Here is a 112,406-nt window from a genome sequence, read left to right as displayed (position 1 = left end):
GTTCTGCCTCCATTTCTGCCTCTTGCAGTTGCCAGTCCGCTTCCTCAAGCGGCTCCAGGCGGGCTGCGGCATACACCGTGTCGGCTGCAGAGATGCAAAAGAAGGTCACGGTGGAGAGCAGCCAGCGTGATTGTTCCTTGGTGATGCCGTAGGCCTGTGCAATATGGGCCTGATGGGCGCTGATCTTCTCCAGCATGGCCGGTGTGGCCGCCAGGCGGCGAATCACGAAGGGAGTGACGCCGGGGTGCGCTTTTACGAACTGGCGTGTGGACGCAGTGAACCCCATGAGGTATTGCTCTAGCCCGATCTGCTGCGGGCTTGTTGCCTGCGGCAACTCCCAGCGCTTGAAGATTTCTTCTGCAATCAGGTGCTTGAGTGCTTCCAGGCTTGGCACATGCTTGTAGAGCGCCATGTGGCTGACGCCCAGTGCAGCGGCAACGCCGACAAACGTAATGCCTGGAAGGCCGATGGAAATTCCGGCGTCTGCAATTTTCTCTCTGGTGATGGAGCGTGGTCTCCCACGAGTCGAGGGCTTGGATGTGTGGGGCATACGCTTGTTCTCAGTCTTTGGGCGAGATTGTCGGTGATTCACATTACTTGTCGTAGACCTATTGCTTGAATCGTTTTGAATTAGTTTATCATCATGCAACTAATTCGCATCTAGCTTCTCGTTCGCATCTTTGCGAGAGATAGCCTTCTTCCATATTGAATGTCTACCTCTGAATCGCTTGCAGTTGCTGCCGGACCCGCGCAGCCGATCGCTCGGATATTCGCGCCTGTTCGCGGGCGCTTGATGCTTGCCGGTCTGAGCGCTGCGGTTGGCACCATGTTCACGCTGGTGCCACTGGCGGTCATCGCGCATATCGTCAAGCAGGCCTTGCTTGATGACTTGGGTGGCATATGGGTCAGCATCGCTGTCGGAGTGCTGTGCATGTTCGTGGGCATGGGTTTGGTGATCGTCGCCGAGCTGATCGCGCATCTGGCAGACAACCGCCTCACTCACGATCTGCGCATTGCTGTAATCAAGCGGCTATCGCAAGTGCCTCTGGGCTGGTTTACGGCCCGCGCTTCGGGGGAGGTCAAGCAGGCGCTGCAGGACGATATCGCGACGTTGCACAGCTTGACGGCGCATTTCTATACCGCCGTGGGGCGTGCGGCCGGGGCGATTGTGATTGCAGTGATTTATCTGTTTGTGCTGGATTGGCGCATGGCGATCTTTGCGCTTCTGCCATTTCCCGGATTCTTCGTTTTTCTCCAGCGCGCAATGAAAGCCAGCAATGCGCACATGCAGGAGTTCGTTGCACGGCTGGGGCGGATCAACAGCGCTACGGTGGAGTTCGCGGGCGGGATTCCGGTCATCAAGGCCTTTGGTGGAGCGAGTCCGGTCCACGCTGGTTACAGAGATGCCGTGGATGGATTTGCCAGTGCCTTTACGGATTTCACTCGCCCGCTGGTGATCTCCATGGCTCGTGCGCATGCATTGATTGCGCCTGTGACCGTACTGGGTGTGGTGCTGGCTTTTGGCGCTGCGTTTGTCGCCATGGGCTGGATGCAGCCTCTTGATGTATTGCCGTTCGCACTTGTCGCGCCTGGTATTTGTGCGCCACTTTTGCTTTTGCATACCTTGCTGCATGACCTGCAAGGTGCTACAGGTGCGGCCCAGCGCGTGCTGGCATTGCTGGACACTCCGGTGCTGCCGCAACCGGCGCCGGGGCTGCCATCGAATCCTGAAGGCAATGCAGTGCGTTTCGAGCAAGTGGGTTATGCGTATGCGGCAGAGCATCAGGTGCTGTCCGGCATCAGCTTCGACATGCAGCCCGGCACCGTCACGGCCGTGGTCGGCCCTTCGGGTTCCGGGAAATCCACGCTGGCACGTTTGCTGTTGCGGTTTTTCGATCCCTCACAAGGGCGCATCACTCTGGGTGGGGTCGATTTGCGGCAGATCACCAGCACAACCCTGTATCAACGCATTGGCTTTGTACTGCAGGACGTGCAGCTGATTCACGCCAGTGTGCGCGAGAACATTGCACTGGCTCGTCCATCGGCCACTATTGAGGAAATCGAGGCCGCAGCCCGCGCAGCCCACATCCACGATCGCATTCTGGCGTTGCCGCGTGGCTACGACTCCGTGGTTGGCGAAGATGCGCAGCTCTCCGGTGGTGAGCGCCAGCGCCTGAGCATTGCCCGGGCAGTGCTGCTGGATCCGCCCATTCTCGTGCTGGATGAAGCTACCGCATCTGCAGATGTGGAAAGCGAAGCCTTCATTCAGGACGCACTTTCGCGCTTTGCACGCGGGCGCACCTTGCTGGTGATTGCACACCGGCTCGACACCATCGTGCATGCGGATCGCATTCTGGTGCTGCGCGAGGGAGAGATTGCCGAGCAAGGCAGACATGCGCAACTGCTGGCTGAAGACGGCCTCTATGCGCGGCTATGGCAGCTTGGTGCGTATTCCAGCCCGATGTCAAAGAGTGAGCTGACATGCTGAAGACCTTTTTGAAGTTGCTGGGTGATGATTCACGCCTGCTGCGCCGTTATGCATGGATGGCTGTGGCCTACGGTGTGCTGTGTGGTCTGACGATGGCGGCGCTGCAACCGCTGCTGACGCATTGGTTGCAAGGTGACTGGCGTGCAGCCATGGGCTGGCTTTGCGTGCTGCTGCTGGGCGTGCTGCTGTCATGGATGGCCAGACGTGTAGTGGAGCAGGCGGGCATCCGTGTCGGCGTGGCGGTTCTGCAAAGCGGACGCCATCGCCTGGGCCTCCATATGGCGAGCCTGCCTATAGGTTGGTATACGCCCAAGAACACCGCGCGCATCGGCCATGTGGTGACGCAGGGGATGATGGGCATCGCGCAATTGCCAGCGCATGTTTTCACTCCGCTCATCAGTGGTGCGGCCACGGCCGTGATCGTGTTGGTGGCACTGCTGGTTGTGAGTCCGGTCCTGGGGCTCACTGCGCTGATTGCGCTGCCATTGCTTGCAGGATCGTTCGCATTGACCTCGTCGATGTCGGCGCGCGCCAATGCCGCTTTCCAGCGTGACTTTGCCCAAGCCAGTCAGCGTGTGGTGGAGTTTGCGCAGGCCCAATCCGTGCTGCGCGCGTTCAGCGGAGATGGCCGCAGCACACGCTTTGTGGAGCAGGCCATCACCGAGCAACGTCAATCCGGACTGCGGCTGGTGGTGTTGTCATCGCTGTCCTCCGTATTCTGTGTATGGACCGTGCAGCTGATCTTTGCCGTGCTGCTGGTGGTCGCGATATCCGGTTTGAACGCAGCATCCGGTGGCTCTTTGTCCACAGCGCAAATCATTGCCTTGACGGTTGCGTTATTGCTTGTGGTGCGTTTTATCGAGCCCTTGCAGGAAATCGCCGGCTACGCAGAAGTGCTTAGGAGTGCAGGCTCGCAGCTGCAAGCAGTGCAGGAGCTATTTGCCGTGCAGCCGCTGCCGCAACCGAAGCAGGCAACACTTGTTGGCGATTCTTCCGTGGAGTTGCGTGATGTGCGGTTTCAATATCCCGGGTCTGCAGATGAAGTGCTGCACGGTGTGAGCTTGCATGTGCCGCCGCGCAGCATGACGGCGCTGATAGGTGCATCTGGTTCCGGCAAGTCCACGGTGATGCGACTGATCGCCCGTTTCTTCGATGCCACGCAGGGCGAGGTCTTGATCGCAGGCGTGGATGTCCGTGACATTGGCGATGCGCAACTGGCCGGGCAAATCAGCCAGATCTTTCAGGATAGCTATCTGCTTGGCGGCAGCATTGCCGACAACATCCGCATTGGCAAATCGGACGCCAGCGACGCGCAAGTTCTGCAAGCTGCGCATCAGGCCGGGCTTGATGAAGTCATTGCGCGATTGCCAGACGGGGTGCTGACGATGGTGGGCGAAAACGGCGCACGTCTTTCCGGAGGCGAGCGACAGCGCATAGCGATTGCCCGGGCCTTGATCAAGGAGTCCCCCATCCTGCTGGTGGATGAAGCCACTGCTGCGCTGGACGCAGAGAACCAGTCCATCATCGCTCAAACACTTGCACGGCTGAAGGGGCAGCGCACGCTCATCGTGATCGCACACCAGCTCTCCACCATTGCCATGGCCGATCAGATTGTGGTGCTGGAAGGCGGCGGTGTGGTAGAGAGCGGATCACCTGCGCAGTTGAAGGCAAGGCAGGGGCGCTATGCCCAGTTGCTTGCGCAGAGCCGCGCTGCCAAAGGCTGGCGCATGGACGCCGTGCAGATGTCCGGGAATGTCGTGTGATGCGCAAGCGTTGGTTGCTGGTGTTTGCTGTGCTGTGCGTGGTGTCCGTTCTGCTGGGGGCGCGGCAGATGGTGTGGTCGGATCTGCTTTCATTCTCCGGCGATGCCTGGCTCACCCTGACTGCAAGCCGCTTGCCGCGTTTGGCGGCGCTGGTGCTCACGGGGGCGGGTCTGTCGGTGTGCGGCGTGATCCTGCAGCACATCGTGCGCAACAAGTTTGTGGAGCCGGGCACCACAGGAGGGCTGGATGCGGCCAAGCTCGGTATCTTGGTGGCGCTGACCGTGATGCCTGCTGCGGGAACCTTGAGCCGGATGCTGTTTGCGCTGGTGTTCTGCCTGATGGCAAGTCTGCTGTTCATTGCCGTGATCCGGCGCATCCAGTTTCGCAATCTGGTGCTGGTGCCCGTCGTCGGTCTGATGTACGGCAGCGTGCTCACCTCCATTGCCGAGTTCTATGCATACAGCCACAACATCCTGCAAAGCATGCAGGGCTGGTTGCTGGGTGACTTTTCCCGCGTGGTGCAAGGCCATTACGAGATTCTCTACCTCATTTTTCCGGTGGTGATGCTGGCCTATCTGTATGCGCACCGCTTCACTGTGCTGGGCATGGGCGAAGACATGGCCACGAGTCTGGGCCTGGGTTATGCAGCCACGGCCACCCTCGGTTTGGTGCTGGTGGCATTGACGATTTCAGCCACGGTGATTGCCGTGGGGGCGATTCCTTTTGTGGGCCTTGTCGTGCCCCAGATGGTGGCCATGCGCTGTGGTGAGAACTTGCGACGCACATTGCCACTGGTGGCTTTGGGAGGTGCATCCCTGCTGCTGGTCTGCGACATTGCAGGCCGCCTGGTGATGTACCCGTTCGAGGTGCCTATCGGCCTTACTGCCGGTGCGGTGGGCGGTGTGATGTTCCTGGCGCTGATTGTGCGGGGACTTCGCTGATGCGCATGTCGTTGACCAAGACCTGCTGGTTTGCAGCGCTGTCGATTGCACTACTGGCGCTTGCTTTTGTGCTGCTGGGCTCCGGACTGGATACGGATTATGTGATCCCCAAGCGCCTTGTACGCCTTGCATCGATTGTCATTGGCGGCATCTGCGTGGCTGTGTCGGCCATAGTGTTTCAGGCGCTGGTGAACAACCGCATTCTGACGCCCTCCATCATGGGTTACGAGGCCGTGTATCTGCTGTGGCAGGCCATGCTGCTGTTGCTGCTGGGTACACATGGCTTGAGCATGCTTGGCGTACACGGGAATTTCCTCGTCTCCGTGCTGCTGATGCTGACCTATTCATGGGCACTTCAATGGTGGCTGTTGCGCCGCGGCCGCAATGATGTCTATGTGCTGCTGCTGCTCGGTCTGGTGCTGACCATGGTGATCGGCACGTTCACCCAGTTTGTGCAACTGCGCATCAGCCCCGGCGAGTTCGCAGTGTTTCAGGGCGTGAGCTACACATCCTTCAATCGTGCCAAGCCGCAGACTTTGCTCTATGCCGGCATTGCGGTGGCGGTTGCCTGTGCCGTGGTCCGCAAGACGTTGGCGGTGCTGGATGTGCTGGCTCTGGGGCGTGAGCAGGCCATTTCTCTGGGCGTGCCGCATGGCCGGTATTTGCAGCTCTACCTGGCGCTGATCGCCATTTTGGTGGCGCTGTCCACCAGCCTTGTGGGACCCACGGCCTTCATGGGCATCTTTGTGGCCAACATCGTCTACGCCCTGGTGCCGAATGCACGCCACCGCGTCACGCTGCCGCTGGGGTGTGCGGTTGCCATTGCCATTTTTCTTGCCGCTCAACTGCTGGTTGAGCATGTTTTCAACTACAAGACCACCGTCAGCATTCTGGTGAATCTGGTGTGCGGTGTGTATTTCCTGGCACTGATTGTGCGCAAACGGGGTGCAGCATGATGGGTGTCAACCATCTTTCCAAACAATATGGCGGCAGGACGGTGTTGTCAGACGTGAGCGTGGAGTTTCCTGCTCAGCGCGTCACATCGCTGATCGGACCCAATGGTGCGGGGAAGTCCACGCTGCTCATGCTGATGGCGCGCTTGCTGGAGCCCAGCAGCGGTGCGATTATGTGGCAGGCACGTGACGTCAGCCGAATTCCCGTTGCCGAATACGCACGGCATGTTGCCACGCTGCGTCAGGCCCCCGGCTTCAATATGCGCCTGACGGTGGAAGAGCTGGTCGCTTTTGGACGTTTCCCGCATAGCCGTGGAGCGCTGACTGTTCAGGATCGCCGAGCCATGGATGAGGCAATCGCCTTTCTGTCTTTGGAGTCGCTGCGTCACGCTTTCATCGATGAGATCAGTGGCGGTCAGCGGCAGATGGCATTTCTCGCAATGACGATTGCGCAGCAGACAGATGTGCTGCTACTTGACGAGCCACTCAACAACCTCGACATGAGGCACGCCGTACAGATCATGCGCGCACTGCGTCGCCTCTGCGACGAGCAGGGCCGCACCGTGATTCTGGTGATTCACGATATCAACTTTGCGGTCAATTACTCGGACCACATAGTCGCTCTCAAGAGCGGAGCCCTGTGCTTTTGCGGCCCCGCTCAGGACGTGGTGACCGAGACGCGCATGGCCGATCTGTACGAGCTGGATTTCGAGATCACGCGCAATCAGCGTGGCTGTTTCTGCAATTACTTCACATCCAGGGAAGATCACTCATGAATTCGTTGCGCAGGCAACTCCTGCTCTCTGCTGCCGGCATGGCGGCTTTGTCCTCCGCGCCCGGCATGGCTCACGCCTATGAGCCTATTTCCATCCGTCACAAACTGGGCACCACGCTTATCAAGCGTCTGCCGCAGCGTGTGGCTGCGCTGGAGATGAACGAGGTGGACTTCCTCGATCAGCTTGGCGTGCCCGTTGCGGGAATGGTGAAGGACTACGTTCCCCATTTCCTCGCCAAGTACAAGGGCGACGCCAAAGTGCAGGATCTCGGCGCCATCGTACAGCCCAATCTGGAGCGTGTGCACGCGCTGCGGCCGGATCTCATCCTGATGACATCGCTGCAGGCCGGCAAATACGAGGAGCTGGCTGAAATTGCCCCCGCCTTGTACTACGAGGTGGACTTCAAGAACAGCGAGAAGGGACATATCGAAGTCGTCAAGAACCATCTGCTGACCCTGGGCCGCATATTCAACAGGGAAGGGCTTGCCAGCGCCAAGGCTGCAGAGCTGGATGCGCATGTCCAGCAGGTGCGGCGCATCACGCAAGGTCGGCCGGAGCGGGCCATGATCGTGTTGCACAACAACGGAGCTTTCAGCTCTTTCGGTCTGCAATCGCGTTACGGCTTCGTGTTCAGCGCGCTGGGCGTGAAGCCCGCAAGCTCTGCGCTGGAAACCAGTCTGCATGGGCAACCCATCTCCAGCGAATTCATCCAGCAGGCGGATCCGGAGATCCTTTATGTGGTGGATCGCACTGCGGTGATGGAGCGCCGCCCCGTCATCAATGCCGATGGCATTGCCAATCCCTTGCTGCGCCAGACCAAGGCCTGGAAGAACGGTCGCGTGGTGTTTGTCGATGCAGATGCCTGGTACACCACAGGCGCCAGCCCAAGCTCACTGAAGCTGTTGTTTAGCGATGTGCTCAAGGGCTATTCGCGCTGATCGCTTCTTTATTTGTCGTAGCCAGGTTCATACCCAGCCAGCAGTTCTATTAAGCATGCGGTGCAAAAACGTCATGCATGTATCGACAGGAATCGGGTATGCCCAAGAACCCAGGTCTCATTTCACAAAACTCTCTGACGACTCCTCCATTTGCGCGCCGGCGCAGCGTGATGTGCCCCTATGTGCTGCTGGGACTGGCCATGGGCAGTCAACTGGCGGGAGCGGCGCACGCCCAAGTGCAAACCAGCGATGCCGAGGCCACTCTGCCACAGGTCACCGTGCAAGAAAAAGTCGCTCCCGTTACCGCTCCTTATGCGGGGGGGCAGGTCAATTCCGGCGGTCGTGTCGGCCTGTTGGGAGACAAGGACTTCATGGAGACGCCCTTCAACACCATCAGCTATACCGAAAAGTTCACGCAGGATCGTCAGGCACAGACCATTACCGATGTGATCTCAGCCACCGATCCCACGGTGTTCAGCAATGGGGTTGCAGCGTCATGGAGCGAGAACTACTCGATTCGCGGTTTCTCTTCGGGCAGCTCTGACATGACGCTGGGCGGTCTCTATGGCATGGCACCGTACTACCGCACCACGCCGGAGATGTTCGAGCGCATCGAAGTCCTCAAAGGACCGTCCGCATTGCTCAATGGCATGCCCCCTGGAGGATCAGTGGGGGGATCCGTCAACCTGGTTCCCAAACGCGCTGCCAGCGATCCCATCACGCGGCTGACTACCACCTATATGTCGGATTCGCAGTTTGGCGGCCATATTGATCTGGGACGCAGATTTGGCGCAGACAAGCAGTTCGGCATCCGCTTCAATGGTGTTTACCGTGGAGGTGAAGGGGCGGTAAACCAGCAGGACAAGAAATCCAGGCTTGCCTCGCTGGGCCTTGACTGGCGCGGCGATCGAGCCCGGATCTCCGCCGACTTCTACTCCAGCGATGACCGCGTGAACGGCGTGACACGCGGTATCAGTCTGGCCCCGGGTGTAGCCATTCCCAGGCCGCCCAAGCCTGAGACCTTGCTGAACCCCAACTGGTCGCATGTGCACAACCAGGACAAGGCGGCGATGGTGCGCGGTGAATTCGATGTGAACGATCAGGTAATGGCTTACGCGGCCTTCGGCGTCAGCAAAACCGACTATGAATACAACGGCGCGATGTCGGCTCAGGTGCTCAACGCTGCGGGCGATTTCAAGACCGCCATGGGACAACTGGCCTTCGAGCAGAAAAAGCGTTCGGCTGAAATTGGTCTCAAGGGAAGGCTCCAAACCGGAGCCATCAAGCATCAATGGGCGCTCAATGCAACGCACTATGCTCACAAGCAGGACGACTATGGGCGCCGCAGCGTGCCGGGTGCAGACTGGACCACCAACCTCTACAACCCGGTCTGGGGGCCGGAAGCGCCCTTTGTTGCGCCGCACATCTCACACACCGAGGTGCGCCTGAGCAGCTATGGTCTGGCGGACACCATGTCATTTGCCGAAGATCGCGTGCAACTCACCCTGGGTGTGCGCCGCCAGCAAGTGGTCAGCGACGCCTTCAGCATCACCACGGGGGCGCGGACCTCGCGATATGACCAAAGTGCCACATCGCCTGCTGCGGCATTGCTGTTCAGGGCGACGGAGCATGTTTCGGCCTATGCCAATTACATCGAAGGCCTGAGCCAGGGCGCAACCGCACCAATGACCGCTGCAAACGCGGGTGAAGTGTTTGCGCCTTACAAGACCAAGCAGAAAGAAGTGGGTGTCAAACTTGATCTTGGGGAATTTGCGCACACGCTCAGTCTGTTCGAGATCACACGCCCCAGCAGCTATACGGACCCGGTCACCAATATCTTCTCGTTCGGCGGGGAGCAGCGCAATCGCGGCATCGAATGGGGTTTCTGGGGATCACCGCTGCGTGGCGTACGCATGATGGGCGGGATTGCCTACACCGCCCCCAAGCTGACGCAGACTGCAGGCGGTGTCAATCAGGGCAAAGTCGCCACGGGTGTACCCAAGCTGCAAGGAAAATTGGGTGCTGAATGGGATGTTCCTGCCATTCCTGGGCTGACTGTTACAGGTAATGCAACGGCGGTGTCCAAGCAATATATCAGTGCGGACAACAGCCTTTGGGCGGCAGGTCGTGTGACCTACGACATCGGTGCACGCTATGCAACCAAGGTCGCCGGCAACCCAGTCACGTTTCGTGCGACGGTGCTGAACGTTTCCAACAAGGCCTATTGGGGCATGCCACTGCTGTCCAGCTTGGCACTGGGGGCGCCACGTACGCTTGCACTGTCGGCAACGGTTGACTTCTGACGCGAGCGTACTGGAGGGGGGCTGGAGTTTGCAGCCAGGCCTCTGGTCTCCAGGTCGACGACGCTCTTGCTAATTCCGAACAGATACGGATCCGAGATCCTTTGACGACGGCCGCGCAGCGAATGCATCTGTGCGGCCGCTTTTCATGTCTGTGATGACGCCCGGCCGGACCGGATCTGGCCTGGCAGAGGGCTGTGCCCGCTGGGCGGTGGGGCTTCTTAATAAGTGAGAATGGGTATCATTTATGTAGAATCGTTGCATTTCCAATGCACGAGAGACTTCGGTGCCCATCCACGCCAACAGCATCGCCAGTGAAGCACTTGGCAGCATGTACACACTGCACAACCGCTGGCTGATCTCCTGGCTGCAGCGCAAGCTTGGTGACCGCTGCGATGCGGCAGACATTGCGCAGGACACATTCACGCGCATTTGGACAACTGCCAGAACGCAAGCAATCGAAGACATCAGAGAGCCCAGGGCTTATCTGACAACCGTTGCCAGGCGATTGATGATCAATCACCTGGAACGCCGCTCGCTTGAACAGGCATATCTTGCCTCCTTGCAGCTGTTGCCTGAGGCTACCGCGCTCTCCGCGGAGGCCCGAGCTATCTTGCTGGAGACCCTGGAAGAGCTGGATGCATTGCTGGGAGAGCTTCCAACGAAAGTTCGCACTGCATTCCTGCTTTCACAGCTCGAAGGGCTTGCTTATGAGGAGATCGCCACGCAGATGCAAGTAAGCGTGCGTACGGTCACCCGCTATATGGCGCAAGGCTTCCGGCAATGCCTGCGTGTGATGCTGGATGCCTGAAATGAGTGCAATCGATGCAAGCATTCTCGATGAGGCCGCTCAATGGCTGGCTCGCCGGCATGCATCGGACTTCAGCGAAGCTGAGCAGGCCGAGCTTGCTCGATGGCGCAGCCTCAGTGCAACTCACGAGGAAATCTGGCAACGCATAGAGCAGCTGAAATTCCGAATGGATAGTGTTCCTTCGGCAGTTGGCATGGCCGTTCTGGATCGTCCACGTGCTGCAGGAAATCGCCGGCAGATTCTGCGTGCATCGGCACTCGCTCTGGCAACTCCAATGCTTGGCTGGCTCTCCTACCGCTATCTGCCATGGCACATCTGGAATGCGGACTTCAGAACAGCAACAGGCGAGCGACGCGAACTGACCTTGGCTGACAACAGTCAGGTGCTGTTGAATACGGCTTCCGCAATAAGCGTTCAGTTCGATGGCAAAGAACGTCTGATCCAGCATCTTGCTGGTGAGATTCTGGTGGAAACCGCACACCTGAGCGAATACAAGACTTTGCCCTTTGTTGTCCAGACTGCCGATGGGCGGCTGCAGGCACTGGGCACCAAATTCATCGTTCGAAAGCATGCGCGAAGCACGACGTTGTCGGTGCTGCAAGGCGCGGTGCAGGTAATGCCTGCGCATTCCAGGCAATCCCTTGTCGTGCAGGCTGGCGAGCAAGTGAACTTCGATGCTCACAAGGCGGGGGCCTTCACTTCGCTGCCGCCCCACGCCGATGCCTGGACTCGGGGTGTGTTGTATGCCGAGAACATGCGCCTGGCTGACTTCCTGGAGGAGTTGCAGCGCTATCGCGAAGGAATCCTGCGCTGTGATCCAAGTGCTGCTGAGCTGCTCGTGTCTGGCACATTCCATTTGCGCGATACAGATCGCATTCTCGAGTTGCTGGCTCGGACCATGCCAATCCATAGGCAGCAACGCACCCGTTACTGGATAACCGTCACGCGTTCCTGAAGTTTCTCAGGATCTGGCTCTCGCATGCCGTCCTCCGAAATTCAGGTGGCAGCGATGACTCTGTCAAATCGCTGTCCTGTTTTTCAATCTCGCCTGTCAAGTGCATCAAGACCCGTTTATTGACAGCCAAGAGGATTGAGTAGATGCCTGAAAAATACGTCCGGAAACTCAACAGGAACGCCAAAGCGACGCGACAGCACCCGGTCGCAACGGCAGTCGGAGGAATTCTTGTTGCCATCGTCGGCACAACCGCTATCGGTTTGCTCATGCCAGCGGCTTACGCTGCAGATCAGGTTACCAGTCCTGCGCAGAAGTCCTATCAGGTATCCGCTGGCCCGCTCGGTCCTGCACTGATGGATTTTGCAGCTCAGGCAGGCATCAATCTCAGCGTGGACCTGAGCAGACTCAAGGACAAGCGTACAGCCGGCCTGTCTGGTTTCCACACCGTCGATAGCGGTTTTGCACATTTGCTGGAAAGCTCGGGACTGAATGCACTTCGTCTAAGTGAAGGCAACTATGCACTGGAAGTCCCGGGGACCACCAAGGCATCCATCGAGCAAAAGAGCAGTGCTTCCGTGCCCGCCAGCGACCAAGGCTCTCCCGAACTTGCCGCCGTTACGGTGATGGCACGTACCCAGAATAATCTCGTTGCGCCGTCTAGGCAGGTCAGTATTCTCGAAGGTGAAGAAGTTCAGCAACTTCGGCAAGGCTCCGACAGTCTGGCAACCATGCTCAGCAAAGTCGTCCCAGGGATGGCAGATTCCAGCCACACAATCACCGACTATGGGCAGACTCTGCGTGGCCGGAACATGCTTGTCCTCGTGGACGGCGTTCCGCTGAACACCAATCGCGACTCATCCAGAAACCTCGCCAACATCAACCCAGCGGACATCGAACAGATCGAGGTGCTTCGCGGCAGCAGCGCCATCTACGGCAGCGGCGCAGCAGGCGGCATCATCTCTGTGCGTACCAAACGCCCATCGGGCGAGACCAAAGCAGAGACCATAGTGACGGGATCTGCACCGCTGTCCAAACTCAGAGGCGCCGGGCTTGGAGCTGAAATCCAGCACTATCTTTCTGGCGGCGGCGATGTGGTCGACTATTCCGTCAGCCTGGGCGCCAAGCATGTCGGAGGCTCATTCGATGCCAAGGGGCGCCGCATTGCACCCGAGCCTAGCCAGGGAGACTTGTTCGACTCCGATATTTACAACGCGTCCGCCAAGATCGGCTTCAAGCTGGACGCAAATCAACGGCTTCAGTTCTCCGCGAGCCATTACAACGCCAGCCAGGACACCGACTATGCATCCGATCCGTCAGTGGCCCGCTTGCCCGCAGGTACGGCTGCAGCCAGGCCTATCAAGGGCTTGGTACTTGCAGATCAAAACCAGATCAAGAACACCATGCTGGGTCTTGACTATGAGAACCGCGATCTCGCGGGCAGCGCCGTGGCGGCTCAACTCTATTACCGGGATTTTTATACACGCTTTGCGCCCTTCGATGCACGCGCCGTTCCTGTGCGAGGCGCCAACGTCGATCAGTCGATGCAGAACTCCGATGTGTTCGGTGGTCGCCTGACCATCAAAACACCTCTCGGACAAGAGAAGAACACCTTGCTGATCTGGGGTGCGGACTTCAATCACGAGCGCACCGACATGCCGATCGATATCTTTGATCCCAAGGCCTATGACGCCAGTGGAGGTCTGGTGTTCAACAAGATTGGCCGCTTGATCTATATGCCTCAGGTCACGACCCGAAGCATTGGCGCCTTTGCCCAGTTGCAACACAAATTCAGCGATCAGTGGTCTGTGGAGGGCGGGGCGCGCTACGACCGAGCTCAGGCCAGCTTCAACGACTTCACCCCTTTGTCGCAATCTAAATTGCCCAGCCCCCAGTCCGTGGCTGGCGGCACCGTTAAATATGGCTCATGGTCTTACAACCTGGGCACGGTTTTTGCACCTGTCAAGGGGCACGAGTTCTATGCGTCCTACAGCCAGGGCTTTGAGCTGCCGGATATCGGGGTCGTGGTACGCAATGCCACAGCGGGCTTCAACATCGGCAACTCCAACCTGCAGGCAGTCAAAACAGATACCGTAGAAGTCGGTTGGCGCGGGAAGTTTTCCAACGTCATTGCCAACCTGGGAGCCTTTCAATCGAGCTCCGACCTCGGCGCCGTGCAGAGCTTCAACAACGGACTCACGCTGCTGCGAACCAAAGAAAAAATCCGGGGGATCGAAGGTGGCCTCGACTACTTCAGCGACGATGACCGCTGGAGCAGCGGTGGGAGCATTACCTGGATGAAGGGTCGTGAACTCCCGCAGGGCTCAAGCCTTTATCAGGACATGACGGGCTATCGTATTCCGCCCCTCAAACTGACTGCCTATGTGGAATACCGTCCCAATGCCAGCTGGAGCCACCGCATCCAGGCAAGCACATATGCCTCCAAGGATTACCGCCTGGATGGCAAGACCAGCTTTGGGCGCCATGACACCAGAGGCTACACCACAGTGGACTTGATCAGCCAATGGAAAATCGATTCCAAGAACCGCGTATCGCTCGGTGTGGAAAACCTGCTCAACCGCAACTACTTCCCGCTATACAGCCAGCTGCTTCGCAATAACAACAACACCAGCCGCCTGCCTGCAGCGGGCACGGTATTGCGAGTCAGCTATGCACACACTTGGTAGATGCGCGTCATACCAGCCGATCGAAGAATGGCGATGATTTGCGACAGCAGCGCCTGATCTGATTGAGCTGTTTTGACGGCGAGGTACTGCATCTGCTGCTTGCCGTATTCTTGACAGCGTTCCCTGAGAGTCTGCCGCCCTTAGCTGAACTCCTGCGTCCGGTAAGGAATGACGGCTATCGGCAACCCATGGTCGACGGGCAAAAAGATGCAGCGATATGAGGCGCCTGGACGTGTCTGTTTCAGTGGGCTGAATGGTGTTTACGACATTGTCGATCTGGAATATCGACTTGTCAGGTGCAAAGGGCCGCAGTTTCGACTGCGGCCCTTTTTGCTGCTCGGCCTGGCTTGTTGACTTGGCTCAATATGAGCTGGGGCAAAGCCCGGCACAGTGTGGCGCATATGTTCACCATGCCCTCCATGTCGCAAATCGCTTCCACGTTTGGGCAGCCTGAGAGCTTTGCTCCAGGCTCTTGGCTCAGGCAACGTCGCCAACCCCTCGATTCGGTGCTGTATCTGGAAAGCGGCAGCGTTATGCTCGGGGTCGGGCAGGATTCAGCCATGCGCCATCAGCTGGGGCAGGTGGAAGGGCCGACTTGGCTGGATGCCGCTTTTGCGCTGCAAGAGCGTCCTTCCTGCCTCGATATGCAGGCGCAGACGGCTGGGCGCATCTACATCATTCCGCTGGCGCGCTTTCTAAGCTCTGTGGCGGAGCTCGCTCCTGCCGTGCAGCACTTGCTCAAAGATCTGGCCGGGGCCTATTGCGCGCAGACCGAGCTGGCGGTCAGTCGCCTGGCTCAGGACGCCGAAGCTCGCTGCGCCCAGTGGCTGCTGAACCATGCGAGCCCGGGGGGAAATGGCAATGCCCTGCATGTCACGCTCAAGGCACGCAAGCGCCTGATTGCAGCGCAACTGGGTATTGCGCCGGAAACATTCTCACGCGTGCTCAGGCAGTTGCGAGAGCATGGGCTGATTGCCGGGCGAGGCAATGTCATTGAATTACCCAAACCCGGCGCACTGGAGGTGCTGGCGCTGGGGTAAATACTGGGCCGGGTTGCAGGCCATGCAGCGCTTGGCTTGTGCTCTGAGCAGGAGCTTGCGGCGTAGCATTTGTCGACAATCTCCGGGGTTTCCTCTCGTTGGGTTGCAGACATCGGCTCTCTATATTGAGGCCCATGTCAGATGCTGTCTTCTCCCTGCAAGCAGAGCCGCCATGGGTTGCACCGTCGCAGCCAGAGGAGGTTGCTGCCGCGCCACAGTCTGGGCGGATACGCATAGGCCCGGGCCCCATGCTGCGCAGCATGGTGCTTGTTGCCATGATTGCCGTGCTGTTGGTTGGAGCTGGCGCTGCGGGCTGGGTGGCTTATTCCCTGCGTCGGGCGGTCATGGACGGAGCGCTGCCGGCACAGACCAAAGCGTTGGAATACGCGGTTCGTTCGCTGGCCTTCAGAGTCGAGCAGCAGCAAAAACCCCTACATAGTCTGTCCTCTGTGCTGGCGGGCCATATGCATGATTCTCAGGAGTCACTGCAGGCCATGCTCAAGCAGCCCACCTCCATGGCACAGCAGTATGAGCAACTTCAGCTGGCTGATGGAAAAGGGCAGTTGCTGGTCAATTTGCATCAGGAGCAGGCGCTGGCCGCAGAACAGCTTGAAGAGCCGCTGCGCGAAGTGCTCAAGCGGTCATTGGCAGAGGGCAAGCCGATCACTCAAGCCTGGGTGCGTCCCGGTGATGCGGGCCTGCAGCTGGAGTTTCAGAATGTCGTGCCGGTGCGTGATCTGCAAGGCAAGTTGCAGGGCGTTCTTGGCGGTAGCTACCGGACGCCTTTGTCAGTGTTGTTTTCACTGGAAGTCGCCTCTGCCGAAGCGGGTAGCCAGCTGCTGCTGATCGACCGTGACCTGCGTCCGCTGGCTCTCAGCAGCAAAGGGCAGTGGCAATTGCCCCCTGCCTTGGCCGATGCTGCGCTGCCTCGCGGGCTGGATCAAGCTTGGCTCAAGACCGCTCAGACCGGTGCGGTCAGTGAGCAGAGAAATAACCAACTCTGGAGCGCCATGCCGCTGCCTTGGGCGCAATGGACTCTGCTGAAAGTCAGCAACGTTCAGGAATGGGTGCCGGGAGTCTCGGTCAAGATGATGGGCTGGCTGGCCACGGCCCTGCTGGTACTGGCTGGACTGCTTGGAGCGGTGCTTTGCCTGATCGCCTATCCGCTGACGGCCTTGTTTCGCTCGGCAGAGCAGGCTTCTCGACGCGGGCTGATGCTGGAAGTGGACTCGGCCAGCCGCAGGGGCAACTGGTGGCATGGCCTGTCCGATCATGACTGGGGAGAGGCCCAGACCCTGCGCACTGCATTGCAGGCCCTGGGCGGTGGATATGAGGCGCATGGCGAGCTGGAGCGTGATTTGCAGATGCAGTTGCAGACGTTGATGGACTATGCCCCCGTAGGTTTGATCGTGACGCATGGCTCAACGGTGCAGCGTGTGGGCATGCAGGCCGCCAGAGTACTTGGCTATCAGCCTCAGGAAATGCAGGGCCTGGCTGTGCGTGGTCTGTGTGCCAGCGATGCCGACTATGAGGATCTGATGGGGAGGGTCCGGCGGGCTCTGGATACTTATGGGCAGTTTGATAGCGAAGTCTGCTTGGTACGCAAGGATGCAAGGCCGGTATGGGTGCGAATTCACGGTCAGAGCATGCAGCGCATGCACAGGGCCTGGGAGCAGTCGGGCAAGGCGCTGGATGGTCAATACCTGGTCTGGGAGCTGGAGGATGTGACCACGCAGCGGCAGTTGCGCGAGCAATCGAGCTGGAAAGCCATGCACGATCCCTTGACCCGCCTGCCCAACCGAACGGCGTTTGCTCTGCGGCTCAAGGAATGGCTGCGCGAATATACGACTCCCGACTATCTGGAGAGTCTGGGAGGTGCGAATGTGACCGCCCGTTCGCAGAGCGAGCCCAAAGCGCATGGCATCGTGTTGTATGTAGACCTGGACCACTTCTCTCAGGTCAATCGCCAGGGCGGGCGTGAAGTGGGTGACGAGGTGCTCGGCCATATTGCGCGCCTGATCGAGTCCACGGTGCGGCCCCATGGCTGGGTGGCCAGGGTTGGAGGCGATGAATTTGCCATTCTCATGGCCGGAATCAGCCGTGAGGAGGGAATGCGCCATGCGCAACTGCTGTGCATGGCCATCCAGGACTGGGAGGGCTCCTACCAGGGGCAGCGCTATATGTTGAGCGCCAGCATCGGCATGTTGCTGCTGGATGCCAGCTACCACACGGCGGCCAGCGCCTTCAAGGGGGCCGATATGGCCTGCTACGCCGCCAAGCGCAAGGGGCGCAACCGTGTGGAAGTGATGACCGCAGCAGTCTGAGTCGGATTGCGCATACTGAATTCAAGGCAGATATGACAGCCTAGAGGGCAATCCCTTGGCTGCTCAAAGGGGCTGACTGAGTTACGCTCTGCGGCTGCTTTGTATACAAAAATGGATGAGGCTGGCCGTGCCACAGCGCCCGGATGCCCATGACCTATGCGTGACCAGACCTTGTTCGACAAGATAGATTTGCACCTGATCAGGGTGCTGCACACGGTGCTGACGGAGCGCAGCGTCTCCCGTGCGGCGCTGCGGCTGGGCATGCACCAGCCGGCGGTGTCTGCAGCCCTGCGGCGTCTGCGCGAGCTCGCTGGCGACCCTTTGCTGGTGCGTTCCGGGGCACAGATGCAGCCTACCGATGTGGGGCTGCGCATGGTGCAACCCTCGGCAGACATCCTGCGTGCAGCCGAGGGGCTGTTCAGCGATGCGCGGCAGTTTGACCCGCGCACCTCGACTCGTACTTTCCGCATTGCGGCCAGCGACTATCTGGATCCCCAGTTCCTGCCACGGCTGATGTCGGCCATGAAGGCCCAGGCCCCGCATTGTCCGGTGGACTTCCTGCCGCTGAGCGCCGAGGCGCATTACGAGGGGCAACTGGCCGATGGCGAGATCGACGTCGTCATCGGCAACTGGCCGCAGCCTCCGGAGGGCCTGCACATGGCCAAGCTGTTCGAGGACGAGGTGGTCTGTCTGGTCAGTCCCAAGCATCCGGCAGTGCGCAGGGGCTGGGACGTGCAGCAATGGCTGCAGGCCGAGCACATTGCGCCAACCCCGGCCTATCCCGGTGCCCTGGGCGTGATAGATGAACAGTTGGCAGGCATGGGTTTGAGCCGCCAGGTGGTGGCACGCTGCGCGCATTTCAGTCTGATTCCCGACATGGTGGCATCAAGCTTGCTTGTCATGACCTCGGGCAGATTGTTCTGTGAGCGTTTCAGCGAACGTCTGTCCCTGGCCATACTGCCTTGCCCTGTGGAATTCCCTCCGCTGGTCTATTACCAGCTCTGGCATGCGCGTTCGCATGCTGGTGCCGCCACACGCTGGCTGCGAGAGGTGGTTCGCAATGTTGCACTAACGCTGCGAAATCAATAGCTTGTATCGTATTCCTGTTCAGCGCGTAGAGCCTGTTTGAGTCAATTTGTTATTTGAATTGAGAGACAATCCAGCGATGAATCCCCCCCCGACACATTCCCCATCTGCGAGTGCGCCTGCGCGTTTGCAGTTGGAGGGTATTACCAAGCGGTACCCGGCTGTGATTGCAAACAGCAAGGTATCGCTGAAAGTTAAGCCCGGCGAGATCCACGCCATTCTGGGCGAAAACGGCGCTGGCAAGTCCACGCTGATGAAGATCATCTACGGCGCGGTCAAGCCTGACGAGGGAGCGATCCTGGTCGACGGCAAGCCGGTGCAGATCCGCAATCCGCAGGAAGCCCGGGCACTGGGCATTGCCATGGTGTTCCAGCATTTCAGCCTGTTCGACACGCTGACCGTGGCCGAGAACGTCTGGCTGGGCCTGGACAAGAGCATCGCACTGGCCAAGGTGATCGAGAACATTCAGGCCACGGCCCGTGATTACGGGCTGGAGGTGGACCCGCATCGTCCCGTGCACACGCTTTCCGTCGGCGAAATGCAGCGCGTGGAAATCATCCGCGCCCTGTTGACCAATCCCCGGGTGCTGATTCTGGACGAACCCACCTCGGTGCTCACGCCCCAGGCCGTGGAGATGCTGTTTGTGGTGCTGCGCCGCCTGGCCGCGGAAGGTTGCTCCATCCTCTATATCAGCCACAAGTTGCATGAAATCCGCTCGCTGTGCACGGCCTGTACGGTGCTGCGCGGCGGGGTGGTGACGGGGGAGTGCAACCCGGCCAACGAGACCAATGCTTCGCTGTCGCGCATGATGATCGGCTCGGAGCCGCCGGAGCTGGAGCACCGTACGGCGAATACCGGCGATACCGTGCTGCGTGTGCAGGGCCTGTCGCTCAGAAGCCAGGATCCCTTCGGTGTCGATCTGCAGAGCATTGCGCTGCAGGTGCGTGCGGGCGAAGTCGTCGGCATTGCAGGCGTCTCCGGCAACGGCCAGAAAGAGCTGATGTATGCGCTGTCCGGCGAGGACACACGCGCCGAGGCAGAGGCTGTGCAGTTGCTGGGCAAGGGCGTGGGACGCATGGGGCCGAGCCGGCGCCGTGGCATGGGCCTGCATTTCGTGCCGGAAGAACGGCTGGGGCGCGGGGCCGTGCCCAGCATGGGCCTGGCCCACAACCTGTTGCTGACGCGCAAGACCGCAGTCGGCAAGGGCGGCTGGATTCGCATGGCGGCGCTTCAGTCGCAGGCGCGGGACATCATCGGTCGCTTCAACGTCAAGGCCGGCGGCCCGAACTCGGCCGCGCAGTCGCTGTCGGGCGGCAATCTGCAGAAGTTCATCGTGGGTCGTGAAATTGATGCCAAGCCGCGTCTGCTCATCATCTCTCAGCCCACCTGGGGGGTGGATGTGGGGGCTGCTGCGCAGATTCGGGGCGAGATTCTCAAGCTGCGCGACCAGGGTTGCGCCGTGCTGGTGGTCAGCGAGGAGTTGGACGAGTTGTTTGAGATTTGTGACCGCCTGCATGTGGTGGCCAAGGGCCGCCTGAGTCCTTCGGTGGATAGAACAGCTGCCACTGTGCAGCAGATTGGTGAATGGATGAGCGGGCTGTGGGATGCGTCGGCGGTGCAGGGAGGTGCCCATGCTTAAGCTGGAACAACGTCCCCAGGCGTCCAAGTTCTGGACCTATGGCTCGCCAATTCTGGCGTTGCTGATCACCGTGCTGGTCGGGGTCTGCCTGTTCGCCCTGCTGGGCAAGGATCCGGTCAAGGGCTTGCAGGCCTTTTTCTGGGAACCCATCAGATCGGGCTATGCCCTGGGCGAGCTGGCTGTCAAGGCCACGCCTTTGCTGCTGATTGCGCTGGGGCTGGCCGTATGCTTTCGCTCCAATGTCTGGAATATCGGTGCCGAAGGCCAGTTCGTCATCGGGGCGGTGGCTGCAGGAGGCATTGCCTTGCTGGCAGACAAGACCACAGGGCCCTGGATCGTGCCGGCTATCCTGATCGCCGGCATGCTGGGTGGCATGCTCTGGGCGGGCATCGTGGCCTTGCTGCGCGACCGCTTCAACGCCAACGAAATTCTGGTCAGCCTGATGCTGGTCTATGTGGGCACGCTGGTGCTGGGCTATCTGGTCTATGGTCCCTGGAAGGACCCCATGGGATACAACTTCCCGCAGACCAAGAGCTTTGAGCGCGTCACGCAGATTCCTCGGCTGGTGCAGGGAATGCGCATGAATATCGGCGTCATCATCTCGCTGGTGGGAGCCGGCCTGCTGTGGGCATTTCTGTTTCGCACGCGTGCGGGTTTCGCGTTGCAAGTCGGCGGCCTGGCGCCGTCGGCGGCACGCTATGCCGGCTTTTCCTCGCGCAAGGCGCTGTGGACGGCGCTGCTGATTTCCGGCGCTACAGCTGGTCTGGCGGGGGCGCTGGAAGTCGCTGGCCCCTTGGGTCAGCTCACGCCCTATGTGCCCGCTGGCTACGGCTTTGCGGCCATCATCGTGGCCTTTGTGGGGCGCCTGCATCCTGTGGGCATGATTTTCTCGGCCATTCTCATGAGCATGTTTTATATCGGTGGCGAGCTGGCGCAGTCGCGTCTGGGCCTGCCCAAGGCGCTGACCGGCGTCTTCCAGGGTCTGCTGCTGTTCGCGCTGCTGGCTTGCGACACGTTGGTGGCCTATCGCATCCGCTGGGTGGCGAAGAAGGTCGGCGGCGCCATTTCTGCAGTGAAGGGAGCCTGATTCATGGAATCCTATGCACTGCTGCTGGGCTCCACCCTCAGCGCCGGCACTGTTCTGGCGCTGGCGGCCCTGGGCCTGCTGATCAATGAAAAATCGGGCATCGTCAATCTCGGCGCCGAAGGCATGATGCTTTGCGCCGCCATTGCCGGTTTTGCCGCTACCGTGCACACCGGCAATACCTGGGTGGGCTTTGGTGCGGGCATGCTGGCAGGGGCCTTGCTGGCCGCCATCTTTGGCGGGCTGGTGATCTGGTTCAACACCAACCAGTACGCAACCGGTCTTGCGCTGTCGCTGTTCGGCGCGGGCTTTTCGGCATTTGTAGGCCTGGGCTATGTACAGGCCAAGCTGCCCGAGCTGCCCAAGTACTCCATTCCTGGTCTGGCAGATCTGCCGCTCGTGGGCCCGGCCTTGTTCACGCTGCACCCGCTGGTATACGGTGCCATCGTGCTGGCCGCCCTGATGGTCTGGTTTCTGTACCGCACGCGTGCGGGCCTGGTGTTGCGCTCGGTCGGCGAGTCGCCATCCTCGGCCCATGCCCTGGGCTACCCCGTGCGCCGCATCCGTCTGATGGCCGTGATGTTTGGCGGTGCCATGTGCGGTCTGGCGGGCGCCTTCATCTCCGTGGTCTACACGCCGCTGTGGGTGGAGAACATGGTTTCGGGCCGAGGCTGGATCGCTTTGGCGCTGACGACTTTCGCGACCTGGCGGCCGGCCCGTGTTCTGCTGGGCGCCTATCTGTTTGGCGGCGTGACCATGTTGCAGTTCCATCTGCAGGCCACTGGGGTTCAGGTGCCCAGCCAGATTCTGTCCATGCTGCCCTACCTGGCCACCATCGTGGTGCTGGTGCTGATCTCGCGTAATCCGACCTGGATTCGAGCCAATATGCCGGCTTCCCTGGGAAAACCCTTCTACCCTGGAGCGTGATGCCCAAATGTGGTGCAATCCGTTTTTCAAAAATAATGAGAGGACAACTTCAATGACAACTCTGGGCAAACGCGCTCTGATCAAGATGATCGGCCTGTCGGCTGTTTCCATGGCTGTGCTGACCGCTTGCGGCAAGAAGGAGGAAGCACCTGCAGCTCCCGCCGCCGCACCTGCGGCAGCTCCTGCTGCCGACAAGCTCAAGATCGGCTTCATGTATGTGAGCCCCATCGGCGACGGCGGCTGGACCTACCAGCACGAGCTGGGCCGCAAGGCCATCCAGGAGAAGTTCGGCGACAAGATCGAGACTTCCATGGTCGAGAGCGTGCCAGAGTCTGCAGACGCCGAGCGCGTGATGCGCGACATGATCGGCCAGGGCAACAAGCTGGTCTTCGCCACCAGCTTCGGCTATCAGGACTTTGTGCAAAAGGTCGCCGCAGACGTCAAGGATGTGAAGTTTGAGCACGCCACCGGCTACAAGACGGCCGACAACGCAGCCGTGTACGACACCAAGACCTTTGAAGGCGCTTATCTGGCCGGCATCGTGGCAGGTGCCATGACCAAGACCAAGACCGTGGGCGTGGTGGCTTCGGTGCCAATCCCCGAAGTGGTGCGTAACATCAACAGCTTTGTGCTGGGCGCCCAGAGCATCGATCCCTCCATCAAGGCCAAGGTGGTCTGGGTGAACGAGTGGTTTGCTCCTCCCAAGGAATCCGAAGCCGCCAACAGCCTGATCAACGGCGGCGTGGACGTGATGTACCAGAACACCAACTCTCCCGCCGTGCTGAAGACGGCTGAAGAGCGCGGCGCTCGTGCCTTCGGCAAGGACGGCGACATGAGCGGCTTCGCGCCCAAGGCTCATCTGGGCTCGGCCGTGATCGACTGGACTCCCTACTACAGCAAGGTGGTGGAGGACACGCTGGCCGGCAAGTGGCAGACCGGCAACTTCTGGTGGGGTGTGAAGGAAGGCGCCATCGACCTGAAGAAGATCGCTGACGACGTACCCCAGGAAATCAAGGACAAGGTTGAGAAGGCTCGCGCCGGCCTGAAGGACGGCTCCTTCGCCGTCTGGACAGGTCCCATCAAGGACAACACAGGCAAGGAATTGCTGGAAGCCGGCAAGGTTGCCGATGATGCCTGGCTGCGCAGCATCAACTTCTATGTGAACGGTATCGAGGGCAAGGTGCCCGGTGCCAAATAAGCACTGTTTGCGGGGCGCCTGAGCAGCGTCCGATCAAAGGCCCTGAGGGGCCTTTCTTTTTGCGCTGTCGTTTTCAGGATACCTATCTGCAATTTGGCGCAGTTTATGCATATATTGCCCAAGGTGTAACCGGTACCCATGGGATTGCGCTCCTATCGGTTTCAAACCTCACTCTTTGTTCCAAGGAAACTTTAATGACTGATTTGCACAAGCGTTCATTGATCAAGGTCGCCGCACTGACGGCTATTGCCTCGGCCGCTCTCGTAGGCTGCGGCAAGAAGGAGGAAGCAGCTGCGCCGGCAGCAGCCCCCGCTGCCGCTCCTGCAGCCGCTGCTCCGGAACCCCTGAAGATTGCTTTTGCTTATGTCGGCCCGGTGGGCGACGGTGGCTGGTCCTTTGCCCATGACCAGGCCCGCAAGGCTCTGGAAAAAGAGTTCGGTGACAAGATCAAGACAAGCTATGTGGAGAGCGTGCCCGAGGGCGCCGATGCTGAGCGCGTGCTGCGCGACATGGCTTCGCAGGGCAACAAGCTGGTGTTCGGTACCACCTTCGGCTATATGGACGTGATCCAGAAACTGGCCCCCGAGTTCGCCGACGTGAAGTGGGAGCACGCCACCGGCTACAAGACCGCGGCCAATGTCAGCACCTATGACAGCCGCACTTACGAAGGTGCCTATCTGGCCGGCATCATTGCCGGTGGCATGACCAAGTCCAACACCCTGGGCGTGGTGGGCTCGGTGCCGATTCCCGAAGTGATCCGCAATATCAACAGCTTCACGCTGGGTGCCCAGTCCGTGAATCCCAAGATCAAGACCAAGGTGGTCTGGGTCAACGAATGGTTCAGCCCTCCCAAGGAGACTGAAGCTGCGACCAGCCTGATCAATGGCGGCGCCGACATCCTGTTCCAGAACACCGATTCACCCGCAGTGCTGAAGACGGCCGAGGAAAAGGGCAAGCGTGCCTTCGGCTGGGATTCGGACATGACGGCCTACGGTCCCAAGGCTCACCTGGGCTCGTCCATCATCAACTGGGCTCCTTACTACATCGATTCCACCCGCAGCGCGCTGGAAGGAAAGTGGAGCAGCCGTCAAACCTGGTGGGGCGTCAAGGAGGGTGTGATCGACATCGTGTCCCTGGCTGACGACATTCCTGCCGAACTCAAGGCAAAGGTTGAGGACGTGAAAAAGGGACTGAAGGAAGGTACATTCACCATCTGGAAGGGCCCTATCACCGGCCAGGACGGCAAGGAGCTGATCGCTGCCGACAAGGTTGCCGATGACGGTTTCCTCAAAGGCATCAATTTCTACGTCAAGGGCGTGGAAGGCAAAGTGCCAGGTGGCGACGCCAAGTAAGCACTGCTGATCAGGCATCGCGCCGCCTCGCCGCACCGATTGCGGCCTGTGGCGCATGTCTTCAAGGCAGACCCCGGAGTTTGCCGGGTAGTGTTGGCTGTTAGCAGTCGTCCAGACACGACTTGCAGCGACAGGGCCGCCGCAGAGCGGCCCTTTGTATTTCGATAATGACGAGTATCCCCATGACTGAACGTACCCTCTGGCATCCTGTTGCCCAATCCTCCAATGTGGTGAGCGCGCCGTTTTCCGTGCAGCTGCTGGAACAGCCGCTGGTGCTGTGGCGCAATGCAGAGGGACTGGTTCAGTCCTTTGTGGACCGCTGCCCGCATCGCGGTGCACGCCTGTCCATGGGCCGTGTGGAGAACGGGCATCTGGAGTGCCCCTATCACGGCTGGCAATTCTCCTCGGGTGGCCAGTGCGTGAAAGTGCCAGCAGTGCCCGATTTCACGCCCCCTGCATCGCAGCGCGTGCAGGCTTTCGAGGTGCAGGAAGCCTATGGCCTGATCTGGGTACGGCTTGAGCCTTCCGACAGCCAGTTGCCGGTGTTCGCGGCAGAGACGGACGAGCATCTGCGCAAGGTGAACTGCGGGCCTTACGATGTGGCAGCCAGTGCGCCGCGCATCATCGAGAACTTCCTCGACATGTCCCACTTCGGCTTTGTGCACGAAGGCTGGCTGGGCAGCCGTGATGCCACAGCCATTGCCGCCTATAAGGTGGAGACCACTGCCACCGGCGTGCTGGCGACGGGTTGCAAGGCCGTGCAGCCCCAGTCCAATCTGCACTCCACCCAGGCTGCCGAGGTGGAGTACACCTACGAGGTGACTGCCGCCTACACCGCCGTGCTGACCAAGATTCCGGAAGAGGGCAGCTCCAAGCAGGGCTGGCGCGAGCAGATCGGCCTGTTCATCTGCCCCGTCACCCCCGAAACCAGCCGTGTCTGGTTCCGGCTGGCGGTCGCGGACTTTGAATCGACCGACGAGCAGTTGCAGACCTTCCAGCACACCATCTTTGTGCAGGACCAGCCGGTGCTGGAGTCGCAGCTGCCCAAGGCACTGCCACTGGACCCCCGTGCGGAAATGCACTCGGCGGCTGATCGCATGTCGTCGGCCTATCGCCGCTTCCTGAAGGCCCAGGCGATCGCCTTCGGAACCTGCTGAGACCGGCCCGGGAGGCTTTGCCGCCTGCCTCGGCCGGGCGTCCATGAGGCTCGCCGGTAGGCTGCTCCACGGGCTTGCGGCCGCAAGGCCGAAGTCGCAGACCTGTCGGGGCTGGCCATATGGCCTGAGCTGTGCCGGTTTGATAGGCTAGAGATTGATCGGCGCGTAGCGCCAAGGAGAATAAAGATGAACACCGTGCCTGCCGTAGATGCTTCCCGTCTGCCACAGCTGCTGCGCGCCATGCCCAAGGCAGAGCTGCATATGCATATCGAGGGCTCGCTGGAGCCCGAGCTGATTTTTGCGCTGGCGCAGCGCAACCAGATACCCCTGGCCTATGACAGCGTGGAGGCTCTGCGCGCGGCCTATGCCTTTACAGATCTGCAGAGCTTTCTGGACATCTATTACGCGGGTGCCAGCGTGCTGCTGCATGAGCAGGATTTCTACGACATGGCGCGCGCCTATCTGGATCGTGCCGTGGCCGACAATGTGGTGCACACGGAAATCTTCTTTGACCCGCAGACCCACACCGAACGCGGAGTGGCCATGGAGACCGTCATCAACGGTCTGTACCGGGCCTGCCGTGACGCGCAGATCGAGCAGGGCATTTCCTCCTCCCTGATCCTGAGCTTTTTGCGCCACCTGAGCGAGGAAAGCGCATTGCAGACGCTGGATGCCGCGCTGCCGCTGCGTGATCGCTTCATCGGCGTGGGGCTGGACAGCAGCGAGCTGGGCAATCCGCCCGAGAAGTTCACCCGCGTGTTTGAACGCTGCAAGCAGCTGGGCCTGCGCCTGGTGGCCCATGCCGGGGAGGAGGGGCCGCCCGCCTATATCTGGGGCGCACTGGATGTGCTGAATGTGGAGCGCATAGACCATGGCGTGCAGTCCGAGCAGGATGCGCTGCTGATGCAGAGGCTGGTCAAGGAGCAGATTCCGCTGACAGTCTGCCCGTTGTCCAATCTCAAGCTCTGCGTGATCAAGGACCTGGCCGATCACAATCTGCCGCGGTTGCTGGCGGCCGGGCTCAAGGTCATGATCAACTCGGACGACCCGGCCTATTTCGGCGGCTACGTCAACGAAAACTACACCCAGCTATTTGCCGCCACGGGCATGGGTGCGCCCGAGGCCTACCAGCTGGCGCGCAACAGTCTGGAAGCGAGCTTTGCCAGCCAGGCGCAGAAGCAGGAGTGGATTGAACGCCTCGACGAAGTGTTTCGGGAATATGCCGCGGCTTGACGAAGTGACTGCTGAGCGGCGCAGCGGCCGTCTTCACAAGCGTCCATAGTCTGGCTTCCGAGAATTGCAAGCCCGGTTGAAGCGATTCAGCCGGGCTTTCTTTGCGTGGAGCGGCGCAGTGCCAGGGCCGGCAAAGGTCCGGTGGCCATGCGCCTCGTGGTGTCGCCGCGCAGATGCTCGAACAGCAGGTCGACCGCCTGCTGGGCGATGTCTTCCAGATGCAGGTCCAGTGCCGTCAGCGGCGGCTCGCAGCTGCGCGCACGCAGGCCGTCGTAGCGCGTGGCCAGCATCAGATCTTCGGGAATGCGCAGGCCTGCCTGCTGAGCGTAGCGGGCAGCGCCCACGGCAAAGGCATCGACCATGACCAGCAGTGCATCGAGCTCGGGGTGTTCGCCCAGCAACTGCTGGGCTGCGGCATGGCCGCCGTCTTCGCCTTCGGCTTCATCCATGCGCAACACCACAGGTTGCATGCCGTGACCGGCTGCCATGGCTGCATAGGCCTGCTCGGCCTGGCTGTAGGAAGTGCGCTCCGAGGCGCCGACCACCAGCCCGATCTGCCTGGCTCCGGCTGCCAGCATATGCGTGAGCAGCATCTGCGTGGCGGGACCCGACAGCAGATCGACATAGGGCACGTTGACATTGTCGCCACCGGGGCGGCCGATGGACACCACCGGCAGTCCCTGCTGCAGCAGCTCTGCCAGCTGGGGGTCGCCGGCTTGTGGCTCTATGACCAGGGCGCCGTCGATGTCGAGCAGGTTCAGCGAAGTCTGGCCGGGCCGGTGAGGCGGAACCAGCGCCATGACCAGGCCGCGCTCCAGCGCCGACGAGGCCGCGACAGCTGCCACTTCCATGAAGAACCCCAGTCGCGAGGGGCCGCCCGAGACCGTGAATGGCATGGACGACATCAGCGCAATCATGCTGGCGCCGCCCGTGCGCAGGCGCTGCGCATGGCGATTGGGCCGGTAGCCGAGGCTGCGTGCAGCTTCCTCCACCTTCAGGCGTGTGGCCGGGTCGACCTGACCGCGGCCATTGAGCGCGTGCGAGACCGTGGTGCGTGAAACACCGGCCTCACGGGCCACGTCGGAGATGGTGATGCGTTGGCTGGGGATGTCGGCCATGGAATTCCTCAAGAGTGCGGGCGGTCATTGCGGAGCGCACGGCAGGCATTGCTGAAGTTTTTGTATACTTTACTTCGCACAAATCGATTTGGTTATTTTGGCTTTACATCAATTATTCATAAGAAAATTGAAGCAGCCCAGATGCCAAATCGATTTTCTTTTTGAAAACGATATCCATATGCCGCTCGGCCGCAGTGCCGGCCGATGTGCAGATATCCGAGCGTTGCCCTGGTTGTTGGGCAGCGCTGCGAGTCAATTGCGACCGGGGTGCTGGCCTGCCGCCGCTTCGGTTTGCTCACTGGAGAATGAATGTGCCCAAATCGGATTTGAGCCGGCGCAGCTTTTTGAAGGCCGCAGCCGCCCTGGGAGTGCTTGCCGGAGTACGCCCGCTGGAGCAGGCGCTGGCGCAGATGGTCGAGCCGGCAAGTGGCCAGGACGCTGGCTGGATGGACGGCGGCCAGCTCCGCTACCGCCGCGACGGCATGGCCAAGGTCACGGGCCAGAAGCTGTTTGCCATCGATCTGCGCGCGCGCGACATGGCGGGCTGGCCTGACAAGCAGTCCTATGCGCTTTTGATCATGGTTCCGCGTGCCGACCACATCTACGAAGGTCTGGACCTGTCCGTGCTGGGCAAGGACTTTACTCCCGATGTGCTGGTGGATGCCGAGCGCGCCGAGGCCGATGGCGTGCACATGCCCGAGCCGGGTTTTTACGGCAGCTACTTCTTGCCCAAGGGTCAGGTCTCACCCATGCTGGGCCAGCCCGTGGCCTTGGGGATCTGGCATGACTACGAGCACTACCGCGAAGCCGTGCGCCTGCTGCGTTTCAATGACGGAATTTTCCGGTGGGGCGCTGCCGCCACGCCGCCCAGACGCAAGCCCTATGTGGCCGCGCGCTATGTGCGCATGGGTGCCGAAAAGCACGACGAGCCCGATCTGTACGCACCTCTGTACAACGGTATCGTGCGCCCGCAGCTGACCGGCCCGGAGGTGCAATGGCCCGGCGTGGACGATGCCAAGCATGGCAAGGCCATGCAGTACTCGGCCCAGATCCAGCAACTGCTCAGGCAGCCGCCCGAGGGCACCCAGGTCTTCTCGCGCAGTTATCACAGCCAGTCCATGGAGCCTGCAGCGCTGGAGCCTGAAAACGGCCTGGCTTGGTATGAAGAGGGCAGGGGCGTGATGCACATGGTGGGCGCCACTCAGGCGCCCTACGCCACTGCCAGCCATATGGTCGGCATGGTCAAGTCCAGCCGTTTTGCGCTCAAGGAAATGGACTACCTGAGCGCCTACACCGTGGGCTACGGGCAGAAGGAGCACCACTCCTTCCCATACTACGTGGCACTGGCGGCGCTGTATGCTGAAGGCCGCCCGGTGCGCCTGGCGCTGGACCGCTGGCAGCATTTCCAGTTCGCGCTCAAGCGACACCCGTTTGATCTCAAGACCACGATTGCCGTGGATGCCGAGGGGCAGTTCCAGGCCTTCTCGGTGGATATGCGCGGCGACGGCGGCGGCACGATGAACTTCAGCCCTTCGGTGGGCACGCTCGGTGTCGCGTCTTCGCAGTCGGTGTACTACTTTCCCAAGAGCGATCTGTCGGTGGCCGTCTTCCCCAGCAGCGAGGTCACGGCAGGGTCGGTGCGCGGCTACGGCACGCTGCAGTCCATGGCTCCGACCGAAATGCTGGTCGATGAAATTGCCGAGCAGATCGGCATGGACGCCATCGCCCTGCGCCAGAAGAACATGCTGCGCACAGGCTTGCGCAACACCCAGGGCGCCGTGCCTGCGGGCCAGCTGCGCATTGGCGAGATTCTGGCCCTGGCCGCCAAGGACCCGGTGTGGGTGAACCGTGCCCAACGCAAGGCCGAGTACGAGGCCGCCAATCCCGGCATGCGCTACGGTGTGGGTTTTGCCTCGGTGCAAAAAAGCTTTGGTACCGCCGGCGAAGCCGCGCTTGCATTGATCGAGCTATCGCCCGAGGGCAAGCTCAAGATGAAACACATCACGGCAGAAATCGGAACCGGAACCACCACGGCCCAGATGCTGGCGGCAGAGCCATTTCTCGGTCGCCCCGTGGATGAGGTGGAGTTTTCGGCCCAGAAATGGCCCGAGATGCCTGTGCACACGCAGGAGCAACCCAACTCCACGCCCCAGGCCGATGAGGATCGCCTGTCGCAGGACCCTTACTGGGTGCCTAGCTTCACCTCGCCGCAATCGGCCTCCAACTCGGCCTACTACTTCACCCACACCACGCGCCAGGCCGCCAAGCTGCTGCTGGCCCATGGTCTGTGGCCTGCGGCGCTGTCCATCTGGGGCAACCCGTTTGGCGGGCCGCTGCAGGGCATGCCGGTCTCGCTCGATGAAGCCGAGTGGAAGGATGGCAAGCTGGTGGCCGGAGCCATGGAGCCCTTGACGCTGGAGCGCCTGGCCGCACGTGCCCATGAGCTGGGTCTGGTCACCGGTGTCTGCGTCCACACCTTCAATCGCCGCTCCTGGGCCAGTGCCGAGTTCGAGCTGGGCGGCAAGCGCTTTGCTGCCGAGATCGATGCCCTGTCCCTGCGCTTTGGCAATGGCGCCGATGCCGCCCAAAAGGCCGCGATGGACAGCGCCGGCTATGCATTCCAGCCGCGCGTCAAGGTCAGCTATCCGCCGGTGCACCGTCTGGCAGCGGGCGCCGTGTACTACGCGCCTTGCGCCACGCTGGTGGAGCTGGCCGTATCGACTGGCACCGGCAAGGTGAGCTTGCTGGGGCACAAGACCTGGCTGGAATGCGGCTCGCAGATCGTGCCGGAGCTGGTCTCTGGCCAGTTGCAGGGCGGCGTGGCCATGGGTATCGGCCACGCCCTGTACGAAGAGCTGCCACTGGGGCCGAGCGGCCCCGGCAACGGCAGCTGGAACTTCAACCGCTACCACCTGCCGCGCGCCAGTGAGCTGGCCGTGTGGACGGCCGAGGGCCATGTGCTGCCTCCGGTCTCGCGCACCGACCCGCCCAAGGGCATGGCCGAAGTGGTGATGATCCCCGTTGTCGCTGCCTGCGCCAACGCCGTGGCCCACGCCACCGGCAAGCGCTTCTATCAACTGCCGCTGAGCGCGGAGCGAATCAAAAAGGCATTGTGATGCAGCAACGTATCCAGTTTTCCGCCACCATCAACGGTCAAAAGACCGGCCCGCATGAGCTGCCCAAGGACCTGATGATGATCGAGTTCCTGCAGGAATATGCGGGCTTGAACGGTACGCGCCTTGGCTGCGGTCAGGGTGTGTGCCGCGCCTGCACCATCATCGTGGACGAGCCCGGCAAGGGCCCGCACACCGTGCCCGCTTGCGTGACCGGCGTGGCCTGGCTCAATGGCAAAAGCCTGCGTACCATCGAAGGCGCGGCCAGCACCGATGACAAGGGCCAGATCACGGCCTCTGCCGTGCAAAAAGCGTTTCTGGAGCATTTCTCGTTTCAGTGCGGCTATTGCACACCGGGTTTTGTGAACTCGGCCACCGTGCTGATGGAGCAGTTGCAGGCCAGGCCCGTGGATGCCAACGCCGTGGAAGAAGCCGTGGAAGCCGCGCTGGACAAGCATATCTGTCGCTGTACCGGCTATGTGCGCTACTACCACGCCGTGCGCGACCTGATTCTGACCACGCCAGGCCTGACCACGGGCCAGCGCACGCGGGAGGTCAGCCGTCATGGATAAAGCTCAACGCAGCAAGTTCACCAAGATCGCCGCAGGCATTGCCGCCGCAGCCGTGGTGGTGCTGGGCGGCATGTATATCGCGGGCAGTGCAAGCGGCAGCGTGCCGCCTGCCACGGTGGACTTTGCCAACATCAGTGCCGAGCAAAAGCAGAAATTGTTCGACCGCGGCCTGCAGGTGTTTCGCGCTGCCGACTGCGCGGCCTGCCACAGCTCGCCCACCACGGGCGCCGAGCTGGCCGGAGGCATGGCCATGGTCACGCCCATGGGCACGCTGTACGGCACGAATATCTCGCCCTCGAGGGAGCATGGCATAGGCCAGTGGTCGGCCGACGATCTGTATCGCGCCGTGGCGCGCGGCATGGCACCGGGGCGCAAGAACCTGTACCCCGCCATGCCTTATGCCAGCTACCACGACATCACGCGCGCCGATGTCGATGCGCTCTGGGTCTGGCTGCAGGCCCAGCCTGCCGTGGAAGTGGCCAACCGCCAGCCTGAGATGAACTTCCCGTTCAGCATCCGCCCCGGTCTGGCGCTGTGGAATGCGCTGGAGCGCCCTGCGGGTGCGCCGGCCCCCGAGGCCAGCAACTCCCTGGAACGTGGCGCCTATCTGGTCAACACTCTGGGCCACTGCGGCGAATGCCATACACCGCGCACCAGCAGCTTTGCCATGGACCTCCGCAAGTCGCTGGCCGGCAATGTGATCGAAGGCGCCTACGCCCCCGACCTGCGCCCCAAGGCCATGGCCGAGCGCGGCTGGAGCGAGCAGGATCTGGTGCAGTTTCTGCGCACCGGCCTCTCGCCCCAGGGTGTGATGACCATGGGCATGTTCCCCGTGCTCCAGCATTCGAGTGCGCATATGGAGGAAGCCGACCTCAAGGCCATGGCCGCCTATCTGATGCAGGGTGAGAAGCCCTCAGTCAAGCTAGCGGCCGAAGCGCCTCAGACCCCGACCTCGGCCAATGGCGAACGCATCTACGTCGGTCTGTGCGCAGGCTGCCACGGCGTCGATGGTCAGGGTCAGCCGCATTCCTCGCTGCGCCTCGACACCAACACCACGGCCATGTTCCCCACGCCGCTGAATCTGGTGCGCGTGATCCGCGAAGGCCTGCCCGAGCGCGATCTGGCCCATGGCGAGCGCATGCAGGCCATGCCCGGTTTTGCCGATCAGCTCAGCCATGAAGACATGGCCGATCTGGTGAACTACATGCGCCTGCGCTGGGGCCGCCAGAAGGGCGATGTGACGCCGGCGCAGGTGGCCGATGTGATCAAGACCGCCGAATCCCACTAAAGCAGGGGGTCAAGCAAAAAGAGCTGCCAGCGCTTATCCATCAAGCGCTGGCAGCTCTTTTTTAATAGTGATTCGATTCAGGCGAATTCGGCTTTGATTTTCTCGGCCAGCTCGCCCAGCACGGCAAAGCCCGGTTCCTCGCGCTGCCAGACTACGGACAGGCCATCGCCCTCGAAGCGCGGCAGCACATGCAGGTGAAAGTGAAACACTGTCTGCCCTGCCGGCGCGCCATTGGCCTGGAAGATATTGATGCCGTCGGGATCGAAGGCCTTGTTCACTGCGGCCGCCACGCGCTGGGCCGTCTGCATCACTGCGCCGGCTTCCTCGGGCGTCAGCTCCAGCAGATTGACGGCATGGCGCTTGCTGGCCACCAGCACATGGCCTCGCGTGGCCTGGCCGATGTCCATGAAGGCGATGGTCAAATCGTCCTCATAGATCTTGGCCGATGGAATCTCCCCTTTGACGAGCTTGCAGAAAATGCACTCGCCAGGGGGCGAGTGGTCTACAAACATGGGCATGACGCTCTCCTTTTTTATGGTTCAAGCGCTCCATCTTAGAGGCAGAGCGGTTTCAGGACCGCGTCGCGCGCAGGCAGTCGCGGGTGATCTCGGCCATGGATGTCGCGCCCAGCATGGCCATATTGCGATCCACCTCGTCACGCAGCAAGGTGATGGCGTGATCCACGCCCTGCGCACCGCCCACGGCAGCGGCATACATGAAGGGGCGGCCCAGGAACACCATGCGCGCGCCCAAGGCCACGGCCTTGAGCACATCGCTGCCGCGGCGTATGCCGCTGTCCATCATCACGGCCGTGCGGTGGCCCACGCGGTCCACCACATAGGGCAGCATCTGCAGAGGGGCAACCACGCCATCGAGCTGGCGGCCGCCGTGGTTGGAGACCACGATGCCTTGCGCGCCGATATCGGCGGCCATCACGGCATCGTCTTCGTTGAGGATGCCCTTGATGATGAGGTTGCCCTTCCAGCGCTGGCGAATGCGTTCGATGTTCTTCCAGTTCAGGTGGTCGCGGCCCGAGGTGTCGCGGATGGCGGTGCCCGACAGCAAAGGCGCGCCGCGCGTGGCAAACGAATTCTCGAAGTGCGGCATGCCGTGGTTGATCAGGGTGCGCAGCATGGTACCCACCATCCAGCGCGGGCGGGTGATGCCGTCATAAGCCAGGCGCAGCGAGGGGCGCAGAGGCATCGAGAAGCCGGTGCGCACATTGTTCTCGCGGTTGGCCCAGACGGGGATGTCCACGGTGATGACCAGGGTGCCGAAGCCGGCAGCCTCGATGCGCTCGATCAGGCCGTCGATGCGCGTGGTGTCGCCGGGCAGATAGGCCTGGAACCATGTCGACGGTGCAGCCTTGGCCACTTCTTCCATGGGGATCAGGGAGGTGCCGCTCATGATGGCGGGAATGCGGCTGGCAGCCGCCGTCTGCGCCAGCACCAGATCGCCGCGATAGGCAGAGATGGCGCTGATGCCCACGGGGGCCACGCCAAATGGCGAGTCCCAGGTCTGACCGAACAGCTCGACCTTCTGGTTGCGCTTGGACACGTCCACCATGACCCTGGAGCTGAAGCCGTATTGCTGGAAGCTGTCACGGTTGGCCTGCAGCGAGACGCAGTCTTCGGCGGCGCCGGAGACATAGCCAAACAGAGGGCGGGGCAGGTGCTTGCGTGCGGCGGCCTCGAAGTCATGCAGCGACAGGATGTTCTGCAGGTGACGGGGAAGCCCTGCGCGTTGGCCGTAGGCGGCTTGCGCTTTGGGAGCGGGGGCTGCGTTTGCAGCAGGGGCTTGTGACGATGCCATGGTAGGGCGCCTCGGGAGCGAAATTCAGGGGTTTAACTGGCTACGCCCCCGCACACTTGCGGTGCACGGGGGCGTGACAGAAACATCAGGTGTTCAAGGTTTACTGAGCGAATGTACCGCGCTGACGCATCAGCTCGCGGTGCAGTTGCTCGTTACGCTCGAACGGTGCGCGGCCGTGCACATAGAAGTAGTTGTTCAGAACCACCAGGTCGCCGGCGGGCAGGCTGACGGTGCGGGTGCCGGACGAATTTTCCATCGATTCCGACAGGTTCTGCAGATATTCGGCTTCGGCGTCGTTGGCCGGTTGCACGAACTGGTCGATGAAGGAGATCGACAGGCCGAACTCGCCGTGGAAGAACACGGGGCGCTCGACGCGCTCGTTCACGTTCTTGGAGCCCGGAGCCTTGTACAGCAGGGGCCTGGCGCCCAGAGGGTCCTGCACGAAGCGCTCCAGCTCGCTCCAGTCGTCCAGGTGCAGAAAGCGCGACTCGCCGCCCACGGCGTTCTGCTCGTCGAACTTCATCATCAGCAGCCAGTCGGTGGCTTCGGTCACGAAGGTGCCGTCGGTGTGCATGGTGAACAGGCGGTAGGCCTGGCGCAGATACGAGTCGCTGGCGTCGGTGTGCTTGACCAGGAAACGTGCGTAGTACTTGTTGGACATGGAGTCGTGGTTGGCCGGGCCCAGGATGTGGCCGATGGCGGTGCCGAACTTCACGTAGTCGTCGCTATCCTGACTCACGCCTTCCAGGCCCAGCACAAAGCCGCCATGCCTGCGGTCCTTGATGATGTTCACCAGGGTCTGGCCAAAGTCGGCACCCATGTGGGCCTTCAGGCGGCGCGCCAGGTGAAAGCGCATGAAAGGCACGTACTCAAGGTTCTGCACGTCGATATCGCGCACGTCGGCCAGGAAGGCGTTCAGTGCATCGGCGTTCAGGCTCAGTTTGAGCAGGCGGGAATGCTCGGGGTGAGTGCTGATCTCGTAGGCGGCAGGCTGGATCAGGTGCTGGGGGGTCGTAGCGTTCATGGTGGGTGGGTGCTTCAATCAGGAATGGTGTGATTGAACACTTCTTGTTTGATACGATCTACGGGGTTAAATGCATTTTTTGATAAGAAATTCAGATTAAAAATCATGCTCAGCTACCGCCAACTCGAGCACTTCGTCACCGTGGCCCAGGAACTGCATTTCTCGCGTGCCGCCGACAAGCTGGGCGTGGCCCAGTCCGCCGTCAGCGTGCAGGTGCAGCAGCTGGAGCAGCAGCTGGGCGTGCGCCTGCTGCAGCGCAACAAGCGCAAGCCCATCACGCTGACCGATGCGGGGGAGCTGCTTTATGACGAGGCCGTGGCCGTGCTGCGCCATATGGAGCGGGCCCAGCAGATCGGGCAACTGGCGGCCCAGGGCATGAGCGGCCATGTCAAGCTGGGCTATATCTCCTCGTCCGTGACCTCGGGTGTGCTGGCGCGCATGCTCACGCAGTTCCGCCCCGGCCATGAGCAGGTGCATATGCAGGTGCTGGCCATGGAGACGCCGCGCCAGCTGCAGGCGCTGCAGCAGGGCGAGATCGATGCTGGTCTGCTGCGGCCGCGCCGGCGCTACCCCGAGGGGGTCAAGGCGGTCATCGTGCACAGCGAGCCCTTCATGGTGGCTCTGGCCGAGAACCACCCGCTGGCACGCCATGAATCCATCAGCGTGGCCGATCTGCGCGGCCAGACCTTTATTGCGCCGCAGTTCATCAACGAAAGCGAAGGCTTTGCCGAGGTGCTGGCGCGGCTGGCCGAGACGGCCGGGTTTTCGGCACGCGAGGCCTATCGCGTCAACGACTTCGTTACGGCGACCAGCCTGGCTGCTGCTGGATACGGCATTGTGGTGCTGCCCGAGTCGAACCGCCTGCTCAATCAGCCGGGCGTGGCCTTCAGGCCGCTGCGCGACTTCAAGGAAAGCGTGCACATGGCGCTGGCCTACCGCGAGCGCGAGAACTCGCCTGCGGTGCGCGCCTTTCTGGCCGTGGCCAGAAGCTGCGCCGCCTAGCCATGCGGCTGCGGGCAGTGGGAAGCTTCGGGTTCAGATCTTTTGATCTATCTAAAATGATAGCTTATAGCGCCTGTTAATATTAAATTTCAGATATAAAAATGATTGAAATTGAAGCATGGTAAGCGTAATAAGCTTTGTTATTGATAGCATGAGCGCTGGCCTGTGCGCAGCCATATAGCCTCTATAAGCGCTGCCGTGTTCCGCAGGCGAGAGCGGGCGCGTAAGCTCTGGTCCATGAAAATCTATCGTAGTGCCCTGCTGCGCTTCGCCGATGACGGCCAAGCGGTTTATGACTCCGACGCCTTGCTGGCGATTGCTCCCGATGCCGCGGGCGTGCAGCGTGTGGTGGCTGCGGGCAGCTGGCAGGCGCTGGCCGACCAGTATCTTGAGCGCGAAGGCGTGCAAGTCATTCACCTGCCCGGCAAGCTGCTGGCACCGGGCTTTGTCGACCTGCACATCCACTACCCGCAGACCGATGTGATTGGCGCGCCGGCCCCAGGCCTGCTGCCCTGGCTGGAGAACTACACCTTCCCGCATGAGTCACGCTTCCACGACAGCGAATATGCCGGTGGCGTGGCCGATTTCTTCATGAACGAGCTGCTGCGCAACGGCGTGACCACGGCGCTGGCCTTTGCAACCTCGCATCCGACATCGGTGGATGCCATCATGACGGCAGCGCAAAAGCGCAGCATGCGCATGATTGCCGGCAAGGTGCTGCAGGACCGCAACAGCCCCGATGGCGTGCGCGACGACACCGAGCAAAGCCTGATCGACACCGAGACGCTGATCCAGCGCTGGCATGGCGTGGACCGCCTGGGTTATGCGATCACGCCGCGCTTTGCGCCCACCAGCACCGAAGCGCAGCTGCGCGGTGCGGGCGAGCTGGCGGCCAGGTACGGCGATGTCTGGATTCAGTCCCATGTGGCAGAGAACCTGGACGAGATTGCCTGGGTCAAGGAGCTGTTCCCCGAGTCACGCAGCTATCTGGCCGTCTATGACGACTTCGGTCTGATGCGCGAGCGCGCCGTCTATGCGCACAGCATCTGGCTCGACGAAACCGACCGCCAGCTCATGCACGACACACGCTCTGCAGCGGCCATCAGCCCGACCAGCAACCAGTTTCTGGCCAGCGGCTATTTCGACTACCTCAAGGCCGATGAGGCCGGCATGCTTTACGGCCTGGCCAGCGATGTGGGCGGCGGCATGAGCTTCTCGCCGTTTCGCACCATGCAGGCCGCCTATGTGGTGGGGCGCGAGAGCCATGCCAAGCAGGGCCAGAGCCTGTCGCCCCAGAACCTGTGGTGGCAGCACACGGCAGGCGCTGCTCGTGCGCTCGGTCTGCAGGGCGTGATCGGCAATCTGCAGCCCGGCTGCGAGGCCGACCTGGTCGTCATTAACCCCGGCTGCACGCCGCTGCTGGCGCGCAAGACGGCCCAGGCACGCAATCTGGACGAGCTGCTGTTTGCCATGATCATCCTCGGAGATGACCGCCTGATTGAGCAAACCATTGTTTCTCAAGCAAAATAGCGGTCTTGCGCTTGATTTGTGAGCGCACAACGCTATGAAAAATCAAGCGATACAGGACTTCTAATGAGCATCAAGAGCGACAAATGGATCCGTCAGATGGCGGAGCAGCACGGCATGATCGAGCCTTTCGAGCCTGGCCAGGTGCGCCAGGTCGACGGCAAGAAGATCATCAGCTACGGCACTTCGAGCTATGGCTACGACATCCGCTGCGCCCGCGAATTCAAGGTCTTCACGAATATCCACAGCACGGTGGTGGACCCCAAGAATTTTGACGAGAAGAGCTTTGTCGACTTTGAGGGCGACTACTGCATCATCCCGCCCAACAGCTTTGCGCTGGCCCGCACGGTGGAGTACTTCCGCATTCCCCGTGACGTACTGACCGTCTGCCTGGGCAAGAGCACTTATGCGCGCTGCGGCATCATCGTCAACGTGACGCCCTTCGAGCCCGAGTGGGAAGGCTATGTGACGCTGGAGTTCTCCAACACCACGCCGCTGCCGGCCAAGATCTATGCGGGTGAAGGCTGCGCCCAGGTGCTGTTCTTCCAGGGCGACGAGCAATGCGAAGTCAGCTACAAGGACCGCAACGGCAAGTACCAGGGCCAGCATGGCGTGACCCTGCCCAAGGCCTGAGGCCCGTTGCTTCGCCAAGAAAGCCCGCTGCGTATACAGCGGGCTTTTTGCTTTCCTGGGCTGCTGGACCAGATCAGGCGGCTGCCGCTTCGAGCGCCGGCCAGTCCAGATTGCAGTGCGCGCCCACGCTGGCATGGCGCTGCAGCGCCGCGTCCACCATCAGGCTGCACAGCGCCAGCTGGTTGCGCAAGGCGGGGTCGGCGCCGCGCCATTGAGCACGCCACAGCACCAGTTGCTTGGCCGCCGCAATCAGGCTGTGGTTGCTGCGCACAATGCCCACGTTGTGCAGCATGAGCTGCTGCAGCACTTGGCGCATCTCCTGCTGGCTTTCAGCACTCAGGTTCTTGCCGGGCTTGCGCGGCCTGCCATGAATGGCTGCAGGTTTGTGCAGGGGCTGCTCGGCCATGCGCAGCGCGGCAGACCTGCCCATGACCACGCACTCCAGCAGCGAGTTGCTGGCCAGTCGGTTGGCACCATGCAGGCCGGTGCGGGCCACCTCGCCAATCGCCCATAGCCCGGCCACGGCAGTGCGACCGTCCACATGGGCCTGTACGCCGCCGCAGGCATAGTGGGCGCAGGGGGCGACAGGGATGGGCTGGGTGGCGATGTCTATGCCGTGCGCCGCGCACAGCGCCATGACGCCGGGGAAATGCTGCTCCAGCCAGTCGCGGCTGCGGTGTGTGATGTCCAGCAGCACATGGGGCAACTGGTGGGCGCGCATTTCGCGGTCGATGGCGCGGGCCACGATATCGCGCGGTGCCAGCTCGGCGCGCGGGTCATGGCGCAGCATGAAGCGCTCGCCGGGCCGGCCTTGCTGGTCCGGCAGGCACAGCAGGGCTCCTTCGCCGCGCAGCGCTTCCGAGACCAGGCCCACGGACCGGCCACCCACCTGCAAGGCCGTGGGGTGGAACTGCATGAACTCCAGGTCGCGCACGACACAGCCCGCACGCCAGGCCATGGCAATGCCGTCACCGGTTGCCGTGGCCGGATTGGTGGTACTGGGGTAGATCTGGCCCATGCCGCCCGTGGCCAGCACCGTATGGCTGGCCAGCATGGGCTGCTGCTGGCCATCGGCGTTGCGCACGCTGGCGCCCACGCAGCGCTGCTGCACGTCCAGCAGCAGCTCCATGGCAGTGCAATGCTGCAGCAAGGTGATGTGCTTCAGATCTTGGCAGGCCTGCAGCAAGGTCTGGTGCACGGCCTGCCCGGTGCGGTCGGCCGCATGCACAATGCGCCGCGCGCTGTGGCCGCCTTCGCGTGTCAGGTGCAGGCGGGCGTCGGCATCGGTGCTGAAGGGTACGCCCAGGGCTTGCAGCCAGGCGATCGCCTGGGGGCCTTGCTCCAAGATGCGGCGCACGGCGCCTTCGTCGCAGAGGCCGGCACCGGCGATCAGCGTGTCCTGAACATGCGCTTCCAGGCTGTCGGCGGGATCCAGCACGGCGGCAACGCCGCCTTGGGCCCAGGCGCTGGCGCATTCGCTGGCACTGCTTTTGCTGAGCACGGTGATGCGCAGTGTGCTGGGCAGGCTGAGTGCCAGCGTCAGGCCGGCCAGTCCGCAGCCGATGATGAGCACATCGCTGCAAGTCTGAGATTGGGGCATGGTGCTTGTCCTCGCTCAGGCCGGACCGAAGTTCTGGAACAGGGCCGCGTCGCGTTCCAGCTCGCCGCTGGCGCGTACCGGCTGGCGCTGGGCAGCGGCAAAATCCAGCATGCGCTGTATGGGCCTGCGGGCGGCCAGGCCCAGCGCCGGATCAAGCTCGATGGCACCGCTGCCTTGCAGCAGGGTCCGCTCCACGCCCGGCAGGCTGTTCATGGCCATCCAGGGGCAGAAGGCACAGCTTTTGCAACTGCCGCCCGTGCCCGCCGTCGGGGCAGCCAGAAAGTGCTTGCCCGGATAGCGCTGGCGCATGTCGTGAAGAATGCCCTGGTCGGTGGCGACGATAAAGGTGTCCGTGGGCAGCTTTCCCACAGCGGCAATCAGCTGGGTGGTGGAGCCCACCACATCGGCCAGTGCCGTGACTGCGGCTGGCGATTCGGGATGAACCAGAATCGCGGCCTCGGGGTGGGCGCTGGCCAGAGCTTGCAGCTCGTCGGCCTTGAATTCGTCGTGGACCACGCAACTGCCCTGCCACAGCAGCATGTCGGCACCGGTCTGCTGCTGGATATGGCTGCCCAGATGGCGGTCGGGTGCCCACAGGATTTTCTCGCCGCGTGCGTGCAGGGCGGCCACGATGTCCTGCCCTACCGAAGAGGTGACCACCCAGTCGGCCCGGGCTTTCACGGCAGCGCTGGTATTGGCATAGACGACCACGGTGCGATCGGGATGGGCATCGCAGAACTGGCTGAATTCATCGGCCGGGCAGCCCAGGTCCAGCGAGCAGGTGGCATCGCCGTCGGGCATGAGCACGGTTTTCTCGGGGCTCAGGATCTTGGCGGTCTCGCCCATGAAGCGCACGCCGGCCACGATCAGGGTCCTGGCGGGATGGTTGGCGCCAAAGCGTGCCATCTCCAGCGAGTCGCCCACGCAGCCGCCGGTATCGCGTGCCAGATCCTGCAGCGCACCGTCCACATAATAGTGGGCAACCATGACGGCATTGCGCTCCTTGAGCAAGGCCTTGATGCGCTGCGCCGTCTCGCGCTGCTGCTGGCGGTCCTGCTGCGGCAGCACCCTGGCCCAGGCCTGGCCTGTGCTGCACTGGGCGCTGCTGCCAAGGGCGGGCTGGTCGAATTCCACGGTTTTGATCGTCATCGTCTCCATCCTGAGTTGTGGTGTTAAATATTTATACTCAATTTGAGTATTATTAAAACCGCTTTTTTTGAATTTGTCACCAGGGAGACAAATTAGCCTGGATGGCGTCGCTTTTCAGCGCAGTCAGTGCTAGGGAAAGCAATCCCGAAAATGGATGGATTGCTTATTCATCAATGACTTGATGCTTCTGAAAAATGAGCGAGTGGGGGGGTGTTCAGGCGGGCTGTCTGAGCAGATGCTGGCGCAGGGCCAGGCGGGTGGCGGCCAGATCCCAGCCGCCCCAGCCGCAGGATTTGAAGAGCACAGGCTTCGTGGGGCGCGACCAGTCCTGTTGCACCACGGTGGCCAGCGTGGGCAGGGTGTTGACCTCGATGCCGGCCTGCAGCAGGTCGCCGGCCTCGTGCGCGGCATCGGCGGTGTCGACGATGATCTGGCCCTGGTGCACAATGCGCCGGCACAACTCGGGAGCCAGCTCCACCATTTGCGGCGTGAAGGCGCCGACCGCGCAGACAAAGGCATCGGGTCTTGCCGCCTCATGCAGCACCACGGCCTGTGCGGGCGTGCAGGTCACGATCAGCGGACAGTGCCGGGCGGCTTCCTCCAGGTCGTCGGCGATGCGCGCATGCAGACCCAGGTCGCGGGCCTGGTCTGCAAGCCGCTGCGCGCTGCTGGCGCTGCGCGAGTGAATCCAGACCTCCTGCGTGCCAAGGCCATGGGCAAAAGCCTGCAGATGGGCGCTGCCCTGCACGCCGGCGCCGACGATGAGCAGCGGGCCTTGGGGCTTGGGGGCCAGGCGACGCGCTGCCAGCAGCGATACGGCTGCGGTGCGTCTGGCCGTGACGGTGGGGCCGTCCAGAATCAGCTGACGCACTCCTGTTGATGCATCAAAAACCACGATATCGCCCTGAATGGTGGGTCTGCCAACCTGGGCGTTGCCTGGCGTGAAGCTGATGAGCTTGGTCATGACTACCTGGCCATCGGTGGCCGGCATGCAGAACAGGCAATTGCCCGCAGCCGTCGGCATGACGATGCGTGGTGGAACCGAGACACTGCAACTGTTTTGCAGCTGGTGCAAAAGTGCTTCGATCTCATCGGCCAGGTCGGTCCATGGCAGCAGTGCGGCAGTGGCGCGGGCGTCCAGAGACGCTGTCGAGGGCTGGGTCTGGGCATTCATGGGCAGTCGTATAGGAGCAGCGGACAAGCCTCTGAGCTTACAGAATTGCAAGCCCGGCCCGATGTTGACCGACAGAATGTCGCAGCACGAACGCTTCTGGCGAAGGCTGCCAGCGCGCACAATAGCCACTGTCTTATTCATCGATTCTGTCGCACACATGTTTGGCTTTTCTCCCCGCTCCGGGCAACGCAAGGACCCTACCTGGACACAAGCGCCTTCCAGCCGTGGTCATGTCGAGCCTGTCTGGCGGGATGGCGGCTCGGCTGCGAGTTATGAGCCGACCCAGCAGCAGGCGACAGCACCGCGCAAATCCTCTTCGGCCAAGCTCTGGGCATCGGCCGTCCTGGCGGTGGTGGGCCTGCTGGCAGTGGCCTTTTTGTTTCTGAGCATGGTCGATGTGGTGGAGGAGCAGGTAGCCCGCAACCAGCCTCAGTCCACGCCTGGCGCGCCGGGCGTGAGCCAGATCTCCGCGCCTGCCGGCCGCTGAACACCAGTCCAAACGTCAACAATGCTGCGCTGCAGCTTGACTGGGGCGGCAAAAGCACAGCTTGATACCTCCAGTCGAGGCCGCAACCCTTAATATCGCCACCCGGCGCAGGCCGTGTGCAACACAGCAAAGGAGTAAGCACCATGAGATGGGAAGGTAACCGCGAGTCGGACAACGTCGAGGATCGCCGTGGAGACGGTGGTGGTGGCGGTGGTTTCCCCATTGCTGGTCGCAGCATCGGCATCGGCACCGTGGTGCTGGCGCTGATTGGCTGGGGCGTGTTCGGCATCAACCCGCTGACCACGATTGGCGTGCTCTCCGGTGGTGGCTCGCCGCAGGTGCAGCAGGCTCCGGCGCATCGCCCGGCCGGCGATGACCAGGGGGCCAAGTTTGTCTCCACGGTGCTGGCTTCTACCGAGGATGTCTGGACCCAGATCTTCCGTGAAGGCGGTGCTCAGTATCAGAACCCCAAGCTGGTGCTGTTCACAGGCGTGACGCGCACGGCCTGCGGCACGGGGCAGTCGGCCATGGGGCCGTTTTACTGCCCGGGTGACTACAAGGTCTATCTGGACATGGACTTCTTCAACACCATGAGTCGCCAGCTTGGCGCTCCCGGTGAGTTCGCGCGTGCCTATGTGGTGGCCCACGAGGTCGGCCACCATGTGCAGAACCTGCTGGGCATCTCGGGCAAGGTGGACAGCATGCGGGGCCGTGTCAGCGAGCGCGAGCAAAATGCCATGTCCGTGCGCCTGGAGCTGCAGGCCGACTGCCTGGCCGGCATCTGGGCCAACAAGTCGCAGCAGGCCAAGAGCTGGCTGGAGCAGGGCGATATCGAGTCGGCGATGAATGCCGCACAGCAGATCGGCGACGACAAGCTGCAGCGTGAAGCCACGGGCACGGTGCGTCCCGACAGCTTTACCCACGGCTCCAGCGCCCAGCGTGTGCGCTGGTTCACCCAGGGCTACAAGAGCGGCAGCGTCAAGGCCTGCGACACCTTCGCAGCTCAGTCGCTTTGAGCCGCAGGCTGGTCTGAACCAGGCGTGTGCACTGTCACACGCCTTTGTTTTTGGAGCGGCAGAATTCAAAACTCGGGTTATCCCGATAGATTGCACGGGATATTGGCAAGGCTTTTTTTGCCCTCAAACAGAGGGAGCGAAGGCTTTGCGCCTGCAGAAAATCACAAAGCCAACGCGAAAAACCCACTCGGTGCGACAATAACGCCCTCAATGACAAGCTCTTTCTCCAATCTTCACTTGGCTGAGCCCCTGGCACGCGCAGTGGCCGACATGGGCTATGAGTCCATGACTCCGATTCAGGCGCAGGCCATTCCGGTGGTATTGACCGGCAAGGACGTCATGGGCGCAGCCCAGACTGGCACTGGCAAGACGGCGGCTTTTTCCCTGCCTCTGCTGCAGCGTCTGATGCGCCATGAAAACGCCTCCGCGTCGCCTGCCCGCCACCCTGTGCGTGCCCTGGTGCTGCTGCCCACGCGTGAGCTGGCCGACCAGGTGGCGCAACAGATTGCCCTGTACGCCAAGCACACCAAGCTGCGCAGCACCGTGGTGTTTGGCGGCATGGATATGAAGCCCCAGACCATCGAGCTGAAAAAAGGCGTCGAGGTGCTGGTGGCTACACCCGGCCGTCTGCTGGACCATATCGAAGCCAAGAATGTGGTGCTCAATCAGGTGGAGTATGTGGTGCTGGACGAGGCCGACCGCATGCTGGATATCGGCTTTCTGCCCGATCTGCAGCGCATCCTCTCCTATCTGCCCAAGAGCCGCACCACGCTGCTGTTCTCGGCCACGTTCTCACCCGAGATCAAGCGTCTGGCCGGCAGCTATCTGCAGGATCCGGTGACCATCGAGGTGGCTCGCCCCAATGAGACCGCATCCACGGTGGAGCAGCGCTTCTACAAGGTCACGGATGACGACAAGCGCTATGCGATTCGTTCCGTGCTCAAGGAGCGCGACATTCGCCAGGCCTTCATCTTCTCCAACAGCAAGCTGGGCTGCGCGCGCCTGACGCGTGCCCTGGAGCGTGACGGTCTGCGCGCCGCCGCACTGCATGGCGACAAGAGCCAGGACGAGCGCCTGAAGGCGCTGGAAGCCTTCAAGGCCGGTGAGGTGGATCTGCTGGTCTGTACCGATGTGGCTGCGCGCGGTCTGGACATCAAGGATGTGCCCGCCGTGTTCAACTACGACGTGCCTTTCAACGCCGAAGACTATGTGCACCGCATCGGCCGTACCGGCCGAGCTGGCGCATCGGGCCTGGCCGTGACCCTGGTGACCGATCATGACAGCCGCAATGTGGCCGACATCGAAAAGCTGATCAAGAAGAAGATCGACGTCGAACCTGCGCCCATGCTGGATTTGCGTCCCCCACGCCGCAGCCGCAGCGATGAGGAATACCGTCCACGTCGTGAACGCGAATTCGATGCAGCGCCCCGTGGCGGCTATGCGCATCGTCCTTCGCGCATGGCTCAGCGCCCTGCCAACGTGGATCCCTTCTTTGACAAGCCCTACGAGGCCAGCAGCGTGGCCGAGACCGCATCCTGGGACAGCAAGCATGTCGCCCCGGTCAAGAGCGCGAGCATCAAGCCCAAGCGCAAGGTCGCTGCCTTGTTCAGAGCGCCTGTAGTGGCTTCCTGAGCACCGGGTCGTCGCGCCACAAGAAACGCCTGCGGATGCAGGCGTTTCTTTTTTGAAGCTTCAGCCCTTGGCGCCAGGCACCTGGGCCTGCGGGCACTGCAGCTGTATCAGCTCTCGCTCGTCCATGCGTTCTGCGATTCTCATCATGCTGAGGCAGCCGCCCCAGACGCAACCGGTGTCCATGGCCATCAGATCGGGCCGGTTGATATGGCCCAGCGTGGACCAGTGACCAAAAGCCATGGGCGTATCTGCAGTGAGCCGGCCCGGCACATCGAACCAGGGCATCTGCCCTTCGGGAGCGTGATCGGCGGATTCAGCGCTCTCAAAACCCATGACGCCGTCGGCACTGCAAAAACGCAGACGGGTAAAGGCGTTGACGATGCAGCGCAGTCTGTCATCGCCTTGCAGGTCGGCGGACCAGTGGTCGGGCTGGTTGCCGTACATATTCTGCAAAAAGCGCGCATAGTCGGCATGCTGGAGAACGGCCTGAACTTCGGCGCTCAAGGCCATGGCATCGTGCAAGCTCCATTGAGGAAGCACGCCTGCATGCACCATGAGAAGGTTCTCACCCAGCGCATTGGTGTGCAGCCGGGCCAGAGGTTGCTGGCGCAGCCAGTGCAGCAGGGCATCGCAATCGGGTGCGCTCAGAACCTGGGCCAGAGTGTCGCGCTTGCTTTGACGGCGAAGGCCTCGCGCTGCAGCCAGCAGGTGCAGGTCGTGATTGCCGAGCAGAGGGCGAATGGCATCACCGGCCAGCATGCAGCGGCGCAATACCTCGGCGGATTTGGGGCCGCGATTGACAAGGTCGCCGAGCACGTAAAGTGTGTCCCGACTTGCGGAAAAATCCACGGTTTGCAATAAGCGCTCGAAGGCGTCATCGCAGCCCTGGATGTCTCCGATACAGTAAAGTGCCATGGTCTTCTTTCTGATGGACGAGTCAGGGATTTTCTGCTGTTTGCATTGCTGACACTGCTCAACGGGGTGTTTGCAATGTCGAAATTGCCATTGGCCTTGCGGTTGCAGGGCAAGATTGCCGGCTTTGGCAGAGCTCGTGAGCAAGGACGCCCAAGCGGTGCTGGAGTTGCTTGCGATCCCATGCAGTTTCTGTCTTCCGTGCAGCTTGGATTACCTCCAGCGGGTGCTCGGCTGTATTTTTTGGGAGGGGGCGAACAGAGATGGATTGTCCATTTGCTCGATATCTCCGGGAATATCGGAAAAGATAGCAACCATTTCGACAAAGACTATCGTCGTAACTGCTATTACATTTATAACGATTATCTTTGGAGATCTGGCTCAAAAGCGTATCGGGCAGCCCTATCCAGAGCTGGTTTCTGCATGGCAAGGCGCTCCATGGTCTGGGTTGCGTCTACTGCAAAGTCCTTTGTGCGTTTGTTGTCATTTTCAACGCATGTCATATTGACTTTGCTGCGGATTAGTGATTTTTCCCGTGCTGCAATGACCGAGGAAGTAGTCGCTGCTGGTTTGGAGCAGGGACGTCAGCCAGACTTGATAGAGGTGCCTGAGCATCAGGAAGCATAAAAGTATTTCATTTAGACGATATTTATTTGACGTATTTGATGCTTTTTGTGCCGATATGTATTGCCAAGATGGCGAAATGTCGATGCCTCGGGTTCTGCAGGCCTGTGCCTGGCTGTTGCCCGGATGCAGGGATGGGAAGACATTCCAGGCTTTCACATGCTGCGGCTCGCTGGACGAGATGCAGGGCATCATCGGCGCGCCCAAGAGGCCGGTTGTCGGTGAGAAAGCACAAGACCTGCTGGGAGAGCAGGCGCTGGCTTTTCAGTTTTTCCCCAGACCTTGTGCGAGATGAGGTGGCTGGAGCAACTTCCTGCCAAAGCAGGGGGGTGGTGTTTGTCGTCGAGGAATATGGAGCGCAGCAGAGCATCACGACGCCGCGTGATTGGCTCTCAGTCAGTGCCAGAGAGCTTTGCTTCTTGGGCGAGTCTGAGGCTTGGTCAACTCGCAAGGAAGACGGGCTCTGACTGCTCAAGGGTGTGGTGCCTATTTCTGAATTGAAGGCTGGGTGGACTATTTGAGTATTGCCGGGCGAAGGCAAGGGAGCGCCATAACACTCTGGCCGCTTTATTCCTCGTCAAAGCAGCCATTTGCCCGTTCTGGGCGAGAAGGTCTTGTGCGGCGCCGGGATATTGAGACGATTGATTTGGATGAAGGCGTACCGACAAGATATTGGTAGTTCAGCAGGCGTAATAGCTATTTATTAACACGTAGTTGCATTTTATAAATATTCTGAATTGTGGTTTTTGCTTACTCGGAAAATCATGATTTTGAAATTCCGGCATTTATAATGCAGTCTCTTTAATCAACCAAGAAGCGCAAATCATGAGCACTTACAAGGAACTCCTGAAGCAGAGAGAAGAGCTGGAACAGCAAATCAACGAAGCCCGTTCGCGTGAACTGGCCGACGCTGTGAGCAAGGTTCGCGGCCTGATTGCCGAGTACGGCCTGACTGCTGAAGATGTCTTCCCTCCCGCTCGCGCGCGCTCTTCCGCCAATGCGGGCGCCAAGGTGGCTCCCAAGTATCGTGATCCTGCTACGGGTCAGACTTGGACCGGCCGCGGCAAGCCGCCAAAGTGGATTGCAGACCAGGACCGCGAAAAGTTCGCCATTTGATCTGCTGTTTGCGCACGTTGAAAGAGCCCGCCTTGGCGGGCTTTTTTCATGGCAGCAAGGTTTGCGGCAGCGCAAACCAGAGTTCTCTTCGATACCGGTGACTAAGCGGCACAATAAGAGTCCATGAACAAGCAGGTGTTGATTGCGGGTGGCGGTATTGGCGGTCTGGCAGCCGCCATTGCGGCGGTGCGGGCTGATTGGGATGTGCGCCTGTTCGAGCGTGCCGCGCAGTTTTCGGAAGTCGGAGCCGGCATTCAACTGGGACCCAATGTGGTGCGCCGCCTTCAGGCATGGGGGCTGCAGCGATCGTTGCAGCAGGTCGTGGCCTGCCCTTCGGCCTTGCGAGCCTGCAGTGCCGTGACGGGGCAAGAGCTGGGGCGACTGCCCTTGGGCGCAGATATGGTGCAGCGCTATGGAGCCAGCTACCTCACCATTCATCGAGCCGACCTGCACCACATTCTGCTGGAGGCATTGCAGGTTCTGCCTCAGGCTCACCTCAACCTCAACCAGTTCGTCAGCAGCTATAGCCAGCAGGACGGTGTGGTCACCATTCGCACCAGTACCGGCAAGCTCATCGAGGGCGATGCCCTGATCGGCGCTGACGGCGTGCGCAGCGCCGTGCGTGCACAGATGCTGGGCGATGGCCCGCCGCGTGTGACCGGGCACCTGGCCTATCGGGCCATGGTGCATCAGGCAAATCTGCCCAAGCGCTTGCGCACCAGCGAGGTCACTGCCTGGATGGGGCCGCAATTGCATGCCATTCAGTATCCCGTGCGCCGGGGCGAGCTGCAGAATCTGGTGGTCATAGTGCAGGGGCCGGCGCCAGAGGATCTCGACCACTGGGACCATTCTGCCAATCTGCCCGACCTGCTCCAGCATCTTCAGGGCGCATGCGGTTACCTGCAGGATCTGGTTCAGCATGTTCCCGATGTGGGCGGTGAATGGCGTTTGTGGCCGGTGGCCGACCGGCAGCCAGTGTCCTCAGAGACTCAGATGGCGCAAGGCCTTGTGGCCCTGCTGGGCGATGCAGCCCATCCCATGCGCCCCTATCTGGCGCAGGGTGCGGGCATGGCCATCGAGGATGCGGCCGAGCTGCAAAGTGCTTTGTCCATGCATGATCTGGATGTCAGTCTGCGGCTGCGCCGCTATGCGCTCAATCGCTGGCAGCGCAATGCCAAGGTGCAGGAGCGCTCGCTGCGCAATGGCCGGATCTTCCATGCGACAGGGCCTATGCGCTGGGGGCGCGACCTGTCGCTGCGCGCTCTGGGCGGGCGCATCATGGATGTGCCCTGGCTGTATGAGGGTGCGCTTTAGCGAGAGGTCACCATCACCGGGATGGCTTTCGCGTCGGCGCCGGCCTGGCAGATGGATTGCTTCAGTGGCTGGCCTTGAGCAGCAGCGGCGAAGGCTTGATGAGCTGGTAAGCCAGCACACCGCTGCCCAGCATGGCGGCAATCATCAGCATCACGGCCTGATAGATGTCGGCATTCTGGCGTTCCGCAACGCCTGCAACCAGGCCGGACAGCCATTGCATGAGCGCGGCTCCGAGAAACATGGCCATGGTGAAGATGGACAGCGCGCGTCCCGTCGTGGCCGGTGGGTAGGAGGAGCGCACATCGGCATAGATCAGCGTGCCATAGCCTGAAAGCACACTCATGACCAGCAGCAGCAGCACGCTGCCTACGGATTGGTGGACCAGGGCCAGTGCGACAAAAACGGCGGCCATGAGCAGCGCAAAGCGTGCAATGCGCTGGCGGCGCCTGGCCGGACCGGGGTCCAGCCGGCCGAACATGGAAGGCACAAACAGCGAAATGACGGAGCAGGCCAGTGCCACATTGCCGGTCGTGACCAATGAAAACTGGTAGCGATCCATCAGCATGGGACTGAGCCAGAGGCCGCGCACGGTGAGAAACGAGGCATAGCTGACCATGCCCAGCAGCACAATGCCCCAGGTATGGGGCAGCAGCAGCAGGCTGCCAAAACCTTGCAGTGCCTGCATGAAGCCGGGTTTGGGCTGGGAGTCCCCGGGAAGCTCGGGCTCGTGCACCTTGAAGAAGATCAGCAGCCAGGACAGCACACTCAGCACCGCCAGCAGCGCAAAGCCGGCGCGCCAGCCCATATGCTGCACCAGCCAGGCCATGGGCGTGCCGGTAAACAGCAGGCCCAGCCCGCCCAGGCCAAGGCCTATGCCCGAGAGGTAGGCAAATTTATCGGCCGGAAAGTGGCGCGCAATAAACATGGTGCTGGCCAGAAAGGCGGGCGAGCAGCCCACGCCGATCAGCAGCTGGCCCAGCATCAGCCAGGAATAGCTGGGTGCGAGTGCGGACAGCGCAGCCCCCGCAATCGACAGCGGAAAGGCCAGCAGCACGGTGCGACGCAGGCCGTAGATATCCATGCCTATGCCCATAAGTAGCTGGGCCACACCGAAGGACAGTGCAAACAGCCCGGCAAACGAGCCCAGCGACTGCGCGGACAGGCCGAAGTCCGTGCGCAGACCGTCGGCGATGATGGAGGTGACGGTTCTGAAGGCCTGGCTCAGTGCAAAGCCCGTGAGCAGGCAGACCAGCATGGCCCAGGCGGAAGAGTCGGGTTTTGGACTGGTGCTCGGCGCTGGCGGGGCGGCGCTGTGATCGGAGGGCATGGGCGGTTTGTTGCGATGTTAGGTTTTGCACGGAGCCTTAGAACGTGTTAACGGTCTCTACGCAGCCGCGTTGGAGCGCAATCGGGATGAGTTCGAAGCGATGGCTCGCCGCTTGCACCGGGGTGCAAGCAAGAGACAGCACGCAGAAATCGCCCGATTTCGCTCCAACCCTTCGGGACAGTGTCTTTGCGGGCGGTCTGCGGCGTTGCGAATCCTCGCAATAGCACGGCTATTGCTGCGGTATCGCGCCTAGCCCCCCATCCCGCAAAGCCTCTGTCGCGGCGCGAGGAGATCGTAAACACGTTCTATAGATTCAGGCTGCCCGCGCTGTCACGAAAGAGCAGCAGGGGCAGCCTGAGTGGCGATGGCCAAAGCGGCTTACAGCTCGGTGCGCAGGCTCCAGATCTCGGGGAACAGCACCACGTCCAGCATCTTCTTGAGGTAGCTCACGCCGCCGGTGCCGCCCGTGCCGCGCTTGAAGCCGATGACGCGCTCCACAGTGGTCAGATGGCGAAAGCGCCAGAGACGGAAGGCATCCTCGATATCGGCCAGCTTTTCTCCCAGCTGGTACAGATCCCAGTGCTTGTGCGGGTCACGGTAGACGGTGATCCAGGCCTGTTTCACGCCCTCGCTGGCCTCATAGGGCTGGGTCCAGTCGCGCTGCAGACGGTCGGCAGGAACCGCTATGCCTTCGCGGGCCAGCAACTGCAGGGCCACGTCGTACAGCGATGGCGATTCGTAGGCAGCCTGTACCTGGGCCAGGAGGTCCGAGCGGTGGGCGTGGGGCTGGAGCATGGCCGCATTCTTGTTGCCCAGCGCAAACTCGATACAGCGGTACTGGTAGCTCTGAAAGCCGCTGGAGTTGGCCAGGTAGGGGCGCATGGCCGAGTACTCGGGCGGCGTCATGGTCGACAGCACGGTCCAGGCGCTGACCAGCTGCTCCATGATGCGCGAGACGCGAGCCAGCATCTTGAAGGCATCGGGCTTGGTCTCGCCCGAGGCATTGGCAATGGCTGCCGTAGCCGCGCGCACCTCGTGCAGCATCAGCTTCATCCACAGCTCGCTGGTCTGGTGCTGCACGATGAACAGCATCTCGTCGTGGGCAGGCGACAGCGGGTGCTGGGCCGTGAGAATCTGGTCCAGATGCAGATAGTCGCCATAGCTCATGTCACGGCTGAAGTCGAGCTGGGCTTTCTCGTCGTGGACGATGGCGGCGCCGCCATGCATAGGGCAGCCGGAGGATTCATTCGTCATGGTGAAGTCATTGTTGATGGACAGGTGCGCGCAGCGTAACCGAATCCTGGCACACAAAGCCTGCAAGAACGTGGATGCAAGCTGCCATAGCTTTGCGTAAAGTCAGGCCAGACACAGACCGATCACAGAAAACGCACTCCGCCGAGATTCACGCCATGCCCAGTCCTCTGCCTTCCACTGCCGCTGCAAATTCGCAAACCGATGAGCGCATGATCCAGTGCTGCCGCTGGCTGGAGAGCGAGGAGCCCATGCCCGCTCTGGAGGAGCTGGCGCAGCGCCTAGGGCTCAGTCCCTGGCAGTTGCACCGCAACTTCAAGCGCGCCACGGGGCTTACGCCCAAGGCCTATGCCAAGGCCTATCGCGGCAGGCATGTGCGTGCCGCGCTGGCGCAGGAGGTCAGCGAGTCGGTCACCGATGCGGCCTATCTGAGCGGCTATGAAGCCAGCAGCAGCTTCTACAAGGACGCGCCGGCCATGCTGGGCATGGCGCCGCAGTCCTATCGCAGGCGCGGCCAGGACCAGCGCATCCGCTTTGCCCTGGCCGAATGCTCGCTGGGCAGCCTGCTGGTGGCCAGCACCGACAAGGGCGTGTGCTGCGTGCTGCTGGGCGATGATCCCCATGCGCTGGTGGACGATCTGCAGCAGCGTTTTGCGGCGGCGCAACTGATCGGGGCCGACGCCCGGTATGAACAGACCGTGGCCCAGGTGGTGGCCCTGATGGAGCAGCCCAGGCTGGGGCTGGCCCTGCCGCTGGATATTCAGGGCACGGCGTTTCAGCAGCGCGTGTGGCAGGCGCTGCAGAGCATTCCGGCCGGCAAGACTGTCAGCTACAGTGAGCTGGCCCGGCAACTGGGCCAGCCCAGCGCCACGCGGGCCGTGGCCAGCGCGGTGGCTGCCAACCCGATTGCAGTGGCCGTGCCCTGTCATCGTGTGCTGCGCAATGACGGCAGCATCTCGGGCTATCGCTGGGGCGTGGAGCGCAAGCGTGCGCTGCTGCTGCGCGAGGCCCAGCAGGCCCAGCTCAAGCTCTCTTAAAGAGAGCTGCTATCGCATTCCTCACAATGATTTTGAATAGATATCTATCTGAAATCATTGTCTGATAATCGATAGAAGCTATGAATTTTACGAATGAAGCACAGGCGCGCCACGGCGCTGCCCGCTGTGATAGAAAACCGCATGCTGCTTGAAGTCTCCATTGCCCTGCCCGCGCGCTACCGCTTCGACGAATTCGTGCATTTCCATGATCGCGACGAGCAGCAGCTGGCCGAGCGGGTCGATGCCGGTGCCCGCAGCCTGCACAAGGCCATCATGTGGCAGCGCAGCCCCGCCTTGCTGCAGCTGCAATGGCAGAGCGGACAGGTGCAGGCCAGCTTGCATGCGCCGCAGGCAGAGTCGGCTGCGGCAGACCGGGCTGCGCTGCAAGCGATGTTGAAACGCATGCTGGGGCTGATCTACGCGCCCGGCCAGCTGGAGCTGGCGCATGGCGATCACCCCGAGCTGGGTGCGCTGCTTTCGCGCCAGGCCGGCCTGCATGTGCCCGGCGCGCCCACGCCATTCGAGGCACTGACCTGGGCCATCACCGGCCAGCAGATCACGGTGGCTGTGGCCGTTTCGCTGCGGCGCAAGCTGATAGCGCTGGCGGGCGAGCCGCTGGCACAAGGCGGGGACATGCCGGCCCTGCGCGCCTATCCCGATGCACCGCGCGTGGCGGCCTTGGGGCTGGACGCGCTGCGCGGCGCGGGCTTTTCCCAGGCCAAGGCCCAGACTCTGCTGGCCGTGGCCCAGGCCGTTGCCGACGATAGCCTGCCGCTGGACGACTGGGCCGCCCGCAGCGCCGCCGGCCGTTGGGATGAGGAGGATGTGGCCGCTGCCTCGGCGCAATTGCTGGCGGTCAAGGGCATAGGGCCGTGGACGGTGAACTACACCTTGCTGCGCGGCTATGGCTGGCCCGACGGCAGCCTGCACGGGGATGTGGCGGTGCGCCGGGCCATCGGTCTGCTCACGGGCAGCGACAAGCCCGATGCGCGTGCCGCCAGCGACTGGCTGGAGCAGTTCAGGCCCTGGCGCGCACTGGTGGCCGCGCACCTGTGGGCCTCGCTGGCCGACAGCGCCTATTAGCGCCTATTAACGCCTATTGAGAGGCGACAGGCGGCAGCGCTTCAGAGCGGCGACAGCACCAGCAGCAGCAGGCGTGCGGGCTGGCCCGAGGCATTGGCCAGCCGGTGCTCGCTGTCCACCACCAGCGTGGCCGTGTCGCCCGCGTGCAGCAGCACCTGCTCCTGGGCGGTGAAGACTTCGATGCTGCCTTCGAGCACATGAAAGACCTCGCGCGTGCCTGCACGATGGGCCGCGAAATGGCTGGAGACTGCATGCGGCGGAAAGCGGTAATGAACCAGGTTCACACCCGCGCTGGGGCTGGCCAGGGCCAGGCGCTCCACGCCGCTGGCCTCGTCGACAAAGCGCAGATTCTCGCCGGCGCGCGTGATCTGCGCGCTGGGCGCGCTTTGCACCAGCTCGCCCAGCTCGCAGCCCAGGCCTTGTGCGATCGCCATCGCATTGCGCAGGCTGGTGGCCAGCAGGCCGCGCTCCACGCGCGACAGCGCGCCCGGTGAGACGCCGCTGGCCTGGGCCAGCTGATCCAGTGTGATGCCCAGCTGGGCGCGGCGCGCGCGGACGGCGGCGCCGAAAAGCGCATCCTGCTCCGATGCCTGCGATGCGGTGGTGGAGTTCAAGCCTGGCTCCTTGTCATGGCGTCTGTTTTTGTGTTGAAAACTTTCCTATGAGAAAATAATTTTGCGTATAGGAAATTATTTTTCAAGGATGAATGCAATGTACATGTTTATCAGTGCCTTGCCCGTGGCCACCGTCATCGCCGTTTTGCTGGCGGGCTGGCGCTCGCTGTATGCCGCAGCGCTGGGAGTGGCGGTGGCGCTGCTGGTGATTGCCGCAGCCTTTGCGCAGCCCGCTTCAACATGGCTGGCCGCCGGCATGCACTGGGCGCCGGTGCTGCTGGAAGTGCTGCTGATCGTGGGCGGCGGGCTGCTGCTGTCCGAGGTGCTGCGCGAGTCGGGAGCGCAGAAGGCCCTGGCCGACTGGCTGCTGGCCAGGGCCGGCAGCGGCACGGGCGCCGTGCTGCTGGTGGTGCATGGCATCACGCCGTTTGCCGAGTCGGTCACCGGCTTTGGCGTGGGCGTGACCATAGGCATACCGCTGCTCGCCCACTACGGGCTGCCGCCGCGCAAGGTGGTGCTCATCGGCCTGCTGGGCCTGTGCGCCGTGCCCTGGGGCTCCATGGGGCCGGGGACGCTGGTGGCGGCCACCATGGCCGGTCTGCCGTTCAAGGAGCTGGGTCAGGCTTCGGCCCTGGTCAGCGTGATTCCGTTTGTCATCACCGGCATGGCGGCGGCGGCTCTGGCGAGTGCGCCGGGCCGCCGGCGACAGGCCTTGTTGCAGGGTCTGCTGTCGGGTCTGTGGCTGACGGCGGCCGTGGCTCTGATGAATACCCTGGCCGGCACGGCGCCAGCTGGGGCGCTCGGTGCCTTGCTGGTGGTGGGCTGGCATCTGCTGCGCCTGAGGCTGGGTGTGTCGCAAGCGGACGCGGACAAGCCGCCTCTGAGCGCGCCGGGGCGGCGTGCGCTGGCGGCCTATGCGCTGCTGCTGGGCGGTGTGCTGGCGGCCGCGGCGCTGCTGCGCGTCCTGGATCTGCCCGCCGTCTGGCATGGGCTGGCTTCACCGGGGCTGTGGCTGCTGGTGGCGGCGGTTTTTTTCACGCAGGGCCGGCCGGCGCGCCCATCGCTGGCAAAGGTCTGGCGCTCCTGGCTGCAGGTGGCGCCGGTCACGGCGCTGTTCATTGTGCTGGGCGTGCTGATGGCGGTCTCGGGCATGGCCGCGCAGCTGGCGCAGGCGCTGGCCCGCAGCGGGCCGCTGTATCTGCTGGCAGCACCCTTTGTGGGCGCGCTGGGCGGTTTCGTGACCGGCTCCAATACCGGGGCTAATGCCATGTTCGCGGCCACGCAGGCCGAGATCGCCCAGGCGCTGGGCGCGCCGCTGCTGCCATTCATGGCGGTGCACAACGTCAGTGCCTCGCTGCTGCTCATGGCTTCGCCCGGCAAGGTGGAGATGGCGGTGCAACTGCTGGCGCAAGGCGCTGCCCAGCGGCGCTGGGTGCAGCAAAGCGTGCTGATGCTGGACCTGGTCGCCGTTGCGCTGATGGGCGTACTCAATTGGAGCTGGGCGCGGGCCTGACCGTATGCTGGCCGGCCCGCGCCCGGTGCCTGCCTCAGGTCACGGCGTGCACGGTATTGAACTCGGGCCGTTGCCATTCGCCCGATTCCAGCACCTGACGCAGATGCTCGACGGCATTCCAGACATCGGCAAAGCCCACATACAGCGGTGTGAAGCCGAAACGCAGAATGTCCTTGTGCCTGCCCGTGCCGCCGTCGCCCTTGCGGAAGTCGCCGATCACGCCGCGTGCAATCAGCGCCTGGACAATGGCGTAAGCGCCGCTGCCCTGGCCGTTCACGCCCAGGCCTTCTTCCCGGGTCAGGCAGACCTGGGAGCCGCGTGCCGCATGCTCGCGCGGTGTCGCCAGACCCAGGCCGTGGCCCTGGCAGCGCTCTTGCACGAGCTGGATGAACAGATCGGTCAGTGCCAGCGATTTCTTGCGCAGCGCGGCCATGCCGCCGAAAGCCTCGGCCTCGGTATAGATGTCGATGCCGCACTGCAGCACGCTCATGCTGATCATGGGCTGGGTGCCGCAGAGATAGCGCTGTATGCCCTGGGCGGGGTGGTAGTCGGGCACGAACTTGAAAGGCTCGGCGTGGCCGAACCAGCCCGACAGCGGCTGCCAGAAACGGTTGATCAGGCGCGGATGCGCCCAGACAAAGGCCGGCGCGCCGGGGCCGCCGTTGAGGTATTTGTAGCTGCAGCCCACGGCAAAGTCGGCATCGGCGCCCTTGAGGTCCACGGGCACGGCACCTGCGCTATGGCACAGATCCCAGACGCAGAGAATGCCTTTGGCATGGGCGGCGGCCGTGACGGCTGCCATATCGTGCATGGCACCCGTGCGGTAGTTGACATGCGTGAGCATGGAGATCGCCACATCGGTCTGCAGCGCGCCAGCGATTTCCTCGGGCTCGAGCAGCACCAGCTCCAGGCCGTATTCCTGACACACGGACTGGGCGATATAGAGATCGGTGGGGAAGTTGCTGCGCTCGCTGATCAGCTTCTTGCGGCCGGGCGCATCTTCGCGGGCGATGCGCGCGGCAGCGCTCAGCACCTTGTAGAGATTGATGGACGTGGTGTCGGTGAACACCAGCTCGCCCTGGCCCGCGCCCAGCCAGGGGGCGAACTGGTTGCCAAGGCGCTCGGGCAGCGAGATCCAGCCGGCCTTGTTCCAGGAGGTGATGAGGTCCTGGCCCCATTCCTGCGTCACCACTTCGGCCGCGCGCGCGGCGGCGGCCTTGGGCTGGGCGCCCAGGGAGTTGCCGTCCAGGTAGATCACGCCCTGGGGCAGGGCAAAGCGTTCGCGCAGCGCGCGCAGCGGGTCCTGGGCGTCCAGAGCCTGGCAGTCTTGCAAAGTGGTCATTGTCTTCCTTCTCTCATTTTTGATAGCTGCTGACGGTGATTGTGTCTATGTCAGAGCCGGTTCTGATTCAAATATGGCTGGACTCAGAATCGCCCATTGTGTCCGAGACCGGGGCGGTGCAGCCGCCTCGCAGCGAGGACATCGGTTTCTTTGCGCCAAGCGCCTCAGAGCAGGCTGCGCAACACGGCACGCACCGGCGAGGCATCGGCTTCGGTGAGCTTGAGCGGCAGAGCGATCAGTTCGTAGTCGCCTTCGCCGACCTCGTCGAGCACCAGGTTCTCGAGCACGCGCAGGCCGCGCTGACGGATCACCATATGGCTGTCCAGGCTCTTGCTGCTGGCGGGGTCGATGCTGGCTGTGTCTATGCCGATCAGCCTCACGCCCAGGTCGGCCAGCTTTTGCACGGTCTCGGGGGCATAGGCGGCGAGGTCGGCGTCCCAGCCGGTGGGCGCTTTCTCGTAGGTGCGCACCAGCACACGCCCGGGCAGGTCGGCATCGATGGCGTGCGCTATGTGATGCCATTCGATCAGCGGCCCGCAGCCTATGGCGTGGATCACGCGGCAGGGACCAAGAAAGGCATCCAGATCGACGGCGCCAATGGCCGCGCCCTGCGCATCGTAGTGCAGCGGCGCATCGGCATGCGCGCCCACATGGGGCGAGAGATGAATGGCGCTGACATTGACCGGGCAGCCCGGGCCAATGCTGGCCACCCATTCCTGGCTATAGGGCGTGTCGCCCGGAAACACCGGAGCGGCAGGATGAATGGCAGGAGAAATATCCCAGATCTGGCGTGTCATGGTGTGTATGAATGGGGTCAGTCGCTTGTGATCGATAACAGGCCCGAGTGCGGGACGGCCAGCAAGGGCCGCCCCGCAGCAAAGGCCGTCGTCCCCCTTCGGGGGAAGGCGCACTAGCGCCTCAGGGGGTCACTTTCTTTCTATACCAAAGAGCATAGACCAGCACCAGCACGATCAGAAACGGCACGCCCACCAGCACGGTAGTGTGGAACTCCTTGGTAAACAGCGTGGTGACGATCACGCCCGCCATCAGCAGCGCCCCGACCAGCGTCAGCACGGGAAAGCCCCACATGCGGAACTCCAGCTTCTGGCCCGGGTGTTCGCGCTGCCAGCGCGGGCGGAAGAACAGATGGGTCACGAACACCATGAACCAGGCAAACATGGCGCCAAACATGGCGATCGACATCATCAGCTCCAGCGACTGCTCGGGCTTGAGCACGTTGAGCACCATGGCCACGGCCATGCCCAGGCAGGAGACGGCAATCGCGCCCAGCGGCACGCCGCTTTTGCTGAGCTTGCTCAGTCCCTTGGGGGCATAGCCGCCGCGCGAGAGGCTGAACATCATGCGCGAGGTGACGTAGAGCTGGCTGTTCATGGCCGACAGCGAGGCCAGCAGCACCACGAAGTTGAGGGCTGCGGCCGCGCCCGGGATCTGCAAAATCTCCATCACCTTGACAAACGGGCTCTTGTCCGTGCCCGCATGGCTCCAGGGCACGATGGCCAGCATCAGTGCCAGCGACAGCAGATAGAACAGCACCAGGCGCAGCACCGTGGTGCGGAAGGCACGAGTCACGGCCTGCTTGGGGTTCTGGGCCTCGCCGGCAGCAATGGCAATGGACTCAAGGCTCAGATAGCTGAAGATGGCCACGATCACGCCCACCCAGGTGCCCCACCAGCCGTTGGGGAAGAAGCCGCCATCGACAAAGTAGTTGTCGAAGCCCACGCCCTCGGGTCGGGTGCCGAAGACCACATAGGCGCCGATCAGGATGAAGGCCACGATGGCAATCACCTTGACCATGGAGAACCAGTACTCGACCTGGCCGAAGGCCTTGACGCTGGTGGCATTGACGGCGGCAAGCAGGACCGAGAACAGCGCCACCCAGATCCATGGGTCCACCGTGGGGAACCAGTAGGCCATGTACTTGCCCACGGCCGTGACCTCCATGCCCACGGCCAGCACCACGGCTCCCCAGTAGGCATAGCGCACCACAAAGCCGGCCAGCGGACTGATGTAGTGCTCGGCATAGGCGCCGAAGGAGCCCGAGGTGGGGTGGGCCACGGTCATCTCGGCCAGGCATCCCATGAGCAGCAGGCCGATGAAGGCGCCGATGGCGTAGCTGATGAGCACGCTGGGGCCGGCAAAGCCGATGGCGAAGGCGCTGCCCATGAAGAGGCCGGTACCGATGGCGCCACCGATGGCGATCATGGTCATCTGGGCGGAGTTCAGGTGCTGCTGCAAGCCTGTCTCGCGTTGCTGAATACTGTCAAAGTTGGCCATTGCTGACTTGCGCATGCGAAAAATCGAAGCGGCAAGTATCCCGCGAATGACCGGCTGCGGCGGCGTGGCGGCGAATGTCCCTGGCGCAGGCCCAGCCGGCTCAGCGCGGCATTCCTGCGTAGTTGCCGGGCGTCAGCGCATGATGGGCCTTGAAGGCGCGCTGCATATGGGCCTGGTCGGCAAAGCCCATCTGTTGAGCGACCGAGGCCAGGGGCTCGCCCTGGGCCAGCAGGTGGCGCACGCCATTGAGCCGCAGGTTCAGGCGGTAGGCCCCGGGCGTGACGCCGGTGACGGCCCTGAAGCGGCGGATGAAACGGCTGGGGCTCATGCCGCAGCGCAGGGCCAGGGCCTGGACGCTGGTTTCGTCTTCGGGGCTGCGGTGCATGTGCTGCAGCGCAGGCAGGACGGCATCGGGCGGCTGGGGCTTTTCTGCATGAGTGTGGTCGGCACTGCCCAGCAGTTGCAGGAAATCCGCCAGTGATTGCTCGTGCTGCCGCAGTTGCGTGTCCGTGGCGCTGCCGGCAAGCGGCTGGCAGAGACTGTCAGCCCAGCGCGAGATGCCGGGCTCGTTCAGGGCGCGCCGGGCAAAGCGCAGGGCGCCGACGCCGAGCCGCTCATGAACCCAGTCGGCCTGCACGAACAGCATGCGGTAGGACCATGGCTGCAATGTCTCGGGGTTGCAGGCATGCCAGTGGCCGGGCTCGATCAGCACCACGCTGCCCGCGCTCAATGTTTCGGGGCCATCGTCGTGCAGAAACAGGGTCTCGCCCTCATCCACGATGCCTATGGAGTACTGGGCATGCGCATGCAGCCGGTAGCTGTAGCAGGACTGGCGGCTGATGCGCAGCTCGGCCCAGGGCAGGGCCGGGTGGCGGTGGAAATGGTGGCTGGGGGCTGGCATGACGGCCTCATCATGCCAGCATGCTGACCACGCTTGCCACCAGCACCATGGCCAGAGACTGGTTCAGCCGCCGCTGGCGCAGTGGCGTGCTCAGCCACCGGGTCAGTGCGTGGCCCAGCGCGGCCCAGCAGCCGACGCCGAGCAGGCAGGCCAGCAAGGAGACGGCGCAAAACAGCAGCAAGGCGGTTGGCAGCGAGACCTGCTGCGCAGCCAGCGGAGCCACGAACATGCCGATGCCCGAAAGCGCCACCAGCCAGGCCTTGGGGTTGAGGCTTTGAATGGCAATGCCCTGCACGAACGCTCCGCCTGGACCGGCCGGCAGCGATGCGGGGGCGCTCTCCCAGGCCGCCCGGCCTTGGGCCCCGGGGGCCTTGGCCAGTTGCCAGGCAAGCCACAGCAGATAGAGAGCACAGATGCGCGGCGCCCAGCGCAGCAGCTCTGGCTGCTTGAGCAGCCATTGCCCGCTCTGGCCCATCAGCCAGACGATGAGGGCATAGCTGAGACTGGCTCCCAGCACATAGCAGAAGGCAGCCCCGGCGCGGCCGTTGCCATGGCGCAGGGCCAGCACGTTCACCGGGCCCGGCGTGATGGCACCGGCCAGTGCAAATCCGGCCATGGCCAGAACAGAAGAAAGCATGGGCAAACCTGAAACAAGAGACCACCAGTCTGAGCTTTGGTCGTTTCCAGGTATTGAACAAAATTGCGTCTTTGCTTGGTTAACAAGTGCAAAACGGTGTCTTTTTCAGACAAAGAGCGAAGCTGACTTGCGTTACGCTTGAATGCTTTCGCGAACCTGACCCCCGCCCCATCTTCCATGTCATCCGCAGCAGCTTCTAGCCCATCCCGAGTCTGGCCAGCCGTACGCATGGTGGGGCGTGCCGACATGGGTCGCCAGCGCAGCAATAACGAAGACTCGGTAGGCCTGGAGCCGCAGGCCAGGCCCTGGCCGGTTGCCGTGCTGGCCGACGGCATGGGCGGCTACAACGCGGGCGAGGTGGCCAGCGTCATGGCCGTGGAGCTGATCACGACCAGCGTGCAGCACGGCCCGGCCGCCGATGAATCCATGCTGGCTGCGCAGTGCGAGCTGACGGACGCCCTGCACATGGCCAATACGGCCATCTATGCCGCCGCGCAGTCCACGCCCGGCTGCAGCGGCATGGGCACCACGGTGGTGGCCGCCCTGGTGCTGGCGAGCGAGGTGCTGATTGCCCATTTGGGCGACTCCAGGGCCTATGCCTGGCGTGCCGGCCGGCTGCAGCGGCTGACGCGCGATCACTCCCTGGTACAGCAGGATATCGATGCAGGCCTGATCTCCGAGGCAGATGCCAGGACCTCGCGCTACGGTCATCTGGTGACCAGAGCGCTCGGTGTGATGCCCCAGGTGGAGCCCGAACTCAGTCACTGGCTGCTGCAGCAGGGAGATCGCATTTTGCTGTGCTCCGACGGCCTGACCGATATGCTCAGCGATGCCAGTCTTGAAACCCTGTTCGAGGAAAACCTGCCGCTGGCGCGATTGCAGGAGGCTCTGATCGAGGCGGCCAATGCTGCGGGCGGCAAGGACAATATCGGCGTGGTGCTGATCGAGCAGGACGCCTGATCTGCTGATATGGCGGACGTTGGCTGCCCGGTTTTCTAGATCAGACCGCTTTCCAGCACAGGCAGCTGATGGCGCTGGCGCACGCGGTTGCAGGCGTCCGAGCCTGCGGCGAACTCGCGGCAAGGGGAGGGGCGCCATTCATAAATGCCGCAGTACGCCTTCTCTCCCACCTTGCCCACCAGGGCTGCGCAGCGCGGCCTGGCCCAGTCCGTGCCGCGCATGCGGCAGGTGTAGTCGGTGACCTCCTCGATCAGCCCTGCGGGGACGCTGCCCCCATGCTCCTGGGACTCGTGTACGGAAAAATCGACACGAAAGGACGCGCAGCAGGCGCCGCAGCTAAGACAGGGATGGGTCATGGGAAGGGCGGAATTTTTCCGTGGGGCCGCAATTCTCGCAGCTGTGCAAACCCTTTGGGTGTGCCGGGCCGCAGATTTGTCAACCGCGCCGCTCAATACCCGCCCAAAAGTCCATGCTGCTGGTGCCAATTCGCCACCGTTGTGCGCCAATCGCCTACAGTAAATGGAAAATGAGAATCAAAATCAATTAATAATGCGCTATGAGTTCTTTGCAGTCCCCCTCGGCGATCTCTGAGCCGGTGTCAGTTACTTCGTCCATGAATGCTTTTTCTGTGCAAGCGTCTGAATCCGGCGTGCCATCTCCCAGCGCTGCAGCGACTGCAGCCGCGACCGGGCCGGTCATAGGCCTGGACCAGCTGGCGGTGAACCAGTCAGCCCGGGTGGTGGATCTGGCTTCCTCCGAAGGCGAGGATGAGAACCTGCTGCTCAGACTCATGGAAATCGGTTTTCTGCCTGGCGAGTCCGTGCGCATCGTCGCCACCGGCTTTCCCGGCCCCGACCCGCTGGCCGTGCGCATAGGCCAGGCGACTTTTGCCCTGCGTCGCCATGAGGCGGCCCAGGTGCTGGTGCAACTGGAGGCCGCAGCATGAACGCGCGCGAATCCCAGATCACCATGATGAGCCCTCAAGCCGCGGAGCAGGCGCCCTTGCGCGCCGCGCTGCTGGGCAACCCGAATTGCGGCAAGACGGCGCTGTTCAATCTGCTGACCGGCGCCCGCCAGAAGGTGGCCAACTACGCGGGCGTGACGGTGGAGCGCAAGGAAGGCTGGCTGGGCACGCCTGGCAAGCGCCGCGTGCGCGTGCTGGACCTGCCCGGCACCTACAGCCTGGATGCGCACAGCGAGGACGAGCGCATCACGCGCGACATCGTCAAGGGCCAGCACCCGCGCGAAGCGCCGCCCGAGCTGCTGGTCTGCGTGACCGATGCCACCCATCTGCGCCTGAACCTGCGTCTGGTGCTGGAGGCGCGGGCCCTTGGCCTGCCCATGGTGGTGGTGCTCAATATGAGCGATATGGCGCGTCGCCAGGGCCTGGTCATCGACAAGGCCAGGCTCAGCGAGTTGCTGGGCGTGCCTGTGGTGGAGAGCGTGGGCGTTCATCTGTCCGGCGCCAAGGATCTGCTGGCCTGGCTGGACAGCGATCAGGCCAGGCAGCTCAAGGCTCCGACGCTTGAAGGCCAGTTCAAGCCCGTGACGGGCAGCAACTCGCGTGCCCAGTTGCTGGCCCTGCACCAGCAGGTGGCCGAGATCATGCGTCAGGCCGTACAGGAGCCCGCGGCGCCCACCCAGCGTGACGATCGCATCGACTCCGTGGTGCTGCACCCGCTATGGGGCACGCTGCTGCTGGTGGTGACGCTGTTCCTGATGTTCCAGGCCGTGTTCAGCTGGGCCGAGCCCCTGATGGACGGCATCGAAGGGCTGGTCGGCGACTTCGGCCAGTGGGTGCATGGGGTGATGCCCGATGGCGTGCTGCGCAGCCTGCTGGTCGACGGCGTGATCGCCGGCACCGGCTCGGTGGTGGTCTTTTTGCCGCAGATCCTGATTCTGTTCTTCTTCATCCTGGTGCTGGAAGACTCGGGCTATCTGCCGCGTGCCGCCTTTTTGCTGGACCGCATCATGGGCAGCGTGGGCCTGTCCGGACGCTCCTTCATCCCGCTGCTGTCCAGCTTTGCCTGTGCCGTGCCCGGCATCATGGCCACGCGTTCGATCTCCAGCTGGCGCGACCGTCTGCTGACCATCATGATCGCGCCGCTGATGACCTGCTCGGCACGTCTGCCCGTGTACACGCTGCTGATCGGCGCCTTCATCCCTGAGCAGACCGTGGCCGGCTTCTTCAATCTGCAGGGCCTGGTGCTGTTTGCCCTCTATGTGGGCGGCATCGTCAGTGCCATGGCCGTTGCCTGGGTGGGCAAGCTGGCCGCCAAGGTCAAGACCCGCACGCCGCTGCTGATGGAGTTGCCTTCCTACCGCATCCCCAGCCTGCGCAGCCTGGTGCTGGGGCTGTACGAGCGGGCCATGATCTTCCTGCGTCGCGTCGGCGGCATCATTCTGACCGTCAGCATCGTGTTGTGGTTCCTCTCCAGTTACCCCGGCGCTCCCGAAGGCGTGACCGAAGGCGCGATTCGTTACAGCTTCGCGGGCCAGATCGGACGAGCGCTGGAGGTGGTGCTGGCGCCTATCGGCTTCAACTGGCAGATTGCCATTGCGCTGGTGCCCGGCATGGCCGCTCGCGAGGTGGCGGTGGGAGCGCTGGGTACGGTGTATGCGCTGTCGGCCGTGGGCGACGATGCCATGGCCCAGCAACTGAGCCCGCTGATCGCCAGCAGCTGGTCGATGGCGACCGCGCTGTCGCTGCTGGTCTGGTTTGTGTTTGCGCCCCAGTGCATCTCTACGCTGGCCATGGTCAAGCGCGAAACCAATGGCTGGCGCTATCCGCTGCTGATGGCCGGCTATCTGTTTGCTCTGGCCTATCTGGCCAGCTTTGTGACCTATCGCGTCGCCGTGGCCCTGGGCTGGGGCTGAGAAAGGATTGTCTATGTGGCAGGAACTGATCGTGGGCGCCATCGTGCTGGTGGCCGCCGTGTCGCTGACCTGGCGTTTCATGCCCGCCGGCCTGCGCCGCAGGCTGACGCGGGTTCATCCTTCGCTGGCTCCGGCAGCCAAGAGCGGCAGCTGCGGCGGTTGCAGCGCCTGTGGCGGCGATAGCTGCTCGGACACCCGAAAGGCCTGAACACAGGCGGAGCCTGATCAAATCAGCTAAAAATATAGCTGCCTGCGCTTGCTATCTCTGCAATTCAGATAATTTTGTATCTGAATTGATTGACTGGCAAGCGCAGGCAGCTTTTTATTTGATAGCAGTAGTGCTTGCGGGCTTGCCGAAAGCTCAGGCCGCTTCCAGCCAGGGCTGGACTTCTTCCTCGCTCAGTGCCGACAGGCCGAACTTCTCGCGTGTGTCATGGCAGCCGTAGGAGGCAAACGGAAAGTCGCGGCAGGGGCGCGAGCGCTGCTCGTAGATGCCGCAGCCTATGCAGCCCGCGCCGACCTCGGGCAGCTCGCGCAGCGCCACGCAGCGCACCGGGTGACGTTCCGTGCCGTTCATGCGCGCGCGGTTGCCCTTGCCGGGCACTTCATGGGCCAGCTCATCGGGGACGGTGCCGCCCATGGATTGCAGCTCGTAAATGGAAAACTCCACGCGGTAGTTTTGGCAGCAGGCGCCACAGTTCAGGCAGGGGTGGACGGATTCGGACATCGTGTTTCTTCAAGGGTTCAGGCATCGGGGTCGCGCCGTCCTCCTTGGGCAAGGACGGCTTTTTGAGGTCTGGAGGAGAAGCCGGCGCGCAGGGCTGCCTGCGGCTTCCGGTGCCGGGCCACTAGGTATGGCCTTGAAGAAACTTCAGATAGAAGGTGTGGATGCGTACATAAAGCGCACGCACGCGCGCGGCAAAGGATTTGCGCGGGCCGAAGAAGGAAGGCACGCGCGTGTGGCGTGCCATATGGGGCTGGCGCAGCGCCAGCAGGCCGCCGCGCTGGCCGTAGCGCGCATCGCCCTGGGCGGGGCGCAGCGGAAGCAGAAACACCGCCAGCTGGCGCAGGGCCCTCTGGCGGTGTGGGGATGTGATGTGGCTCAGGTGCATGGGTGTGGTGGTATGCAGATGAGCCCGGACGCGGCGAATCAGCCTGGCTGGCGGCCCAGCAGCAGGTACTCCATGAGTGCCTTTTGCACATGCATGCGATTTTGGCTATGGCACGCGGCATGCTGCCGCCTCACACCCGCCAAGCGGGTATGAGCCTGCGCCCGAATCGCATGCGGGCTCTGGCGAGCCGCCGCGCGCACCGATGTCTGCGCCATCAGTCCACGCGACCCAGCAAAAGGTACTCCATGAGTGCCTTTTGCACATGCATGCGATTTTCAGCCTCGTCCCAGACCACGGATTGGGGGCCGTCGATGACTTCGGCCTCCACTTCCTCGCCACGGTGGGCGGGCAGGCAGTGCATGAACAGGGCATCGGCCTTGGCCGAGGCCATCATCTCGGCATCCACGCACCAGTCGGCAAAAGCCTTCTTGCGCGCTTCGTTCTCGGCCTCGTAGCCCATGCTGGTCCACACATCGGTGGTGACCAGATCGGCGCCCTTGCAGGCTTCGAGAGGGTCCTTGAACACCTTGTAGCAGCCGGGGTTGACGGGCTTGCCGTTGAAGGCCAGCTGCTCGTCCACCTCGTAGCCGCCGGGCGTGCTGACATGGACCGTGAAGCCCAGCAGATCGGCGGCCTGCAGCCAGGTGTTGGCCATGTTGTTGCCATCACCCACCCAGGCCACGACCTTGCCCTTGATCGAGCCGCGGTGCTCGATGAAGGTGAAGATGTCGGCCAGGATCTGGCAGGGGTGGAATTCGTTGGTCAGACCGTTGATGACGGGCACGCGCGAGTACTCGGCAAAGCGCTCGATCTTGTCCTGACCGAAGGTGCGGATCATGACCAGGTCGGTCATGCGGCTGATGACGCGCGCGCTATCTTCAATCGGCTCGGAGCGGCCCAGCTGGCTGTCGCCCGTGGTCAGATGCACCACGGAGCCGCCGAGCTGGTACATGCCGGCCTCGAAGCTCACACGCGTGCGCGTGCTGGCCTTCTCGAAGATCATGGCCATGGTGCGGTCGATCAGCGTGTGGTGCTTTTCGTAGCCCTTGAATTTCTTCTTGATCAGGGCTGCACGTTCCAGCAGGTAGTCGTATTCGTCGGCGGTGAAGTCGCTAAATTGCAGGTAATGCTTCATGCAGTATTCCTTGAGGATCAGGCTGCCAGAATGGCTTGAACCAGGGGCTTGAGCCTGGCGACGATTTCATCGGCTTCGGACTTGCTCAGGATCAGCGGCGGTACCAGGCGAATCACGGTGTCGGCGGTCACGCTCAGCAGCAGGCCGGCTTCTGCGGCCTGGCCAATCAGCTCACCACAGGGCTTGGTCAGCTCCACGCCGATCATCAGACCCTGTCCGCGCACTTCGACAAAGCCTTCGAGGCTGCCCAGTTCAGCTTGCAGTTTAGCCTTCAGATATTCGCCCACTTCCGTGGTATGGGCCAGCAGGCCATCTTCTTCCATGATGCGGATGGTTTCCACGCCGGCACGCATGGACAGCGGGTTGCCACCAAAGGTGGAGCCATGGTTGCCGGCCTTGAGCACTTCGGCAGCGGCCTTGTGCGCCACCACGGCACCCACGGGCACGCCAGAGCCCAAGCCCTTGGCCAGGGTCATCACATCGGGGGTGATGCCGGCCCACTGGTGGGCAAACCATTTGCCGGTGCGGCCCATGCCGGCCTGCACCTCGTCCATCATCAGCAGCCAGCCATTGGCATCGCACAGCTCGCGCACCTTCTTGAGGTAGTCGGCGCGCATGGGGTGCAGGCCGCCTTCGCCCTGGATGGGCTCCATCATGATGGCGACGATGTTGGGGTTGCCTTCGGTCGCGTCGATCAGGGCTTCGTAGTCATTGGGGGGCACGCGCGTGAAGCCTGCGAGCAGATCGCCAAAGCCGTTACGTACCTTGGGGTTGGCCGTGGCGCTCATGGTGGCGATGGAGCGGCCGTGGAAAGCGTGGTCGTAGACCACGATCTCGGGCTTGGCAATGCCCTTGTCCACGCCGTACTTGCGGGCGATCTTGATGGCTGCCTCGTTGGCTTCCAGGCCGGTGTTGCAGAAGAACACATTGGTCATGCCCGAGCGCTCGGTCAGCAGCTTGGCCAGGGTTTCCTGGCCGGGCACATGGTAGTAGTTGCTGGTGTGGATCAGCTTGGCCACCTGCTCCTGCAGGGCAGGCACCAGCTTGGGGTGGTTGTGCCCCAGGGTGTTGACGGCGATGCCGCCCAGCGCGTCCAGGTATTCCTTGCCGTTCACGTCCCAAACGCGGCAGCCCTGGCCGCGCTCCAGCGCGATGGGTACGCGGCCGTAAGTGGGCATAACGTGGGGCGAAGCTGCCTCGATGAAAGCGGTCATTGCAAGAATCTCCTGAAAAGGAAGGTCAGTGGCGCATTGCGGCGCCTGAAAAATGAGAGCTTTGATTCTAGAGTGCCCGGATAACCCCAACATTGCGGATTGCGCATCGCTGCCATGCAATCAACCTACGCCATTGTGGGGTTGACAGCATGGCTCTTATACAAGAGTTAGAATGCTCGTTTAGGCATGTTGGCGGGGATCCCGCCTGGTTGCCGGATCTTTTTGGCGAATATTTGATGGTTACCCCTTCCAGCAAAGAACTGTTCATCATGGGTATGACCCATGCCGGAAAAACCTTTCGACCCAGCGACTGGGCCGAGCGCTTGGCCGGTGTCATGAGTCAGTTCCGCCCTGGTGGTGCCTGCGCCGGAAGCCATCTGAGCTACTCTCCCTGGTGCGTGCCCACGGTGATGAACGGCACCAAATGCGTGGTCATCAACCGGGATCTGCGCGACTACGAACCCATGGCATGGGACTTCTGCCTGAATTTCGCCAAGGACAACGATCTGCAGGTGGCCGAGGCCTGTCTGCTGCCAGACAAGCTGCCAGCCGGCAAGAAGTGATTTTTCAGGTGCCCAGAGGCGCCGCGCAAACGACAAAGGCTTCCACGGGAAGCTTTTTTTGTATCTGTGCGCTGCAGGTCTAGCTCTGCGCTGTCGTGCTGTCCAGCAGCCGTGACCGGCGCCACGGGCCCCAGCGGTAGTAGGCGATGGACAGCAGCATGGATGCCAGCGCGCTGAGTGGAAAGCTCCACCACAGCGCATCCTGCCCCCACAGCGGCTGCAGCCCCCAGGCCAGGGGCAGGCGCAGGCCCCACAGCGTCAGGGTCAGGATGGCCAGAGGGGCCAGCACCGCACCCGTGGAGCGCACCACGCCGGCCAGCACGCTGCTCACGCCCAGCAGCATGAACGAGCCCAGCACGATGCGGTTGAGGTGGCGTGCGGGCTCCAGGGCCGTGCTGCCCTCGGGCAGAAACAGGGCCAGCACGAAGCGGTCGCAGGCCAGGATCAGGGCCACGCAGGCGCCTGTCAGCAGCAGATGGCAGGCTACGCCGGCACGCGCCGTGCGCGCCACACGCGGCCAGTGGCCGGCGCCCACGTTCTGGGCGGCGATGGTGGTGCAGGCCGAGGCCACGGCAATGGCCGGCATCTGGACATAGGCCCACAGCTGCAGGGCCGCGCCGTAGGCGGCCGAAACCTGGGCACCATGGGTGTTGATCAGGGTCAGCATCAGCGCCAGGGAGAGCGAGACCACCAGCATCTGCAGGCCCATGGGCAGGCCCTTGGTGACCAGGCAGCGCACCAGCGCCGACTCGGGCCGTAGATGGCGGCGCTGGCGCCAGCCTATCCATAGCGGCAGCCGCTGCCAGCGCAGCCAGGCCAGCAGGCCCGCGAGGCCGAGGCTGTTGGCCGCCAGGGTGGCCAGTGCCGAGCCTGCCATGCCAAGGCCTGGCAGAGGGCCGGCGCCGAAGATGAACAAGGGGTTGAGCAGGGCGTCGCCCAGGGCCACGCCCAGCAGGGCCACGAAAGGCGTGCGGCTGTCGCCCGTGCCGCGCAGCACGGCGGCCACGAAGATCAGCAGCAGCATGGGCGGCAGCGCGAGAAAGAGCACCCTCAGATAGTCCACGGCCAGTGCGGCGGTGGCGGGTTCTGCCCCCATGGCGCCCAGCAAGGGGACGGCCAGCGGCCAGCCCAGTGCGGCCATCAGCAGGGACATGCCCAGAAACAGGCTGGCACTGGTGCCTGTGATGCGCCGGGCCAGGGCCCAGCGGCCCGCACCCACGGCCTGGGCCACCAGCAGATTGGCGGCCTGGCTGATGCCGAAGACCAGAGCAATCAGCACAAACAGCAGATTGTTGGCATGCACGGCCGCAGACAGTGCGCTCTCGCCCAGATGGCGTCCGATCCAGAAGGCATTGACCGAGGTATTGAGCGACTGCAGCACATAGCCGCCCCACAGAGGCAGGGAAAAACGCAGCAGGGCGCGGCCTATCGGTGCATGGGTCAGTGGCTGGTGCATGGAAAAAAAGGAGGCGGCGCAACCTCAAGCGGCGGGCTCTGCAAGAAAAAGCCCCGCGCGGCACAGGCCGGCGGGGCGGGCACCGGCGCGCCGGTGCGGGGAGAGCTGGGCTTAGAGCGCCTGCATTTCCTTGTTCAGCTGGGTGGGGTTCTGGGGAGCTGCGGCAGGCGCGGGAGCCGCTTCGGCCTTTTTGCCCAGATCGGCAGGAACATCCACATAGGGCAGCTTCAGGGCCGAGCTGGTCATGCGGCGGATCTCGTTGGTATAGGCGGCATCCTCGTTGATCTTGCGGCCGTAGGAAGGCACGATCTGCTGGATGTGGGCCTTCCACTCGGCGCTGGCCATCTGCTCGGGGAAGGACTTCTTGAGCAGGTTCAGCATGATGTGGGGAGCGGTCGAGGCGCCGGGCGATGCACCCAGCAGGGCGGCAATGCTGCCGTCTTCCGAGCCCACGATTTCGGTGCCGAACTGCAGCACGGCGCCTTTTTCAGGGTCGCGCTTGATGATCTGCACACGCTGGCCGGCGGTGACCAGCTTCCAGTCCTCGCGTTTGGCTTCGGGGAAGTACTGGGCCAGCACGGCCTGACGGTCTGCGTCGGTCAGCTCTGCCTGCTGCATCAGGTACTGGACCAGATCCAGGTTGTGGATGCCCACGCGCAGCATGCCCATCAGATTGTCATGGGTGACCGAGGAGAACAGATCCCACCAGGAGCCGTTCTTGAGGAACTTGGTGGTGGCCAGGGCGAAGGGGCCGAACAGCACCACGGGCTTGCCGTCGAGCTGACGGGCGTCCAGATGGGGCACGGACATGGGGGGCGAACCGGTGGAGGCAATGCCGTAGGCCTTGACGTCGTGGCGCTTGGCCAGCTCGGGGTTCTCGATGGCCAGGAACTGGCCGCCCACGGGGAAGCCGGCGTAGTTCTTGGATTCGGGGATGCCCGAGGCCTGCAGCAGCTTGAGTGCGGCACCTCCGGCACCGACGAAGACGAACTTGGCCTTGACAGTCTTTTCCTGGCCGCCCTTGGCCAGATCCGCCACGGTCACGTTCCAGGTCTTGTCTGCGTTCTGGCGCAGGGCCGTGACTTCGCTTTGCAGGTGCAGCTGGAAGTTGGGGCTCTTCTGGAGCGAGGCCATCAGCTGCTCGGTCCAGACGCCATGGTTCACGTCGGTGCCCAGGGGCATGTAGGTAGCGGCGATCTTCTGGGCCGGGTCACGGCCTTCGATCATCAGCGGGGCCCACTTCTTGATCTGTGCCTGGTCTTCGGAGTACTCCATGCCGTAGAACAGAGGGTTCTGAACCAGGGCCTGCTGGCGCTTCTTGAGGAAGGCGATGTTGTCATCACCCCAGACGAAGCTCATGTGGGGCGTGGCGTTCACGAAGGTCTCGGGCGACTGCAGGTGGCCGCGGCCGACCTGGTGGGCCCAGAACTGGCGCGTCACCTCGAACTGCTCGGCAATGCCCACGGCGCGCTTGGTTTCCACGCTGCCGTCGGGCAGCTGGGGCGTGTAGTTGAGCTCGGCAAAGCCCGAGTGGCCGGTGCCGGCGTTGTTCCAGCCGTTGGAGCTTTCCAGGGCCACGCCGTCCAGGCGTTCGAAGACCTCGATCTTCCAGTCGGGCTGCAGCTCCTGCAGGTAGGTGGCCAGCGTCGTGCTCATCACGCCGGCACCCACCATCACCACATCGACGGGCTGCTCGTTCTCGGCCTTGGGCACGGAGCGAGGGAATATTGGCCAAAACAAAAATAACAGCGCGGCCAGGACCAGGGCCGCGACGGCTCCCAGTCCTGCTTTGATCGACTTTTTCATGACTTTTTCTAGACTTGACTATCAAAAAAGCCTGCGGGCAGGCGGCAGGCTTTTTGCGAAGATACGGGGCAAGTCCTATAAAAGACATGAGACTCCCCGACCTGGGGATTGTCCTAGGGAAGTCAAAATCTGACGCTAATCAATTCGTATTAGGACGCTTTGTGCTAAAGGAGAGGCGGTTTGCGCATGCGCTGATGAGGCAGTCAACTGTCGAGCGCGGACAACAAAAAAACCGCCCTAGGGCGGTTTTGATGTTTTTTGCTGACAGCGCACCCGTTACAAACGGCAGATGACCGAAGTCATCCGTGCTTGAGGGAGGCTGGTATTAAGCAGCCAGAGCCAGGGTCTTGACCTTGGCGGACAGGCGGCTCTTATCGCGAGCTGCCTTGTTCTTGTGGAAGATGCCCTTGTCAGCGATCGCGTCGATCACGGACTGAGCCTTGGCAAACAGTTCAGCTGCCTTGGTCTTGTCGCCGGCCACAACAGCCTTCTCGACATTCTTGACAGCAGTACGGTACTTGGAACGCAGCGAAGTGTTCGCAGCGTTCAGCTTGACGTTCTGGCGGGCGCGCTTGCGGCCGGAAGCCAGGCGGGGGTTCTTTTTGGCTTTAGTTGCCATGATTATTTCCTTGTGTGTCTGAGGATGATGTCAGCAAAACCGTGGATTGTATCACCCCCTGTGCGGCTTCGCCGCTTCCCCCTTTAAGGGGGACGACATCCTCGCGGCGGGGCGGCCCTTGCTCGATGTCTCTGTGTTGGGCCGTGTCTGCTTTGAGATCGCTGGATTGCTACAGAGTGAAAAGCGCCGCAAATCAGTCTGCAGCGCTTGGCATGAACGCATACACTTCGCTGCGTGTCACTGTTCAAAGCCGCCTCCACCGTATCTCTTCTGACGCTGGCCTCCCGTATTTCGGGGCTGGTACGCGATCTGCTCATGGCCTCCATGTTCGGCGCCAATGCGCTGACCGATGCCTTCAATGTCGCATTCAGAATTCCCAATCTCTTTCGCCGTCTGTTTGCCGAAGGCGCTTTCAGTCAGGCCTTTGTGCCGGTGCTGGCCGCCAGCAAGACCCGGGATGGCGAGGAGGCCACGCGCCACCTGATCAGCCATGTCGCAACCCTGCTGTTCTGGGCGCTGCTGGTGGTCTGCGTGCTGGGCGTGATCGGCGCTCCGCTGCTGGTCTGGCTGCTGGCCAGCGGCATGCGCCAGTCGCCCGACGGTTATCAAGCCGCTGTGGTGATGACGCGCTGGATGTTCCCCTATATCGGCTTCATGTCGCTGGTGGCGCTGTCGGCGGGCATTCTCAATACCTGGAAGAAGTTCGCGGTATCGGCCGCCACGCCCGTGCTGCTCAATCTCAGCATGATCGTGGCGGCTCTGCTGGGTGCGCCCTGGTTCGAGAAGCAGGGCATAGAGCCCATCTATGCCATGGCTGGCGGCGTGATGCTGGGCGGCGTGCTGCAACTGGCGGTACAGATTCCTGCGCTGCGCTCCATGGGGCTGATGCCGCGCATCGGCTTCTCGCCCGCAGCCATTCGCGCAGCCTGGGACGAGGCGGGGGTGCGCCGCATCCTGACGCTGATGGGGCCGGCGCTGCTGGGGGTTGGCGTGGCCCAGGTCTCATTGATGATCAATACCCAGATCGCCTCCTACATGGCTCCCGGCAGCGTGACCTGGCTGTTCTATGCCGACCGCCTGATGGAGTTCCCCACGGCCTTGCTGGGCGTGGCGCTGGGCGTGGTGCTGACGCCGCAGCTGGCGTCCGCCAAGGCGGCCGGCGACGGCGAGCGCTATTCCAATATGCTGGACTGGGGCCTGCGTCTGGTGGTGCTGCTGGCCGTGCCCTGCGCCGTGGGCCTGCTGACCTTTGCCACGCCGCTGGTGGCCACGCTGTTCCATCGTGGTGCCTTGCATGACAGCGATGTGGGGCAGATTGCCCTGGCGCTGATGGGCTATGGCGCCGGCCTGCTCGGCCTGGTGGCCATCAAGGTGCTGGCGCCCGGCTACTACGCCAGCCAGGACATTCGTACACCCGTGAAGATTGCAATCGTGGTGCTTGTGATTACGCAGTTGCTCAACCTGGTGCTGGTGCCCTGGCTCAAGCACACGGGGCTGGCCCTGTCCATCGGCCTGGCCGCACTGGTCAATGCGAGCTGGCTGCTCATCGGCCTGCTGCGCCGCGGCACCTACAAGCCCGGGCCGGGCTGGCTGAAGTTCATTTTGCAGGTGATCGCGGCCAGTGCCTTGCTGGCGGTGCTGCTGCTCTGGGGCAGTCAGCACTTTGACTGGGTGGGCTTGCGCAGCAATGGCTTGCTGCGCGCAGCGCTGCTGGCCGCCATGATGGCTGGGGCCGCCGTGCTTTACTTTGGCGTGCTGAAGCTCTCGGGTCTGAATCTGCGTCAGTTGCTGCGCCGTTAAAGCTTGGGCTGCTCATGGAAAAGTGAGCGGTCAGCGCAGGTTTTACAGGCATATCAAGGGGATTTCGCTTGCATGACCTGCCAAGGCGGCTTACAAATCAGCCTATGAGCTGGACGATAGACGAGTACCCCACGGCCCTGCAGTATTTTGCGTCTCTGGTGCAGAGTGATGAAAACTTTGCCTTGATGGAAGCAGCCATCAGCATTGCTCAGGATGCCGAACCTGATCTTGACCTGCAATCCGTGCTGGCCGAGCTGGACAGGCTGCAAGTGCGTCTGGTACAGCGTCTGGCAGGCGAGGAGGACGGTTTGCGCAAGCTCAGTGCGCTCAACAAGTTCTTCTATGGCGAACTGGGCTTTGCCGGTAACCTCAACAACTATTACGACCCCGCCAACAGCTATATCCACCATGTGCTGCAGACAAGGCGCGGCATTCCCATCAGCGTGGCGCTGATCTGGCTGGAGTTGGCTTCCAGCATTGGTCTGACGGTGGAGGGCATAGGCTTTCCAGGGCATTTCCTGGTCAAGGTCATGCTGCCACAGGGGCAGGTGGTGCAGGATCCGTTGACGGGCGATTCCTACTCCGCAAGCGCCTTGGCAGAGCGCTTGCAGCCGTTTCTCGATCAGGCAGGCATTACACCCGACGATGCGCCGCCGCTGGGGCTGTATCTGCAGGCCGCTCATCCCCGCGATGTCGTGGCGCGCATGCTGCGCAATCTGCAGGAGATTCATCAGGTCCAGAAAGACTGGCCCATGCTGGTGGCCGTGCTCAATCGCCTGATCTTGCTGCAGCCCGGTCGCGAGGAGCTGTTCAGGGACCGCGGTATGGCGTATGCCCAATGGGGAGTGATTGAAAGAGCGCTATCGGATCTGGAGCGTTATGCGCCTTCCGCACAAGGGCAGGAGTCCGATTACATCGCGAGAACCATTGCCCGGCTGCGCCGGACGGGCTGAACGCCCTGGTGGCAAGCAGCTTGCTTACACCAGGTGTGCGGCTTCCAGCTCTTTCTTGAGATAGGCATAGAACAGCGGCGCAGCCACCAGACCGGCGGGGCCGAAGACGGACTCGGCCACGAACATCACGGCCAGCAACTCCCATACGCCCATATGTGTGCGTGTGCCCACGACCTTGGCGTTGATCACGTATTCGGCCTTGTGGATCAGGATCAGAAAGCCCAGGCAGGCGGCGGCGGCCACGGGCGACACCGACAGGCCGACCAGCGTCAGCACGGCGTTGCACAGCAGGTTGCCGACGATGGGGATCAGTCCGGCGATGAAAGTCAGCGTGATCAGCGCGGGGGTGTAGGGTAGCTGCAGCTTCCAGATCGGCAATATGGCCAGCAGAAAGACGGACGTCAGCAAGGTGTTGAAGGCGGCGATCCAGAACTGGGCTGCCACGATCTGTTTGAAGGCCAGGGCAAAGTGTCCGATGCGCTGCTGCAGGGCCAGCACCAGCGGCGGGTGGCGCGTGGCGATGGGACGCACGGCGGCCAGAGCGCCGATGATCAGGCCCACATAGGCATAGAGCAGGCCGGTCAGCCAGGCGCGGCCCGCCGTGGCCAGCACGCCGGCCTTGGCGGCCAGATAGCCGGCCAGCTTGCTTTGAATTTCCTGGGCGCCGTCAGGCAGCTGATCGGCAATGTCCGAGGGCAGTTTCTCTCGCAGCTCCAGCACCGTGGCCGCAAGATAGTCCAGCAGTTCCTTGTACTGGGCAGGGGCTTCGGTGATATAGGTTCGGGTCTGGGAGAGGGCGCCGCTGAGCAGGGCCAGTGGCGCCAGAATCACGATGGTGGTGGCAACCACCTGGGCCCAGCGTGGCAGCTGGTTGCTGGCAAAGGCGCGAGGATTGGCGCGTGACAGCAGGCGCGACAGTGAGCGGGTCAACATGAAACCCACGCACACGCACAGCAGGCCGGGAAGTATTCCCTGATGCATGACGAGCAGCAATGCTGCTCCCATCAATATGTAACTGGCCAGTATGACCTTGGGCGAAGGGCCCGGTTGCGTAGTGATGGGGGCGGGCAAATGCTGCGTCATTCAGGCTCGGGGTAGAGGGGCTGTGATGAAGATTTGCTTAGCGAACTTCAACGGGCTTGCCGGAGCCGATTTCCGTGATGGCTCCGATGCTGTAGACCTTCTCGCCCAGCTCGGCCAGTGTGGCTGCCGTGTCTTCTGCGTCTTCAGCGGCCACCACCACCACCATGCCGATACCGTTGTTGAACGTGCGGTTCATCTCGATGTCGTCAATGCCGGCGGTCTTTTGCAGCCAGGCGAACAGCTCGGTCTGAGGCCAGCTGCCAGCCTTGAGATGGGCTGCGGTGCCTTCTGGCAGCACGCGGGGAATGTTTTCCAGCAGGCCGCCGCCGGTGATGTGGGCCAGGGCCTTGATGGGGTGCTTGTCCAGTGCTGCCAGCACGTTCTTCACATACAGACGGGTGGGCTCCATGATGGCGGCCTTGAAGGGCTTGCCGTCCAGGGTCTCGGGCACAGTGCCCTGGGCTTCTGCGCGCTCGATGCACTTGCGCACCAGCGAGAAACCGTTGGAATGCACGCCGTGCGAGGCCAGACCCAGCACCACATCGCCGGGCTTGACGTTCTGACCGCTGAGGATCTTGGACTTTTCGACCGCACCGACGGCAAAGCCGGCCAGATCGTATTCGCCGTCGGGGTACATGCCGGGCATTTCAGCGGTTTCACCGCCGATCAGCGCGCAGCCGGACAGCTCGCAACCCTTGGCAATACCGCCCACCACGGCAGCAGCGGTGTCCACATGCAGCTTGCCGCAGGCGAAGTAGTCGAGGAAGAACAGGGGCTCGGCACCCTGCACCAGTACATCGTTCACGCTCATGGCCACCAGATCGATGCCCACGGTGTCGTGCATATTCCACTCGAAGGCCAGCTTGAGCTTGGTGCCCACGCCGTCGGTGCCGGACACCAGCACGGGTTCCTTGTAGCGCTTGGGCACTTCGAACAGGGCACCGAAGCCGCCGATGCCGGCCATCACGCCTTCGCGCATGGTTTTCTTGGCCAGGGGCTTGATGCGTTCGACCAGGGCGTCGCCTGCGTCGATGTCAACACCGGCGTCTTTGTAGGAAATGGGGGTAGAGGAGGATGCGGAAGAGCTCATCGATGGATCCGGTGCGGGGGCGCCCTGCTGGGCGGAAACCCCGGGATTCTACGGCGCTTGCCCATGCAGCGGGGGCGCCCGGACATGCGTCAAAGGGTTTTGCTGGAGCATTCATGGCCTGACTACAACAACGGCAGTAGGCAAAATCAGCCCGAAGCCGCTCGGGGGCTGCGAGTGCAGACTAAAATTGGTGCTTTTGTTACCGAGTGATCACGCTAGGGCATATTGCAGGGCCTGATCTGAATACGCGTCCGGGCCTTTGTTTCTTCCACCATTGATGCTGATGAATCTCCTGCCAGATTTCGCCGCATGGGCTGTTGAGTGCCCAGGAAAGGGGGCGCTGCGCGTATGTCGCAGATGAAGCAGCTGGCTCTGGATATCAGCATGGCGCCCGGCCCGACGCTCGCGCGTTTCTTTGTCGGCCCCAATGCTGCGTTGATCGATCACCTGCGTCACTGGGTGGGCGATGGCCAGTTGCAGCAGTCGCGAACGCCAGTGCCTACTTATCTCTGGGGTGAGGCAGGGTCCGGCAAGAGTCATTTGCTCAAGGCGGTGCGTGAAGCCCTGCGCGAGCAAGGGGCCATGGTGGGCTGGATGGATGCATCCACTCCGTTCCCGCCCGAGTTCGACGAACGCTGGGCCGCCGTGCTGATGGACGATGTGGACATCTACACCCCGTTCCAGCAGGCGCGTGCCTTCAACTGGTTTGTGAATGCCACCAGCCCCGCCACCGGTCTGCCGCGCTGGGTGCTGGCCGCCGGTCAGTTGCCGGTGGCCGATCTCAAGATGCGCGAGGACTTGCGCACCCGTCTTGGCTGGGGGCATGTCTATCAGCTGCATCTGCTCGACGAGTCGGCGCGGCGTGCCGTGCTGCGTCAGGAGGCAGATGCCCGTGGCGTGTTTCTGAGCGACGAAGTGATGGATTACATGCTCAGGCGCTTTTCTCGCGATCTGGGCTCGTTGATGCAGCTGCTGGACATGCTGGACGGTTTTGCCCTGCGCAACAAGCGCGCCATCACCATCCCGCTGCTCAAGACCATGCTGGAAACCGAGTGAGGCCTGTGCTCACGCTCCCCGCTTTGGCCATGCCACAGCACTTTTTGTTGGATTTGCATGTCTACTTCTGAATTGGCTATCAAGCCCAGGCTGGCCCTGTTTGACCTGGACCATACGCTGCTGCCGCTGGACTCCGACCATGGCTGGGGCGAGTTCTCCATTGCCATCGGCTGGTGCGACCGCGAGGAGTTCGGGCGCCAGAACGATGCCTTTTTTGACGACTATCTGGCGGGCCGTCTCAACATTCCCGACTATGTGCGCTTTGCCACTGCTGCCGTGGTGCAGCGCGGCGAGGCTGAAGCCACGGCTGCGCACCAGCGTTTCATGGACGAGGTGATTCGCCCTGCGATCAAGCCTGCCGCCCTGGCATTGGTGCAGCAGCACCTGGATGCGGGAGATACCGTGGTCATCACCTCGGCCACCAACGAGTTTGTGACGCGCCCCATCGCCCAGGCTTTCGGCGTGCAGCATCTGCTTGCGACCGAGCTGGTGCGTGATGGCAGCGGCTGGTTCACGGGAGAGATTGACGGTGTGCCCAATATGCGCGAAGGCAAGGTCGTGCGCATGACCGAATGGCTGACCCAGCGCGGCCTGCGCTGGGAGGATGTCGAGGCGACCTTCTACAGCGACTCCATGAACGATGTGCCCCTGCTTGAAAAAGTGGATCACCCGGTGGCCACCAACCCCGATGCGCGCTTGCGTGCCCTGGCCGAGGAACGCGGCTGGCGCATCGTGGACCTATTTAGCGAAGCACCATGATCAAGACCATTATTGACAAGCTGCTGGGCAAGGCGCCCGCAGCTCCCCGCTCGCGCAAGCCCAAGTTCGGCAAGCGTGAGGAAGTGCCGGTTCAGGTGCATGGCATAGACCCGAATCTGGTTGACCGTCGCGCCATCGACGTGGTGCAGACCCTCAAGAGCTCGGGCTACGAGGCCTATATCGTCGGCGGCGCCGTGCGCGACCTGCTGCTGGGCCTGCGTCCCAAGGACTTCGATGTGGCCACCGATGCCACGCCCGAGCAGGTCAAGAACCTGTTTCGCCGTGCCTTCATCATCGGCAAGCGTTTTCGCATCGTGCACGTGGTCTACGGCCGTGGCCGGGAAAACGAAGTCATCGAGGTCTCCACCTTCCGCGCCTTTCTGGACAACAGCGCGGCCGAGCAGGTCAGCGGCAACGAACGCACCAGCAAGAATCAGCTGGCAGGGCTGAAACATGCCGTGGATGCCAGCGGCCGCGTGCTGCGCGACAACGTCTGGGGCCCGCAGGATCAGGACGCCACACGCCGCGACTTCACCATCAACGCCATGTACTACGACCCCGAGACACAGATCGTGGTCGACTATCACGGCGGGATAGCGGACGCCAAGAAGAAGGTGCTGCGCATGATCGGCGATCCGGCCACGCGCTACCGCGAAGACCCGGTGCGCATCATTCGTGCCGTGCGCTTTGCCGCCAAGCTCAGTGGCAAGGGCTTCAAGCTCGAAGCCAAGACTGCCAAGCCTCTGGTCGAGTGCGAGCCGCTACTGCAGGAAGTGCCGCAAAGCCGCCTGTTCGACGAAATGCTCAAGCTGCTGCAGACCGGTCATGCGCTGGCCTCGGTGGCTCAGCTCAAGGAACTGGGCCTGTCGCGCGGCATCTATCCGCTGCTGGACGTGGTCATGGAGCGCGCCGACCATCCCTTCGTGCAGGCTGCACTGATGGATACCGACCGCCGCGTGGCCGAAGGCAAGCCCGTGGCGCCCAGCTTTTTGCTGGCCTGCGTGCTGTGGCAGGACGTCAAGCAGGGCTGGGAAAAGCGTCTGGCCAAGAGCTATCACCCTTTCCCTGCACTGCAGGAGTCGATTGACGAGGTGTTCGATCAGCGTATCGGCGATGTCTCGGGCCGAGGCAAGCTGGCCGCCGACATGCGCGAGATCTGGGTCATGCAGCCGCGTTTTGACAAGCGCACCGGAGCCACTCCGCACTCCATGGTGGCGCAGCCGCGCTTCCGTGCCGGTTTTGACTTCATGCGCCTGCGTGCCGATATCGGCGAGGTCGAGGAAAGCCTGGCCAGCTGGTGGCAGGAGTTCCAGCAGGCCGATGATGCCCAGCGCGATGACCTGATCGCCCAGGCCCGCGACGAACAGCGGGCCCGCCAGCGTGCCCAGCAGCAGACGGCGCCCAAGGTGCATCGCGTGGCCAAGAAAAAAGCCGAAGGCGAACAGGACAGTCCGCTGGATCAGGTCGCCGCAGAAGGCGACGCAGCCGCTCCCAAAAAGCGCCGCCGCCGTCGTCGCAAACCATCCGCTGGCGCTGCTTCTGCCGCCGGTGGCGATGAATAGACCGCCTTCCCTGGCAACCGATACGGTTGCCGTCGGTCTCGGGGCCAATCTCGGTGATGCGCGCCAGACCCTGTCCTGGGCCGTGGCGGCGATGGCCGGGCTGGCCCGGACCGAGCTGCTGGCCGTGTCCTCGCTCTACAGCAGCAAACCCATTGATTCTTCCGGGCCTGACTATCTGAATGCGGTGGCGCTGCTGCGCACCGGGCAGGAGCCGCTGAATCTGCTGCATGCGCTGCAGGCGATCGAGCTGCAGGCCGGACGCGAGCGCCCCTACCGCAATGCACCGCGCACGCTGGATCTGGATATCGAGCTATGGGGCAACCGTCAGTCGGACGATCCCGAGTTGATCCTTCCCCACCCGCGCATGTGGCAGCGCGCCTTTGTACTGCTGCCGCTGGCCGAAATTGCGCCAGGCTGCGTGAGCGCCGAGCAACTGCAGGCCGTGGCAGACCAGGGCATAGAACGCAGCCTGGCTCAGGGTTGGTGGACAGAGCAGTCAGCGTAGTTCTGATTTAATAGCTTGTCGCGCTTGCCTGGCAAGCGATGGATGCCGAGATCACCTATGAAAAAAAGCCCCGGCTGCCAATGGCTCCCGGGGCTTTTCAATCGGCGTCAGCAGCTATCAGTCGACCTTGGCGCCGGAGGCCTTGACGATGGACTGGTACTTGGCGCGCTCGGTGGCCATGAATTTGTCGAATTCTGCAGGCGTGGAGCCCACGGGTTCGGCCATCAGGGCGTTGAAGCGGGTCTTGGTTTCCGGTGCTTGCAGGGCATCATTGAAGGCCTTGCTCAGCTTGTCCAGCACGGGCTTGGGGGTGCCGGCCGGGGCAACCAGTCCCCACCAGGTGTCAATGGCAAAACCGGGGTAGGTCTTGGACAGCGCAGGCACGCCGGGCAGCAGCGGCGAGGCATTGAGCGAAGTCACAGCCAGAGCCACCAGCTTGCCGCTCTTGATATTGGGCGCGGCCGCAGCCAGGTTGTCGATATTGAAGTCCACCTCGCCAGACAGCAGGGCCAGCTGGGCTGGGTTGGCGCCACGGTAGGGCACGTGCAGTGCAAAGATGCCGGCCTTTTGCTTGAGCATCTCGCCGGCCAGATGGCCTGCGGAGCCATTGCCGCCGCTGCCGTAGTTGAGCTTGCCGGGATGGCCCTTGGCGTAGGTGATCAGATCGGCCACGCTATGGATCTTGAGCTGCTCGGCCTTGGCGGCATTCATCACCAGCACATTGGGCACGCGCACCATCTGGGTGATACCGGCAAAGTCCTTGCCTGCGTCATAGGGCATCTTGGTGTAGAGCCAGGGGTTGACGGCATGGGTGGCTGTGGCGGCCAGGCCTATGGTCAGGCCGTCGGGCTGAGCCTTGGCAATGGCGTCGGCGCCGATATTGCCACCGGCACCCGCCTTGTTGTCGATGATGACGACGCCCAGGGAGTCGCGCACCCGCTCTGCCAGTGCGCGCGAGGTGATGTCCAGCGGACCACCGGGCGCATAGGGCACGATCAGACGGATGGGTTCTTGGGCCTGGGAGAGGGGAGAGGCCAAGGCAGCAACGGCCGCCATGACCGAGAGAAGGCTGTTTCTACGGTTCATAGAGCTCTATTGTGCAAAAAATTGCAGCGGCTCCGGAGCTGGCGGTTACTTGTGCAAGAAAATTGCGCGTAAACCCTGATGCACCATGGAATGCATCGGGGTTTGTGCAAAACAGCGTTCTTACTTGTCCGCTTCGGAGGTGAAGGCGTCGGCGTAGAACTCTTCGGCAGGCAGCGCGCGTTCGCTGGTATAAGCGGCGCGGGCTGAATCCACAACGATGGGGGCACCGCAGGCATAGACCTGGTAGCCGGACAGGTCGGCAAAGTCGTCCAGCACGGCCTGATGGACAAAGCCGGTGCGGCCCGTCCAGGCATCTTCGGCCAGGGCATCGGAGATCACGGGGACATACCTGAACTGGGGCATGGAGGCCGTGTGCTCGGCAATCCAGCTGGCGTCATACAGGTCGGTGGGGCGACGGCCACCCCAGTACAGCGTGACGGGGCGGTTGATGCTCTTGTGGCGCATATGCTCGATCAGTGCCTTGATAGGGGCAAAGCCCGTGCCCGAGGCCAGCAAAATGATGGGCTTGTCCGAGTCCTCGCGCAGGAAGAAGCTGCCGAACGGGCCCTCCACACGCAGGATTTCCTTTTCCTTCATGCCGCCGAAGACATGGTCGGTGAACTTGCCGCCTTCCATGTGACGGATATGCAGCTCGATGCCGGGCGCAGTCTCCTGCACGTGGGGCGCGGTCGCCATGGAGTAGGCTCGGCGGGCACCGTCGCGCAGGATGAACTCCACATACTGGCCTGCGTGGTAGCGGAACTTCTCGCTGGCTGGCAGCTGCAGGCGCACCTGCATCACGTCATGCGATTTCTTTTCGAGGGCGGCCACGCGCACGGGCATCTTCTTGATGGGGAAGGAGCTGGCGTCCGTGACCTGGCGCGACTCCAGAACCACATCGCTGTGGGGCGTGGCGCAGCAGGTCAGCACATAGCCGCCGGCTTCCTCTTCGGCGGTCAGAGCCTTGTCCGAGTGCGTGCCGTGGCTGACTTCGCCGCTGAGCTTCTTGCACTTGCAGGAGCCGCAAGCACCGTCCTTGCAGCCATAGGGCAGGCCGACGCCGGTGCGAATGGCCGCGGCCAGAATGGTTTCAGCGCCCTGAGTGGCAAAAGCACGTCCGCTGGGCTGGACGGTAATTTCAAACGAAGCGTGGGCAATCTCGGTCATGACGTTTTGGTTATCCTTGAAGGCGTATCCGGCAGCCTTTTTGTCGGCGCTGCTGCTGTCGCAGCAACGCCAGTGGCTCCTTAGATCTTGTACGCAGCAGGTCCCGATTTTGCCTTCAAACCAAAGCCCATTGGGCGCGCTGCCAGCGCGCTTTCGTCGTGAACGCTTATTGATCGTCGGCTACGGCGATGTGGGTCAGCGCGTGGCCCGATTGCCGGTCGCTTCAGGCGGTGGCAGGCACGGCATTCAGGTGTTGGCCTTGAGCCGCAACCCGGTGCGGGCCGAGCAGCTGCATGCCCAGGCCGTGAAGCCCTTGTGGGGGGATCTGGATGACCCGGCCAGCCTGCGCAGACTGGCAGGCATTGCGACGCGGGTGCTGCATCTGGCACCGCCTCAGGCACCGGTTGCAGGGGATGAACGCTCGTGGCTGGACTCCCGCACCACGGCTCTCATGCGGACACTGCGCCTGCGCAGTCTGCCGCGCAGCCTGGTGTATGCGTCGACCTCAGGCGTTTATGGCGACTGCCAGGGGCAGTGGGTGAGCGAAACCCGGTCCGTCGCGCCGACGACCGCCAGGGCGCAGCGCCGTGTGAATGCCGAGCTCGCGGTGCGCTTTGCAGGGCGCTCGGGTCTGCGGGTCAGCATATTGCGCATTCCCGGCATCTACGCACCTGATCGTGAGGGCGGTACGCCCCGCGCCCGGCTGCAGCGAGGCACCGCCGTGCTGCAGCCCGCAGACGATGTCTATACCAACCATATTCATGCCGATGACCTGGCGCGAGCCTGTCTGCTTGCGCTGTGGCGTGGCAAGCCGCAGCGCATCTATCACGCCAGCGACGACACGCAGTTGAAGATGGGGGATTACTTCGATCTGGCGGCCGATCTCTACGGCCTGGCCCGGCCGCCGCGCATTTCGCGCGAGCAGGCGCAGACCGAACTGCCGGCGAGTCTACTGAGTTTCATGAGCGAGTCGCGGCGGCTGTCGAATCGGCGGCTCAAGCGCGAGTTGCGACTCAGGCTGCGCTATCCCACGGTGACCGAGGGCCTGCAAAGCTAGGCAGGACCAAGAAAGAGCACGACCATCAAAAATTGGCACGGCCAGGCATCGGGCAGCAAGCAGGCGCCGCCGCGCAGCGAAGCTGTCGTCCCCTGGGGGAAGGCGCACAGCGCCTCAGGGGGATTACGGTATTGGATGAACGCCGCCGCGGTTGTCATAGCAGCGGAAGACGTTGCAGTTGACGATCTTGGCGGGCGGCTGCGATGGCGTGGGACGTGCCGGCGGGTAGCGGTTGGGATAGCCATAGCCCCACTGCGGGCGGTTGATGGCATTGGGCTGCAGCGCCCGGCTTTGCTGCAGCTGCTGGTAGGCGGCTGTGCCTAGACAGCTCATCTCCATCTGGGCCTGGGCTGCGTGGCTGCGTTCGCCCCAGGTGGCAGGATCGGGGCTGGCTTCGGCCAGTATGGCGTTGTAGCGCTCGCGGGCCTGGCGGCAGGCGGGCGTGTTTTCCAGATTGGCATCGGCCCGGGCCTGGGCTTTCTCGGCGGCTTCGCGCTCCTTGCGCTCCTGCTCTTCGCGCTGACGGCGCTGGGCATCGTCGCGCGCCATCTGGGCCTTGCTCCGCTCCCGCGCCTGGCTGGCATTGGCACGCTCGGCCGCAATTTCCTCGGCGCTTTGCGCCGCCTGAATCTGCGTGCTCATTTCGCCCGAGATGCAGCGGCCGTTGGTATAGGTCACCTCGCCGGTCTTGGCATCGACACAGCGCATGACCTGCGCCTGGGCCGTGCCTGCGATCAGCACCCAGCCCAGCAGCAAGCCCAGCGGCAGCTTGCGCATGGTGACGGCGGTAGATAGGGGCTCTGGCATGACCGCTCCTTCAAAGGCGTTTGAGTGCCTGCAAATTATGAAGTGGCGGCAGGAAAAGCAGAAGCGGTGACGTGCCACAGCGCCCGGTCAACGCCAGTCACCGCGAGGAGGAAAGCCTTGCTGCTGGCCTTCGCGCTGGTGTTGCTGCTGGCGCTGGTCGCGCTCACGTTCGCGGTCTTGCTGTTGGCGGTCGCGGGCCTGTTGCTGGCGATTACGTTCGGCCTGCATGCGCTCACGCTCGCGTTGCTGCGACTGCTGTTGTTGTTCGCGCTCCTGCTGGCGGCGCATCTGGTCCTGATCACGACGGTTCTGGGATTGCTGACGATCCCATTCACGGCGTTGCTGATCCTGCATGCGCTGCTGGTCGCGCTGTTGCTGAGCGCGGTCGCGCTCCATCTGGCGTTGCCATTGCTCGCGATCGCGCATGTTCTGGGCGCGATCACGTTCCAGCTCGCGCTGGCGCTCCCACTGACGGCGCTCACGCTCGCGCCAGGCCCAGTCATTGCGGTCCTGACCCTGGTAGACCGGGTGGGCCGGATAAGCAGGCTGGGTGCTGTAGATGGTGGTGGAGCCATAGCTGCCGCCATAACCACCGCCATAGCCGGAGTCAAACTCACCGGGAACCGCGCAGGCAGTGCACAGCACAGCCAAAGCTCCCATGCTGGCCCAGCGTTTGGAGGTGGACATCGATGCCTGCAGGAATGGTTTCATGGCTTGTCTGGTGAGGTGTGGGTGGGCGCAATGCCCTGTGCTCTTAACGTCCGGCGACTGTTCCGGGTTGACCTCATGAAGCTGTCTGCTCATTAAATGAGAGCTGCTTGCGATTGGCTGCTGAGTGATCAAGGCAGCTTTTAATGAATTTTCAGGTTGACGCCATAGTGACCCTTTTGCCTGGAGCGCTGCCAAAGCGTCGCTAGAATGACTTCGTCTTGCGGTGCATCCAAGTTCACCGCAAAGCAGCGTTCTCAGGGCGGGGTGCAATTCCCCACCGGCGGTATCTGCGGCAATGCCTTGCATTGACTGCAGCAGCCCGCGAGCGCCTGCAGTCTCGCCAGAGCCTGCAGGGTCAGCAGATCTGGTGAGATGCCAGAGCCGACGGTCATAGTCCGGATGAAAGAGATCGCGCAGCATCGGTCCGTGATGCAGCTATCGCTGCCGCATGGGCAGGTGTTCCCGCGCACGCCCTGATTCATTGGAATTTTCTGGAAATACCACCATGAATCAGACCCCTATCTCCATGAACTTTGCCACTCACGCGACTTCCGAAGGTACGCCCTGGAAGACCGTGGCCGGCCGCAGCCGCATTGCCATCATCAGCGCCAGCTGGCACACCGAAGTGGTCTATCAGGCCCGCGATGCGGCCCAGGCCGAACTCCAGGCGCAGGGCGTGCAGGCCGCCAGCATCACGCATTTCAGCGTACCCGGTGCCTTTGAAATCCCGCTGCTGGCCAAGAAGCTGGCACAAAGCGGTCGTTTCGATGCAGTGATCGCCACGGCACTGATCGTCAACGGCGGCATCTATCGCCATGAATTCGTGACCACGGCCGTGATCGATGGTCTGATGCGAGTACAGATGGATACCGAAGTGCCCGTGTTCTCCGCCGTGCTGACGCCGCGCGATTTTCACGAGCATGGTGATCATGTGGAGTTCTTCCGCCAGCACTTCGTGAAGAAGGGCGTGGAAGTGGCCCATGCCTGCCTGAGCACGCTGGACCAGCATGCCAAGGCGGATGCTCTGCTGCAGGCCAAGGCTGCCTGAGCAGCAGGCCTTGATGAAAAAACGCCCCAGTCTGGGGCGTTTTTCTTTGGCGCTGCTGCCATTTCGCGAGCAAGGGCTTGCGGCGGTTTTTTCCAGCACAGCCCGGGGCGCTTGCCGATCCCTGAAAACACTGATTGTTGTGCCGGTGTAGCACTCGCTGCACCTATGTGATTGCCTCATTGCCAATTGCCTGTCGCGGGGCATAAGGTTGCGTCTTGTCTCAACCGAGTGGAGTGCGCAATGAAGAATTTTGGCAAGTTGTGTATCGCGACAGTCGTAGCAGGTATGGCGGGGGGCGTGATGGCCCAGGAGCAGATCATCAAGATCGGCCATATCGGCCCGACCTCCGGCCCTCAGGCTCACTTCGGCAAGGACGATGAAAACGGCGTGCGCATGGCCATCGAGGACCTGAACGCCAAAGGCATGGAAATCGGCGGCAAGAAGGTCAAGTTCGTGCTGGTGGCCGAAGACGATGTGGCCGACCCCAAGCAGGGAACGGCCGCTTCGCAGAAGCTCTGCGATGACAAGGTGGCCGGTGCCGTCGCCTTTGTGAACTCCGGCGTGGCGATTCCTTCGTCCAAGGTCTTCCAGGACTGCGGCATTCCCATGATCACAGGTGCGGCCACCAACCCCGACCTGACCAAGCCCGGCTGGAACACTACCTACCGCGTGATTGCCAACGACAACGCCCTGGGCGCGGCCCTCGCCACCTATGCGGCCAAGAACCTCAAGCTCAAGAACGTGGCCGTGATCGACGACCGCACGGCCTATGGCCAGGGTCTGGCGAATGTGTTCAAGAAGGATGCCGAAAAGCAGGGCATCAAGATCGTGGCCAACGAGTTCACCAACGACAAGGCCACGGACTTCATGGCCATTCTGACCTCCATCAAGGCCAAGAAGCCCGATGCCATCTTCTACGGCGGCATGTACGGCCAGGCCGGTCCCATGCTGCGCCAGATGGCCCAGTTGGGCATGAACGACGTCAAGATGTTTGGCGGTGACGGTATTTGCGTGACCGAGCTGGCCAAGGTGGCTGCCGGCGCCAAGCCTCTGGAGAACGTGGTCTGCGCCGATGGTGGTGCCTCCATTGCCAAGATGCCTGGCGGCACGGAGTGGAAGAAGCGCTATGACGCCAAGTACCCCGGCCAGTTCCAGGTCTATAGCCCCTATTTCTATGACGGCACCATGCTGCTGGCCGATGCCATGAAGCGTGCCAATTCATGGGACCCCAAGGTCTATATCCCCTTCCTGCAGAAGTCCGACTATTCGGGTGTGACCTCCAAGATCCAGTTCGAGAAAAATGGCGAGATGAAGAACCCCAGCTACACGCTGAGCCGCTATGTTGGCGGCAACAAGACGCCTATCGACCTGAAATGATGGCTTGAGTGCGACGGGCCATGTGGTGTGGCCTGTTTTGCAAAGCCTGCGGATGCCTCGCATTTGCAGGCTTTTTTGCTTTCAGCGCCTGGGCGGCGGGCCTGGATGGCTGCTGGTGGGGTCCTTGCATGTGCAAGGATTGCGCTAGTTCTGCATGCCCTCTAGCTGCGCGAAATACTCGCGCAGCACCTCGATGGCCTCGCGCACCTTGGCGGGCAGGCTGTCGCGACTGGCGGTGACGGCCCAGATATCCAGCATGCCCATGTCCCAGTCAGGCAGCAGGCGCACCAGGCTGCCCGCTTTCAGACTTGCCGCCACGTCATGGGCAGAAAGCAGGGCAAGCCCCAGACCCGCTTCGCAGAACTGCTGCACCGCGCTGCGGTGGTTGCTGACCATGAGCGGCCGCACCTGCAGCCGGTATTCCTGCGCCGTGCCCTGCTGACGCCATAGGAAGTCGGCCTGAGCGTCGTCGCTGCGGCTCATCTCCAGCCAGGGCAGCTGTGCCAGCTCGCCAGGGTGTCGAGGCGTGCTACCGTGGGCCGTGATCCAATGCGGCGAGGCGCAGAGCACGGTGGCGCTGCGGCCCAGGTGACGGGCCACCCAGCTGGAATCCTGCAAATTGCCGAAGCGCAGCGCCAGATCCACGCGCGCCTGGATCAGGTCTATGGGAGCGTCATCCATCAGCAGGCGCAGCCGTAGTTCAGGATGCATAGCCAGCCACCGGCCCAGCGCCGGGGCAGCATGCTGGGTGAAACCTGCCGGGGCAGCCAGACGCAGCTCGCCGCTGGGGCGCTGATGCTCGGCGGCCAGCTCGGCGCGGGCCCGGCTGGCCGCTTCGCACATGGCTGCACACTGGATGTAGAAGCGCTGGCCGGCATCGGTCAGCGTCAGCTGGCGCGTGGAGCGGTGCAGTAGCGTCAGGCCGGCCTCCTGCTCCAGCTGACGGATATGCTGGCTGACGGCCGAGGGCGTCATGTCGAGCTGGCGGGCTGCCGCGCTCATGCTGCCGCGCTCCACCACGGCGGCAAAAATGGCCATGCGTCTGAAATCTTCCATGAGGTTATTTTGAAGTGCAGCTTCAAGGTCATGGTGGCTGAAAGGGGTTTTTCTCGCAATTAATGCCGATTAATCTTTAGCCCTGTTGAAGATGCAAGGAGTTTCCCAATGAAAGTCGCATTGATTGGCGCCACGGGTTTTGTCGGTGCCGGATTGCTGGATGAGTTGCTGCGTCGCGGTCATGAGGTCGTGGCCCTGGTACGCAAACCCGAGGCCGCTGCCCCACGCGAGCATGTGCAGTTCGTCAAGGCCGACGTGCTCAACGCCGACGAGGTGCAGCGCGCTGTGACCGGCTGCGATGCGGTGGTCAGCGCCTATAACGCAGGCTGGAGCAATCCCAATATCTATGACGATTTCATGCAGGGCTCGCGTGCCATCGTGCAAGGCGTCAAGGCTGCGGGCATCAAGCGTTATCTCGTCGTGGGCGGAGCTGGCAGCCTGTATGTGAATGGCCAGCAACTGGTGGATTCCCCCGACTTTCCTGCGTTCATCAAGCCCGGCGCCTCGGCGGCGCGCGACATGTTTGCCGAGCTGCAAAAGGATGCTGCTCTGGACTGGACCATGCTGAGCCCGGCCGTGGGCTTTCATGGCGGCTCCGATGCGCAATCCAGGGGCCGTACCGGTCAGTACCGTACGGGCAAGGATGAACCTTTGGTGCAGGCCGACGGTCAGCCCGGCGATATTTCAGTGCAGGACCTGGCCGTAGCGTTGATCGATGCCCTGGACAGGAACGAACACCTCAAGGCCCGCTTCACCGTCGCGTATTGATCAGGCCCTCTCGTTGCTCGGTCCGACCCCATTGATTGATGGGGCAAGGCCGGGCTGTCTGTCTGATGTCATGCTGCAAGCGCACAATTTCGGGTTTTGCGGCCCTGGAAGCCGGCACGCCTTTATTGCATGACAGAAACCTTGACTGCCCCTATCGAATCGACCCGATCTCCCACCCAGGCCTGGCTCAGCGTGATTGCGCTGGCGCTGGGGGCTTTTGTTTTCAATACCAGCGAGTTCGTGCCGGTCGGTCTGCTCAGCAGCATTGGCGCCAGCTTTGACATGCAGGTCGAGCAGGTGGGGTTGATGCTCACCATCTATGCCTGGGTGGTGGCGCTGGCCTCGTTGCCCTTCATGCTGCTCACGCGCAAGGTGGAGCGGCGCAAGCTGCTGATGGGCGTGTTCGCGGTGTTCGTGCTCAGCCATCTGCTCTCGGGTGTGGCCTGGAGCTATGCGTCCCTGGTCATCAGCCGTATCGGCATTGCGCTGTCGCATGCGGTGTTCTGGTCCATCACGGCCTCGCTGGCCGTCCGGGTGGCACCTCCGGGCAGGAAGGCCATGGCATTGAGCCTGCTGGCCACGGGCACTTCCGTGGCCATGGTGCTGGGCATTCCGCTGGGTCGCATCGTGGGCGAATGGCTGGGCTGGCGCATGACGTTTCTGGCCATTGGCGCGGTGGCTGCAGCGGTGATGCTGGTGCTGGGCAAGTTGTTGCCTTTGCTGCCCAGCGAGAACGCCGGCTCCCTGTCCAGTGTGCCCATGCTGTTCAGGCGCCCGGCCCTGGTCGGCATCTATGTGCTGCTGGTGCTGGTGATTACCGGCCAGTTCACGGCCTATAGCTATATCGAGCCCTTTGTGCAGGACATTGCAGGCCACGCCGGCGATGTGACCACGGCTGTGCTGCTGCTGTATGGCGGCATGGGCATTGTGGGCAGCGTGCTGTTCGGCTGGTTCGGTCTGCGCTTTCCGCGTGGCTTTCTGCTGGCGTCCATCGGCGTGCTGGCGCTGAGCCTGTTGCTGCTGGTCATGAGCAGCACACATGTCTGGAGCCTGTATCTGCAAAGCTCGGTCTGGGGCATCGCCATGATCTGCTTTGCGCTGTCCATGCAGTCCAAGGTGCTTAATCTGGCGCCCGATGCCACCGATGTGGCCATGTCCATGTTCTCGGGCATCTTCAATATCGGCATCGGCGGCGGCGCACTGCTGGGCAGCATCGTCAGCCAGCAATGGGGCATGACGCATATCGGCCTGGTGGGGGGCCTGCTGATCGCCATGGGCGCTGCGCTCTGGTTGTTCATGATGCTGAAGCTGGCCGACAGCTTCCGCATCTCGTCGGCCAGACAGGGCGGCTGAGGCCCAGGCGCTCAGTCCTGGGTCCAGAACCCGTGGTGGGGCGCTGCAGCCTCGTCTTCCAGCATGGGGCCCAGCACTTCCACCCGGCGCTGTCCGCGTGCAAACACCTCGCGGCAGGGCAGGGAGAAGGTGGGGTTTTCGGGGTGGTCGCCGGTCAGAGCCAGCAGCGAGTGCTCGGACAGCGCATAGACCACGCGGCCTATTCCCGTCCAGTACACGGCGCCCGAGCACATGCAGCAGGGCTCGGCGCTGGTGTAGAGCGTGCATCTGGCGAGTTCCTCGGGCGTCAGCCTGCGCGCGGCCAGAGCGGCGGCGGCCAGCTCGGCGTGCTGCGTGGGGTCGCCTTCGGGCGGCATGGAGTTGTTGCCGGCCTGGGCCACGATCTCGCCGTGCTCGTTGGCCACCAGGGCCGCAAACGGATGACGTCCGCGCTGCTTGGACTCTTCGGACAGGGCAATGGCGGCGCGCAGCAGCTCCAGGTCGCGCGGGTTGGTCAGAACGGTCTCATTGTTTTGCATCTAGGGGCTCCGGTAGGGATGGATCAAGAAATGTGCATGCAGCTCAGTGCACGGCGGCGGATGGTTCCGCCTCCTGCGCCTGCGCGCCGCGGTTGAGGATGAGGTTGAGCAGCACGGCCGAGATGGCGCCCAGGAAGATGCCGCTTTCCAGCACCAGCTTCAGCGGCCCATCGGCCTGGGCGAACAGCGCGGGAAAGGACATGGGCAGCACGCCCACGCTGACCGAGACGGCCACGACCAGCGCATTGCGCGTGCCTTCGAAGCGTACGCGCGACAGCTCCTGGATGCCGGCCACAGTGGTCATGCCGAACATCACGATGGCGCAGCCGCCCAGCACTGGGGGCGGCACCGAGGCGATCAGCGCGCCGAGCTTGGGAAACAGTCCCATCAGAATCATGATGGCGCCCGCGCTGGCCACCACATAGCGGCTCTTGACGCCGGACAGTGCGATCAGGCCCGTGTTCTGCGTGAAGGCGTTGTACGGAAAGCTGTTGAACACGCCACCGATCATGGTGGCCAGGCCGTCGGCGCGGAAGGCATTGCCCAGGGTCTGCTGGCTGGTGGGGCGGCCCACGATCTGGCCTATGGCCAGGCAGTTGCCTGTGGTCTCGGCCATGATGACCAGCATGGCCAGCGCCATGATCAGCGCGGGCACCAGTCCGAACTGCGGCATGCCGAAGGCGAACGGCGGGCTGAGCTCGAACCAGGCCGCCTTGCCCACCTGGGCGAAGTCGGTGAGCCCGCAGGCTGCAGCGATGGCCGTGCCCGCGACCAGGCCCAGTAGCACGGCCAGGTTGCCGACAAAGCCGCGAAAGCGCGCATAGATGAACAGCGTAGTGACAATGGTGGCCAGGCCCAGCAGCAGATTGGCTGCTCTGCCGAAGTCGGCCGCATCGGGATTTCCGCCGCCCAGCCAGATGGCGGCGGCGGGCATCAGCGAGATGCCGATGATGGTGATCAGACTGCCGATGACCACGGGCGGGAAGAAGCGCAGCAGCCGGCTGGTCATCGGGGCCAGCAGCACGGTGATGGCGCCGCCCGCGATAACGGCGCCGAACACGTGGGCCAGGCCGTATTCCTTGCCGATCATTATCATGGGCGCCAGCGCGATGAAGGAGCAGGCTTGCACCAGCGGCAGGCGCGCGCCGAACTTCCAGAAACCCAGGGTCTGGATCAGTGTGGCCACGCCTGAGGTCAGCAGGTTGGCATTGATGAGGATCACCACCTGCTCGGGCGTCAGCCCCAGGGCGCCTCCCAGAATCAGGGGGACGGCGACGGCACCCGCGTAGAGCACCAGTACATGCTGCAGGCCATAGCTGGCCATTTGCTGCAGCGGCAGGATCTGATCGACCGGATGGACGGCGGAAGATGGCTTCATGGATGGTGTCTCCTGGCTGGGCCCATTCCTCTATGCGGGAATGGTGTATCGATAATCAATCGGTAAATCGATTGAAACAAGTTTGTATCCATCGTAAAATCCGATGGAAAATGCGATGCATGCGCTACACCCTGGATCAGCTCGAAATCTTCTCCACCGTGGTCTCTGCGGGCTCGTTCAGCGCAGCGGCGCGCCAACTGAGGCGGCCGCAATCGACGGTCAGCTCCGCCATTGCCAACCTGGAGGCGGACCTGGGCATGGAGCTGTTCGACCGCAGCACCAAGATTCCCACGCTGACCGATGCCGGCCGGGGCCTGTTGCGCGAGGTGTCGGAGGTGCTGGACCGCTGCCTGGACCTGGAGCATCACGCCCACAGCCTGAACCAGGGCGTGGAGCCTTCACTCACGCTGGCCATAGAAATACCCTACGACGCGATCACGCAGCCGCTGAGCGCATTTGCCCAGGCCTTTGCCTTTGTCGATGTGGAGATCCGCCATCCGCTGGACGGCGATGTGAGCGCGCTGGTGCGCCAGGGGCAGGCGCAGCTCGGCCTGGCTTTCTCGCAGCCCAATTACCCGCGCGAGCTGGGCTTTGTACAGATGGGCAAGCTGGTGATGTCGCATGTGGCGGCCAGCAGCCATCCGCTGGCGTGCCAGGGCAGCGTGAGCTTTGCCGAGCTGCACCGCCACCGGCGCTTGGCCTTCAGCGTCCACAGCGAAGGACTGCCCAGCACCGAATATCTGCGCAGCCCGCGCTGCTGGCGCGCCGAGAGCTATCTGGCCCTGCTGGAGATGACACGCGCCGGTCTGGGCTGGGCCACGCTGCCGCGCCGCCTGGTGCTGGCCGAGATCGAGCGCGGGGAACTGGTGGAGTTGCGCCTCGAGGCCTATCCGCATACCGACTGGCTGGTGGGGGTGGATTTGCTCTGGAACAAATCGGCGCCGCTGGGCCAGGCGGCGCGCTGGCTGCGCGACGAGCTCGCGCGCAGCCGCATCACGGAGCGCGACAGCGCCGGCCATCCGACCACCTTCTAGGCGGGCCGCTGCAGGGCCTGGTCGCGCTGCAGAAACGGTGGCAGCCTTGGCGCTGCCCGATTTTCGGCAGAGCAGACAGCCCATGAAGATTAGGCCTGCGGAGCCTTGGTGCACGAGCGCTTTCCGCCGCAAACATTCGGGCGCAGCGCGGCCTGCAATGGCAGCTATGGTGGCGCTGTTTGCGGGGCCTGTGGGCATGGCCGGCTCGGGGGCGGCCTGGGGGCGCCGGGCTGCTGTGGTGCAAGGTGGTCAAGCGCGTTTGGGATCCGTGTTTGAAGTTCTGGTTTTGTATACAAAACTGGCCTGACTCTTGCATGGGTGGTTTGTCTCAAACTTTTTAGAGAGGAAACCACCCATGAAAGCGTTTACCGCAACCTTTACCACTATTGCCTTGGCAGCAGCCAGTCTGTCGGCTCAGGCCCAAAGCTCGGTGCAGCTCACTGGTACCGTCGATACCTACGTGGGCTCCATGAAGATGGCAGGGCAGGAGCGCGTGGCCTCGGTCGGCTCCGGCGGACTGACCACTTCCTGGTGGGGTGTGAAGGGCGTGGAAGATCTGGGCGGCGGTCTCAAGGCCGACTTCAATATCACGAGCTTTTTCCGTGCCGATACAGGTACCCCTGGCCGTTTCGATGCCGACCCCTTTTTCTCGCGTGATGCCAATGTGGGTCTGGCCGGCAGCTTTGGTCGTGTGAGCCTGGGTCGTGGCCTGGCACCGAACTTCCTGCCCACGGTGCTGACCAACCCGTTTGGCGACTCCTTCACGGTCTCGCCACTGGTGCTGCATGCCAATATGACGACTGCGGCCTGGGGTACTGACAGCCTGACCACGGCCTCCAACACGGGTTGGAGCAATCAGGTTCTGTACACCACGCCCAGCTTTGGTGGTCTCAAGGCCAATGTGCATTACCAGTTCGGCGAGCAGACCAGCAGCGGCAACAAGGGCAAGAAGAATGTGGGCCTGAACCTGATGTACTTCGGCGGCCCGCTGAGCCTGACCGCGTTCTACGAGCGTGCGCAGATCAACAACCCGGTCTCTCTGGCGGTGATGCCGACCAAGAGCAACTGGATGGTGGGCGGCAGCTATGACTTCAGCGTGGCCAAGCTCTATGCCACTTACGGCCAGGCCAAGATCAACGCCCAGGATCGCGAGAACACCACCTACTCGCTGGGTCTGGATGTACCCGTCAGCGGCACGGCAGGCACGATCAAGGCTGCGGCTGCACGCACCAAGTCGGAAGTGGGCAACGTCAGCGGCACACGCACCACCGTCAGCCTGGGCTACGACCATTTCCTGTCCAAGCGCACCGATGTCTACGCCGTGGCCATGTATGACCGCGTGAGCATGGACATTCCCAACAAATCCGGCACCAGCGCGGTGGTGGGTATCCGCCATCGTTTCTAAGCTGCACCAGTTTCATGCACCAGCACCTTGCTTGTGCATGAGCAGTACAAAGAAAAAAGTCCTCGCAGGCATTCACACCTGCGAGGACTTTTTTGGCATGAAGACGCTTAGTCTTCCATCTTCAGGTTCTGCTTTTGCACCACGTTCTTGTAGACGGCCAGCTCTTCGGCCATCTGCTTGGCAAAGGCTTCAGGGGTGTCGGCCATGATGATGGAGCCGCTTTCCTCGATGCGCTTTTTCACCGCTGGATCTTGCACCGCCTTGCGCACGGCGGCGTTGATCTTGTCCACCACTTCCTTAGGCAGGTTCTTGGGGCCAACGATGCCGTAGTACGCCATGCGGTTGACCTGGGGCAGCCCCATTTCCTTGAAGGTGGGCACATCAGGCAGTGCAGCCAGACGCTGGGGAGCGGCGACGACGAGGGCCGTCAGGCGCTTTTCCTTGACGAAGGGCAGGGTGGAGGGCAGGTTGTCGAAAATCAGCGGCACCTGGCCGGCAACCGCGTCGTTCAGCGCAGGGCCCGATCCACGGTAAGGCACGTGGGCTACGTCGGTCTTGGTTTCCAGCTTGAACATTTCCATCATCAGATGGGTGATGGAGCCTTGACCGGGCGATGCGTAAGAGTACTTGCCGGGGTTGCTCTTGACCTCAGTCAGGAAGCTCTTGTAATCCTTGCCCGCAAATTTGGGGTTGGCGGCAATGATGTTGGGCGTGGCAGCGATGTTCACGATGGGCGTGAAATCGGTGGCGACGTTGTAGGTGATCTTGGGGTTGATGGCTGGGTTGGTGGCCGTGGTGGACACGGTGGCAATGCCCAGGTTGTAGCCATCGGGCTTGGCGCGTGCCGTCTCGGCTGCGCCAATGGTGCCGCCGCCGCCGCCCTTGTTTTCCACCACAACGGACTGGCCCAGCTCACGGCTCAGAGGCTCGGCAATGACGCGGGCGATCAGGTCGGTCGTGCCGCCGGCGGCAAAGGGAACCAGCAGGCGGATGGGCTTGTTGGGATAGGCGCCTTGTGCCTGTGCAGCGCCGCAAAAAGCCATGGCAGCCAGAACGGTGGCTGTGAACTTGAACATCAATGTCTCCTTGGAAAGTGTGATTGGCAGTGCATCTCTGGTGAAATTGCCTGCGGTTTTCGGGGCTTGGGCCCTCTTTTGTTGTCAGGAGGTTGCTTTGGCCATGAAGGCCTCAAACCACTCCTTGCTCATGCAACGCAGCAATGGCGTTGTCATCAAGTCCGAATTCGCGAAGCACCTCATTGGTGTGCTGACCCAGGGCGGGCGGTGCGCGGCGGTAGGTAACCGGTGTGGCCGAAAGGCGCATGGGATTGGAGACAGTGGCAATGTGGCCAATGCCGTCGCCTGCATTGCGCGGCAAGCTTTGCTGAATACCGCGCGCCTTGACCTGTGGGTCTTCAAATGCCTGTGCAATGGTGTTGATGGGGCCACAGGGCACGGCCTTGTCTTCCAGCAGCGCAATCCAGTCTGTCGTGCTGCGTGTCAGCATCACGGGCTTCATCAACGCCAGCAGCGCGCTGCGGTTTTGCACGCGGGCGGTGTTGGTGGCAAAGCGCTCGTCCTGTGCCCATTCGGCATATTCGATGGCGGCGCAGAAGCGGGCGAACTGCCCGTCGTTGCCAATGGCCAAGAGCACATTGCCGTCCAGCGTTGGAAAGTCCTGATACGGCGCGAGGCTGGGGTGGGTGTTGCCGGCGCGGCCCGGTGCCTGGGCGGTTGTCAGAAAACCTGCGGCCTGATTGGCCAGCACGGCCATGCCCACATCCAGCAGCGCCATGTCGATGTACTGGCCCTGGCCTGTGGTGTGACGCGCATTGAGGGCCGCGAGAATTGCGTTGCTGGCATACAGGCCGGTGAACACGTCGATCACCGCCACGCCCACCTTCAGCGGGCCGCCGCCGGGCTCGCCATCGGCATGCCCGGTGATGCTCATCAGGCCGCACATGGCCTGCACCATCAGGTCGTAACCGGCGCGCTCTGCATAAGGACCGTCCTGGCCAAAGCCGGTGATGGAGCAGTACACCAGGCGCGGGTTCAGTGCCTTCAGGCTGGCATAGTCCAGTCCGTACTGCTTGAGACCGCCGGTCTTGAAGTTCTCCACCACCACATCGGCCTCCTGCGCCATGCGCAGCAGCAGGGCGCGGCCCTCGGGGTGTGCCATGTCCACGGTAATGGAGCGCTTGTTGCGGTTGCAGGCCGTGAAGTAGCTGGCCTCGCGCGTGTCGTTGCCCGCATCGTCCCTGAGGAACGGAGGGCCCCAGTGGCGCGTATCGTCGCCAGCAACCGGGCGCTCAACCTTGACCACATCGGCGCCCAGATCGGCCAGCATCTGCGTGGCCCAGGGGCCTGCCAGCACGCGAGACAGATCCAGCACCTTGATGCCTGCCAGTGCGCCGGTGGGAGTGGTGGAGCTTGCGTTCATTGAGGAAGAATCCAGAAACCGAGTGAAGGACTATGAAAACAGAAGCTGCTTGCGCTTTATTGGTATGGATTTTGATAGAAAAACTATCCAAAACCCATACAGATAAAGCGGTAGAAGCTAACAAATAGATAGCGAAAAAGAGGCTCGAATCTCTGCCATCGACCCAAGGTAAGGGCAGCAAGCAAGAGCCGCCTTGCGGCGAAGCTGCCGTCCCCCCTCCCATAGCGCGAAGCGCGTAGAGAGAGGGGGAAGCGGCGGGGCCGCCTAGGCGTAGCCGCTCAGGGGGAGTTAATTAGCAAACGCCGCGATGCCAGTCTGCGCACGACCCAGAATCAGCGCGTGCACGTCATGGGTGCCTTCGTAGGTGTTGACCACTTCCAGGTTCACCAGATGGCGGGCCACGCCGAACTCGTCGGAGATGCCGTTGCCGCCCAGCATGTCGCGCGCCATGCGTGCGATGTCCAGCGACTTGCCGCAGTTGTTGCGCTTGACCAGCGAGGTGATCTCGATCACGTTCTGGTGCTCGTCCTTCATGCGGCCCACGCGCAGCGCGGCTTGCAGGCCCAGGGTGATTTCGGTCTGCATATCGGCCAGCTTCTTCTGGATCAGTTGGTTGGCGGCCAGAGGGCGGCCGAACTGCTTGCGGTCCAGCGTGTACTGGCGGGCGGTGTGCCAGCAGTCTTCTGCTGCACCCAGCGCGCCCCAGGCAATGCCGAAGCGGGCGCTGTTCAGGCAGGTGAATGGGCCCTTGAGGCCGCGCACCTCGGGGAAGGCGTTCTCTTCGGGGCAGAACACATCGTCCATCACGATTTCACCGGTGATGGAGGCGCGCAGGCCCACCTTGCCGTGGATGGCCGGGGCGGACAGGCCCTTCATGCCCTTTTCCAGCACAAAGCCGCGGATCTGGCCCACAGTGCCGTCCTCGGAGACTTCCTTGGCCCAGACCACGAACACGTCGGCCACAGGGCTGTTGGTGATCCACATCTTGTTGCCCTTGAGGCGATAGCCGCCGTCGACCTTGTAGGCGCGCGTGGCCATGGAGCCGGGGTCGGAGCCGTGGTCGGGCTCGGTCAGGCCGAAGCAGCCGATGAACTCGCCCGAAGCCAGCTTGGGCAGGTATTTCATCTTCTGCGCTTCGGTGCCGAACTCATTGATGGGCACCATCACCAGGGACGATTGCACGGAGGCCATGGAACGATAGCCCGAATCCACACGCTCGATCTCGCGCGCCACCAGACCGTAGCTCACGTAGTTCAGGCCCGCGCCGCCGTATTGCGTGGGGATGGTGGGGCCCAGCAGGCCCAGCTCGCCCATCTCGCGGAAGATGCTGATGTCCACGGACTCGTTGCGGAACATGGCTTGCACGCGAGGCTTGAGCTTGTCCTGGCAGTACTCGCGCGCTGCGTCGCGGATCATGCGCTCGTCTTCGGTCAGTTGCTGGTCGAGCTGGAAGCAGTCGTCCCACTGGTAGCCATTGGCCATGTTCATCTCCTGAATGCAAGGTGTCGGGTTGCAGGCGCATTTCCGCCTGAGTGCTTGCACACATATTAGGTTTGCAGAACAGGGGCTGGCAAACGATGAATAATCATCTATGGATGAGGAAAATGCATGTATAAATTAACTATCAAGGGTTTTCCCTTTTGTTTGTTTCCTATGTATGCGAGCAAGGAATAAGAGAGATGCGCAGAGTTCTGCCCTCCACTCAGGCTCTGGCCTGCTTTGAATCGGCCGCCCGCCATATCAGCTACACCAAGGCTGCACAGGAGTTGTCGCTGACGCAAAGTGCCGTCTCGCGCCAGATCATTGCGCTGGAGGAGTTTGTGGGCGTGGCCCTGTTCAAGCGCACGCGCCACGGCGTGCTGCTCACCGATGCGGGCCTGCATTACGCCAAGCAGGTCGGACGCTGGCTGCAGGGGCTGGAGCGTGACACGCTGGATCTGATGAGCCATCAGGGCGAGGGAGGCCCCATCAATCTGGCGGCCGTCCCCACCTTTGCCACACGCTGGTTGCTGCCGCGCCTGCCGCAACTGGCCCAGCAGCACCCCGACATCACCGTGCACATCGATGTGCAGACCCGGCCGTTTCTGTTTGCCGACACCGTGTTTGACGCGGCCCTTTATGCGGGAACGCCCGAGCAGGTGGCCCGCTGGCCCGGCGTGCAGGCGCAGTGGCTGATGGACGAAGAGGTGGTTCCCGTGTGCAGTCCGCAACTGCTGGCCACGGCCCAGCAGCGCGACCTGGGCCGCGCCTGGCTGCCGGTGGGCCCCGAGGTGATTGCGCGCCTGCCGCTTCTGCAGCAAAGCACGCGCCCCCAGGGCTGGCGCCAGTGGTTCGACGCGATGCATGTCGATGCGCCGCGTGCCCTGGACGGAATGCGGCTGGAGCTGTTTTCCATGCTGGCCGTGGCCGCCAGCCAGGGGCTGGGCGTAGCCCTGGTGCCGCCCATGCTGATCGAGCAGGAGTTGGCGCGCGGCGACCTCATCATTGCCTGCCCCCAGCCGCTGCGCGGCAACCGTGCCTACTATCTGGTCACGCCTGCGCTGGCGGCCGATGCACAACCGTCGCCGGCGCTGCGGGTGTTCAGCCAGTGGCTGCAGGGCCGCGCACAGGAAATTCGTGGTGGAAAAACAGAGTGAGTGAACTGGCTGCGTTATGCCTTTTTCAGGGCGAAGCTTGAATTGCTGATGAGTAGTAGTACATCGGCAGCGATGCGCTGCATCCAGTGGCTGTTGCTCTTGAGGGTCGGCTCGGTAAAGGCTCTGCCGAAGGTGGGGCGCACAATCTGTGCGTAATTGAGGCTGCCCAGAATAATGGTCAGCAAAGCAACGGCAGCGATGTCTTGACGCAGCAATCCGGCGGCCTGACCTTCCTCAATCAAGGCCACACTCTGAAGCAAAAAAATCTCTAGCGGCCGGGAATGAGCCTGTTCAATGCGCTCGGAGTTATCCAACAGCTCGCGAGTAATGAGTTTGAAGCCCGCAGGGCGGGCCTGCATCCATTCGATCTGCAGCAAGATGAAGGCCTGCAGGCGCTGCTGCAGCAGATCCTCGGACTGCACGCCTTTGTCCATGCGCTGCATCAACTCGTGTGCCTGAGCCTCAAGCACGGTGCGATACAGCACCTCCTTGCTGGGAAAGTGGTGTAGCAGGCCGGGGTTGCCAATCTGGCAGTCCCGCGCAATGGCCGATAGTGATGCCCCCTGAAATCCGTGGTCGGCGAAATGCTGTTCGGCACGATCCAGAATCAGTTCTTTACGAGAGAGCGGTTTGCAGGGCATCCAGTGATTATAGAAATGGGAGGGCACAGGCCGGTGGGCGGCGCGTGTGCCGTGGCTCGCTGAGTTGATGGCCCGCTCTTGTCCCGCCCAGTTCGGTGCGCGCAGTTGGCGCTTGAGCAGCTTGCCTGATTCCGTGCGCAGTAGGCTTGTCAGATATTCCACGCGTTTCGGGCGTTTGACGTGCCCCATTTGCCTGACGAAGTGCTGCGAGCGCCGATACGGTCTAGAAACTTCGTGTCGATGATCAGCACGCGGGCGTCCGAATCTTCAAGCACAACAGGTGGTCGTGGCTCAACCTGATGCAGCAGTAAACGCAGAGGCAAATGTAGAGGTCAGGGGTCAGCTAGTGGCGGTTTTTACACGCTTGTGGGTCTGAGGGCTAGGCTGGGCTGGAGCGATTCCAGCTGCTGTTGGAGCTGCGTGTGAAAGCGGGGCGCGCTGTACTCGAAGGAGGCAAATGTGAGACTGTCATTGGCGCCCGAGGCCAGGCCGGCCTGTATGGACTCTGCGAGAGCGTAGTCTTCGGCCAGAGTCCGGCGGTACAGGTCCACGTTGGCGTTCCAGTACGCAGCGGCCTTGTCCGTAGCGGGCTCGGACGGAAGCAGCGTGATCTCATGAATCCGTGTGCGAGAGGCGCTGAGCGGCTCCAGGTAGCTGAGCTGCCCGTGGTCGGGCTGGACCAGGATCATCGTGTTGGGAAAGAAGTAATAAGTCAGGTTGCCATACTTGCGCGGGTCAAAGCCGTTTGCCTCGGGTTGCTCTTTTGGAAAGCGGGACTTGATGAGGTACAAGCGTCGGTGCAAGTCAAATTCGTCCACCAGTTGCAGGTTGTTCATGAACATGTGGGCAATGGTCTGGCGGTGCGCAACCTTGAAGTGATAGGCTTCAAAGATGCCATCTGTCAGCAGCTTCCAGTTGGCGTTGACTTCGAGCGAGCGCTGCGCATAGGACACGGGGGTGTGGAGCCCGTCCAGCGCCTCCAGGTTCTCCATGAGTGGGCCCAGGTGTGTGTCGATATCTCTGATGGGTGATGTGGGGTCCAGCACCACCCAGATGATGCCGCCTCGCTCTACGGCGGCCAGCCTTTTGAGACCGGACTTCTCTTTCTTCAGGCGGGGGAAGCCGAAGGAGTCGGGAACACCTCGCAAGTCGCCATCGGGCTGGTAAGTCCATGCGTGGTAGGGACAGATGAAGGCTCGTGCTTCGGTGCCGCTGCCCTCAGCCACAACGCGTGCGCCGCGGTGGCGACAGACATTCAAGAAAGCGTGGACGGCTCCATCGGATTGCCTGACCAACAAAAGCGGAACATCAAATGGAGTCAGCGACAGCCAGGCGCCGGGCGTGGGAATGGATGAGCTACCGGCCACGGGCTGGGGAAACTGGCGCAACAGGCGCAGCTCCTGCGTGGTCTGCTCATCGCTGATGTATTGGGAGACTGCGACCTGCCCGCCCTGTGTATCGGCGTCGGCCAGTCCGGTTTGCATGGCATGTGTGGCGCGGCGGTGAAGCTCGTTTGCGAAATTGGTATTCATTCCCCTGGCTCCTTCCAATACCTGTGATGTTTTGGTGATTCCTCGATGCAAGTCTATGAACTGACTGATCAGTCAGTCAATGGGGCTAATGAGGCCTTTGGAGCCTGTGGCCTCCTCAGGCTTGTCTATTGGTTTGGCGCTTGTATGAATCAGCGGATAAGTTCGGGCGAATGGCGCGCATCAGCGGCAATACAGCTTTGACCCCAAAGCTGCAGCGGTATGAATAGCAAATGGCTTATTTCAGGTAAAAACAGCTTCTGGACCAGCCAGTAAAGCGCTGGCTGCTATGAATTTTTGCAGTGGAGAGTCGAATCATGTCATTCAGCCAAAGTCTGTGGAATGCCAACCAGGCGCTGTTTCAAAGTACCTTGGAGCTGCCCTTCAACCAGGAACTGGCGGCCGGCACGCTGAGCCGGGAGCGCTTTTGCCACTACATGATTCAGGATGCGCACTACCTCGTCGCCTATGGCCGCGCGCTGGCCGTGACGGCGGCCAAATCCGATAACGCCGAAGGCGTGGTGCAGTTTGCCAATGCCGCCAATGAGGCCGTGGTGGTGGAGCGCGCCCTGCATGGCGGCTTTATGCGTGATTTCGGCGTGACGCCCGAGCAGTTTGCAGCAGCGCCGCTGACGCCTGCCTGCCATCACTACACCAGCTATCTGCTGGCCACGGCCTGGAGCGCCACTTACCCGGTGGCTGTGGCCGCGCTGCTTCCCTGCTTCTGGATTTATGCAGAGGTGGGGCGCGACATTCATGCGCGCTCGGCCAAGGACAATCCGTATCAGGCCTGGGTGGACACCTATGCCAGCGAGGAGTTTCATGCGGCGGTGCGCGGCGTCTGCGCCACTGTCGATCGCCTGGCCGAGGAAGCCACCGAGACCACGCGTACTGCCATGCATGCCGCCTACAAGGATGCGGCCCGGCTGGAATGGCAGTTCTGGGACAGTGCCTATCGCCTGGCCGATTGGCAAGGGCCGCTGCGCTGAGTCGCTGAGTTCTGGTGCATAAACGGGGTGCTGATTAAAAAATAATCAGCACCCCGTTTTCCCTAGTGTGACAAGGAGTTAAGTCGCTTATTCAAGTGCTTGCTCCGGTTTGTCCACAAGCTTGTAGTGATTTAGTGGGGAAAACTGGACTGCAGCCCAATTTGGGTAGGCGCGAGCTGCTATGAAATGCGGAGTTTGTCGGCTTTAAGAGCCTCGTGGTGTGATTTGCTTAAAAAATAAGCGCATATTAAAAAGTTTTTACAGAACAATGACTTGATGCTCTTATCCCGTTGAGTGGTTGGTATTGTCCACAAGCTTGTAGCGGGCGAATGGGGATATCCCGATACGATGCGCGCTAAAAGCATTGAGGGAGAGGGAGTTGAAGAAATCGACGTACCGGGCCATTGTTCTTGCCTCCATGGCTATGCCTGTGGCGGGCCTGTGCCTGGATTCCTATTTCCCGCTGATCCCGGCGAGTCTGAAGTCGATCTATGACAGCATGGTGCAATTCGGTGCTATCAAGCGCTACCTGCCAGGAGTATGGCTGGCCATGGCGGTGGTGACTGTGACCATGCTGGTGTCTTTTTACGGGCAACTGCGCTTCAGGAGCTGGGCGCCGAGTCTGGCTGTCAGCTCAACGCTAGCCGGCTTGCTGCTGTCCTGTTTTGCGGGCCCTGTCTTGCAATCGGGTCTGGGCAGCGCTGCCGCCAGTGTCGGCACCTTGCTGAGCGGGATGGCGCTGATCCTGCCCTATGTCTGCGCTGACGTGCGTGCTCTTTTCTGGCCGCAAGCCGCCGCAGCGACTGTCGATGCGGCTGACCATCAGGCCGCTGCGACCGGGCCTGTTTGAGTCATGGGTTTAGAGCAGCCAACACGACCCGGCAAACCTGGGGTTGTGGTTGAGATGAGGCGCGAAGCCGCAAATAGTACAGAGCTACGACAAGGTGAAGCAACGACGCATCGGGCTTGTGCTGGCGGCTCTTAATGCTTGCCTGCCTCGACCAAGTGATCGATCAGCGCCCGCACCTTGAGTGGTAAATGGCGTGACGGCATATACAGCGCATAAGCGGTGCGTGGAGCGTAATTGCCCGTCAGTTGCCAGTCTGGCAGGACCTGTACCAGCGCACCACTGTGCAGCACGGTCTGGGCGGCAAAGTCTGCCACCAGGCCTATGCCCTGGTGCTGCAGCGCCAGATTGATGATTCCGGTGCTGCTGTCCATGGACAAAGGAGAGTGAACGGCGACCTCGGTCACGACCGGCACCGGGCGGCGATCTTGGCCTTGCACCCATTGCAGCCGATTCTGGAAGTCGCCATAGCCCAGCGTGATGCATGCCACGCCATGCTCGCGGCCCAGCTCCTGCGGGTGCTTGGGCGGCTTGATCAGGCCCTTGAGGTAGGCCGGCGAGGCCACGGCGATGTAGCGCACCTGGCGCAGCTCGCGCGCCACCATATGCGGCGGCAGCTGTTCGGGCCGGGTCAGGCGAATGGCCAGATCCAGGCCTTGCTGAGCCAGGTCCTGCATCTGGTCGCTGAGGCTGACGGCGACCTCGAGCTCGGGCCATTGGCGGCGCAGGGCGGGCAGCTGTGCGCTGAGCCAGATTTCACCAAAGATGGTCGGCGCCGTCAGTCGCACCGTGCCGCGCGGCACGCCGCTGTAATGGCCGGCGATGGCGTGGATATCGCTGGCGGTCTGTGCCAGCTGGCTGCAGGCAGCATAGACCTCGGCTCCCAGCTCGGTCAGGGACAGCGAGCGGGTCGTGCGATGCAGCAGCTGCACGCCCCAATGGGCTTCGAGCCGGCCCACGCTGCGGCTGACGGCCGAGGTGGTCAGATCCAGTTGCCGCGCGGCGGCGGCAAAGCTGCGCTGCTCCACCACCTTGGCGAAAACCAGCATTTCAGGAAGCAGGCCGGGCTCTGTGCTCATGGTTCAGTTTGATTGTTGCTCCATGGGTAATAGTAAGTGGAATAAAGCTATATTGATGCGTGAATGTGATTGATGGACGATGCCATCATGACTTCTCAAACCTCTTCTTCTTTGCAAGCCCTGGCTGCCAAGTCGGTTGTGCCCTCCACCTCGCCGTCCAATGCAGCAGCTGGCGGCAACTGGCGCATGGTGCTGGCCATGGCGCTTTCCGGAACCATCGGCCTGCTGGTGTTGGAGAGCGGCCTGCCCGTGCTGTGGGTGGTGTGGTTGCGTTGTCTGCTCGGCGGTCTCGGGCTGGCTGCCTGGGTGCTTTGGTCGGGCCAGTGGTCCAGGCCGAGCTGGCGCGAGAGCGGCTGGCTGCTGCTGGGGGCGGTGGCGCTCATCGTCAATTGGCTGTGCCTGTTTCGTGCCTATGAATACAGCGGCATTGCCGTTGCCACGGTGGTCTATCACGTGCAGCCCTTCTTGCTGTTGCTGCTGGCAGCTCTGCTGCAGGGCGAGCCTCTGCCGCTCAATCGGCTGCCCTGGCTGGTATTGGCGCTGGTTGGCGTGGGCTTGAGCAGCGGCCTGGTCGGGTTGACTGACCAGCAGACGTCGCAAGGGCAATCCTTGGGCATTGTGCTGGCACTGTTGGCAGCCGGTCTTTATGCCATGGCCACTTTGGCCACCCAGCGGCTCAGGCGGCTTGCGCCGGCGCAGATCGCGATGCTGCAGATGCTGGTGGGTGCGCTGAGCTTGCTGCCCTGGGTGTGGGAGCTGCGCACCCAGGCACTTTTCAGTCCCAAGGTCTGGGTTGCGGTGCTGGTGCTGGGCCTGGTGCATACGGCCTGGATGTACACGCTGATGTACACGGCATTTCAAAGGCTTCAGGCGCAGGCCATCGCCGGCCTGTCCTTTATTTACCCCGTCATGGCTTTGCTGGTGGATTTGCTCTGGTTTGGTGCCAGGCCGCAGCCGGTGCAATGGCTGGGGATGGCTCTGATTCTGGGGGCGCTGGCTGCCTACCGGCGCAGTGAGCGAAAAACCAAAGCAAATTAGCTGGAGGCGCTTATGTTTCAAGCGCTGCCAGCTAGCGTTTCAGATCCAGGGGGCAATGGCCAGCACCAACGGCATCAGCACCGCCGTGGCCACGCCGTTCAGGCCCATGGCCAGAGCGGAGAACGCGCCGGCCGTGGGGTTGAGCTGAATGGCGCGTGCCGTGCCAATGGCATGGGCCGTGAGCCCGATGGCAAAGCCTTCGACCGCAGGGTCCTTGAGACGCAGTACGCGGCACAGCAGCGGCGCCATCATGGTGCCGCTGATGCCGGTGATGGCTACTGCCACGGCGGCCAGCGAGGGTGTTCCGCCAAAACGCTCGGCCATGGGCAGGGCGATGGGAATGGTGGCCGACTTGGGGGCCACGGCGATCAGCGTGGCTTGAGAGCCGCCGAAAGCCCAGGCAATGCCCAGGGCTGAAAGCAGTGCGACCAGACAGCCCACCAGCAGTGCCACGCTGATGGGCAGCCACAACTGGCTGATACGTTCGCGCTGTGCGTACAGCGGGATGGCCAGTGCCACGGTGGCCGGCCCTATCATCAGGCCCAGCAGGGAGACGCCGCTGCGGTAGGTCGCATAAGGCGTGCCCGTGATCATCAGAATGGCGACGATGACGACCACGCCTGTGAACACCGGTATCAGCAGCGGGCGGTTGCCGCTTTTTCGGTAGATGGCCATGGCTGCCATATAGACCAGCATGGTCAGCACCAGCCAGGGCAGGGGCGAGCCTTCGGCCAGGCTCAGCCAGGCGGTGTGCAGACGCTCAAGCAGTGAGGTGCTCATACGTTCTGTTCCTGTTTGGCGGCGGACGCCTTATTCGGCTGTCGAGTGCGCTGGCGCTGCAGGCAGAAGCGGAAGGTGAGGGCGGTTGCGGTGAATGTGATGGCAGCTCCGGCAATGCAGGCCAGCACAAACGGCAGCCATTCGCGGCGCAGGTGGTCGAATTCCAGCATCACGCCAGCAATGACGGGAATGAAAAGCAGCATCATGTTCTGCAACAGCACCTGAGCCGTGTCTTCCAGTGTCTTGGGTAGACGTTTGTAAAACAGCAGACCCAGCAGCAAAAGCAGGGTGCCGATCAGCGCGCCGGGTAGGGGCAGGCCCGTAAAGCGGGCCAGGAACTCACCCAGTAGCTGGAAGGCGAAAAGTACAGCAAGCGCATACAGCATAAAGGCGGTCAGCTCCTGAATAATGAGTTGGCAGTCTGTGGCTAGGCTGTCAACTCTGTGAGGGTGGGGTATAGCTCGGGTGAATAAAGGTAAAGCAGGCAGGTAACTATTGCGTGTCGTTGATGACAGGTTTATCTTGGCTCTCAGGCGCTTCGGAGCCGAAGCGGCCAGTTATCGCACGAGCTTAGGAGAAGTCACCATGCAAACCGCAGTCTATCGCGCACCTGTGTATGAACCTACGGTCGATGAATTGGAAACGCTCAAGAAGCTGGAGCTGGGCGAGGATGTCTCCCTGTGGTCTGCTGCCAAGGAGTATCTCTCCAGGCGCCTGCTGGAGCGGGGGCTGGTGGAGCAGGACGCAGAAAAGCACTGGCATATCACCGAGTCGGGGCGTATGGTGATCCGTCGTCAGCTCTGAAAATCATCAAGGGTTAACCCTTTGATTGCAATTGCCTGATTTGGAGGCATCCTACCTTTCAACCCGCAAGTACAAGGGCTTGCGTGCTGTTATCACCAGGATTTCACTGGATATCCACAATCATGTCCACATGAACTGTGGAAAAAAGCGCTGTCATGGACAGCGCTTTTTTTGTGGCTTGACTCAAGCCTGGGTTGCTCGGATTGACAGCTAATGATCTCGTTGACAGTACAAGCACAGTGATGCTCAAAAGGCATTTTTCAGAGAGAAATAACCCTGGTGGCCTGCTATGTGCTAAAGGATTGAAGCGAATGGATGCTTGCCAGATGGGGCGATGCTGTCGGTGCCAGGCATGGCATTGCAAGATATAGGTCTGCACCAGATTGTGCAAAGTTATGCACAGCGACTGTGCAACGTCGAAAAGATGAGCGAGCAAGAGAGATCCTGCCTTATCCCTGCAAGGGAAAGGCATGCGGCTGTGGCGTAATTGATGTGCCGGCTTTTCGCGTGGAGAACGGAAGGCTGGATGGAGCGAAGCTGCCTTCTCGGCTTGGGTATGTAGTGCCGGATCGGACCGGAACGCCCTGATTTGGGAATTTCACTTCCCAGCTCTCGCCCTAGAGGGATGCGGATTGTATTCGATATTCAGGCGCAAAAAAATGTCGCGGCTTTCCTTTGGGGGAAAACGCGTTGCGCCCACGATGTCGACATGGGGGGACGCTGAGTCACTTTGTCAGCACAGACTCTTCTTGGTGTCGCTATCAGTGCTGAGTGACTGCATATTTGCAGAGCAAAAATCAACAAGGGCGGGTTGAAGCCCGCCCTTGTTAGGTGAGTTGCGGCCAACACCAATGAAGTGCTGCCCTCCTGTTATGCCTTTGATTAGCCTATTCGCTGGTAGGCACGAAAAACAAGTACTCACCTGGCCCCATCTGCGGGGTAATCACATAGCCTTCGCACTGCCCGCCCTTGCATTTCACAGGGATAGCGCGGGGCCATATCGTTGCAGCAGTCGGATAGCCAGGCAGGTACTGCGGCACATGCCAGACGCCATAGTCAGCAACCGGCTCTGCTTGCTGCGAGCCTGCTGCACCTTGCTCGCCGCTTCCGAAGATCTGGCGCTGAATGCTCAACGGTTCATTGATGGCCCTGGAGTCGGGTGCAGCCAAAGACGAAGCGCAGCATAGTGCAATCGCTAAAAGAGCTAGAGTCTTGCCCATAGCGGCCTCCTAGATTAGGAATCACGCCCACTAATTGTCGTACAGCTGTGCTGTACGTGGATCTTCCATCACAGATGTTACAAGCGAGGAGCGAATGACTTCAGGTGCCAAACTCGACTGAGCCTCTGAGGGGGACGCAGCAGGAGTTGGGCTACCTTGTGCCGAAGCATCCGGCCCGTAGTTGTTGCGGCGCTCATCAGCGGTCATGGATTGCGGGCATTTAGAACCCGTAATCTCCAGTGCCACGCGAGCGGCAGGATCCATGCAGTCCATAGCCAGCGAGGCTGCCTTCATGCCCTTGTTCCAGAGCTCGCGGCTCATTTTCAG

103 protein-coding genes and 1 riboswitch (1 of these 104 running past the window's edge) are annotated in these 112,406 nt (G+C 62.3%); of the genes, 59 read left to right on the top strand and 44 right to left on the bottom strand.

Annotated elements, in window-relative coordinates; translation table 11 throughout:
- Positions 1-550, bottom strand: partial view of a TetR/AcrR family transcriptional regulator gene (locus DFO48_RS22990; RefSeq protein WP_114864877.1) — the 5' portion only. It extends 74 nt beyond the left edge of the window; 550 of the gene's 624 nt are visible here — the first part of the coding sequence; its start codon is at positions 548-550; its stop codon lies off the left edge, out of view.
- Positions 551-709: 159 nt separating this feature from the next.
- On the opposite strand from DFO48_RS22990, the gene DFO48_RS22985 reads away from it, so the two are divergent.
- From DFO48_RS22985 to DFO48_RS22890, 20 genes are all read left to right on the top strand, one after another.
- Positions 710-2,488, top strand: a complete 1,779-nt coding sequence (locus tag DFO48_RS22985; RefSeq protein ID WP_114864876.1) for an ABC transporter ATP-binding protein — start codon at positions 710-712, stop codon at positions 2,486-2,488.
- Complete coding sequence (locus tag DFO48_RS22980; RefSeq protein WP_114864875.1) at positions 2,482-4,251, top strand: ABC transporter ATP-binding protein; 1,770 nt, start codon at positions 2,482-2,484, stop codon at positions 4,249-4,251. Before DFO48_RS22985 ends, DFO48_RS22980 begins: the two co-directional genes overlap by 7 nt.
- Positions 4,251-5,192: an ABC transporter permease gene (locus DFO48_RS22975; RefSeq protein ID WP_114864874.1), complete on the top strand. Its 942-nt coding sequence runs from the start codon at positions 4,251-4,253 to the stop codon at positions 5,190-5,192. Before DFO48_RS22980 ends, DFO48_RS22975 begins: the two co-directional genes overlap by 1 nt.
- The gene (locus DFO48_RS22970; RefSeq protein ID WP_114864873.1) at positions 5,192-6,148 is read left to right on the top strand and encodes an iron chelate uptake ABC transporter family permease subunit; all 957 of its coding nucleotides are present in this window, start codon (positions 5,192-5,194) and stop codon (positions 6,146-6,148) included. The genes DFO48_RS22975 and DFO48_RS22970 overlap by 1 nt, the downstream gene beginning before the upstream one ends.
- Entirely contained in the window at positions 6,145-6,921 is a 777-nt protein-coding gene (locus DFO48_RS22965) for an ABC transporter ATP-binding protein (protein WP_199407040.1), read from the top strand. The genes DFO48_RS22970 and DFO48_RS22965 overlap by 4 nt, the downstream gene beginning before the upstream one ends.
- Complete coding sequence (locus DFO48_RS22960; RefSeq protein WP_114864872.1) at positions 6,918-7,859, top strand: siderophore ABC transporter substrate-binding protein; 942 nt, start codon at positions 6,918-6,920, stop codon at positions 7,857-7,859. Before DFO48_RS22965 ends, DFO48_RS22960 begins: the two co-directional genes overlap by 4 nt.
- Positions 7,860-7,957: 98 nt before the next feature.
- Positions 7,958-10,162, top strand: a complete 2,205-nt coding sequence (locus tag DFO48_RS22955; RefSeq protein WP_114864871.1) for a TonB-dependent siderophore receptor — start codon at positions 7,958-7,960, stop codon at positions 10,160-10,162.
- Between the two features lie 328 nt (positions 10,163-10,490).
- On the top strand, positions 10,491-10,970 hold the full coding sequence (locus tag DFO48_RS22950) for a sigma-70 family RNA polymerase sigma factor (protein WP_003073318.1): 480 nt from the start codon (positions 10,491-10,493) through the stop codon (positions 10,968-10,970).
- Position 10,971: 1 nt separating this feature from the next.
- Entirely contained in the window at positions 10,972-11,925 is a 954-nt protein-coding gene (locus DFO48_RS22945) for a FecR domain-containing protein (RefSeq protein ID WP_003073320.1), read from the top strand.
- A 143-nt stretch (positions 11,926-12,068) separates the two neighbouring features.
- The gene (locus DFO48_RS22940) at positions 12,069-14,609 is read left to right on the top strand and encodes a TonB-dependent receptor (protein WP_114864870.1); all 2,541 of its coding nucleotides are present in this window, start codon (positions 12,069-12,071) and stop codon (positions 14,607-14,609) included.
- 401 nt (positions 14,610-15,010) lie between these two features.
- Positions 15,011-15,649: a Crp/Fnr family transcriptional regulator gene (locus DFO48_RS22935; protein WP_114864886.1), complete on the top strand. Its 639-nt coding sequence runs from the start codon at positions 15,011-15,013 to the stop codon at positions 15,647-15,649.
- A 134-nt stretch (positions 15,650-15,783) separates the two neighbouring features.
- Positions 15,784-17,973: a diguanylate cyclase domain-containing protein gene (locus DFO48_RS22930; RefSeq protein ID WP_233506498.1), complete on the top strand. Its 2,190-nt coding sequence runs from the start codon at positions 15,784-15,786 to the stop codon at positions 17,971-17,973.
- Between the two features lie 156 nt (positions 17,974-18,129).
- Positions 18,130-19,062, top strand: a complete 933-nt coding sequence (locus DFO48_RS22925) for a LysR family transcriptional regulator (RefSeq protein WP_003067150.1) — start codon at positions 18,130-18,132, stop codon at positions 19,060-19,062.
- Between the two features lie 76 nt (positions 19,063-19,138).
- Positions 19,139-20,698, top strand: a complete 1,560-nt coding sequence (locus DFO48_RS22920) for an ABC transporter ATP-binding protein (protein ID WP_114864869.1) — start codon at positions 19,139-19,141, stop codon at positions 20,696-20,698.
- Positions 20,691-21,785: an ABC transporter permease gene (locus tag DFO48_RS22915; protein ID WP_114864868.1), complete on the top strand. Its 1,095-nt coding sequence runs from the start codon at positions 20,691-20,693 to the stop codon at positions 21,783-21,785. The genes DFO48_RS22920 and DFO48_RS22915 overlap by 8 nt, the downstream gene beginning before the upstream one ends.
- A 3-nt stretch (positions 21,786-21,788) precedes the next feature.
- Positions 21,789-22,709 (top strand): ABC transporter permease, encoded by a 921-nt coding sequence (locus DFO48_RS22910; RefSeq protein ID WP_114864867.1) that lies wholly within the window; start codon positions 21,789-21,791, stop codon positions 22,707-22,709.
- Positions 22,710-22,761: 52 nt separating this feature from the next.
- Complete coding sequence (locus tag DFO48_RS22905; RefSeq protein WP_003073334.1) at positions 22,762-23,907, top strand: BMP family ABC transporter substrate-binding protein; 1,146 nt, start codon at positions 22,762-22,764, stop codon at positions 23,905-23,907.
- Between the two features lie 194 nt (positions 23,908-24,101).
- Positions 24,102-25,259 (top strand): BMP family ABC transporter substrate-binding protein, encoded by a 1,158-nt coding sequence (locus DFO48_RS22900; protein WP_034353641.1) that lies wholly within the window; start codon positions 24,102-24,104, stop codon positions 25,257-25,259.
- Positions 25,260-25,441: 182 nt separating this feature from the next.
- Entirely contained in the window at positions 25,442-26,416 is a 975-nt protein-coding gene (locus tag DFO48_RS22895) for an aromatic ring-hydroxylating dioxygenase subunit alpha (RefSeq protein WP_114864866.1), read from the top strand.
- A 186-nt stretch (positions 26,417-26,602) separates the two neighbouring features.
- Positions 26,603-27,649: an adenosine deaminase gene (locus tag DFO48_RS22890; RefSeq protein ID WP_114864865.1), complete on the top strand. Its 1,047-nt coding sequence runs from the start codon at positions 26,603-26,605 to the stop codon at positions 27,647-27,649.
- A gap of 86 nt (positions 27,650-27,735) precedes the next feature.
- Here the strand turns inward: DFO48_RS22890 and DFO48_RS22885 are convergent, their stop codons facing one another.
- The gene (locus DFO48_RS22885) at positions 27,736-28,767 is read right to left on the bottom strand and encodes a LacI family DNA-binding transcriptional regulator (RefSeq protein ID WP_114864864.1); all 1,032 of its coding nucleotides are present in this window, start codon (positions 28,765-28,767) and stop codon (positions 27,736-27,738) included.
- Positions 28,768-29,072: 305 nt separating this feature from the next.
- Here DFO48_RS22885 and DFO48_RS22880 point away from each other — a divergent pair, with 305 nt between their 5' ends.
- From DFO48_RS22880 to DFO48_RS22870, 3 genes are read left to right on the top strand one after another with little or no spacing between them, the layout of a single operon-like run.
- Entirely contained in the window at positions 29,073-31,883 is a 2,811-nt protein-coding gene (locus DFO48_RS22880) for a xanthine dehydrogenase family protein molybdopterin-binding subunit (protein WP_114864863.1), read from the top strand.
- On the top strand, positions 31,883-32,452 hold the full coding sequence (locus tag DFO48_RS22875; protein WP_114864862.1) for a (2Fe-2S)-binding protein: 570 nt from the start codon (positions 31,883-31,885) through the stop codon (positions 32,450-32,452). Before DFO48_RS22880 ends, DFO48_RS22875 begins: the two co-directional genes overlap by 1 nt.
- Entirely contained in the window at positions 32,445-33,740 is a 1,296-nt protein-coding gene (locus tag DFO48_RS22870; protein ID WP_114864861.1) for a cytochrome c, read from the top strand. Before DFO48_RS22875 ends, DFO48_RS22870 begins: the two co-directional genes overlap by 8 nt.
- 77 nt (positions 33,741-33,817) lie before the next feature.
- Here DFO48_RS22870 and DFO48_RS22865 read toward each other — a convergent pair whose 3' ends face one another.
- The 3 genes from DFO48_RS22865 to glaH form a co-directional block, all read right to left on the bottom strand.
- The gene (locus tag DFO48_RS22865; protein WP_003073352.1) at positions 33,818-34,258 is read right to left on the bottom strand and encodes an HIT family protein; all 441 of its coding nucleotides are present in this window, start codon (positions 34,256-34,258) and stop codon (positions 33,818-33,820) included.
- A gap of 52 nt (positions 34,259-34,310) precedes the next feature.
- Positions 34,311-35,552: an alpha-hydroxy acid oxidase gene (locus DFO48_RS22860; RefSeq protein ID WP_114864860.1), complete on the bottom strand. Its 1,242-nt coding sequence runs from the start codon at positions 35,550-35,552 to the stop codon at positions 34,311-34,313.
- Positions 35,553-35,652: 100 nt separating this feature from the next.
- The gene (gene glaH / locus DFO48_RS22855; protein ID WP_114864859.1) at positions 35,653-36,576 is read right to left on the bottom strand and encodes a glutarate dioxygenase GlaH; all 924 of its coding nucleotides are present in this window, start codon (positions 36,574-36,576) and stop codon (positions 35,653-35,655) included.
- A 105-nt stretch (positions 36,577-36,681) separates the two neighbouring features.
- Between glaH and DFO48_RS22850 the strand changes: the two genes are divergently transcribed.
- The 3 genes from DFO48_RS22850 to dcd all read left to right on the top strand — a co-directional run bounded on the left by DFO48_RS22850 (position 36,682) and on the right by dcd (position 39,738).
- Positions 36,682-37,578 (top strand): LysR family transcriptional regulator, encoded by an 897-nt coding sequence (locus DFO48_RS22850; RefSeq protein ID WP_003073359.1) that lies wholly within the window; start codon positions 36,682-36,684, stop codon positions 37,576-37,578.
- A 237-nt stretch (positions 37,579-37,815) separates the two neighbouring features.
- Positions 37,816-39,108 (top strand): guanine deaminase, encoded by a 1,293-nt coding sequence (guaD, locus tag DFO48_RS22845; protein WP_114864858.1) that lies wholly within the window; start codon positions 37,816-37,818, stop codon positions 39,106-39,108.
- A 63-nt stretch (positions 39,109-39,171) separates the two neighbouring features.
- Positions 39,172-39,738 carry a dCTP deaminase gene (gene dcd, locus DFO48_RS22840; RefSeq protein ID WP_003052512.1) on the top strand — a complete coding sequence of 189 codons (567 nt, stop codon included), beginning with the start codon at positions 39,172-39,174 and terminating at the stop codon, positions 39,736-39,738.
- A gap of 73 nt (positions 39,739-39,811) precedes the next feature.
- Here dcd and nadB read toward each other — a convergent pair whose 3' ends face one another.
- The 3 genes from nadB to DFO48_RS22825 form a co-directional block, all read right to left on the bottom strand.
- Positions 39,812-41,338: an L-aspartate oxidase gene (gene nadB / locus DFO48_RS22835; protein ID WP_114864857.1), complete on the bottom strand. Its 1,527-nt coding sequence runs from the start codon at positions 41,336-41,338 to the stop codon at positions 39,812-39,814.
- A 15-nt stretch (positions 41,339-41,353) separates the two neighbouring features.
- Positions 41,354-42,496 (bottom strand): quinolinate synthase NadA, encoded by a 1,143-nt coding sequence (gene nadA / locus DFO48_RS22830; protein WP_370449608.1) that lies wholly within the window; start codon positions 42,494-42,496, stop codon positions 41,354-41,356.
- A 205-nt stretch (positions 42,497-42,701) separates the two neighbouring features.
- Positions 42,702-43,661 carry a delta(1)-pyrroline-2-carboxylate reductase family protein gene (locus tag DFO48_RS22825; RefSeq protein WP_114864856.1) on the bottom strand — a complete coding sequence of 320 codons (960 nt, stop codon included), beginning with the start codon at positions 43,659-43,661 and terminating at the stop codon, positions 42,702-42,704.
- Positions 43,662-43,818: 157 nt separating this feature from the next.
- Here DFO48_RS22825 and DFO48_RS22820 point away from each other — a divergent pair, with 157 nt between their 5' ends.
- The 3 genes from DFO48_RS22820 (at position 43,819) to DFO48_RS22810 (ending at position 46,796) form a co-directional block, all read left to right on the top strand.
- Entirely contained in the window at positions 43,819-44,148 is a 330-nt protein-coding gene (locus tag DFO48_RS22820) for a hypothetical protein (protein ID WP_114864855.1), read from the top strand.
- A 143-nt stretch (positions 44,149-44,291) separates the two neighbouring features.
- On the top strand, positions 44,292-45,164 hold the full coding sequence (locus DFO48_RS22815; RefSeq protein WP_114864854.1) for a neutral zinc metallopeptidase: 873 nt from the start codon (positions 44,292-44,294) through the stop codon (positions 45,162-45,164).
- 210 nt (positions 45,165-45,374) lie between these two features.
- Positions 45,375-46,796, top strand: a complete 1,422-nt coding sequence (locus DFO48_RS22810; RefSeq protein ID WP_003073374.1) for a DEAD/DEAH box helicase — start codon at positions 45,375-45,377, stop codon at positions 46,794-46,796.
- A gap of 60 nt (positions 46,797-46,856) precedes the next feature.
- Here the strand turns inward: DFO48_RS22810 and DFO48_RS22805 are convergent, their stop codons facing one another.
- Positions 46,857-47,711, bottom strand: a complete 855-nt coding sequence (locus DFO48_RS22805; RefSeq protein ID WP_114864853.1) for a symmetrical bis(5'-nucleosyl)-tetraphosphatase — start codon at positions 47,709-47,711, stop codon at positions 46,857-46,859.
- A 45-nt stretch (positions 47,712-47,756) separates the two neighbouring features.
- Here DFO48_RS22805 and DFO48_RS25745 point away from each other — a divergent pair, with 45 nt between their 5' ends.
- The 3 genes from DFO48_RS25745 (at position 47,757) to DFO48_RS22785 (ending at position 50,762) form a co-directional block, all read left to right on the top strand.
- On the top strand, positions 47,757-48,335 hold the full coding sequence (locus DFO48_RS25745) for a hypothetical protein (RefSeq protein ID WP_233506497.1): 579 nt from the start codon (positions 47,757-47,759) through the stop codon (positions 48,333-48,335).
- Positions 48,336-49,157: 822 nt separating this feature from the next.
- Positions 49,158-49,448 carry an H-NS family nucleoid-associated regulatory protein gene (locus tag DFO48_RS22790; RefSeq protein ID WP_003078576.1) on the top strand — a complete coding sequence of 97 codons (291 nt, stop codon included), beginning with the start codon at positions 49,158-49,160 and terminating at the stop codon, positions 49,446-49,448.
- A 123-nt stretch (positions 49,449-49,571) separates the two neighbouring features.
- A complete protein-coding gene (locus DFO48_RS22785; RefSeq protein WP_114864851.1) occupies positions 49,572-50,762 on the top strand; it encodes an FAD-dependent monooxygenase in 1,191 nt (396 codons plus the stop codon).
- Between the two features lie 61 nt (positions 50,763-50,823).
- Here the strand turns inward: DFO48_RS22785 and DFO48_RS22780 are convergent, their stop codons facing one another.
- Together DFO48_RS22780 and kynA are read right to left on the bottom strand one after the other, a co-directional pair.
- The gene (locus DFO48_RS22780) at positions 50,824-52,089 is read right to left on the bottom strand and encodes an MFS transporter (RefSeq protein ID WP_114864850.1); all 1,266 of its coding nucleotides are present in this window, start codon (positions 52,087-52,089) and stop codon (positions 50,824-50,826) included.
- A 378-nt stretch (positions 52,090-52,467) separates the two neighbouring features.
- Entirely contained in the window at positions 52,468-53,343 is an 876-nt protein-coding gene (kynA, locus tag DFO48_RS22775; RefSeq protein ID WP_034349541.1) for a tryptophan 2,3-dioxygenase, read from the bottom strand.
- 155 nt (positions 53,344-53,498) lie between these two features.
- On the opposite strand from kynA, the gene ada reads away from it, so the two are divergent.
- Positions 53,499-54,377 carry a bifunctional DNA-binding transcriptional regulator/O6-methylguanine-DNA methyltransferase Ada gene (gene ada / locus DFO48_RS22770; RefSeq protein WP_114864849.1) on the top strand — a complete coding sequence of 293 codons (879 nt, stop codon included), beginning with the start codon at positions 53,499-53,501 and terminating at the stop codon, positions 54,375-54,377.
- 93 nt (positions 54,378-54,470) lie between these two features.
- Entirely contained in the window at positions 54,471-55,460 is a 990-nt protein-coding gene (locus DFO48_RS22765; protein WP_114864848.1) for a DNA-3-methyladenine glycosylase, read from the top strand.
- A gap of 41 nt (positions 55,461-55,501) precedes the next feature.
- Here DFO48_RS22765 and DFO48_RS22760 read toward each other — a convergent pair whose 3' ends face one another.
- Complete coding sequence (locus DFO48_RS22760; protein WP_043006940.1) at positions 55,502-56,074, bottom strand: helix-turn-helix domain-containing protein; 573 nt, start codon at positions 56,072-56,074, stop codon at positions 55,502-55,504.
- A 97-nt stretch (positions 56,075-56,171) separates the two neighbouring features.
- On the opposite strand from DFO48_RS22760, the gene DFO48_RS22755 reads away from it, so the two are divergent.
- Positions 56,172-57,587 carry an SLC13 family permease gene (locus DFO48_RS22755; protein ID WP_114864847.1) on the top strand — a complete coding sequence of 472 codons (1,416 nt, stop codon included), beginning with the start codon at positions 56,172-56,174 and terminating at the stop codon, positions 57,585-57,587.
- 34 nt (positions 57,588-57,621) lie between these two features.
- Here DFO48_RS22755 and kynU read toward each other — a convergent pair whose 3' ends face one another.
- From kynU to DFO48_RS22730, 5 genes are all read right to left on the bottom strand, one after another.
- Positions 57,622-58,929 carry a kynureninase gene (gene kynU / locus DFO48_RS22750; RefSeq protein WP_114864846.1) on the bottom strand — a complete coding sequence of 436 codons (1,308 nt, stop codon included), beginning with the start codon at positions 58,927-58,929 and terminating at the stop codon, positions 57,622-57,624.
- A 164-nt stretch (positions 58,930-59,093) separates the two neighbouring features.
- Positions 59,094-59,726, bottom strand: coding sequence for an arylformamidase (kynB, locus tag DFO48_RS22745; protein ID WP_003078601.1), 633 nt, complete (start codon positions 59,724-59,726; stop codon positions 59,094-59,096).
- Positions 59,727-59,847: 121 nt separating this feature from the next.
- Positions 59,848-61,224 carry an amino acid permease gene (locus tag DFO48_RS22740; protein WP_114864845.1) on the bottom strand — a complete coding sequence of 459 codons (1,377 nt, stop codon included), beginning with the start codon at positions 61,222-61,224 and terminating at the stop codon, positions 59,848-59,850.
- A 100-nt stretch (positions 61,225-61,324) separates the two neighbouring features.
- A complete protein-coding gene (locus tag DFO48_RS22735) occupies positions 61,325-62,125 on the bottom strand; it encodes an AraC family transcriptional regulator (RefSeq protein ID WP_114864844.1) in 801 nt (266 codons plus the stop codon).
- Positions 62,126-62,135: 10 nt separating this feature from the next.
- Complete coding sequence (locus tag DFO48_RS22730) at positions 62,136-62,762, bottom strand: LysE family translocator (protein WP_003078613.1); 627 nt, start codon at positions 62,760-62,762, stop codon at positions 62,136-62,138.
- 228 nt (positions 62,763-62,990) lie between these two features.
- Here DFO48_RS22730 and DFO48_RS22725 point away from each other — a divergent pair, with 228 nt between their 5' ends.
- Complete coding sequence (locus DFO48_RS22725) at positions 62,991-63,722, top strand: Stp1/IreP family PP2C-type Ser/Thr phosphatase (protein WP_003078616.1); 732 nt, start codon at positions 62,991-62,993, stop codon at positions 63,720-63,722.
- A gap of 35 nt (positions 63,723-63,757) precedes the next feature.
- On the opposite strand, the gene DFO48_RS22720 is transcribed toward DFO48_RS22725, so the two are convergent.
- On the bottom strand, positions 63,758-64,078 hold the full coding sequence (locus tag DFO48_RS22720; protein ID WP_034370429.1) for a YkgJ family cysteine cluster protein: 321 nt from the start codon (positions 64,076-64,078) through the stop codon (positions 63,758-63,760).
- Positions 64,079-64,335: 257 nt separating this feature from the next.
- On the opposite strand from DFO48_RS22720, the gene DFO48_RS22715 reads away from it, so the two are divergent.
- From DFO48_RS22715 to DFO48_RS22705, 3 genes are read left to right on the top strand one after another with little or no spacing between them, the layout of a single operon-like run.
- Positions 64,336-64,668 (top strand): FeoA family protein, encoded by a 333-nt coding sequence (locus DFO48_RS22715; protein ID WP_003078622.1) that lies wholly within the window; start codon positions 64,336-64,338, stop codon positions 64,666-64,668.
- Entirely contained in the window at positions 64,665-66,599 is a 1,935-nt protein-coding gene (locus tag DFO48_RS22710; protein ID WP_114864843.1) for a ferrous iron transporter B, read from the top strand. Before DFO48_RS22715 ends, DFO48_RS22710 begins: the two co-directional genes overlap by 4 nt.
- Before the next feature lie 13 nt (positions 66,600-66,612).
- Positions 66,613-66,807, top strand: a complete 195-nt coding sequence (locus DFO48_RS22705) for a hypothetical protein (protein ID WP_003078625.1) — start codon at positions 66,613-66,615, stop codon at positions 66,805-66,807.
- 153 nt (positions 66,808-66,960) lie between these two features.
- Here DFO48_RS22705 and DFO48_RS22700 read toward each other — a convergent pair whose 3' ends face one another.
- From DFO48_RS22700 to DFO48_RS22685, 4 genes are all read right to left on the bottom strand, one after another.
- Entirely contained in the window at positions 66,961-67,326 is a 366-nt protein-coding gene (locus tag DFO48_RS22700) for a YkgJ family cysteine cluster protein (RefSeq protein WP_003078627.1), read from the bottom strand.
- A 121-nt stretch (positions 67,327-67,447) separates the two neighbouring features.
- Positions 67,448-67,711, bottom strand: a complete 264-nt coding sequence (locus DFO48_RS22695; protein WP_114864842.1) for a hypothetical protein — start codon at positions 67,709-67,711, stop codon at positions 67,448-67,450.
- A 214-nt stretch (positions 67,712-67,925) separates the two neighbouring features.
- The gene (argF, locus tag DFO48_RS22690; RefSeq protein WP_114864841.1) at positions 67,926-68,846 is read right to left on the bottom strand and encodes an ornithine carbamoyltransferase; all 921 of its coding nucleotides are present in this window, start codon (positions 68,844-68,846) and stop codon (positions 67,926-67,928) included.
- Positions 68,847-68,863: 17 nt separating this feature from the next.
- A complete protein-coding gene (locus DFO48_RS22685) occupies positions 68,864-70,060 on the bottom strand; it encodes an aspartate aminotransferase family protein (protein WP_003078633.1) in 1,197 nt (398 codons plus the stop codon).
- Positions 70,061-70,296: 236 nt separating this feature from the next.
- On the opposite strand from DFO48_RS22685, the gene DFO48_RS22680 reads away from it, so the two are divergent.
- Positions 70,297-70,623 (top strand): DUF3579 domain-containing protein, encoded by a 327-nt coding sequence (locus DFO48_RS22680; protein ID WP_003052588.1) that lies wholly within the window; start codon positions 70,297-70,299, stop codon positions 70,621-70,623.
- A gap of 79 nt (positions 70,624-70,702) precedes the next feature.
- On the opposite strand, the gene DFO48_RS22675 is transcribed toward DFO48_RS22680, so the two are convergent.
- From DFO48_RS22675 to rpsT, 3 genes are all read right to left on the bottom strand, one after another.
- Complete coding sequence (locus DFO48_RS22675) at positions 70,703-72,079, bottom strand: MATE family efflux transporter (protein ID WP_114864840.1); 1,377 nt, start codon at positions 72,077-72,079, stop codon at positions 70,703-70,705.
- A gap of 111 nt (positions 72,080-72,190) precedes the next feature.
- Entirely contained in the window at positions 72,191-73,885 is a 1,695-nt protein-coding gene (gene mqo / locus DFO48_RS22670; RefSeq protein ID WP_003078637.1) for a malate dehydrogenase (quinone), read from the bottom strand.
- 325 nt (positions 73,886-74,210) lie between these two features.
- Positions 74,211-74,504: a 30S ribosomal protein S20 gene (gene rpsT, locus DFO48_RS22665; RefSeq protein WP_003052598.1), complete on the bottom strand. Its 294-nt coding sequence runs from the start codon at positions 74,502-74,504 to the stop codon at positions 74,211-74,213.
- A 234-nt stretch (positions 74,505-74,738) separates the two neighbouring features.
- Between rpsT and murJ the strand changes: the two genes are divergently transcribed.
- Together murJ and DFO48_RS22650 are read left to right on the top strand one after the other, a co-directional pair.
- A complete protein-coding gene (gene murJ, locus DFO48_RS22655; protein WP_114864838.1) occupies positions 74,739-76,304 on the top strand; it encodes a murein biosynthesis integral membrane protein MurJ in 1,566 nt (521 codons plus the stop codon).
- Positions 76,305-76,408: 104 nt separating this feature from the next.
- Positions 76,409-77,257: a SirB1 family protein gene (locus DFO48_RS22650; protein WP_003078643.1), complete on the top strand. Its 849-nt coding sequence runs from the start codon at positions 76,409-76,411 to the stop codon at positions 77,255-77,257.
- Positions 77,258-77,281: 24 nt separating this feature from the next.
- Here the strand turns inward: DFO48_RS22650 and DFO48_RS22645 are convergent, their stop codons facing one another.
- Positions 77,282-78,340, bottom strand: a complete 1,059-nt coding sequence (locus DFO48_RS22645) for an AI-2E family transporter (protein WP_034349547.1) — start codon at positions 78,338-78,340, stop codon at positions 77,282-77,284.
- 37 nt (positions 78,341-78,377) lie between these two features.
- Complete coding sequence (purM, locus tag DFO48_RS22640; protein ID WP_114864837.1) at positions 78,378-79,430, bottom strand: phosphoribosylformylglycinamidine cyclo-ligase; 1,053 nt, start codon at positions 79,428-79,430, stop codon at positions 78,378-78,380.
- A gap of 357 nt (positions 79,431-79,787) precedes the next feature.
- Here purM and hda point away from each other — a divergent pair, with 357 nt between their 5' ends.
- Genes hda through folK form a run of 4 tightly spaced genes read left to right on the top strand, consistent with a single transcriptional unit; the run spans position 79,788 to position 83,312 of the window.
- Complete coding sequence (gene hda, locus DFO48_RS22635; protein ID WP_003070849.1) at positions 79,788-80,486, top strand: DnaA regulatory inactivator Hda; 699 nt, start codon at positions 79,788-79,790, stop codon at positions 80,484-80,486.
- A 57-nt stretch (positions 80,487-80,543) separates the two neighbouring features.
- The gene (locus tag DFO48_RS22630; RefSeq protein WP_034349549.1) at positions 80,544-81,245 is read left to right on the top strand and encodes an HAD family phosphatase; all 702 of its coding nucleotides are present in this window, start codon (positions 80,544-80,546) and stop codon (positions 81,243-81,245) included.
- Positions 81,242-82,807, top strand: coding sequence for a polynucleotide adenylyltransferase PcnB (gene pcnB / locus DFO48_RS22625; RefSeq protein ID WP_003078650.1), 1,566 nt, complete (start codon positions 81,242-81,244; stop codon positions 82,805-82,807). Before DFO48_RS22630 ends, pcnB begins: the two co-directional genes overlap by 4 nt.
- Complete coding sequence (gene folK / locus DFO48_RS22620; protein WP_003078652.1) at positions 82,800-83,312, top strand: 2-amino-4-hydroxy-6-hydroxymethyldihydropteridine diphosphokinase; 513 nt, start codon at positions 82,800-82,802, stop codon at positions 83,310-83,312. The genes pcnB and folK overlap by 8 nt, the downstream gene beginning before the upstream one ends.
- A 117-nt stretch (positions 83,313-83,429) precedes the next feature.
- Here the strand turns inward: folK and DFO48_RS22615 are convergent, their stop codons facing one another.
- Both DFO48_RS22615 and DFO48_RS22610 read right to left on the bottom strand, forming a co-directional pair.
- Positions 83,430-84,398 (bottom strand): tripartite tricarboxylate transporter substrate binding protein, encoded by a 969-nt coding sequence (locus tag DFO48_RS22615; RefSeq protein WP_233506496.1) that lies wholly within the window; start codon positions 84,396-84,398, stop codon positions 83,430-83,432.
- 120 nt (positions 84,399-84,518) lie between these two features.
- Positions 84,519-85,565, bottom strand: coding sequence for a CDP-6-deoxy-delta-3,4-glucoseen reductase (locus DFO48_RS22610; protein ID WP_003078655.1), 1,047 nt, complete (start codon positions 85,563-85,565; stop codon positions 84,519-84,521).
- A gap of 169 nt (positions 85,566-85,734) precedes the next feature.
- Here DFO48_RS22610 and DFO48_RS22605 point away from each other — a divergent pair, with 169 nt between their 5' ends.
- On the top strand, positions 85,735-86,622 hold the full coding sequence (locus DFO48_RS22605; RefSeq protein ID WP_114864884.1) for an SDR family oxidoreductase: 888 nt from the start codon (positions 85,735-85,737) through the stop codon (positions 86,620-86,622).
- A 123-nt stretch (positions 86,623-86,745) separates the two neighbouring features.
- Here DFO48_RS22605 and DFO48_RS22600 read toward each other — a convergent pair whose 3' ends face one another.
- Both DFO48_RS22600 and DFO48_RS22595 read right to left on the bottom strand, forming a co-directional pair.
- Complete coding sequence (locus tag DFO48_RS22600; RefSeq protein WP_114864835.1) at positions 86,746-87,429, bottom strand: DUF4124 domain-containing protein; 684 nt, start codon at positions 87,427-87,429, stop codon at positions 86,746-86,748.
- A gap of 87 nt (positions 87,430-87,516) precedes the next feature.
- Positions 87,517-88,116 (bottom strand): hypothetical protein, encoded by a 600-nt coding sequence (locus tag DFO48_RS22595; RefSeq protein ID WP_233506494.1) that lies wholly within the window; start codon positions 88,114-88,116, stop codon positions 87,517-87,519.
- Positions 88,117-88,386: 270 nt separating this feature from the next.
- A riboswitch (FMN riboswitch) is annotated at positions 88,387-88,555 on the top strand.
- A gap of 90 nt (positions 88,556-88,645) precedes the next feature.
- Here DFO48_RS22595 and DFO48_RS22590 point away from each other — a divergent pair.
- The 3 genes from DFO48_RS22590 (at position 88,646) to DFO48_RS22585 (ending at position 90,565) form a co-directional block, all read left to right on the top strand.
- Positions 88,646-89,188, top strand: coding sequence for a 6,7-dimethyl-8-ribityllumazine synthase (locus DFO48_RS22590; RefSeq protein ID WP_114864833.1), 543 nt, complete (start codon positions 88,646-88,648; stop codon positions 89,186-89,188).
- 13 nt (positions 89,189-89,201) lie between these two features.
- Positions 89,202-89,339: a hypothetical protein gene (locus tag DFO48_RS25335; protein WP_155278091.1), complete on the top strand. Its 138-nt coding sequence runs from the start codon at positions 89,202-89,204 to the stop codon at positions 89,337-89,339.
- Positions 89,340-89,428: 89 nt separating this feature from the next.
- Positions 89,429-90,565, top strand: a complete 1,137-nt coding sequence (locus DFO48_RS22585; RefSeq protein WP_003078665.1) for a branched-chain amino acid ABC transporter substrate-binding protein — start codon at positions 89,429-89,431, stop codon at positions 90,563-90,565.
- 144 nt (positions 90,566-90,709) lie between these two features.
- On the opposite strand, the gene DFO48_RS22580 is transcribed toward DFO48_RS22585, so the two are convergent.
- Entirely contained in the window at positions 90,710-91,621 is a 912-nt protein-coding gene (locus DFO48_RS22580) for a LysR family transcriptional regulator (RefSeq protein WP_114864832.1), read from the bottom strand.
- A gap of 108 nt (positions 91,622-91,729) precedes the next feature.
- Here DFO48_RS22580 and DFO48_RS22575 point away from each other — a divergent pair, with 108 nt between their 5' ends.
- Together DFO48_RS22575 and DFO48_RS22570 are read left to right on the top strand one after the other, a co-directional pair.
- The gene (locus DFO48_RS22575) at positions 91,730-92,389 is read left to right on the top strand and encodes an NAD(P)-dependent oxidoreductase (protein ID WP_003078670.1); all 660 of its coding nucleotides are present in this window, start codon (positions 91,730-91,732) and stop codon (positions 92,387-92,389) included.
- 129 nt (positions 92,390-92,518) lie between these two features.
- Entirely contained in the window at positions 92,519-93,742 is a 1,224-nt protein-coding gene (locus tag DFO48_RS22570) for a sugar transporter (RefSeq protein ID WP_114864831.1), read from the top strand.
- 11 nt (positions 93,743-93,753) lie between these two features.
- Here DFO48_RS22570 and DFO48_RS22565 read toward each other — a convergent pair whose 3' ends face one another.
- Together DFO48_RS22565 and DFO48_RS22560 are read right to left on the bottom strand one after the other, a co-directional pair.
- Positions 93,754-94,260: a nucleoside deaminase gene (locus DFO48_RS22565; protein WP_114864830.1), complete on the bottom strand. Its 507-nt coding sequence runs from the start codon at positions 94,258-94,260 to the stop codon at positions 93,754-93,756.
- A 43-nt stretch (positions 94,261-94,303) separates the two neighbouring features.
- Positions 94,304-95,638 carry a nucleobase:cation symporter-2 family protein gene (locus tag DFO48_RS22560; protein WP_114864829.1) on the bottom strand — a complete coding sequence of 445 codons (1,335 nt, stop codon included), beginning with the start codon at positions 95,636-95,638 and terminating at the stop codon, positions 94,304-94,306.
- A 119-nt stretch (positions 95,639-95,757) separates the two neighbouring features.
- Here DFO48_RS22560 and DFO48_RS22555 point away from each other — a divergent pair, with 119 nt between their 5' ends.
- Complete coding sequence (locus DFO48_RS22555) at positions 95,758-96,672, top strand: LysR family transcriptional regulator (protein WP_114864828.1); 915 nt, start codon at positions 95,758-95,760, stop codon at positions 96,670-96,672.
- Positions 96,673-97,027: 355 nt separating this feature from the next.
- Entirely contained in the window at positions 97,028-98,077 is a 1,050-nt protein-coding gene (locus DFO48_RS22550; RefSeq protein WP_114864827.1) for a porin, read from the top strand.
- Between the two features lie 107 nt (positions 98,078-98,184).
- On the opposite strand, the gene DFO48_RS22545 is transcribed toward DFO48_RS22550, so the two are convergent.
- The 3 genes from DFO48_RS22545 to DFO48_RS22535 form a co-directional block, all read right to left on the bottom strand.
- The gene (locus DFO48_RS22545; protein WP_003078675.1) at positions 98,185-99,153 is read right to left on the bottom strand and encodes a tripartite tricarboxylate transporter substrate binding protein BugE; all 969 of its coding nucleotides are present in this window, start codon (positions 99,151-99,153) and stop codon (positions 98,185-98,187) included.
- A 112-nt stretch (positions 99,154-99,265) separates the two neighbouring features.
- Positions 99,266-100,516, bottom strand: a complete 1,251-nt coding sequence (locus DFO48_RS22540) for a CaiB/BaiF CoA-transferase family protein (RefSeq protein WP_114864826.1) — start codon at positions 100,514-100,516, stop codon at positions 99,266-99,268.
- A 288-nt stretch (positions 100,517-100,804) separates the two neighbouring features.
- Positions 100,805-101,998 (bottom strand): acyl-CoA dehydrogenase, encoded by a 1,194-nt coding sequence (locus tag DFO48_RS22535; RefSeq protein WP_003078680.1) that lies wholly within the window; start codon positions 101,996-101,998, stop codon positions 100,805-100,807.
- A 197-nt stretch (positions 101,999-102,195) separates the two neighbouring features.
- Between DFO48_RS22535 and DFO48_RS22530 the strand changes: the two genes are divergently transcribed.
- A complete protein-coding gene (locus tag DFO48_RS22530; protein WP_003078682.1) occupies positions 102,196-103,152 on the top strand; it encodes a LysR family transcriptional regulator in 957 nt (318 codons plus the stop codon).
- 14 nt (positions 103,153-103,166) lie between these two features.
- On the opposite strand, the gene DFO48_RS22525 is transcribed toward DFO48_RS22530, so the two are convergent.
- Together DFO48_RS22525 and DFO48_RS22520 are read right to left on the bottom strand one after the other, a co-directional pair.
- Positions 103,167-103,793 (bottom strand): TetR/AcrR family transcriptional regulator, encoded by a 627-nt coding sequence (locus tag DFO48_RS22525; RefSeq protein ID WP_158545686.1) that lies wholly within the window; start codon positions 103,791-103,793, stop codon positions 103,167-103,169.
- 356 nt (positions 103,794-104,149) lie between these two features.
- Positions 104,150-105,325, bottom strand: a complete 1,176-nt coding sequence (locus DFO48_RS22520; protein WP_114864824.1) for an aromatic ring-hydroxylating dioxygenase subunit alpha — start codon at positions 105,323-105,325, stop codon at positions 104,150-104,152.
- A 314-nt stretch (positions 105,326-105,639) separates the two neighbouring features.
- Here DFO48_RS22520 and tenA point away from each other — a divergent pair, with 314 nt between their 5' ends.
- Positions 105,640-106,311 carry a thiaminase II gene (gene tenA / locus DFO48_RS22515; protein ID WP_003078687.1) on the top strand — a complete coding sequence of 224 codons (672 nt, stop codon included), beginning with the start codon at positions 105,640-105,642 and terminating at the stop codon, positions 106,309-106,311.
- Between the two features lie 379 nt (positions 106,312-106,690).
- Positions 106,691-107,161, top strand: a complete 471-nt coding sequence (locus DFO48_RS22510) for a hypothetical protein (protein WP_114864823.1) — start codon at positions 106,691-106,693, stop codon at positions 107,159-107,161.
- A 131-nt stretch (positions 107,162-107,292) separates the two neighbouring features.
- Here DFO48_RS22510 and DFO48_RS22505 read toward each other — a convergent pair whose 3' ends face one another.
- A complete protein-coding gene (locus DFO48_RS22505; protein WP_114864822.1) occupies positions 107,293-108,237 on the bottom strand; it encodes a LysR family transcriptional regulator in 945 nt (314 codons plus the stop codon).
- Positions 108,238-108,324: 87 nt separating this feature from the next.
- On the opposite strand from DFO48_RS22505, the gene DFO48_RS22500 reads away from it, so the two are divergent.
- Positions 108,325-109,275 carry a DMT family transporter gene (locus tag DFO48_RS22500; RefSeq protein ID WP_042438488.1) on the top strand — a complete coding sequence of 317 codons (951 nt, stop codon included), beginning with the start codon at positions 108,325-108,327 and terminating at the stop codon, positions 109,273-109,275.
- A gap of 39 nt (positions 109,276-109,314) precedes the next feature.
- Here DFO48_RS22500 and DFO48_RS22495 read toward each other — a convergent pair whose 3' ends face one another.
- Together DFO48_RS22495 and DFO48_RS22490 are read right to left on the bottom strand one after the other, a co-directional pair.
- Positions 109,315-110,055: an LrgB family protein gene (locus DFO48_RS22495; RefSeq protein ID WP_003078696.1), complete on the bottom strand. Its 741-nt coding sequence runs from the start codon at positions 110,053-110,055 to the stop codon at positions 109,315-109,317.
- Positions 110,052-110,441, bottom strand: coding sequence for a CidA/LrgA family protein (locus DFO48_RS22490; RefSeq protein ID WP_003078698.1), 390 nt, complete (start codon positions 110,439-110,441; stop codon positions 110,052-110,054). The genes DFO48_RS22495 and DFO48_RS22490 overlap by 4 nt, the downstream gene beginning before the upstream one ends.
- A 199-nt stretch (positions 110,442-110,640) precedes the next feature.
- On the opposite strand from DFO48_RS22490, the gene DFO48_RS22485 reads away from it, so the two are divergent.
- On the top strand, positions 110,641-110,859 hold the full coding sequence (locus DFO48_RS22485) for a hypothetical protein (RefSeq protein ID WP_003078700.1): 219 nt from the start codon (positions 110,641-110,643) through the stop codon (positions 110,857-110,859).
- A gap of 887 nt (positions 110,860-111,746) precedes the next feature.
- Here DFO48_RS22485 and DFO48_RS22480 read toward each other — a convergent pair.
- On the bottom strand, positions 111,747-112,079 hold the full coding sequence (locus DFO48_RS22480) for a hypothetical protein (protein WP_114864821.1): 333 nt from the start codon (positions 112,077-112,079) through the stop codon (positions 111,747-111,749).
- 30 nt (positions 112,080-112,109) lie between these two features.
- A partial coding sequence (locus DFO48_RS25740; protein ID WP_114864820.1) for a hypothetical protein occupies positions 112,110-112,406 on the bottom strand: 297 nt, incomplete at its 5' end.

It is taken from the genome of Comamonas sp. AG1104 (assembly GCF_003350425.1).
GTDB lineage: Bacteria > Pseudomonadota > Gammaproteobacteria > Burkholderiales > Burkholderiaceae_C > Comamonas > Comamonas testosteroni.
The sequence above is the reverse complement of the archived record's forward strand: the minus strand, read 5'-3'. Positions and strand labels throughout refer to the sequence as shown.

Bases quoted from the DNA above. Each gene is read 5' to 3' on its own strand.
- DFO48_RS22985 (WP_114864876.1), top strand. From the start codon at position 710: ATGTCTACCTCTGAATCGCTTGCAGTTGCTGCCGGACCCGCGCAGCCG.
- DFO48_RS22980 (WP_114864875.1), top strand. From the start codon at position 2,482: ATGCTGAAGACCTTTTTGAAGTTGCTGGGTGATGATTCACGCCTGCTG.
- DFO48_RS22975 (WP_114864874.1), top strand. From the start codon at position 4,251: ATGCGCAAGCGTTGGTTGCTGGTGTTTGCTGTGCTGTGCGTGGTGTCC.
- DFO48_RS22970 (WP_114864873.1), top strand. From the start codon at position 5,192: ATGCGCATGTCGTTGACCAAGACCTGCTGGTTTGCAGCGCTGTCGATT.
- DFO48_RS22965 (WP_199407040.1), top strand. From the start codon at position 6,145: ATGATGGGTGTCAACCATCTTTCCAAACAATATGGCGGCAGGACGGTG.
- DFO48_RS22960 (WP_114864872.1), top strand. From the start codon at position 6,918: ATGAATTCGTTGCGCAGGCAACTCCTGCTCTCTGCTGCCGGCATGGCG.
- DFO48_RS22955 (WP_114864871.1), top strand. From the start codon at position 7,958: ATGCCCAAGAACCCAGGTCTCATTTCACAAAACTCTCTGACGACTCCT.
- DFO48_RS22950 (WP_003073318.1), top strand. From the start codon at position 10,491: ATGTACACACTGCACAACCGCTGGCTGATCTCCTGGCTGCAGCGCAAG.
- DFO48_RS22945 (WP_003073320.1), top strand. From the start codon at position 10,972: ATGAGTGCAATCGATGCAAGCATTCTCGATGAGGCCGCTCAATGGCTG.
- DFO48_RS22940 (WP_114864870.1), top strand. From the start codon at position 12,069: ATGCCTGAAAAATACGTCCGGAAACTCAACAGGAACGCCAAAGCGACG.
- DFO48_RS22935 (WP_114864886.1), top strand. From the start codon at position 15,011: ATGTTCACCATGCCCTCCATGTCGCAAATCGCTTCCACGTTTGGGCAG.
- DFO48_RS22930 (WP_233506498.1), top strand. From the start codon at position 15,784: ATGTCAGATGCTGTCTTCTCCCTGCAAGCAGAGCCGCCATGGGTTGCA.
- DFO48_RS22925 (WP_003067150.1), top strand. From the start codon at position 18,130: ATGCGTGACCAGACCTTGTTCGACAAGATAGATTTGCACCTGATCAGG.
- DFO48_RS22920 (WP_114864869.1), top strand. From the start codon at position 19,139: ATGAATCCCCCCCCGACACATTCCCCATCTGCGAGTGCGCCTGCGCGT.
- DFO48_RS22915 (WP_114864868.1), top strand. From the start codon at position 20,691: ATGCTTAAGCTGGAACAACGTCCCCAGGCGTCCAAGTTCTGGACCTAT.
- DFO48_RS22910 (WP_114864867.1), top strand. From the start codon at position 21,789: ATGGAATCCTATGCACTGCTGCTGGGCTCCACCCTCAGCGCCGGCACT.
- DFO48_RS22905 (WP_003073334.1), top strand. From the start codon at position 22,762: ATGACAACTCTGGGCAAACGCGCTCTGATCAAGATGATCGGCCTGTCG.
- DFO48_RS22900 (WP_034353641.1), top strand. From the start codon at position 24,102: ATGACTGATTTGCACAAGCGTTCATTGATCAAGGTCGCCGCACTGACG.
- DFO48_RS22895 (WP_114864866.1), top strand. From the start codon at position 25,442: ATGACTGAACGTACCCTCTGGCATCCTGTTGCCCAATCCTCCAATGTG.
- DFO48_RS22890 (WP_114864865.1), top strand. From the start codon at position 26,603: ATGAACACCGTGCCTGCCGTAGATGCTTCCCGTCTGCCACAGCTGCTG.
- DFO48_RS22885 (WP_114864864.1), bottom strand. From the start codon at position 28,767: ATGGCCGACATCCCCAGCCAACGCATCACCATCTCCGACGTGGCCCGT.
- DFO48_RS22880 (WP_114864863.1), top strand. From the start codon at position 29,073: ATGAATGTGCCCAAATCGGATTTGAGCCGGCGCAGCTTTTTGAAGGCC.
- DFO48_RS22875 (WP_114864862.1), top strand. From the start codon at position 31,883: ATGCAGCAACGTATCCAGTTTTCCGCCACCATCAACGGTCAAAAGACC.
- DFO48_RS22870 (WP_114864861.1), top strand. From the start codon at position 32,445: ATGGATAAAGCTCAACGCAGCAAGTTCACCAAGATCGCCGCAGGCATT.
- DFO48_RS22865 (WP_003073352.1), bottom strand. From the start codon at position 34,258: ATGCCCATGTTTGTAGACCACTCGCCCCCTGGCGAGTGCATTTTCTGC.
- DFO48_RS22860 (WP_114864860.1), bottom strand. From the start codon at position 35,552: ATGGCATCGTCACAAGCCCCTGCTGCAAACGCAGCCCCCGCTCCCAAA.
- glaH (WP_114864859.1), bottom strand. From the start codon at position 36,576: ATGAACGCTACGACCCCCCAGCACCTGATCCAGCCTGCCGCCTACGAG.
- DFO48_RS22850 (WP_003073359.1), top strand. From the start codon at position 36,682: ATGCTCAGCTACCGCCAACTCGAGCACTTCGTCACCGTGGCCCAGGAA.
- guaD (WP_114864858.1), top strand. From the start codon at position 37,816: ATGAAAATCTATCGTAGTGCCCTGCTGCGCTTCGCCGATGACGGCCAA.
- dcd (WP_003052512.1), top strand. From the start codon at position 39,172: ATGAGCATCAAGAGCGACAAATGGATCCGTCAGATGGCGGAGCAGCAC.
- nadB (WP_114864857.1), bottom strand. From the start codon at position 41,338: ATGCCCCAATCTCAGACTTGCAGCGATGTGCTCATCATCGGCTGCGGA.
- nadA (WP_370449608.1), bottom strand. From the start codon at position 42,496: ATGGAGACGATGACGATCAAAACCGTGGAATTCGACCAGCCCGCCCTT.
- DFO48_RS22825 (WP_114864856.1), bottom strand. From the start codon at position 43,661: ATGAATGCCCAGACCCAGCCCTCGACAGCGTCTCTGGACGCCCGCGCC.
- DFO48_RS22820 (WP_114864855.1), top strand. From the start codon at position 43,819: ATGTTTGGCTTTTCTCCCCGCTCCGGGCAACGCAAGGACCCTACCTGG.
- DFO48_RS22815 (WP_114864854.1), top strand. From the start codon at position 44,292: ATGAGATGGGAAGGTAACCGCGAGTCGGACAACGTCGAGGATCGCCGT.
- DFO48_RS22810 (WP_003073374.1), top strand. From the start codon at position 45,375: ATGACAAGCTCTTTCTCCAATCTTCACTTGGCTGAGCCCCTGGCACGC.
- DFO48_RS22805 (WP_114864853.1), bottom strand. From the start codon at position 47,711: ATGGCACTTTACTGTATCGGAGACATCCAGGGCTGCGATGACGCCTTC.
- DFO48_RS22790 (WP_003078576.1), top strand. From the start codon at position 49,158: ATGAGCACTTACAAGGAACTCCTGAAGCAGAGAGAAGAGCTGGAACAG.
- DFO48_RS22785 (WP_114864851.1), top strand. From the start codon at position 49,572: ATGAACAAGCAGGTGTTGATTGCGGGTGGCGGTATTGGCGGTCTGGCA.
- DFO48_RS22780 (WP_114864850.1), bottom strand. From the start codon at position 52,089: ATGCCCTCCGATCACAGCGCCGCCCCGCCAGCGCCGAGCACCAGTCCA.
- kynA (WP_034349541.1), bottom strand. From the start codon at position 53,343: ATGACGAATGAATCCTCCGGCTGCCCTATGCATGGCGGCGCCGCCATC.
- ada (WP_114864849.1), top strand. From the start codon at position 53,499: ATGCCCAGTCCTCTGCCTTCCACTGCCGCTGCAAATTCGCAAACCGAT.
- DFO48_RS22765 (WP_114864848.1), top strand. From the start codon at position 54,471: ATGAAGCACAGGCGCGCCACGGCGCTGCCCGCTGTGATAGAAAACCGC.
- DFO48_RS22755 (WP_114864847.1), top strand. From the start codon at position 56,172: ATGTACATGTTTATCAGTGCCTTGCCCGTGGCCACCGTCATCGCCGTT.
- kynU (WP_114864846.1), bottom strand. From the start codon at position 58,929: ATGACCACTTTGCAAGACTGCCAGGCTCTGGACGCCCAGGACCCGCTG.
- kynB (WP_003078601.1), bottom strand. From the start codon at position 59,726: ATGACACGCCAGATCTGGGATATTTCTCCTGCCATTCATCCTGCCGCT.
- DFO48_RS22740 (WP_114864845.1), bottom strand. From the start codon at position 61,224: ATGGCCAACTTTGACAGTATTCAGCAACGCGAGACAGGCTTGCAGCAG.
- DFO48_RS22735 (WP_114864844.1), bottom strand. From the start codon at position 62,125: ATGCCAGCCCCCAGCCACCATTTCCACCGCCACCCGGCCCTGCCCTGG.
- DFO48_RS22730 (WP_003078613.1), bottom strand. From the start codon at position 62,762: ATGCTTTCTTCTGTTCTGGCCATGGCCGGATTTGCACTGGCCGGTGCC.
- DFO48_RS22725 (WP_003078616.1), top strand. From the start codon at position 62,991: ATGGTGGGGCGTGCCGACATGGGTCGCCAGCGCAGCAATAACGAAGAC.
- DFO48_RS22720 (WP_034370429.1), bottom strand. From the start codon at position 64,078: ATGACCCATCCCTGTCTTAGCTGCGGCGCCTGCTGCGCGTCCTTTCGT.
- DFO48_RS22715 (WP_003078622.1), top strand. From the start codon at position 64,336: ATGAATGCTTTTTCTGTGCAAGCGTCTGAATCCGGCGTGCCATCTCCC.
- DFO48_RS22710 (WP_114864843.1), top strand. From the start codon at position 64,665: ATGAACGCGCGCGAATCCCAGATCACCATGATGAGCCCTCAAGCCGCG.
- DFO48_RS22705 (WP_003078625.1), top strand. From the start codon at position 66,613: ATGTGGCAGGAACTGATCGTGGGCGCCATCGTGCTGGTGGCCGCCGTG.
- DFO48_RS22700 (WP_003078627.1), bottom strand. From the start codon at position 67,326: ATGTCCGAATCCGTCCACCCCTGCCTGAACTGTGGCGCCTGCTGCCAA.
- DFO48_RS22695 (WP_114864842.1), bottom strand. From the start codon at position 67,711: ATGCACCTGAGCCACATCACATCCCCACACCGCCAGAGGGCCCTGCGC.
- argF (WP_114864841.1), bottom strand. From the start codon at position 68,846: ATGAAGCATTACCTGCAATTTAGCGACTTCACCGCCGACGAATACGAC.
- DFO48_RS22685 (WP_003078633.1), bottom strand. From the start codon at position 70,060: ATGACCGCTTTCATCGAGGCAGCTTCGCCCCACGTTATGCCCACTTAC.
- DFO48_RS22680 (WP_003052588.1), top strand. From the start codon at position 70,297: ATGGTTACCCCTTCCAGCAAAGAACTGTTCATCATGGGTATGACCCAT.
- DFO48_RS22675 (WP_114864840.1), bottom strand. From the start codon at position 72,079: ATGCACCAGCCACTGACCCATGCACCGATAGGCCGCGCCCTGCTGCGT.
- mqo (WP_003078637.1), bottom strand. From the start codon at position 73,885: ATGAAAAAGTCGATCAAAGCAGGACTGGGAGCCGTCGCGGCCCTGGTC.
- rpsT (WP_003052598.1), bottom strand. From the start codon at position 74,504: ATGGCAACTAAAGCCAAAAAGAACCCCCGCCTGGCTTCCGGCCGCAAG.
- DFO48_RS22650 (WP_003078643.1), top strand. From the start codon at position 76,409: ATGAGCTGGACGATAGACGAGTACCCCACGGCCCTGCAGTATTTTGCG.
- DFO48_RS22645 (WP_034349547.1), bottom strand. From the start codon at position 78,340: ATGACGCAGCATTTGCCCGCCCCCATCACTACGCAACCGGGCCCTTCG.
- purM (WP_114864837.1), bottom strand. From the start codon at position 79,430: ATGAGCTCTTCCGCATCCTCCTCTACCCCCATTTCCTACAAAGACGCC.
- hda (WP_003070849.1), top strand. From the start codon at position 79,788: ATGAAGCAGCTGGCTCTGGATATCAGCATGGCGCCCGGCCCGACGCTC.
- DFO48_RS22630 (WP_034349549.1), top strand. From the start codon at position 80,544: ATGTCTACTTCTGAATTGGCTATCAAGCCCAGGCTGGCCCTGTTTGAC.
- pcnB (WP_003078650.1), top strand. From the start codon at position 81,242: ATGATCAAGACCATTATTGACAAGCTGCTGGGCAAGGCGCCCGCAGCT.
- folK (WP_003078652.1), top strand. From the start codon at position 82,800: ATGAATAGACCGCCTTCCCTGGCAACCGATACGGTTGCCGTCGGTCTC.
- DFO48_RS22615 (WP_233506496.1), bottom strand. From the start codon at position 84,398: ATGAACCGTAGAAACAGCCTTCTCTCGGTCATGGCGGCCGTTGCTGCC.
- DFO48_RS22610 (WP_003078655.1), bottom strand. From the start codon at position 85,565: ATGACCGAGATTGCCCACGCTTCGTTTGAAATTACCGTCCAGCCCAGC.
- DFO48_RS22600 (WP_114864835.1), bottom strand. From the start codon at position 87,429: ATGCCAGAGCCCCTATCTACCGCCGTCACCATGCGCAAGCTGCCGCTG.
- DFO48_RS22595 (WP_233506494.1), bottom strand. From the start codon at position 88,116: ATGTCCACCTCCAAACGCTGGGCCAGCATGGGAGCTTTGGCTGTGCTG.
- DFO48_RS22590 (WP_114864833.1), top strand. From the start codon at position 88,646: ATGAATCAGACCCCTATCTCCATGAACTTTGCCACTCACGCGACTTCC.
- DFO48_RS25335 (WP_155278091.1), top strand. From the start codon at position 89,202: ATGAAAAAACGCCCCAGTCTGGGGCGTTTTTCTTTGGCGCTGCTGCCA.
- DFO48_RS22585 (WP_003078665.1), top strand. From the start codon at position 89,429: ATGAAGAATTTTGGCAAGTTGTGTATCGCGACAGTCGTAGCAGGTATG.
- DFO48_RS22580 (WP_114864832.1), bottom strand. From the start codon at position 91,621: ATGGAAGATTTCAGACGCATGGCCATTTTTGCCGCCGTGGTGGAGCGC.
- DFO48_RS22575 (WP_003078670.1), top strand. From the start codon at position 91,730: ATGAAAGTCGCATTGATTGGCGCCACGGGTTTTGTCGGTGCCGGATTG.
- DFO48_RS22570 (WP_114864831.1), top strand. From the start codon at position 92,519: ATGACAGAAACCTTGACTGCCCCTATCGAATCGACCCGATCTCCCACC.
- DFO48_RS22565 (WP_114864830.1), bottom strand. From the start codon at position 94,260: ATGCAAAACAATGAGACCGTTCTGACCAACCCGCGCGACCTGGAGCTG.
- DFO48_RS22560 (WP_114864829.1), bottom strand. From the start codon at position 95,638: ATGAAGCCATCTTCCGCCGTCCATCCGGTCGATCAGATCCTGCCGCTG.
- DFO48_RS22555 (WP_114864828.1), top strand. From the start codon at position 95,758: ATGCGCTACACCCTGGATCAGCTCGAAATCTTCTCCACCGTGGTCTCT.
- DFO48_RS22550 (WP_114864827.1), top strand. From the start codon at position 97,028: ATGAAAGCGTTTACCGCAACCTTTACCACTATTGCCTTGGCAGCAGCC.
- DFO48_RS22545 (WP_003078675.1), bottom strand. From the start codon at position 99,153: ATGTTCAAGTTCACAGCCACCGTTCTGGCTGCCATGGCTTTTTGCGGC.
- DFO48_RS22540 (WP_114864826.1), bottom strand. From the start codon at position 100,516: ATGAACGCAAGCTCCACCACTCCCACCGGCGCACTGGCAGGCATCAAG.
- DFO48_RS22535 (WP_003078680.1), bottom strand. From the start codon at position 101,998: ATGGCCAATGGCTACCAGTGGGACGACTGCTTCCAGCTCGACCAGCAA.
- DFO48_RS22530 (WP_003078682.1), top strand. From the start codon at position 102,196: ATGCGCAGAGTTCTGCCCTCCACTCAGGCTCTGGCCTGCTTTGAATCG.
- DFO48_RS22525 (WP_158545686.1), bottom strand. From the start codon at position 103,793: ATGCCCTGCAAACCGCTCTCTCGTAAAGAACTGATTCTGGATCGTGCC.
- DFO48_RS22520 (WP_114864824.1), bottom strand. From the start codon at position 105,325: ATGAATACCAATTTCGCAAACGAGCTTCACCGCCGCGCCACACATGCC.
- tenA (WP_003078687.1), top strand. From the start codon at position 105,640: ATGTCATTCAGCCAAAGTCTGTGGAATGCCAACCAGGCGCTGTTTCAA.
- DFO48_RS22505 (WP_114864822.1), bottom strand. From the start codon at position 108,237: ATGAGCACAGAGCCCGGCCTGCTTCCTGAAATGCTGGTTTTCGCCAAG.
- DFO48_RS22500 (WP_042438488.1), top strand. From the start codon at position 108,325: ATGACTTCTCAAACCTCTTCTTCTTTGCAAGCCCTGGCTGCCAAGTCG.
- DFO48_RS22495 (WP_003078696.1), bottom strand. From the start codon at position 110,055: ATGAGCACCTCACTGCTTGAGCGTCTGCACACCGCCTGGCTGAGCCTG.
- DFO48_RS22490 (WP_003078698.1), bottom strand. From the start codon at position 110,441: ATGCTGTATGCGCTTGCTGTACTTTTCGCCTTCCAGCTACTGGGTGAG.
- DFO48_RS22485 (WP_003078700.1), top strand. From the start codon at position 110,641: ATGCAAACCGCAGTCTATCGCGCACCTGTGTATGAACCTACGGTCGAT.
- DFO48_RS22480 (WP_114864821.1), bottom strand. From the start codon at position 112,079: ATGGGCAAGACTCTAGCTCTTTTAGCGATTGCACTATGCTGCGCTTCG.